The sequence below is a fragment of the Agrococcus sp. Marseille-Q4369 genome, assembly GCF_018308945.1.
Taxonomy (GTDB): domain Bacteria; phylum Actinomycetota; class Actinomycetes; order Actinomycetales; family Microbacteriaceae; genus Agrococcus.
The window spans coordinates 332624-446459 of the sequence record NZ_CP070501.1; the positions used below are offsets into that span (position 1 = coordinate 332624).

The window sequence follows — 113836 nt, forward strand, 5'->3', positions numbered from 1 at the left end:
GGCCTCCTGCTCGGGCTCGGGGTCGGTGCCCTCGGTCGCCGTCTCGGCGTCGGTCTCCGGCGCCTGCTCGGCGGGTGCGTCGCCCGCGTCGCCGACGCGCGCGATGACTGCGCCGACCTCGACGGTGTCGTCCTCGTCGGCCAGGATCTCGGTGAGCGTGCCGGCGATCGGCGACGGCACCTCGGTGTCGACCTTGTCGGTCGAGATCTCGACGAGCGGCTCGTCGACGGCGATCTCGTCGCCGACGGCCTTCAGCCAGCGCGTGATCGTGCCCTCGGTGACGCTCTCGCCGAGCTCGGGGAGCTTGATGTCAGTCATTCTCGGATCTCCTGTGGCTGTCGATCAGATGGCGTGGAGTGGGGTGCCCGCGAGCTTCATCATGGTCTCGCCGAGCGCCTCGTCCTGCGTCGGGTGGGCGTGCACGAGCTGCGAGACGTCCTCCGGGTAGGCCTCCCAGTTCACGATGAGCTGGGCCTCGCCGATGAGCTCGCTCACGCGGCGCCCGATCATGTGGACGCCGACGACGGGTCCGTCCTTGACGCGCACCGCCTTGACCGAGCCCGTCGTGCCGACGATCTCGCTCTTCGCGTTGCCGCCGAGCGAGTACTCGTACGACTCGATCCTGTCCTCGCCGAACTGCTCCTTGGCCTTCGCCTCGGAGTAGCCGATCGACGCGACCTCGGGGTCGGAGTAGGTGACCTTGGGGATGTTGATGTCCTGCACCATGCGCGGCTCGAGCCCGGCGATCTCCTCGGCGACGAAGATGCCCTGCTGGTAGCCGCGGTGCGCGAGCTGCAGGCCCGGGACGATGTCGCCGACGGCGTAGACGCCGGGGACCGAGGTCTGCAGCCGGTCGTCGACGGTCACGAAGCCGCGGTCGAGCTGCACGCCGACCTCCTCGTAGCCGACATCGGCGGTGTTCGGGCCACGGCCGACGGCCACGAGCAGCAGGTCGGCGTCGATCGTCTCGCCCGTCTCGAGCGAGACGTGCACGCCCGTGTCGTCCTGCGTGACGCCCGAGAAGCGCGCACCGAGCTTGAACTGGATGCCGCGCTTCTTGTAGGCGCGCTCGAACTGCTTCGAGACCGACTCCTCCTCGTTCGCGACGAGGTGGGGCAGGCCCTCGATGATCGTGACCTCGGCCCCGAAGGCGCGCCAGACGCTCGCGAACTCGACGCCGATGACGCCGCCGCCGAGGATCGCCACGCGCTGCGGGATCCAGTCGAGGCGGAGCGCCTGCTCGCTCGTGATGACGTTGCCCGTGATCTCGAGACCCGGGAGCGTCTTCGCGTACGAGCCGGTCGCGAGCACGATGTTCTTGCCCGTGAGGGTGCGGTCGCCGACCTGCACGGTCGTGGGGGAGGCGAGCTTGCCGTCGCCCTCGACGACCTCGATGCCCTTGGCCTTGATGAGACCCTGCAGGCCCTTGTACTTCTTCGAGACGATGCCCTCGCGGAACGCGGTCACCCGCTCGATGTCGATGCCCTTGAGCTCGGCGTCGACGCCGGCGTGACCCGCGTCGCGCACCTCGTCGGCCACCTCGGCCGAGTGCAGCATCGCCTTGGTGGGTATGCAGCCGCGGTGGAGGCACGTGCCGCCGAGCTTGTCCTTCTCGACGATCGCGACGGTCTTGCCGAGCTGCACGGCGCGCAGCGCGACGGCGTAGCCGGCACTGCCTCCACCCAGGACGACGATGTCAAAGCTCTGATCGGACACGCACTTGCTCCTCATGAGTCTCTTGTGCCGCGCCGGTGGGCGCAGCGGTGCACGGCATTTCCTGCCCGAGCCAGCCTAGCCGCTCAGCCCTGACCGGCCGGTGTCAACCGGTGAGCCGGTGTCACTCCGCCGAGCGCGACATCTTCGAGATCATGCGCAGCACGCCGCGCACGACGACGCCCGTCGCGCCCGAGGGCGTGTGGCCGAAGGGCTTGCCGGTGTTCATCGAGGGACCGGCGATGTCGATGTGCGCCCACGGGATCGGGGAGCCGTCGCGCTCGCCCACGAACTCGCCCAGGAAGGCGGCCGCGAGGAGCATGCCGCCCGAGCGGTTGCCGACCTTGGCGTTCTGGAGATCGGCGACCTCCGAGTCGAGCATCGAGCGCATCTCCTCGGGGATCGGCATGGGCCAGACGAGCTCGCCCACCTCGCGCGAGGCGCGCACGAAGGCGTCGACGAACGCCTCGTCGTTGCCCATCACGCCGCTCACGCGGTCGCCGAGCGCGACCTGCTGCGCGCCGGTGAGGGTCGCGACGTCGATGATCGCATCGGGCTGCGCCTCGGAGGCGAGCACGAGCGCGTCGGCCATCACGAGCCGGCCCTCGGCGTCGGTGTTCGTGACCTCGACGCTCGTGCCGCCGCGGATGACGATGACGTCGTCTGGCCGGGTCGACGTCGACGAGACCATGTTCTCGGCGAGCGCGAGGTGCGCGGTGACGCGGATCGGCAGCTGCAGCGCGGCGGCGGCGGCGGTCACCGCGTACACGGTCGCGGCGCCCGTCATGTCGTACTTCATGTGCTGCATCGAGCCGGCGGGCTTGAGCGAGAGGCCGCCCGAGTCGAACGTGATGCCCTTGCCGACGAGCACGACGTGGCGCGTCGCGTTGTCGGGCGCGTGCTCGACCGTGACGAGCCGCGGCGGGCGGCTCGAGCCCTGGCCAACGCCGACGATGCCGCCGAAGCCCTCGCGACGGAGGCGCTCCTCGTCGCGCACGACGACGCTCAGGCCGGCCTGCTGCGCCTCGGCGGCGACGCGGTCGGCGAAGTGGACGGGGCTCAGCAGGTTCGGCGGCGTGTTCGCGAGGTCGCGCGTGAGCCAGACGGCGGTCGAGGCGGCCTTCGCCATCGCGACGACGGTCTCGGTCACCTCCGCCTCGCCGGCGACGGCCGCGATCTCGACGACGCCGGGCTTGGGCTCGCGCTTGAGCCCGTCGAAGCGGTAGGCGCCGAGCGCCGCGCCCTCGAGCACCGCGAGCACGTCGTCGGTCGTCCGCACCGGCAGCGCGAGCGCGAGCGTCGGCACGTCGCGCAGCGCACGCACCGCGGCGCCGGCGATCTGCCGCAGGCGCACCGACCCGGTGTCGTCGCCGAGCCCGACGAACGCGACCCGGCGGCCGTCGACGACCGCTCGCACGACCTGCTCGCGCTCGCCCGTGGCGCCGATGCCGCGGAGGAGCTCCGGGTCGAAGCCCTCGGCGGTGGGCTCCTCCCCGGGGTGCACGCCGTGCACGATGAGCTCGGCGGTAGCGTCCTCGGGGCGGGCGATGATGGAGAGTGCGGGGATGGGCATGGGTCACGAGGATACCTGCGGCTCGACGGTCACTAGGCTGGGAGGGTGTTCGATCCGCGCGCGCTGACCCTGCACCTCGAGGACCTCGAGACGGTCCCGCGCGGCCTCGACCTCGTGATCGCGATCCACGGCTTCGTCGACGCGGGCGCCGCGGCCGAGGCCGCCGCCGCCGCGATCCTCGACACGCTCCCGCACCGCCCGGTCGTCGCGTTCGACACCGACGTGCTCATCGACCACCGCTCGCGCCGGCCGCGCATGCTCTTCAACGAGGACCACGTCGAGGAGTACCTGCCGCACTCGCTCACGCTGCTGCAGGTCGAGGACGACGCGGGCGCGCCCTTCCTGCTGCTCACCGGGCCCGAGCCCGACTGGATGTGGGAGCGGTTCACGGATGCGCTGCTCGAGCTGCACGAGGAGCTCGAGATCGCCTCGACGACGATCATCAGCTCGATCGGCATGCCGGTGCCGCACACGCGGCCGCTCGTCTCGACCGTCTCCGGCAACCGCGCAGAGCTCATCGAGCAGTACTCGGCCTGGCGGCCGGTCTCCTCGGTGCCGGCCTCCGTCATCCACCGCATCGAGCACCGCCTGCACCCGACCTCGCCCGTCGCGTCCTTCACCGTGCTCGTGCCGCACTACGTCGGCGAGTCGGGCTCGGCGGGACCCGCGCTCGCGGCGCTCGAGGGCGTGACGAGCGCGACCTCGCTCGCGTTCCGCACCGAGGAGCTGCGCCAGGCCGATCGCGAGTTCCAGCAGCTCGTCGCGCAGCAGATGGAGACGAACGAGGAGCTGCAGCGCGTCGTGCGCACCCTCGAGGCCCGCTACGACGCGTTCATGGCGCAGTCGTCGGTGAAGTCGCCGCTCACCGACGAGGACGGCTCGCTGCCGAGCGCCGACGAGATCGCGGAGGAGCTCGAGCGCTACCTGCAGGAGCGGCGGAAGCCGGGCTCGGATCCCTTCGGATGAACAGCGCGCGCTCCTGGCTGGTCTGGGGCGTGGCGGCGCTGGCGTACATCGCGGCGGTGCTGCACCGCTCGTCGCTCGGCGTCGCCGGTCCCGCGGCCTCCGAGCGATTCGAGGTCGCCGCGACGGAGCTCTCGACGCTCGGCGCCGTGCAGGTGGGCGTCTACGCGGCGATGCAGATCCCGGTCGGCGTGCTGCTCGACCGGCTCGGCCCGCGCGTGCTCATCGCCTCCGGCGCGGCGGTCATGGCCGGCGGTCAGCTGCTCGTCGCGATCGCTGAGGACATGCCGCTCGCGATCCTCGGCCGCGTGCTCGTCGGCATCGGCGACGCCGCGACGTTCATCTCGGTCATCCGCCTGCAGTCGGGCTGGTTCCGGGGGCCGATCCTCGCGCAGATGTCGCAGTACACCGCCATCAGCGGCCAGGTCGGGCAGCTGCTCTCCGCCGTGCCGTTCGTCTGGCTGCTCTCGGCGGCCGGCTGGACCCTCTCGTTCGGCACGCTCGCGGCCGTCGGCGCCGTCGCCTTCGTGCTCGTCCTCCTCATCGTCTTCGACGCGCCCCCGGGCGGTGCCCCGCCGACCGGCTCGATCGACGTGCCCGAAGGATGGCTGCCGCGGCTCCGCAGCGCCTTCCGCACGCCCGGCACGCGGCTCGGCTTCTGGACGCACTTCTCGCTCCTGGGCTCCACCAACCTCTTCCTGCTCCTGTGGGGCTTCCCGATGCTCGTCGAGGGGCTCGACTACTCGCAGGCCCAGGCCGCCGGCCTCATGAGCATCGTCGTCGTGACCGGCATGGTCGTCGGCCCGATCGTCGGCATCACGACCGCGCGCTTCCCGCTGCGGCGCTCGACGCTCGTGCTCGCCCTCGTCGCCCTCGTCGTCGCAGCCTGGGCGGCTGTGCTCGCGTGGCCGACGCAACCGCCGACCTGGCTCGTCGTGCTGCTGCTCGTCGTGCTCGGTGCGGCCGGCCCCGGCTCGACGGTCGGCTTCGACTTCGCCCGCACGTCGAACCCGCTGCGGGTGCTCGGCTCGGCGAACGGCATCGTCAACGTCGGCGGCTTCATCGCGACCTTCGCGGCCATGCCGGCGGTCGGCATCATCCTCGACCTCGTCCACTCGGCGCGCGTCGCGGGCGGCGAGGCCGTCGGCCTCTACGACTGGGAGGGCTTCCGCGTCGCCCTCTCGTTCCAGTTCGTGCTGCTCGCGCTCGGCTTCCTCATGGTCGTGCGGATGCGTCGCATCACTCGCTCGCGCCTGCGCGAGGAGGAGGGGATCGAGGTGGGTCCGCTGTGGGCGGCCATCGCCAGGCGCATGCGCCGACGCCCCGATTGAGCACTCGATCGACGACCTGGGAATGCCCATGCCACATCCGGCGCTATACTGTCAAGACCGACCCAGTCGAGATCGTGCCCGCGCCCGGACTTGACATGGGTCATTCGACTGCCCTCAGCGCGACTGGACCGAGTCTGGACGCTTGACCGACCGGAGGACGCATGCCAGCTGACAAGACCACGAGCCCGCGAAGCCGAACGACGAAGGCGGCTGTCGACGCTGAGCAGAGCGCCACGACCGCCGCGCCGAAGGCTGCCCCCGCCAAGGCCGCCGCCGCGAAGACGACGACGCCGAAGACGACGGCCGCGAAGTCGACGGCCGCGAAGTCGACGGCCGCGAAGACGACGGCGGCGAAGGCGCCCGCCGCGAAGACGACGGCCGCCAAGACGACCGCTGCGAAGACCGCTGCCGCGAAGGCGCCGGCCAAGACCGCCGCTGCCAAGACGACGGCTGCCAAGACGACGGCCGCGAAGACGAGCGCCGCCAAGACGGCCGCTGCGAAGAAGGCCGCCGACTCCTCGACCGGCCCGGCGAAGCCCGCGCGCGGCGGTCGCCGCAAGGCGGTCGACCCGGTCGCCGAGGTGATGGCCGAGGAGGCGACCGAGGCAGCACCCGAGGAGGACGAGGAGGAGGTCCACGTCGAGAAGCTCCCGACCGGCGCCCTGCGCCTCTCGGGTGACGACGACGAGCCCGCCGCCACGCAGATCACCGGCGCGACGGCCGACCCGGTCAAGGACTACCTCAAGCAGATCGGCAAGGTCGCGCTGCTCAACGCCGAGCAGGAGGTCGACCTCGCGATGCGCATCGAGGCGGGCCTGTTCGCCGAGGAGAAGCTCTCGCTCGAGGGCGACGACCTCGACTGGCAGCTCAAGCGCGACCTCACGCGCATCGCGCGCGACGGGCAGCGCGCGAAGAGCCACCTGCTGGGCGCGAACCTGCGCCTCGTGGTCTCGCTCGCGAAGCGCTACACGGGCCGAGGGATGCAGTTCCTCGACCTCATCCAGGAGGGCAACCTAGGCCTCATCCGTGCGGTCGAGAAGTTCGACTACACGAAGGGCTTCAAGTTCTCGACCTACGCGACGTGGTGGATCCGCCAGGCGATCACCCGCGCGATGGCCGACCAGGCCCGCACGATCCGCATCCCCGTGCACATGGTCGAGGTCATCAACAAGCTCGCCCGCGTGCAGCGGCAGATGCTGCAGGACCTCGGTCGTGAGCCGAGCCCCGAGGAGCTCGCTCGCGAGCTCGACATGACCCCCGAGAAGGTCATCGAGGTGCAGAAGTACGGCCGCGAGCCCATCTCGCTGCACACGCCCCTCGGCGAGGACGGCGACAGCGAGTTCGGCGACCTCATCGAGGACACCGAGGCGGTCGTGCCGGCCGACGCGGTGGGCTTCACGATGCTGCAGCGCCAGCTCGAGTCGCTGCTCGACTCGCTCTCGGAGCGCGAGGCGGGCGTCATCCGCATGCGCTTCGGCCTCGGCGACGGCATGCCGAAGACGCTCGACCAGATCGGCGACACCTTCGGCGTGACGCGCGAGCGCATCCGTCAGATCGAGTCGAAGACGATGGCGAAGCTACGGCACCCGTCGCGCTCGCAGCAGCTGCGCGACTACCTCGAGTGATCGACGCGTGATCGAGGGCCGCCCCGCGAGGGGCGGCCTTCGCGTTCTTCCATGCGATCGGATGCGCTCGGCTGGTTCTAAGATGGAGTTCTGTCCCCGAGAAGGAGAAGTCATGCCCCGTCGTTCCACCCTCGCCGGTCTCGCAGCCGTCGCCGCCGCATCCGTCGCCCTCGTCGGCTGCTCGAGCAGCGCGGAGCCCGGCGCGAGCGGGGAGGCCGAGTCGACGGGCGTGACGCTCGAGCAGGTGCAGGAGGCGGGCGTGCTCTTCGTCGGCACCGAGGGCACCTACTCCCCGTTCTCGTTCCACGAGGGCGGGTCGGGAGAGCTCACCGGCTACGACGTCGAGGTCATCACCGCGGTCGGCGAGCAGCTCGGCGTCGAGGTCGAGTTCGTCGAGACGCAGTGGGACGCGATCTTCGCCGCCCTCGACGCGGGCCGCATCGACGTCATCGCGAACCAGGTCTCGATCACGCCGGAGCGCCAGGAGCGCTACCTCTTCAGCGAGCCGTACACCTACTCGAACGGCGTGCTCGTCGTGCCCGAGGGCAGCGACATCGCCTCGCTCGACGACCTCGCGGGCCGCGTGAGCGCGCAGTCGCTCACGAGCAACTGGGCCGAGGTCGCGCGCGGCGCGGGCGCCGAGGTCGAGGAGGTCGAGGGCTTCGCGCAGGCCGCCGAGCTGCTGCGCTCGGGCCGCGTCGACGCGACGATCAACGACTCCCTCACGTTCCTCGACTACGAGCAGGCGCAGGGCGGCGAGACGGGCCTCGAGGCCGTCGCCGAGACCGACGAGGTGAGCGAGAGCGCCGTCGCGATGCGGCAGGGGAGCGAGTCGCTGCTCGCCGCGATCGACGAGGCGCTCGCCGCGCTCGCCGCCGACGGCACGCTCGCCGAGATCTCCGAGGACTACTTCGGCGAGGACGTCTCACAGCCGTGACCCCGGCCGTCACGACACGGCCCCGGCACATGCCGGGCCCGCGTCCTCGCAGGTCGGCGACGTAGGCTCCGCGCGTGGACTGGCAGCTCGTGCTCGACTCGATCGGGCCCATCGCGCTCGGCGCGATCACCGGCACGATCCCGCTCACGCTCGCGTCGTTCTCGCTCGGCCTCGTGATCGCGATCGGCATGGCGCTCGCGCGCATCTCCGGCATCGCGTGGCTCTCGGGCCTCGCTCGCGCCTACATCTCGATCATCCGCGGCACGCCCATGCTCGTGCAGCTGTTCGTGATCTTCTACGGCATGCCGCAGATCGGCATCACGCTCGACCCGTGGCCGAGCGCCATCATCGCGCTCTCGCTCAACGTGGGCGGCTACGCGGCCGAGATCATCCGCGCGGCGATCCTCTCGATCCCGCGCGGCCAGTGGGAGGCGGCGGCGATGATCGGCATGTCGCGCGGCCAGGCGCTCGGCCGGATCGTGCTGCCGCAAGCGGCGCGCGTCTCGGTGCCGCCGCTGTCGAACACGTTCATCTCGCTCGTGAAGGACACGTCGCTCGCGTCGGTCATCCTCGTCACCGAGCTCTTCCGCGTCGCGCAGCGCATCGCGGCGCCGAGCGGCGAGTTCCTCACCATCTACCTCGTCGCCGCGGCGGTCTACTGGGTCATCTGCCTCGTGCTCGCCGGCGGCCAGGACCGCCTCGAGCGGAAGCTGGATCGCTATGCCGTCTGAACCGCTCGCCTCCGCACCCCTCCTCTCCGCACGGGGCCTCCACAAGTCGTTCGGCGACAACCACGTGCTGCGCGGCGTCGACCTCGACATCGCTCCCGGCACCGTGCACGCGCTCATCGGGCCGTCCGGATCCGGCAAGACGACCGTGCTGCGCTCGCTCAACGGCCTCGAGTCGCCCGATCGAGGCTCGCTGCGCATCGCAGACCTCGAGCTCGACTTCACCCGCCCGCTCGGGCGACGCGAGCGCGCGGCGCTGCACCGCGCATCCGCCATGGTCTTCCAGCAGCACCACCTCTTCCCGCACCTCACCGTGCTCGGCAACGTCACGGTCGGCCCGATCCGGGTGCAGGGGCGGGGGAGGGAGGAGGCGACGGCGGATGCGCTCGCGCTCCTCGAGCGCGTCGGCCTGCGGGAGAAGGCCGACGCCTACCCCTCGTCGCTCTCGGGCGGCCAGCAGCAGCGGGTCGGCATCGTGCGCGCGCTCGCGCTGCAGCCGTCGATGCTGCTGTTCGACGAGCCGACGTCGTCGCTCGACCCCGAGCTCGTCGGCGAGGTGCTCGCCGTGATGACCGAGCTCGCCGGCGAGGGCTGGACGATGGCCGTCGTGACGCACGAGCTCGGATTCGCGCGCGAGGTCGCCGACGAGGTGTCGTTCTTCGACGAGGGCGCCGTCGTCGAGCGCGGCGCGCCCGAGCGGGTCTTCGGCGATCCGCGGCACGAGCGCACGAAGCGCTTCCTGCAGCGGCTGCAGGGCCCCTTCGCCTGATCGAGCGCCCTCCACCGGGACAGCGAAGCGGCCCGCCCCGATCGGGGACGGGCCGCGCTCAAAGTCGCCGGGGCCTAGACCTCTGCGAGCTTCGCGGTCTCGTCGTGCCACACGGTGGCGAGCGGCTGCAGCGCCTCGCGGTGCTTGGCCGCGTGGTGCGCGCAGAAGAGCAGCGTGCCGCTCTCCATCGTCGCGCGGACGTATGCCTGGGCGCCGCAGCTGTCGCAGCGGTCGAGCGCGCTGAGCGGCGCGTTCGCCTCGTCGGTCTCGAGCGTCGCGGTCTGGGTGTCGTTCACGGTGCCCTCCTTCATCACGTCTGGTGTCCATCGTGGCACGCCATCCTGGCAATGCCGCATCACGCGGGGCGCGGTTCGCCAGCGGCGCAACGCCGCGACGAGCCGCGCCACCTGCCGTCGGGCGGCGATCGGCGGCCGTAGGCTGGAGCGTCGACCGCCCGACGACTGCAGACCCCGGGCGTGTCACGCGAAGGGGGATCGGTTGGCGACTGCGGCATCGGACTACTCGGCTCGGCACCTCACGGTGCTCGAAGGGCTCGAGGCGGTGCGCAAGCGCCCCGGCATGTACATCGGCTCGACCGACTCCCGCGGCCTCATGCACTGCTTGTGGGAGATCATCGACAACTCCGTCGACGAGGCGCTCGGCGGCCACGGCGACGAGATCGCGGTCGTGCTGCACGCCGACGGCTCCGTCGAGGTGCGCGACCGCGCGCGTGGCCTGCCGATCGACGTCGAGCCCCGCACGGGCCTCACGGGCGTCGAGGTCATCTTCACGAAGCTGCACGCGGGCGGCAAGTTCGGCGGCGGCGCCTACAAGTCCTCCGGCGGCCTCCACGGTGTCGGCGCATCCGTCGTCAACGCCCTCTCGGAGCGGCTCGACGTCGAGGTCGACCGCGACGGCGCGACGTGGGCGATGTCGTTCCACCGCGGCGAGCCCGGGGAGTTCCTCGACGAGGGAGAGCCGTCGCCGCACTCGACGTTCCTGCCGTTCGTGGATGCGTCGAGGCTGCGGAAGGTGGGCAAGGTCGCGAAGGGCGTCACGGGCACCCGTGTGCGCTACTGGGCCGACCCGCAGGTGTTCACGAAGGGCGCCGACTTCCTCGCCGACGAGCTCGCGCGCCGCGCGCGGCAGACGGCGTTCCTCGTGCCGGGACTCGCGATCCAGATCATCGACGAGCGCGGCGACGAGCGCGTCGTGCACGACTTCAAGTACGACGGCGGCATCAGCGAGTTCGCCGAGTACCTCGCGCCCGACCCGGCGCTCACCGCGACGTGGCGGCTGACGGGCGAGGGCGCGTTCCAGGAGACCATCCCGGTGCTCGACGAGGCGACGGGCCACATGGTCACGCGCGAGGTCGACCGCGTGTGCGAGGTCGACATCGCGCTGCGCTGGGGCACGGGCTACGACACCGTCGTGCAGACCTTCGTCAACATCATCGCGACGCCGAAGGGCGGCTCGCACCTCGCGGGCTTCGAGCAGTCGCTGCTCAAGCTGCTGCGCGACCAGGTCGCCGCGAACGCCCGCAAGCTCAAGGCCGGCAACGACAAGGTCGAGAAGGACGACGTGCTCGCCGGACTCACGGCCGTCGTCACCGTGCGGCTGCCCGAGCCGCAGTTCGAGGGCCAGACGAAGGAGGTGCTCGGCACGCCCGCCGTGCGGCAGATCGTCGCGCAGGTCGTCGCGCGCGAGCTCGGCGGCATCCTCACCTCGTCGAAGCGCGACGAGAAGGCGCAAGCGGGGCAGCTGCTCGAGAAGGTCGTGAGCGAGATGAAGGCGCGCCTCTCGGCCCGCTCGCTCAAGGAGACCGCGCGGCGCAAGAGCGCGCTCGAGTCGTCGTCGCTCCCGGTGAAGCTCGTCGACTGCCGCTCGAACGACGTCGCGCAGACCGAGCTCTTCATCGTCGAGGGCGACAGCGCGCTCGGCACGGCGAAGCCCGCGCGCGACAGCGAGTTCCAGGCGATCCTGCCCATCCGCGGCAAGATCCTCAACGTGCAGAAGGCATCGATCGGCGACATGCTCGGGAACGCCGAGTGCGCGGCGATCATCCAGTCGATCGGCGCGGGCTCCGGCCGCTCGTTCGACATCTCCGCCGCCCGCTACGGCAAGATCATCATGCTCTCGGACGCCGATGTCGATGGCGCCCACATCCGCACGCTGCTCTTGACGCTCATCCACCGCTACATGCGGCCGCTCATCGACGAGGGCCGCGTGTTCGCGGCCGTGCCGCCGCTGCACCGCGTGATGGTCAAGCACCGCGGCAAGCCCGACGAGGCGGTCTACACCTACTCCGACGCCGAGCTGCACCGGCTGCTCGCGAAGCTCAAGAAGAGCGGCAAGAGCTGGGTCGAGCCGCCGCAGCGCTACAAGGGCCTCGGCGAGATGGACGCCGACCAGCTCGCCGAGACGACGATGGATCGCTCGCGCCGCACCCTGCGGCGCGTGACGATCAGCGACGCCGAGCGGGCGAGCGAGATCTTCGAGCTGCTCATGGGCAACGACGTCGCCCCGCGCCGCGAGCTCATCCAGAGCTCGCAGGTCGACCGGGAGCGCATCGACGCCTGAGCGCCGCTTCCCGAGGCGGAGCCGTCGAACTTCCTCGAACCGCCGGGTTCGGACGCCGATTCCGACGGTTCGGGGAAGTTCGCTCGATCGAGCCGATCGGGTGGGAGCCGGGGTAGGGGTCAGGCGCCCAGGCGAGCGCCGATCGCGCCGATCGCTCCGTCGATCGCGACGCCCGAGCCCGCGCGCGGCGCGCCGCCGGGCGGCAGCTGGCGCTGCGAGCCGTCGGCCCCGACCGCGAGCGGCGAGGGGCCGGCCCATGCGAGCGCGAGCCCGACCTCGCCCTTCAGCAGCCGGTGCGCCTGCACGCCGCCCGTGCCGCGCCCCTTCGCGGGAAACTCCTCGAGGCTCGAGACCTTGACGCGCGGCTCGTCGAGCCCCGCGAGCGTCTCGGCCGCCTCGGTGACGGTGACGACCTCGGCGCCCTCGGCGACCGCGCCCGCGAACCGCACCGACGCATCCGCCTTGAGCCCGATGCCCTTCATGCCGCCCGCGCCCGGGCCCTGCGGGTTGATCGCCGCGGCGGCGAAGCGCAGCAGCTGCGCGTCGCTCGTGACGAGCACGACCCACGACTCGTCGGGCGCGGGCGCGACGCCCACGACCCGGTCGCCGGCCTTGAGCGCGATGACGCTCTCGCGGTCGCGGTCGCGCAGCTCGGCGGGCTTCACGCGCTTGACGATGCCCTGCGCGGTCGCGACGAGCCACGGCTCGCTCGAGCCGAGGTCGATGAGCGCGACCGCCTCCTCGCCGCGCTCGAAGGCGCCGAGGTCCCGCACCTTGACGCCCGCGGTGAGGCCGACGGATGCGGGCGGCACGGAGGGCAGGTCGGCGGGCGTGAGGCGCAGCACGGCTCCCGTCGACGTGACGAGGCCGAACGCGCCGCGCGTCGTCGTCGCGATCGTCGAGCGGATCGCGTCGTGGCGCGAGCGCCGCGCGGGCACCGGGATCGGCTCGTCGCCGTCCACGCGCACGAGCCTGCCGGTCGCCGACATCACGACGCGCGTGGGCGCATCCGCGATCTCGAGGCTCACGGCCGTCTTCGCGCTCGCGCGGCCCGTCGTCGCCTGCCCGTTGCCCTCGGTGAGGGCCGTGCGGCGCGGCGTGCCGAAGCGCTCGGCGACCTCGTCGAGCTCGCCGGCGACGACCTCGTGCAGCGCGGCCTCGGAGCCGAGGATGCGCTCGAGCTCGGCGATCTGCGCGAGCAGCTCGCGCTGCTCGGCCTCGAGCTCGATGCGGCTGAACTTCGTCAGCCGCCGCAGCCGCAGCTCGAGGATGTACTCCGCTTGCGGCTCGGAGAGGTCGAAGACGCTCTGCAGCCGCGAGCGCGCCTGCTCCGAGTCGTCCGACGTGCGGATGACCTGGATGACCTCGTCGATGTCGAGGATCGCGATGAGGAGGCCCTCGACGAGGTGCAGCCGCTCGCGCTTCTTGCGCAGCCGGAACTCGCTGCGGCGGCGCACGACGCCGACGCGGTGGTCGAGGTAGACGCGCAGCAGCTGCTTGAGGCCGAGCGTCTCGGGCTTGCCGCCCACGAGCGCGACGTTGTTGATCGAGAAGCCGTCCTCGAGCGGCGTGTAGCGGTAGAGCTGCTGCAGCACCGCCTCGGGGTCGAAGCCGGTCTTGATGCTGATGACGAGCCGCAGCCCGTGCTTGCGGTCGGTGAGGTCCTGCACCTCGGTGAGGCCCTGCAGCTTCTTCGACTGCACGCCGTCCTTGATCTTCTCGATCACCCGCTCGGGGCCGACGAGGTAGGGCAGCTCGGTGATGACGATCTGCGTCTTGCGGCCGTGGCGCTCGATCGACGCCCGCGCGCGGGTCTTGAACGACCCGCGGCCGCCCTCGTACGCATCCCGCACGCCGTCGAGGCCGACGATGACGCCCCCGCCGGGGAGGTCGGGGCCGGGCACGTGCCGCATGAGGTCGGCGACGGTTGCATCCGGGTGGGCGAGCAGGTGCTTGGCGGCCTGCACGACCTCGACGAGGTTGTGCGGGGCCATGTTCGTCGCCATGCCGACGGCGATGCCGCTCGCGCCGTTGACGAGCAGGTTGGGGTAGGAGGCCGGCAGCACGTCGGGCTGCTGGTACGAGTTGTCGTAGTTGGGGACGAAGTCGACGACGTCCTCGTCGAGGCCCTCGGTGAGCGAGAGGCCGGCCGCGGCGAGCCTCGCCTCGGTGTAGCGGGGCGCGGCGGGCCCGTCGTCGAGCGAGCCGAAGTTGCCGTGCCCGTCGATGAGTGGCAGCCGCAGGCTGAAGGGCTGCGAGAGGCGCACGAGCGCGTCGTAGATCGCGGTGTCGCCGTGCGGGTGCAGCTTGCCCATGACGTCGCCGACGACGCGCGCGCTCTTGACGTGGCCCTTCTCGGGTCGAAGCCCCATCTCCGACATCTGGAAGAGGATGCGTCGCTGCACGGGCTTGAGGCCGTCGCGCGCGTCGGGGAGGGCACGGGCGTAGATGACGGAGTAGGCGTACTCGAGGAACGAGTCCTGCATCTCGCTCGCGACGTCGACGTCGTCGATCCGCTCGGCGATCGCGGCGGAGGGGTCGGGGGGAGGGGTGGCAGTCATAGGCTGAAGGAATGCTACCGACGAGGGCGCCCGGGTCACGGAGCCTTGCCGACGTTCTCGAGAGCTCGTCGCAAGCGATGCGGGGCGAGCCGAACGCGCTCGGGCTGCCGAGCGTCGCCGGGGCGATCGTGCTGCTCGTCGACGGGCTCGGTGCCGCGCAGCTCGGGCAGCGCGCGGGCCACGCGCGCACGCTCGCCGGGGCGCCGGGCGGCTCGATCGACGCGGGCTTCCCGTCGACGACGGCGACCGCGCTCGCCTCGCTCGCGACCGGTGAGCTCGCCGGCGCGCACGGCATCGTCGGCTACGACGCGTTCGTGCCGGGCGCGGGCGTGCGCAACCAGCTCCGCGACTGGGGAGGCCCGATGGACCCGGCCGCGTGGCAGCGCAGCCCGACGCTCTTCGAGCGGGTGCCGGCGATCGCGATCGGCGAGCCGAAGCATGCCGCGAGCGGGTTCACGAAGGCCGTGCTGCGGGGCGCCGACTACCGCGGCGGGTCCTCGGTGGATGACCGCTTCGCGCTCGCTCGCGAGGCTGCGCGCGAGCGGGCGCTCGTCTACCTCTACGTGCCAGAGCTCGACCGCGCCGGCCACGAACGCGGTTGGCAGTCGCCCGAGTGGACCGACGAGCTCGAGCGGCTCGACGGTGGCGTCGCCGAGCTCGCCGGGGCGCTGCCGCGCGACGTCGGCCTCGTCGTCACCGCCGATCACGGCATGGTCGACGTCGACCCGACCGGGCACCTGATCGTGCCGCGAGAGCTGCTCGAATCCATCGCGCACGTCGCGGGGGAGCCGCGCTGCCTGCAGCTGCAGCTGCAGGTCGAGGGCGACGCGGATGCGGTAGCCGAGGCCTGGCGGGCATGGCTCGGCGATGCGGCGTGGGTCGCGACCCGCGCCGAGGTGGCCGCCGCCGGCTGGCTCGGCGAGGTGGACCCTGCGGTCGAGCCGCGCCTCGGTCACGTGTTCGTCGCGGCGCGGAAGCGGTTCGCGATCTACGTCGACGAGGTCGATCCCGGGCGCGGCATGGTCGGCCAGCACGGCTCGCTCACGCAGGACGAGCTGCGTGTGCCGCTGCGCCGGTTCGGCGCCTTCGCCTGAGCGAGGCGTCCACCGCGCGTCCAGCGACGCCGGTCAGGATGGGCGTCCGCCGGCACGGCCGGACACCGAGGGAAGGGACCGCACCATGCGCAGGTGGCTCATCACGACCATCGCGACTGCCGTCGTCGGCATGATCGTCAAGAAGTTCACGAGCGGCGACGACGAGAAGAGCCGCAAGGGCCGTCGGCGCTGACGTCGCGCGGCGACCGGGGCTGCACCGCCCGAGCGGGGCGCTCGCGCCCGCCCCGCTCGGGCGCGAGCGCCCCGGTCGCGGTCAGCTGAATCGCACGACCTGTCGGATCGCGCGGCCGTCGGCGAGCGTGTCGAGCGCTTGGTTGAGGTCGTCGAGCGCGATCTCGCTCGTGACGAGCTCCTCGACCGGCAGTCGCCCCTCGCGCCACAGCTGCTCGTAGCGCGGGATGTCGCGCGACGGCACCGCGGAGCCGAGGTAGGAGCCGATCACGGTGCGCGCCTCGGCCGTGAACGCGAGCGGCGAGAGCGATGAGCGGGCGTCCGGATGCGGGAGGCCGACCGTCACGGTCGTGCCGCCCGGCGCGGTGAGGGCGAAGGCCGTCTCGAACGCCTTCGGGTGCCCGGCCGCCTCGATCACCACCGGCGCGCGGAGCCCCTGCTCGAGCGCGTCGTCGGGGGAGAGCGCGACGTCGGCGCCGAGCTCGCGCGCGCGATCGAGCTTCGCCGGCACCGCGTCCACCCCGATGACCCTGCCGAGCCCGAGCGAGCGCGCGGCGAGCAGCGCCGCCATGCCGACGCCGCCGAGCCCCACGATCACGATGTCGTCGCCCTCGCGCGGCTGGCCCGCGTTGATGACCGCGCCGCCGCCCGTGAGCATCGCGCAGCCGAGCACGGCCGCGACCTGCGGGGGCACGTCGGCGCCGACCGGCACGATCGAGCGGCGATCGACGACGGCGTGCGTCGCGAACGCGGAGACGCCCAAGTGGTGGTGCACCTCGCCGCTGCGGCCGTCGAGCGCCGCCTCGTGCAGGCGCCGCCCGCCGCCGAGCAGCTCTCCCGCGCCGTTCGCGGCCGAGCCCCGTTCGCACGGCAGTCGGCCGTCGGTCGCGCACGCCGCGCACTCGCCGCAGCGCGGGAGGAACGTCGTGACGACGCGGTCGCCGACCGCGAGGTCGGTGACGCCCTCGCCGACCGCCTCGACGATGCCCGCCGCCTCGTGGCCGAGCAGCATCGGCACGGGCCGGGGGCGTGCGCCGTCGACGACCGAGAGGTCGCTGTGGCACAGGCCCGCCGCCTCGATGCGGATGAGCAGCTCGCCCTCGCGAGGCGCGTCGAGCTCGAGCTCGGTCAGCTCGAGCGGCCGCGACTGCGCGAACGGCCGCTCGGCCCCGATCGCGCGCAGCACCGCGCCGCGCACGCGCATCAGCGGCCGTCCCAACCCGCGACGGTGCCGTCGGGGCTCGCCTCACGCACGACGAGCGTGCAGTCCTTGCCGCCGAGCCCGTCGTCGAGCAGCCGCTGCAGCTGGTCGCGGATGAGCGTCGCGGCCGGCACCTTCACGCCGGCCGCCTCGGCGCCCTCGACGGCGAGCGAGACGTCCTTGTGGCACAGCATGGCCGAGAAGGATGCGTCGAAGTTGCTGTTCACGGCGGCACCGGGCACGACGCCCGGCACCGGGTACCACGTGCGGAGCGCCCACGAGTCGCCGGAGGAGACGCGCGCGACGTCGAAGAACGCCTTCGGGTCGAGCCCGAGCTGGGCGGCGAGCTGCGAGCCCTCCGAGATCCCCAGGAGCGAGACGCCGAGCATCATGTTGTTGACGAGCTTCGCCGCGATGCCGTGCGTCGGCCCGCCGACGGCGAGGACGTTGCCGGCCATCGGCATGACGACCTCCCGGGCTCGCGCGACGTCGTCCTCCTCGCCGCCGAGCATGAACGTGAGCGTCCCGGCCTCGGCACCTTGGATGCCGCCCGACACGGGGGAGTCGACGAAGCGGAAGCCGCGAGAGCCGGCCTCGCCGTGGCTCCAGCGCGACGTGTCGAGGTCGACCGTGGAGGTGTCGAGGATGAGCGTGCCCGGCGTGGCGTGCTCGAACACCCCGTGGGGTCCCGCGAGCACGTCGCGGCAGTGCTCGCCCTTCGGCAGGCTCAGGATGACGACCTCGGCGCCCTCGACGGCCTCGGCGACCGAGGCGATCGGCACGATCCCGTGCTCCGCCGCAGACTGGCGCAGCGCATCCACCACGTCGAAGCCCCGCACCTCGTGGCCCGCGGTCACGAGGAGGGCGGACATCCGGCTGCCCATGTTGCCGAGCCCGATCCAGGCGATTGACGTCATCGTCGATTCCTTCCCTAGTGCTTGTCGCAACGCTATCGGCCCCGACGGCGACGGGCGGCGAGATCGCTCTCGCCGCCCGTCGCGTGGGGACCCCGTCAGGGGATCAGGCGCTGCCCTTCTCGGCGAGCAGTCGCTCGCGGTCGATGTCATCGACGTCGTGGAGCGAGATGCCCTTCGTCTCCTTGAGCGCGATGACCGCCACGAGCGTGACGGCGCACGCGATCACGAGGTAGATCGCGACCGGGATGTAGCTGCCGAACTCGCCGAGCAGCGCGGTGGCGATGATCGGCGCGAGCGAGCCCGCGACGATCGACGTCACCTGGTAGCCGAGCGAGACGCCCGAGTAGCGCATGCGGGTCGGGAAGAGCTCGGCCATGATGGCCGGCTGCCCCGCGTACATGAGCGCGTGGAACGCCAGGCCGAGGATGATGCCGCCCAGGATGACGATGTCGTTGCCCGACTCGAACATCGGGAAGGCGATGAAGCCCCACGTCGCGCCGAGCAGCACGCCGATGAGGTACATCGGCTTGCGGCCCACGGTGTCGACGAACCGGCCCACGATCGGGACGAAGATGAAGTGCGCGATGTGCGCGATCGCCATGAGGCCCAGGATGCGCGAGACGTCGTACTCGAGGTACGTGCGCAGGTAGACGATCGAGAACGTGACGACGAGGTAGTAGAGCACGTTCTCCGCGAAGCGGAGGCCCATGGCCGTCAGCACGCCGCGCGGGTAGCGCTTGAGCACCTCGAGCACGCCGTACGACTGCGCCTTCGACTCCGCGACTTCATCGCGGACCTGCTGGTAGATGGGCGCGTCCGTCACGCGAGTGCGGATGTAGTAGCCGACCGCGACGATCACGACCGAGAGCCAGAAGGCGATGCGCCAGCCCCAGCCGAGGAAGTCCTCGTCCGACAGCGTCCACTGCAGCACGAGCAGCACCACGGTGGCGATGAGGTTGCCGGCGGGCACCGCCGCCTGCGGCCACGACGCCCAGAAGCCGCGCTCCTTGTTGGGGGAGTGCTCGGCCACGAGCAGCACGCCGCCGCCCCACTCGCCGCCGACCGCGAAGCCCTGGAAGAAGCGCAGGATGACGAGCGCGGCGGGGGCGAAGTAGCCGATCTGGTCGAACGTCGGCAGGCAGCCCATCAGGAAGGTGGAGACGCCGACCAGGATGATCGCGAACTGCAGCATCTTCTTGCGGCCGTACTTGTCGCCGAAGTGGCCGAAGACGATGCCGCCCAGCGGGCGGGCGATGAAGCCGACCGCGTAGGTCAGGAACGCGCTGATGATCGGGAAGTACGGATCATCGCTCGGCGGGAACATGATCAGGTTGAAGACGATCGTCGACGCTGTCGCGTACAGGAAGAACTCGTACCACTCGACGACCGTGCCGGCCATGGCGGCCGTGACGACCCGGCCGAGGCCCTTGCGGTCGTTGTCTCGAGCGGTGCCATGCGCGGATGCGCTCATGCCTACCTCCTTGTAGGGGCACGGGACTGTGCGCCGAGAACTTAACATGACGACGCCTTCAGCTCTGCCAGGCGCGCGGGCAACCTCCCCGAGATCCTCGGTCGTCAGTCGTCGCTGCGCGAGCCGAAGACGATCTCGTCCCAGCTCGGCATCGCGGCGCGGGAGCCGCGCTTCTTGCCCCCGACCGGGCCCGTCGCCTGCGCCCGGGCGGGACGCTGCTGCTCCTCGGCCTCGGGGGCCTGCGCGGCGGGCTGCTCCGGCTCGAGCAGCGCGGGCTCGCTCTCAGCGGTGCGCAGCGCTGCCTCGCGCTCGCTGCGCCGGCGCCGCAGCGCATCGAGCAGCTCGGCCGTGTGGTTCGGCTGGGTCGCGGCGGCGGGGCGGTTGATCGCCGCGGCCTGCACGTTCTCGGGCTGGCTGCCGACCTCGCCGGAGCGACGGCGCAGCCACGGGTTCTCGGCGCGCGTCGGCTCCTTGGGGCGCTCCTCGGGGGAGCCCTCGGTGAGGGTGGCGGAGGCGACGGCTTCCTCGAGGCCGACGCCGGGCTCGACGGGGCTCGGCGCCGACCGCTGCGCGCCCCGCTGGATGCGGAAGGCGTCGGAGTCGAACCGGCCGGTGTCGTGTCGACCGGTGTCGTGTCGATCCGGGTCGTGCGTCGCCGCGCGCTGCGAGATGGGCGGGGCCGCCGGCTCCTCGGCGGGCGCGTCGGCGGGCGCGGCGGGTGCGGTCGCCGCGGCATCGGGGGTCGTCGGCCGCGACTGGCGGTCGATCGCCCGCAGCCGCGGCACGAGCACGCTAGCCGCCTCGCTCGACTGGCTGAGCGACGTCGCCTCCTTGCCCCGCGGGGTCAGCGTGGCCTTCTTCGGCTCGTAGCCCCAGAGCGCCTCGTGCTGGATGCCCTCGGTCGTGAAGCGCAGGCGCACCGTCCAGGCGCCGCCGTCCGCGTCTTTCCACGCGGCCCAGGAGCGCTCGATCGCCCGCAGGTCGTCGAGGCGCTCGCCGATCGCGGCGCCGAACGCCGTCTCGCCCGCGAGCGGATCGATGTCGCCGGTGGCCACCGGGATCGAGAGCGCGGAGTCGAGCATGTGCGCGCGCTCGGCGAGCACGGGGCCCTCGAAGCGCTCGACGTAGGCGAGCTCCTCGCCGGTGGAGGAGGCGACCTGCTCGGCCGTCATGCCGCCACGGATGAGCGACTGGATCTCGCGCGGCGTGGCCTTGCGCTCGCGGTGCGGCACGGCCGCCGTGGGCTTGCGGTGCTCCGGGAGGTCGGCGACGGGCACGCGGAAGCGCTCACCCGACTCGGACTCGAGGATGAGCACCTCGTCCTCGATGCCGATGACGCTCAGCTGCTGCATGATTCGTCGGTCCTTCCTTGCGGTGTCGGGTCGCGTCAGCCTCCCACGCGACCCGCGGTCAGGGCGGGAATGGAGCGGGCGCGCCGCGCGTTCCGTCGAATGCAGGCACGACCTGTCGCCCCGCACCGGCGCAGTCGCGGAGCGCCACCTGATATCTGATTTGCTCCGGCGTTCTGTTTCGTGCAGAATGTGCGCCGACGCCGACCCCAACCCCCTCGAAGGACTGCCGCATGGCCACCGATTACGACGCCCCCCGCAAGACCGACGACGAGAGCGAGTCGATCGAGGCGCTCAAGGAGCGTGTGCCTGCGAAGAGCGTCTCCACGGACGAGGACGCCGACAACCCCGGCAGCTTCGATCTCTCGGCCGCCGACCTCGCCGACGTCGAGCTCGACGTCGTCGTGCTCCCGCCCCAGGAGGACGAGTTCACGTGCGTCAGCTGCTTCCTCGTGAAGCACCGACTGCAGTTCGACCACGAGTCGAAGCTCGGCCCCATCTGCCGCGAGTGCGCCTGAGCTAGCGGGCCGCCCCGATCGCCGCGGCGAGGGCCTCCGGGCGCCGCGAGCTGATCAGCCACGCCGGCGTCGGATCCTCCGGGTCCTCGACGGCGACCCGGACGAGCGCGCGGGTCCACGGCGAGACCACGTGGTGGTCCGCCGGGTCCCAGCCCGCCCGCAGCGCCGATTGCGCGGCATCGCCGAGCAGCACCTCCGGCGACCCGAGCTGGGCGACCGGGATGCGCGCGCGGCCGGCGCGGAGCTCGGCTCCCTCGACGGCGACCACGGGCGCGCTGAGCCACAGCAGCGCGACGACGGCGACGTAGAGCACGATCGCGATCGCGACGCCGACCTGCAGGTTGACGGGCAGGAAGACGAGCAGCACCGCGGGCACGATGAGCAGCAGCACGAGCGGGAGCCACCACGGCGGCACGAGCCGCTCGCGGTACGAGGGGGCGGTTTCCATGCCCCCATCCTCTCGCGATCGGAGGCCGCGGTTCTCCGTCCCGCTCCCGCTCGGCTAGCCTCGAGTGCGATGGAGCAGGTCGAAGTCCTCATCACCGGATCGCCGGTGCCCGCATACGCGCACCCTGGCGATGCCGGTGCCGATCTCCATGCCGCCGAGGCGGTCACGCTCGGCGCGGGCGAGCGCTCGCTCGTCGGCACCGGCGTCGCGATCGCGCTGCCCGACGGCTACGCCGCGTTCGTGCACCCGCGCAGCGGGCTCGCCGCGAAGCACGGCATCACGATCGTGAACGCGCCCGGCACCGTCGACGCGGGCTATCGCGGCGAGATCAAGGTCAACCTGCTCAACACCGGCGGGGAGCCGCATCGGATCGAGGTCGGGGACCGCATCGCTCAGCTCGTCGTGCAGCGCGTCGAGCGCGTGCGCTTCGTCGAGGTCGAGCGGCTGCCGGGCTCCGATCGAGGGGAGCGCGGGCACGGGTCGACCGGCCTGAGCGCCGTCCAGGAGGGGATCGCACGATGACCGACACGACCGACAGCGCCGACGAGCAGCCCATGGAGGAGGAGGCGGTCGTCGAGAAGACGGCCCCCGAGGACCGCGCCGTGGCGGGGCCGCTCGACGAGGCCGAGGCGCCCGTGCGGCCCTACGTCGACCTCGGCGGCCTCCGCATCGTCCCGCGCCCCGGCATGCAGATGCGGCTCGAGGTCGAGGAGAAGACGAAGCGCATCGTCGCGGTGACGCTCGAGCACGAGGGCTCGACGGTGCAGCTGCAGCCGTTCGCGGCGCCGCGCAGCGAGGGCATCTGGCTGCCCGTGCGAGAGGTGCTGCGAGGGCAGCTCGAGCGCCAGGGCGCCGCGGTCGAGGACACCGAGGGTCCGCTCGGCCCCGAGCTCCGCGCCCGGCTGACGGTCGGCCCCGACGGCGCACCGCGCGCGGTGCGCATCATCGGCGTCGACGGCCCGCGCTGGATGCTGCAGGGACTCATCGGCGGCAAGGCCGCGCTCGACGACGATGAGGCGGCGAAGGCGTTCGAGCTGTTCCGCTCGACCGTCGTGTGCCGCGGCGTGCAGCCGATGCCCCCGCGCGAGCTCATCCCGCTCAGCGCGCCGAAGGCCGTCTGACGGTGCCCGCCGAGCAGGCCGGTCCCGCCGACGAGGCCGAGCCCGCTGAGGCATCCTTCGCCGAGCAGGTCGGCGCAGCGATCCGCGGCTCGAAGCTCGGTCACCTCGACCCGGCCGCGAAGCCGAGCGCCGGCGCGCTGCTCGACGCGATGGGCGGCGTGCGCGGACTCGTCGAGTCGCTCCTGCCCGGCGTGCTCTTCCTCGTGCTCTACGCGACGACGAAGGACGTGCTCGTCTCGGTGCTCGTGCCGCTCCTCGCGTCCGTGGGCTTCGTGGCCTGGCGCGTGCTGCAGAAGGGCCAGCCCGTGCTCGCGTTCGCGGGCCTCATCGGGGTCGGCATCTCGGCGGCGATCGCGCTCATCACCGGGCAGGGGGAGGACAACTTCCTCTGGGGCTTCACGGTCAACACCGTCGTCATCCTCGTGCTCGTCGTGTCGATGCTCGCGCGCCGGCCGCTCGTCGGGATCATCGCGGGCGCCCTCACCGCGAAGCCGCACGCCTGGCGGACGGAGCGCGCGAAGCGCGCGGTCGCGTGGCGCGCGACGGTGCTGTGGCTCGTCGTGATCGGTGCGCGGCTCGCGGTGCAGGTGCCGATGTACCTCGCGGGCGCCGTCGAGGCGCTCGCCGCGACGAAGCTGCTCATGGGCGTGCCGCTCTACCTCGCCGCGCTGTGGGTGACGTGGCTCATGGTCCGGGCCGTGCTCGCCACGCCTGCGGATGCGGTCGATCGGGAGTCGCGGTAAGATATCTTGACGTCAAGATATTTTGCGTCCAGCCACCCGCGGTCGAGGGCGCAGGCATAGACTGCAGGCGCAGCCAGCGCAACCCGTGAGACCCAGAAGGAGTCACGATGGCGAACCCGAACAGCTTCGACAGCAAGGCATCGCTGTCGGTCGGCGGCACCGACTACACGTTCTACCGGATCGACAAGGTCGCGGGCCACGAGCGCCTGCCGTTCAGCCTCAAGGTGCTGCTCGAGAACCTGCTCCGCACCGAGGACGGCAAGAACGTCACGAGCAGCCAGATCGAGGCGCTCGGGTCGTGGGACGCATCCGCCGAGCCGAACGTCGAGATCCAGTTCTCGCCGGCTCGTGTCGTCATGCAGGACTTCACGGGTGTGCCCTGCATCGTCGACCTCGCCACGATGCGTGAGGCCGTCGCCGAGCTCGGCGGCGACCCGACGAAGATCAACCCGCTCGCGCCCGCCGAGCTCGTGATCGACCACTCCGTCATCGCCGACCTCTTCGGCACGGCCGACGCGTTCGAGCGCAACGTCGAGATCGAGTACCAGCGCAACGGCGAGCGCTACCAGTTCCTCCGCTGGGGCCAGACGGCGTTCCAGGACTTCAAGGTCGTCCCCCCGGGCACGGGCATCGTGCACCAGGTGAACATCGAGAACCTCGCGAAGGTCACCTACTCCCGCACCTTCGACGGCGAGCTCACCGCATACCCCGACACGGTCGTCGGCACCGACTCGCACACCACGATGGTCAACGGCCTCGGCGTGCTCGGCTGGGGCGTGGGCGGCATCGAGGCCGAGGCCGCGATGCTCGGCCAGCCCGTCTCGATGCTCATCCCGCGCGTCGTCGGCTTCAAGCTCACCGGCGAGATCGCCACGGGCGTCACCGCGACCGACGTCGTGCTCACGATCACCGACATGCTGCGCAAGCACGGCGTGGTCGGCAAGTTCGTCGAGTTCTACGGCACCGGCGTCGGCGCCGTGCCGCTCGCCAACCGCGCGACGATCGGCAACATGAGCCCCGAGTTCGGCTCGACCGCCGCGATCTTCCCGATCGACGACGTCACGCTCGACTACCTGCGCTTCACCGGTCGCGACGAGCAGCAGGTCGCGCTCGTCGAGGCCTACTCGAAGGAGCAGGGCCTGTGGCACGACCCGGCGGTCGAGCCGGTCTTCTCCGAGTACATGGAGCTCGACCTCAGCACCGTCGTGCCGTCGATCGCCGGCCCGAAGCGCCCCCAGGACCGCATCGAGCTCACGCGCGCCAAGGAGCAGTTCGCGCAGGACATCGCGAACTACGCGGTGCCGACGACCTCGCGCGACATCGTCGACCTCGAGTCGAAGCACTCGTTCCCCGCGTCGGACCCGGGCAACGTGCCCGGCGAGGAGGAGGACGACACCCGCGAGGTGCACATCAACGGCGGAGGCCCGGTCGAGTTCTCGAAGCCGGTCACTGTCTCGACGCCCGACGGCGAGACCTACACGCTCGACAACGGCGCCGTCACGATCGCCGCGATCACGTCGTGCACGAACACGTCGAACCCCTCGGTGATGCTCGCCGCGGGCCTGCTCGCCCGCAAGGCGGTCGAGAAGGGCCTCAAGGCGAAGCCGTGGGTCAAGACGACGCTCGCTCCCGGATCGAAGGTCGTCACCGACTACTACGACAAGTCGGGCCTGACGAAGGACCTCGACGAGCTCGGCTTCTACACGGTCGGCTACGGCTGCACGACGTGCATCGGCAACTCCGGCCCGCTCATCGACGAGGTCTCGACCGCCGTCAACGAGCACGACCTCGCCGTGACGGCGGTGCTCTCGGGCAACCGCAACTTCGAGGGCCGCATCAACCCCGACGTCAAGATGAACTACCTCGCGTCGCCGCCGCTCGTGATCGCCTACTCGCTCGCCGGCACGATGGACTTCGACTTCGAGACCCAGCCGCTCGGCAAGGGCAAGGACGGCCAGGACGTCTTCCTCGCCGACATCTGGCCCTCGGCCGACGAGGTGCAGCAGACGATCGACTCGTCGATCGACACCGAGATGTTCACGAAGCAGTACGCGGCCGTCTTCGACGGCGACGAGCGCTGGCGCAGCCTGCCCACGCCCGACGGTGACGTCTTCGAGTGGGACGAGCAGTCGACGTACGTGCGGAAGCCCCCGTACTTCGAGGGCATGACGATGGAGCTCACGCCCGTCGAGGACATCCAGGGCGCCCGCGTGCTCGCGAAGCTCGGCGACTCGGTCACGACCGACCACATCTCGCCGGCCGGCAGCATCAAGGCCGACAGCCCCGCGGGCCAGTACCTCACCGAGCACGGCGTCGACCGGAAGGACTTCAACTCCTACGGCTCGCGTCGCGGCAACCACGAGGTCATGATCCGCGGCACGTTCGCGAACATCCGCCTGAAGAACCTGCTGCTCGACGGTGTGGAGGGCGGCTACACCCGCGACTTCACGACGCCCGACGGCGAGCAGGCCTTCATCTACGACGCGTCGCAGCACTACCAGGAGCAGGGCACCCCGCTCGTCGTCCTCGGCGGCAAGGAGTACGGCTCGGGCTCGAGCCGCGACTGGGCCGCCAAGGGCACGAACCTCCTGGGCGTCAAGGCGGTCATCACCGAGTCGTTCGAGCGCATCCACCGCTCCAACCTCATCGGCATGGGCGTCGTCCCGCTGCAGTTCCCGCAGGGCGAGAGCTGGGAGAGCCTGGGCCTCGACGGCACCGAGGTCATCTCGATCTCGGGCCTCACCGAGCTCAACGAGGGACGCACGCCCAAGACCGTGCGCGTCACCGCCGAGCCGAGCGAGCACAGCCCCGAGGGCAAGCAGACGATCGAGTTCGACGCGGTCGTGCGCATCGACACGCCGGGCGAGGCGGACTACTACCGCAACGGCGGCATCCTGCAGTACGTGCTGCGATCGCTCGTCTGATCGAGCCGCGACTCGTGGAAGGCCCCCAGCTCCGGCTGGGGGCCTTTCCCATGTCGCTCGGTAGCATTGGGGGACTATGGCGCTCCTCGATCAGATCCACGGCCCGCGCGACCTCGACCGGCTCTCGCAGACCGAGCTGACCGAGCTGGCTGGAGAGATCCGCGCATTCCTGATCCGCGAGGTCGCGCGCACGGGCGGCCACCTCGGCCCCAACCTCGGCGTCGTCGAGCTCACGATGGCGATGCACCGCGTCTTCCACTCGCCGCGCGACGCGTTCGTGTTCGACACGGGCCACCAGTCCTACGTGCACAAGCTCCTCACGGGCCGGCAGGACTTCTCCCGCCTGCGGCAGAAGGGCGGCCTCGCGGGCTACCCGCAGCGCGCCGAGAGCGAGCACGACATCGTCGAGTCGAGCCACGCATCCTCGTCCCTGTCGTGGGCCGAGGGCATCAGCCGGGCGTTCGACATCACGGGTCAGCACGACCGCTCGGTCGTCGCCGTCGTCGGCGACGGCGCGCTCACGGGCGGCATGACGTGGGAGGCGCTCAACAACATCTCCGACGACAACAGCCGCCGGCTCGTCATCGTCGTGAACGACAACGGCCGCTCATACGCGCCGACGATCGGCGGCATGGCGCGCTTCCTCAACGGCGTGCGCACGCGCCGCTCGTACGCGAACCTCCGCACCTCAAGCGAGCGGGCCTTCGCGAAGCTCGGCCGTCCGGGTCGCGCCGTCTACCGCGGCGTCCGCGGCGCGACGCACGGCTTCCTCACGCGCTTCGTCAACAACGAGGCGCTCTACTCGAACCTCGACATCAAGTACCTCGGCCCGATCGACGGGCACGACCTCGAGGCGCTCGAGGAGGCGCTCACCCAGGCCCGCGACTTCGGCGCTCCCGTCATCGTGCACGTCATCACGCAGAAGGGGCAGGGCTTCGACCCGGCCATCCGCGACGAGGCGGACCAGTTCCACGCGGTCGGGCAGATCGACCCGGAGACGGGGGAGTCGCTCTCGAGCGCGGGCCGCCCGGCCTGGACCTCGGTCTTCGCCGAGGAGCTCGTCTCGCTCGCCAAGCAGGACGAGCGCATCGTCGGCATCACTGCCGCGATGCTGCGCCCGACGGGCCTCGACCGGCTCGCCGCCTACGATGCCTCGCGCGTGCTCGACGTCGGCATCGCCGAGCAGCACGCCGTCACGACTGCGGCGGGCCTCGCGTACGGCGGCCTCCACCCGGTCGTGGCGATCTACGCGACCTTCGTCAACCGCGCGTTCGACCAGGTGCTCATGGACGTCGCGCTGCACAAGGCCGGCGTGACCTTCGTGCTCGACCGAGCCGGCGTCACGGGTCCGGACGGCCCGAGCCACCACGGGATGTGGGACCTCGCGCTGCTGCAGTTCGTGCCCGGCATCCGGCTCGCCGCGCCGCGCGACGCAGCGCGCCTGCAGGAGGAGCTGCGCGAGGCCGTCGCGGTCCAGGACGCGCCCACGGTCGTCCGCTACCCCAAGGGCTCGGTACCGAACGAGATCGAGGCGGTGCGCCGCACCGCCGACGGCGTCGACCTGCTGCTCGAGGCCCCGCACCGCGACGTGCTCATCATCGCGATCGGCTCGTTCGCGCACCTCGCCATGGAGGTCGCGCAGCGCGTGCAGGCGCAGGGCATCGGCGTGACGGTCGTCGATCCGCGCTGGGTCGTTCCGGTCGCGCCGTCGATCGTCGAGCTCGCGCGCGACCACCGCATCGTCATCACCCTCGAAGACGGCGTGCGGGTCGGTGGCATCGGCACGCGCGTGCGCCAGGAGCTGCGGGCCGCGGGCGTCGACACGCCGGTCGACGAGCTCGGGCTCCCGGATGCGTTCATCGACCACGCGGAGCGCTCCGAGATCCTCGAGGAGGTCGGGCTCTCGGCGCAGACCATCGCGCGGAACGTCATCCAGCAAGTGCTCGGCACCGGGCGCGTGCCGGTCGCGCGGCCGCTGCCGGAGGACCGGCCGCTCGTCCTCGAGGCCGACGACGCGGCGAGCGCGCCGCACCCGGGCACCGTCGCGGACTGACGCTCTCCACAGGCGGGCCACCCCACCCTGACGGGGAGGTCTCGGATGCGGTTCCCTGCCGCCATGGACGACCTCACGACCGATCGCCTGCTCGAGCTCGGCGACGTGCCCATCCTCGACGACGACGCGCTGCTCGAGCGCGCGACGACGCTCATCCAGCAGGGCTTCGTGCGCCGCATGTGGCTCCTGCTCCTCGACCACGAGCGGCGGCAGCTGCCGCTCCTGCCGCAGATCGAGGGCGCCCCCGTCTCGCCCGACGCCGAGACGGTCGCGACGCTCACCGCGCTCCTGACGGGCGTCGCGGAGATCGCGGCGCACGTCGCGATCGTGCTCGAGCGGCCGGGCCAGGCTCGAGCCACGCCCGACGACCTCGCCTGGACCGACGTGATCGTGCGCGCCGCCGCCCGCACACCGCGCGTGCAGCTGCTCGGCGTGCTCGTCGCGCACGGGCGCGGCGTCGACGCGCTCTGGTGAGCGCCCGCGGCGACCGGCACCGGCGGCTCGGGAGGCAGCGCGCCGTAGGGTGGCGGCATGGAGTGGCTGCGTGCGCCGGGTGCCGACGACGACAAGCGCTCGATGGGCGTGCTCGGGGTCATCACCGGCTCCGAGCGCTACCCGGGCGCGGCGGTGCTCGGGGTCGAGGCAGCGTGGCGCACGGGCATCGGCATGGTGCGGCTGTGGGCGCCGCGCCGCGTGCAGGACCTCGTGCTCGCGAGGCGACCCGAGACCGTCTGCCACGCCCTCGACGAGCCGGCGGACGGCGTCGACGCATGGCTGCTCGGCTCGGGCCAGGACGCGCGGGAGCGCGACCCGCGGCTCCGCTCGCTGCTGCTCGAGGCGCTGCGCTCGAGCGTTCCGTGCGTCGTCGACGCGGGTGCGCTCGACCTCGTGCCGGGGCACGCGGGGCCGGCGGTCGTCACGCCGCACGGCCGCGAGCTCGAGCGCATCCTCGAGCAGCTCGGCGTGCGGGTCGACGAGGACGAGCGGATGCGCGCGGCGGCCGCGGCCGCGGCGCTCGACGCCGTCGTGGTCGCGAAGGGCGCCGCGACGCACGTGGTCGAGCCGAGCGGCGCGACGGCGACCGTCGAGGCGGCGACGCACCGCCTCGCGACCGCCGGCACGGGCGACGTGCTGGCCGGCATGCTCGGCGCGATCGTCTCGGTGAACGCCGAGGCGGCCCGCGGGGCCCAGGCGCTCGCGTCGATCGCCGCGCTGGCGGTCGCGCTGCACGGTGCGGCGGCCGCGGCAGCGGCCGTCGGCGGGCGCCCCATCACGGCGCTCGACGTGGCGGAGCACGTGCCAGCGGCTGTCGCCGCGCGCATGGCTCGCTGACGCGCGAGCGTCAGGGGAGGTGCCGCAGGAAGCCCGTCTGCACGAGCTCGCGCACGCGCGGCAGCACGTCGGCGGCGAGCACGGGCTCGTCGACCTCGAGCAGCCCGGCGATCGCCGCGAGCAGGGTGCCGATGGGCAGGTCCCCGTCGCTCGCGCCCACGAGCGCGGCGAGCGCGGTGTCGACCGAGAGCGAGCGGCCGAGCCCGCCGCCCTGGCGCAGCTCGATGACGTTCGGGCCGCCGGCGCCGGGCAGCTGATGCCGTGCCTCGGTGACGTCGGGCGACGCGACGAGCACCGTCTCGCGAAGCGCATCGTCGTCGACGGTCGCGAGCCATGCGGCGTCGTCGAGCGCGGCGCGGAGGTGCGCGCCGGCGTGCTCGAGCGCCACCGCCTGCGAGACGCGCTCGAGGCGGCGGAGCGGTGCGCGGCCGGCGGCCGGGCGAGCCGCGATCCAACCCATGCCGATCGCGGTCACGCCCCGCGCCTCGAAGTCGTCGAGCCACGCGCCCGCGAGGCGCGGGAAGTCGTCGTCGCGCGGCAGCGTGCCGCCGTCCCGCAGCCACAGCTCGGCATACCGCACGGGATCGAGCGACTCGCGCTCGATCGCCCACACGTCGAGCCCGTCGCCCGCCCACGCACCGGCGCGGTCGAGGCCCTCGGCGCCACCGACCGACTCCCAGTTGCCGAGCAGCCGGGCCTCGCCGGCGGCCGTCACGTGGTCGGCGAGGCCTGCGACGACCTCGGCCATGAGCGCGTCGCCCGTCCGCCCGCCGTCGCGGTACTCGAACGCCGGCACGCCAGGCTCGCGCGGCGTGATGACGAACGGCGGGTTCGAGGCGATGAGGTCGAATCGCTCGCCCGCGACGGGCTCGAAGAGCGAGCCGAGCCGCGTCTCGATGCCGTCGACGCCGTTGAGCCGCGCGTTGAGCTCGGCGAAGCCCAGGGCGCGCTCGGAGACATCGGTCGCGATGACCCGGTCGGCGAAGCGCCGCAGGTGCAGGGCGATGACGCCGCAGCCCGTGCCGAGGTCAAGCGCGACGTCGACGGGAGCGTCTGTCGGCGGCAGCAGCGACGCGAGCGTCCGCGCGGCGCCGCCGACGCCGAGCACGTGGTCTGATCGAAGCGGCGCGATGCCCGCGAGCTCGTCCAGGTCGCTCGCGATCCACCACTCGCCCTCGCCGAGCGCGTCGCGGTAGGCGTGCGGCCGGATCGCGACGAGGGGACGGGCCGTGTCGCCGGCGAGGGCGATGAGGCCGAGCGCGACCGCGCCGTCGAGACCGAGCGAGGGGAGCGCATCCGTCAGCTCGTCGGTCGGCACCGGGTCGCCGAGCACGAGCGCTCGCAGCAGGGTCGAGCGGGCACCGGGGGAGCGCAGCGCCGCTCGGCGGGCGGGCGCCGCGACCGCGCGACCGAGCGCGGCTTCGGCATCGGCGCCCACGAGCGCACGGATGCCCTCGCCCGTGAGGCTCGCTGTCGCGAGGTCACGGGCGAGGGCATCGATGTGCGCGGGGTGCATCCCGCCAGTCTGCCGGACGGCGTCAGGCCTTGACGCCCTCGATCCGCGGTTCGTGGAACGTGCCGCCGAAGACGCGCTCGGATGCGCCGACGCGGTCGAGGTAGGGCGTGATGCCGCCCATCTGGAACGGCCAGCCCGCGCCGAGGATCATGCAGAGGTCGATGTCCTCGGCCGCCTCGACGACGTGATCGTCGAGCATGCGCTTGATCTCGTCGGCGAGGCCGTCCTCGATGCGCAGCCGCAGCTCATCGACCGAGAGCGGCACGGCGCCCTTCGGCGTGTGCTTCGCGACGATCTTCCGCGCGCGCTTGTCGATGCCCTTCGGCTCGCCCTTCGAGTCCCTCTCGAGCAGGACGCCCTGCTCGGCGAGCTCGTGGAGCGCCTTCGACTCGAAGAACCGGTCGGGGAAGGCGCCGTGGTGCGTGTCGAGCACGTGGGCGCCGACCTTGAGGCCGACGAGGTCGAGGAGCACGAACGGGTCCATCGGGAAGCCGAACGCCTGCTGCGCCTCGACGACCGACTCGAACGGCGTGCCCTGCTCGACCGCGTGCATCGCCTCGCCGAGCAGCTTCGCGAGCACGCGGTTGACGACGAAGCCCGGGGTGTCGCGCGTGATGACGGCGTTCTTCTTCAGGTCCTTCGCGACGCGCATGGCGGTCGCGAGCGTCGCGTCGTCGGTCTGCGGGGTCTTCACGACCTCGATGAGCGGCATGACGGCGACGGGGTTGAAGAAGTGGAAGCCGACGAGGCGCTCCGGGTGCGCGAGCTTCGCCCCGATCTGCTCGACCGAGAGGCTCGACGTGTTCGTCGCGATGACGGCCGTCTCGGACAGGTGCGGCTCGACCTCGGCGAAGACCTGCTGCTTGACGCTCAGCTCCTCGAACACGGCCTCGATGACCCAGTCGCAGTCCGCGAAGTCGGCCTTGTCGACCGTGCCGCTCACGAGCGCGCGGAGGCGCTGCTGCTCGTCGCTCGAGATGCGGCCCTTGTCGGCGAGCTTGTCGATCTCGCCGCGGATGCCCTCGAGCGCCTGGTCGACGCGCGACTGGTCGAGGTCGGTGATGACGACGGGCACCTGCAGCCGGCGCACGAAGAGCAGCGCGAACTGGCTCGCCATGAGGCCGGCGCCGATGATGCCGACCTTCGACACCTTCTTCGCGAGCTCCTTGTCGGGCGCACCCGCGGGACGCTTCGCGCGCTTCTGCACGAGGTTGAACGCGTACATCGACGCGACGAACTGATCGCCGGCGGCGAGGTCGGTGATCGCCTCGTCCTCGGCCGCGAAGCCCGCCTTGCGGTCGTTCTTGCGGGCGAGCTCGAGCAGCTCGAGCGCGCGGTACGGCGCCGCGGGCACCGTGCCGATGCGCTTCTGGAGCGACTCGCGAGCGATCCTGAGCGCGACCGGCCACTTGACGGTGCGCTCGATCGTGCCGGGCACGTGGCGTCGCTCGACCTTCTTGCCGCCGAGGACCTCGTCCGCCCAGCGCAGCGACGACTCGAGGAACGTCGCGGGCCCGAACATCGCGTCGGCGATGCCGAGCTCGAACGCCTCGGCGGGCTTCAGCATGCGGTTCTGCTTGAGCGGGTTCTCGATCACGACCTTGAGGGCGCTCTCGATGCCGATGAGGTTCGGGAGGATCGTGGCGCCGCCCCAACCGGGGATGAGGCCGAGGAAGACCTCCGGCAGCGCCACGGCGGGCGCCGCCGCGTTGATCGTGCGGTAGTCGGCGTTGAGGCCGATCTCGAGCCCGCCGCCGAGCGCGAGGCCGTTGATGAACACGAACGTCGGCACCGGCGCCTCGTGGAGGAGACCGAGCACGCGGTGGCCGAGGCGCGGCAGCTCAGCCGCCGTCGCGCGGTCGGGGATGTCGGCGACGTTCGAGAGATCGACGCCCGCCGCGAGGAAGTAGGGCTTCCCCGTCACGGCGATCGCGGCGATCTCACCGGCCGCGCCGCGGGCGCGCTGCGCCTCGAGCACGTCACCGAGCTCGAAGAGCGTCTCGGGGCCGAGCGTCGACGGCCGGGTGTGGTCGCGCCCGTTGTCGAGCGTCACGAGCGCGAGCGTGCGGCCGGAGGCGAGGCGGACGTCGCGCACGTGGCTGTGCGTGACGACCTCGTCGAACGCCGAGGCTGCGAGGCGGGGGAACTCGTCGCGGATCGCCATCAGTTGCCCTTCCCGTAGCGCTTGTGGTGCGGGTTCTCCCAGATGACGGTGCCGCCCTGGCCGAGGCCGACGCACATCGCGGTGACGCCGTAGCGCACGTCGGGGCGCTGCTCGAACTGGCGCGCGAGCTGCAGCATGAGGCGCACGCCCGAGGAGGCGAGCGGGTGGCCGATCGCGATCGCGCCGCCCCACGGGTTGACGCGCGGGTCGTCGTCGGCGATGCCGAAGTGATCGGTGAACGCGAGCACCTGCACGGCGAACGCCTCGTTGAGCTCGAACAGGCCGATGTCGTCGATCGACAGGCCCGCCTTGCGGAGCGCCTTCTCGGTCGACGGCACCGGGCCGATGCCCATGATGTCGGGGTCGACGCCGGCGAAGGCGAACGAGACCATCCGCATCTTCGTCGAGAGGCCGAGCTCCTTCGCGGCAGCGGCCGAGGCGACGATCGACATCGTCGCGCCGTCGTTCAGGCCGGATGCGTTCCCGGCGGTCACGCGGCCGTGGTCGCGGAACGGCGTCTTCAGTGCCGCGAGGCCCTCCATGGTCGTCTCGGGTCGCGGCGCCTCATCGGCGGTCGCGAGACCCCAGCCCGAGGGCGTCTGCGTCGCGACGGGGACGAGGTCGGGCGTGATGTGCCCCGCGGCGAGCGCGGCGGCGTACTTCTGCTGCGACGCCATCGCGTAGCGGTCCGAGCGCTCCTTCGTCAGGTGCGGGTAGCGGTCGTGGATGCGCTCGGCGGTCTTGCCCATGTTGAGCGCGTCCATCGAGACGAGCTTCTCCGAGACGAAGCGCGGGTTCGGGTCGGCGTCGAGGCCCATCGGGTGGTGTCCCATGTGCTCGACGCCGCCGGCGATCGCGACGTCGTAGGCGCCGAAGGCGATGCCGCCCGCGACGGTCGTGACGGCGGTCATCGCTCCGGCGCACATGCGGTCGAGCGCGTACCCGGGCACGGTGACGGGGAGGCCCGCGAGCATGCCGACGGTGCGACCGAGCGTGAGGCCCTGGTCGCCGGTCTGGGTCGTCGCGGCGATCGCCACGTCGTCGACCCGGTCGAGCGGCAGGCTCGGGTTGCGCTCGAGGAGTCCCGTGAGCGCCTTCACCGCGAGATCATCCGCTCGGGTCTGCCAGTACATGCCCTTCTCGCCCGCGCGCCCGAATGGGGTGCGGACGCCGTCCACGAACACGACGTCGTCGTTGGCCACTGTGCCTCCTGGTTGGGTGGTTGCGGCTTCAGTGTAGGAAGCCGACACCCGTGGCCGGTCGGCGGTTGCCGCTTCCTACGACTCCGCCTCGGGCGCCTCGGCGGGCGCTTGGTCTGCCTCTACAAAGGCGGCGGCGATCCTCTGTGCGGTCGCCGCAACCTGCCACGGGCGTGCGTCGCGTGCCCGGAGCGCCTCGCCGATCGCGTCCGCGGTCGGCTCGATGGGCTCCCAGGCGAGGCGTCGCAGTGTGTCGGGCATGAGCACGTTCTCCGCCGGGATGGCGAGCTCGTCCGAGACCTGCTGCAGCGCGGCGCGCGCCGCCTTGAGCCGCGCGTCGGCCTCGGGCCGTCGCTGGCGCCAGAAGCGCGGCGGCGGCGGCTCGTCGCTCTTGACGCGCAGCGCCGGCGGGTCGTCGGTCGCCCGGCCCGCCTCGATCGCGGCCCACCACCGGTCGAGCTCGGAGCGGCTCGCGCGACCCGTGAAGTCCTTGCGCGCGGCGAGGCGCTGCTTTGCGTCGACGTCCGCGGTCGCGGCGACGAGCAGCGAGCGGTCGGGCACGAGCCGGCCCGGCGCGGTGTCGGTCTCGCGGGCGAGCGCGTCGCGGGCGAGCCACAGCTCGCGCGCGAGGGCGAGCTGCCGGCGGTCGCGGATGGCGTGCAGGCCCGAGAGCCGCCGCCACGGCTCCGCCGCGGGCGGCTTCGGGCGCCGCTCGAGCGCGTACGCGAACTCCTGCTCCGCGATCGCCTGCTTGCCCTGGGACTCGAGCTCCGCAGCGAGCGCATCGCGCGCATCCGGGAGCACCTCGACGTCGAGCGCGGCGTACTCGAGCCAGGACTGCGGGATGGGCCGGGTCGACCAGTCGCTCGCGCCGTGCTCCTTGCGGAGCCGCAGGCCGACGAGCCGCTCGCTCACGGCGGCGAGGCCGACGCGCTCGAAGCCCGCGAGCCTGGCGCCGAGCTCGGTGTCGAAGAGCGTCGCGGGCTCGAGGCCGATCTCGCGCAAGCACGGGAGGTCCTGGCTCGCGGCGTGGATGATCCACTCCTCGCCGCCGATCGCCTCCTGCACGGGGGAGAGGTCGTCGACTGCGATCGGGTCGATGAGCACCGTGCCGCTGCCGCGGCGATGCAGCTGCACGAGGTAGGCGCGCGAGCTGTAGCGGAAGCCGTTCGCGCGCTCCGCGTCGACGGCGACCGGCCCCGTGCCTGCCGCGAGCCGGTCTGCGGCGCTCCGCAGCGCATCCGCGTCGACGATGACGTCGAAGGGGCCCTGCGCCACGGCGTGCGGCAGCTGCGGCGCCTCCGCCTCGGGCGCGCGCTCGTCGGGCTCAGCCACGCGATCGCCTGTGGGCGTCGAGGCCGGCCGCGCCGGGCTGCACGGGCAGGCCCGCGATCGCGCACAGCAGGTCGGTCCACGCGGTCAGGTGCGCGCCGAAGTCGCGGCCCGTCGGGGTCCATGACGCGCGCAGCTCGATCTGCGCGCCATCGCCCTGCGCGGCGAGCTCGCCGAAGCCGCTCGAGAGGATCTTCGTCGCCGTGCCCGACTCGGAGTGGTACTCCGCGCCGCGCTGCTCGAGGGCCTCGAGCAAGTAGGTCCACGTGACCTCGGCGAGGAAGGGGTCGACGCCGATCTCCGGGTCCTGCGACGCCTGCGTGAAGCTCACGATGCGGAAGTCGCCGCCCCAGGCCTCGGGCTCCTCGGGGTCGTGCATGAGGATGAAGCGGCCGGTGCCGATGTCGGAGTCGCGGCCGTGGACGGGCACGCCGACGTCGGCGGCGATGGCGAACGAGTGCGGCGCGATGCGACCGGGGGCCGGGATCTCGCGCACCGACAGCTCGCTGCGCAGCTCCGCGCGCCGCAGCTGGTCGATCGCGGCACGGAAGGCCTGGGGCTCCGCACCGGGTGCTGCACTGCTCGTGTCCACCCGGCAAGACTACGATTCGAGGGTGAGCACCCAAGCGAGGCGCGCCGCCGCCGGAGACGCGCGAGCCGGCCGCGTGGTGCTCGCAGCGGGCGGCGCGGTCGTCGCGGGCGCAGCGCTCGCCGTGACGGGCGCATCCGCCGTGCTCGCCTCGATGCTCGTGACGCTGCCGCGCGAGCAAGCCGACGACGTCGCGGTGCTCGGGCTCGAGGAGCGCGGCGTGCGGCTCGCGCGCACGCTCGACACCGGGCTGCCCGGCGTCTACGCGCTGCGGGTCGGCGAGCGCATCGTCGTGCTCGGCGCGGTCGTCGAGGAGGACGCTTCGAGCGTCGTGCGCGCCGTCGACGCCGACGGGCGAGCGCTGCTCGAGGGCGTCTCGGCGGCGCGCTGGTCGGGCTACGTGCTCCACGAGCCCGAGCAGGTGTCGGATGCGGTGGAGCGCGTGACGGTGCCGACCGAGGTCGGCGGTGCCCCGGCGTGGGTCATGGGCGACCAGCAGGCCGAGACGTGGTGCATCCAGGTGCACGGGCGCGGCGTCACGCGACACGAGACCATCCGTGCGGCGTCCATCTACCTCTCCCGCGGCATCCCCGTCATGGCCGTCTCGTACCGCAACGACTCGGAGGCGCCGCCGAGCCGCGACGGCAAGCTGCGGCTCGGGCTCGACGAGTGGCGCGACGTCGACGACGCGATCGGCCTCGCCGTGGCTCGCGGAGCGCGCCGCATCGTGCTCCACGGCTGGTCGATGGGCGGGCAGATCGCGCTGCAGGTCGCGCGCCGCTCGCGCCACCGGCGGCGCATCGCCGCGGTCGTGCTCGACTCGCCCGTGGTCGGCTGGCGGCCGACCCTGCTGCTGCAGGTCGGCCTGCTGAGGCTGCCCGCGTGGCTCGCGTCGAGCGCCGTGCGGCTGCTCGAGTCGCCCGCGTCGCTGCTGAGCGGGAGCCGCAGCCTCGACTTCGACGAGCTCGACAACGTGCTGCACGCGGACGGGCTCTCGCAGCCCATCCTGCTGCTGCACTCTGCCGACGACGGCTTCGTGCCGCCGGATGCGTCGCGGTCGCTCGCGGAGGCGCGCCCCGATCTGGTCGACTACCGGGAGTGGACGCGAGCGCGGCACACGAAGCTGTGGAACCTCGACCGGGCGCGCTACGAGCGCGAGGTCGGCGACTGGCTCGACGAGACGCTCGCAGCCGACGGACCCAGCGCCGACTGAGACGGCTCAGCCGGCCGACTGCTCGCGCACCTGCCGCTGGATGCGGCCGAGCATGCCCGCCATGCCGCGCAGCCGCAACGGCGACACCGCACGGTCGAGGCCGAGCAGCCGCGGCATGTCGGCGGGCACCGCGAGCACCTGCTCGACGCTCGCACCTTCGAGCCCCTGGGCGAGGATCGACGCGAAGCCGCGCGTCGTCGGCGCCTCCTCGGGCGCCGTCGCGTGCACGTGCACCCGCTCGTCGACCTCGACGAAGAGGAAGACGGGCGACTGGCACTCGGCGACGCGCTCGCCGAGGTCGGGGTGGTCGGCGTAGCGCTCGGGGAGCGCCGGCAGGTCGTCGGCGTACTCGAGCAGGAGCTGGAGCCGGTCCTGCTCCGCCATCGACTGGAACGCATCCACCGCCTCCTGGAGCGCGGGCGTGAGGCTCATCGCGACGGCACCTCCCCGGGCTCGGCGCCGATCGCGATCGGCACACCGACGAGCGATCCCCACTCCGTCCACGAGCCGTCGTAGTTGCGCACGCGGGGCAGGCCGAGCAGGTGCTGCAGCACGAACCACGTGTGGCTCGAGCGCTCGCCGATGCGGCAGTAGGCGATGACGTCGTCGGCGCCGCGCAGGTTCGCGCCGTCGAGGTAGATCGCCTCGAGCTCCTCGCGGGAGCGGAAGGTGCCGTCCTCGTTCACCGCCTTGCCCCACGGCACGCTCGCCGCGGTCGGGATGTGGCCGGCGCGGAGCGCGCCCTCCTCGGGATAGGCGGGCGCGGTCGTGCGCTCGCCCGAGTACTCCTCGGGGCTGCGCACGTCCACGAGCGGCTTGCCGAGGTGCTGCAGCACGTCGTCGCGGAAGGCGCGCAGCGTCGCGTCGTCGCGCGGCGTGACGGGGTAGTCGACTGCCGGGCGGCTCGGCCGCTCGCGCGTGAGCTCGCGCCCCTCGGCGATCCACTTGTCGCGGCCGCCGTCCATGATGCGGGTGCTGTCGTGGCCGTAGAGCGCGAACACCCACAGCGCGTAGGTCGCCCACCAGTTCGCCTTGTCGCCGTAGAGGACGACGGTCGTGTCGCGGCCGATGCCCTTCGAGCCGAGCAGGCGCGCGAACTCCTCCGGCGAGACGTAGTCGCGCTGCACCGGGTCGTTGAGCTCGGTGTGCCAGTCGATCTTCACGGCGCCGGGGATGTGGCCGACCTCGTAGAGCAGCACGTCCTCGTCGGACTCGACGATCACGACGTCGGGGTCGTCGAGGTGCGCGGCCACCCACTCGGTCGACACGAGCCGCTGAGGCGCGGCGTACTCGGCGAAGCGGGGCTCGGACTCGGGCATGGATGCTCCTCCTGCGGGGCTGGCGTGACGTCGAGGTGCGGATCGCGCCCTCGGTAGGCTTCTGCGATGGGAGAACGCCATCCTCCCACTCCATCTTCCCCGCGGCGCTCGGCGCCGATGAAGGAGCGCGCATGTCCGCACCGATCTCGCTCGTCGATCGCCGGCCGCAGGCCGACGCGGAGCAGATCGTCGCGAGCCTCGTGCCGCCGCCGCAGTTCGACGGCGCGACGTTCGACTCCTACCGCCCCGACCCCGCGCATCCCTCGCAGTCCGAGGCGCTCGAGCGGATGCGCGAGCTCGCGACCGTCTGGACGTCGCCGAAGCGCGGCCTCTTCAAGCGCCGCGCGCCCGAGGTCAAGCCCGGCATCTACCTCGACGGCGGCTTCGGCGTCGGCAAGACGCACCTGCTCGCGGCCCTCTGGAAGTCGATGCCGGGGCCGAAGCGCTTCGGCACGTTCATCGAGTACACGGCGCTCGTCGGCGCGCTCGGCTACGCGGAGACCGTGCGCGCGCTGCAGGGCTCGACGATCGTGTGCATCGACGAGTTCGAGCTCGACGACCCCGGCGACACGATGGTCATGACGCGCCTGCTCGGCGAGCTCGTCGCGAACGGCACGAAGCTCGCCGCGACGAGCAACACGCCGCCGAACGCGCTCGGCGAGGGCCGCTTCGCCGCCGCCGACTTCCTGCGCGAGATCCAGGCGATCGCCGACCGCTTCCAGATCATGCGGATCGACGGCGACGACTATCGCCACCGCGACGTCTCGGGCCACGCGCCCGTCACGGCGGACGACGACATCCCGGGCGAGCTCGAGCGCATCGGCGGCACGGTCGCCCTCGACGACTTCGACGCGCTCGTCGCGCACCTCTCGCACGTGCACCCCTCGCGCTACGTCGGCCTCGTCGACGGCGTGCGGGCACTCGGCCTCCGCGACGTGCGGGTGCTGACCGACCAGAACGACGCGCTGCGGCTCGTCGCACTCGTCGACCGGCTCTACGACGCGCAGGTGGCGCTCCGCGCGAGCGGCGTGAGCCTCGACCGCGTCTTCAGCGAGGAGATGCTGGGCGGCGGCTACCGCAAGAAGTACCTGCGGGCGATCTCGCGCCTGCACGCGCTGGCAGCCGAGGGCTGAGGCCGGCTCACTCCGCGTCGGTGCGGCGCCGCTGCTCCTCGGCGTCGAGCGCGGCGCGCTCGCCCGTGTCGACGGAGGGGTAGCGGCGGTCGAGCACCGCGAGGTAGACCCCGCCGAGCACGGCCGAGATGAGCGATCCCGCGAGCACGCCGAGCGTGCCCTCGACGATGAGCTCGGGCGTCGTGCGGTGCGCGAGCTCGTTCATGAGCAGCGAGACGGTGAAGCCGATGCCGCCCAGCAGCCCGACCCCGATGAGCTCGGGCATGCGCACGCGCGTCTCCTTGGGCACGCGCAGCGCCGCTTGGCCGATGAGCCCGGCGATGCCGATGCCGAAGAGCTTGCCGACCGGCAGCGCGATGACGATCGCCCAGAAGACGGGGCTCAGCTCGCCGAGCGGCACCTGCGGGATCGCGACCGACGCGGAGACGAACGCGAACAGCGGCAGCACGATGCCGTTCGAGAGCGGTTCGAGCTGCACTCGACCCGACTCGGCGGGCGCGGGGGCGAGCACGAGGCCGAGCGCGACGCCAGCGATCGTCGCGTGGATGCCGCTCATCGCGACGAGCCACCACGTCACGAGCGCGACGACGACGAGCAGCGCCTTGAACGCGAGGCTGCCGCGGCGCGAGCGGTAGGCGCGGCCGAGCAGCCAGAACAGCACGACGCCGACGGCCGCGGCACCCAGGTGGGGGATCGAGAGCGACTCGGTGAAGAAGACCGCGATGAAGAGGATGCCGATGAGGTCGTCGATCACCGCGAGCGCGAGCAGCAGCGCGCGCACGCGCGGTGGCAGGCGCTTGCCGAACAGCGCGAGCACCCCGAGGGCGAAGGCGATGTCGGTCGCGGTGGGGATGGGCCAGCCCTGCGCACCGTCGGCGCCCGCGACGTTGAAGTAGATGAGCGCCGGGAGCGCGACGCCGCCGAGGGCCGCGATCGTCGGCACCGCGGCCTTCGAGACCGAGTTCAGCTCGCCCTGCGTGAACTCGTAGCGCAGCTCGACCGCGACGACGAAGAAGAAGATGACGAGTAGGCCGTCGGTCACCCAGTGGGCGGCTGAGAGATCGAGCCCGACGATCGTGAACGGCAAGTGGGCGCCCTTGAGCTCCTGCAGGCCGGGACCGAGCGCCGTGTTCGCGACCACGAGGCCGAGGATCGCCGCTCCCAGCAGCAGCATCGCCGACACCTGCGGGTTGCGGATCCAGGAGAGCGCCATGCCCTCGATCCTTTCACTCGCGGGTTGCGCGCGACGCCCGAAACGCGTCCGTAACAGCACCGCGCATCCGTTCACGAACCCGAAACGCACGCGCGCAGCCGGGCGAAACAGGGCGGGAGGATGCTCGGCTCACGTCCCTTCCAAGACCCTCAAGGAGCACTCCATGGATGCAGGCAGCATCGCCTTCGGCGTCGTGGCCACAGCCCTCGTGCTGTTCATGACGCCCGGGCTCGCGTTCTTCTACGGCGGCCTCGTGCGTGCGAAGAGCGTCATCAGCATGATGATGATGTCGTTCGGGGCCATCGGCCTCGTCGGCACCCTCTGGATCCTCTACGGGTTCAACATGGCGGCGGTCGACTCGCCGCTCGCCTTCTCGGGCAACCCGTTCAGCGACTTCGGCCTCGCGGCGCTCGCGGCGGGCGAGAGCGCGAACACCGACCTCGTCGGCGTCGCCTACGGCTCGACCTTCGCGATCATCACCGTCGCGCTCATCTCGGGCGCGATCGCCGACCGGGCGAAGTTCGGCGCGTGGATGCTCTTCGCGGGCGTCTTCGCGACGCTCGGCTACTTCCCGATCGCGGCGTGGGTGTGGGGCGGCGGCTGGGCGTACTCGCTCGGCGAGCTGCTCGGCCTGCCCGCGGTCATCGACTACGCCGGCGGCACCGCCGTGCACATCAACGCCGGCGCCGCGGCGCTCGCCCTCACCTTCGTGCTCGGCAAGCGCATCCGCTTCGGGAAGGGCGAGCACAAGCCGCACAACGTGCCGTTCGTGATCCTCGGCGCGTCGATCCTGTGGTTCGGATGGTTCGGGTTCAACGTGGGTGCGGAGTGGCTGAACGGCCTCGGCAACGCCGGCCTCATCACGCTCAACACCATCGGCGCGACCGCCGCGTCGATCTGCGCGTGGCTGCTCGTCGAGAAGCTCAAGGACGGAAAGCCCACCTCGGTCGGCGCCGCCTCGGGTGCCGTCGCTGGCCTCGTCGCGATCACGCCGGCGTGCGCAAACCTCACGCCCGGCTGGGCACTGCTGCTCGGCGCGCTCTCGGGCGCGCTCTGCGCCCTCGCGGTCGAGCTGAAGTTCAAGCTCGGCTTCGACGACTCGCTCGACGTCGTCGGCATCCACCTCGTCGGCGGCATGCTCGGCACCGTCTACCTCGGCTTCTTCGCGACCGACACGGGCCTGCTGCTCGGCGGCGGCATCGGTCAGCTCATCGTGCAGCTCATCGCCTCGCTCGGCGTGATGCTCTACGCCTTCGTCGCCGCGTTCGTCATCGGCTTCGCGATCGAGAAGACGATCGGCTTCCGCGTGAAGCACGAGGACGAGCTCGCGGGCGTCGACCTCATCGTGCACGGCGAGGAGGCCTACGAGTATGAGCTCGAGCGCGCGAACGCCTGAGCAGATCTCGGTGGGGGCCCCGGGCGCACGCCCGGGGCCTCATCGCGCGCCGGGTGTGTGTCGAGCCCTTGGAAGGACGGGTCAGCGTGCGGCGCCGGCGAGGTCGCACGTGCAGTCGTTGAGGTGTGCCCATGGCGGGTCGCTCGCGGTGCACTTCGCCGGTTCATCGCTGGAGAGCTCCCAGATGTCGACCCCGCGGTCGAGGAACGCCGGCCCGGCGGGTTCGGGTTCGTCGAGGTAGATCTTGCCGGTGGGGCTGGTCCATTCGAGGACGCCTTGGTCGAGCTGTCGGACGGTCCAGGCGGTGGCGTGCTTCATGAGATGGTGTCGTCGGCAGAGGTGGGCGAGGTTCGAGAGCGTGGTGGGGCCGCCGTCGGCGTGGGCGAGGGTGTGGTCGGCGTCGGCTCTGGAGACGCGGTTGGTGCAGCCGGGCCAGCGGCAGCGGCCGTCGCGGCGCTGGAGCCAGCGGCGCATGGCCCGGTTGGGCTTGTACGTGTCGACCGCGACCGGGATGCCGGTGACGGGGTGGAGGAAGAGCCGCTCCCAGGTGATCGTCTCGGAGGCCAGTGCGCGCACGGTGGCGGCGTCGACGAGCGCGCCGCCCTCGAGGGCGCCGGAGAAGCGCAGCTGCGGCTCGTCGGCATCGTGGGTGCGCTTGAGCAGCTCGGTCGCGGGGATCGTGATCGTCACGGTCGCGCTGATCGGGTTGATGCCGTGGAGGTCCTCCGGCGTCTGCCCGGTGAGGAGCGTCTCCATGAGCGCGTCGAGCCGGTACTGGTCGAAGGTGCGGGGGTCGTCCTTCGGCTTGGCGCGCGCCGCGTCGGTCGCGCGGTTGAACGCGCCGTGGATGGTGACGGACGGGCCGGAGAGCGACAGCGTCGAGATCCCGTCGTCGCCGTCGTCGACCCAGGCGCGGCGCTGCTCGACCGCCCGGTCGTGGCGGCGCTGGAGCGGCTCGGCCATGGCCCGGTCGACGATCCGGCGGGCGCGGGAGCGCAGCTGCGACGGGGTGACGCGCTCGGCGATCTCCACCAGCTCCGCCTCGACCTTCGCCCGGTCGGCCGGGTCGACCGAGGGGTCGGTGCGCAGCGCCTCGGTCGCCTGCTCGATCGCGCGCAAGTGGGTGCCGGTGATGCGGCCGGCCTTGTGGGAGGCGTGCGCGGCGGGAAGGTCGGTGACGGTCGTCCAGGCTTCGACGAGCTTGCGCTCCATGACGCGATCCGAGAGGCGCAGCTCCGCGGCGAGGATCGAGGCGCTCTCCTTGACGGCCATGCCGACGTCGCCGCCGGCGTCGCGCAAGTGCTGCAGCTCGGGGGCCTGTCAAGTTGTTTGTGTAAGCGGCGCGTTCCGGGGTGGTTAGAGGTGGCGGTTGATGCGTTCGGGGTAGACGAGCGAGAGCTGCTGCAGGGCTTGCTTCCAGTTCGTGGTCACTTGTCCTTCGACGAGCCTGCCTTCGGCTTTGCGCTGCTCTGATCGCAGGCCCTTCTCCTTCGCGCGGTCTCTGGCTCGCTTGTCCTCGATGTCGCAGATCGCCAGCCAGAGCAGCTTCACGACCGCCTGGTCGTTGGGGAAGTGGCCGCGGTTCTTGGTCACCTTCCGGAGCTGGAAGTTCAGCGACTCGATCGAGTTGGTCGTGTAGATCACGCGCCGCAGCTCCGGCGGGAAGGCGAGGAAGGGCGTGAACCGCTCCCACGCGTCGCGGAACGTCTTCACCGCTGACGGGTAGCGCTTGCCGAGCTCCGACGCCTCGAGCGCGCGCAGCTCCGCCAGCGCGGCGTCCGCGTTCGCGGCCTCGTAGATGAGCTTGAGCGCGGCGGAGACGGCCTTGCGGTCCTTGTAGTTCACGAACCGGTTCGCGGCCCGGATCAGGTGCACGACGCACGTCTGCACGGTCGCTTCCCGCCAGGTCGCCTCGACCGCCTCGGGGAAGCCGGTCAGCCCGTCGCAGCAGACGATCAGGACGTCCTTCACGCCGCGGTTGGCGAGCTCGGCGCAGACGGCCGCCCAGAACTTCGCGCCCTCGGTGTCCTGCACCCAGATGCCCAGCACGTGCTTGATGCCGTCCATGTCCACGCCCACGGCGATATGCGCGGCCTTGTTGCGCACGTGCCCGCCGTCGCGGACCTTCACGACGATCGCGTCAAGGTAGATCACCGGGTAGAGCGCCTCCAGCGGCCGCTGCTGCCAGGCGAGCACCTCGTCGCCGATCTGGTCGACGATCTTCGAGATCGTCTCGTGGCTGAGCTCCGTGCCGATCGTAGACGCCAGGTGGTGCTGGATGTCGCGCAGCGTCATCCCGCCGGCGTAGAGCGAGATGATCATGCCGTCCAGCCCGTCGAGCCGGCGCGAGCCCTTCGGCACCAACATCGGCGTGAACGTGCCGTTGCGGTCACGCGGGATCGCCAGCTCGAGATCACCGATCTCGGTCGCGACCGTCTTGACCGACGTGCCGTTGCGAGAGTTCTCGTGCAGCGACGCCTCCGCGTCGCCGCGCTCGTAGCCGACGTGCTCGGTCAGCTCCGCCTCCAGACCACGCTCGAGCGCCGCTTTCAGCATGCCGCCGATCAGGCCCTGCTCGCCCGTGAGCGCCTCACCGGCATCGATCTTCGCGAAGATCTCATCCAACGCGCCCGAGGCCTTGAGCGAGTCCGCGATCTCCTTCTGCTTCCGGCGCCGCTCCTCGCGCTCCGGGTTCGTCTTCGCCATAGTCACAGTCTGTTCTCCTTCGTAAGGGGAACACCCCGCTTACACAGACCATCTGACACGCCCCAGCTCGGCCGCGAGCACCTCGCGGTGCTCGGCCTCGAGCCGCGCCCGGCGCAGCTCGATCGCGCGGATGCGGCCCGCGAGCGCCTCCTGCCGGCGCACCGACTCGGGCCGCTCGGCGGCGGGCACAGTGCCCGGCAGCGGCGGCACCTGCTTGCGGCCGGCGATGACCTCCTCGACCTCGGCATCGGTGAGGCGCGTGAGGCGTTCGCTCCAGTCGCGGTCGTAGGCGGCGAGCTCCTCCTCGAGCTCGTCGGCGGTGCGGCCGTGCGGGTCGATCGCGCCCGCTCGGATCGACGCGATGTACTCCTCCGCATCGACGCCCCACCACTCATCCATGACGGCATTCCACCACGAGCCACTGACACGCGAGCGGCCGCAGAAGAGGGCTGTGGAGAACGCGTTCTGTCCGGTCAGGCGCCGACGAGGGTGCGCTTCGACACGCTCAGCGCGCTGCACGCGCGGAGCCGCTCAGTGGGCTGCAAGCGCGTCAGAGGAAGACGGCTCCCCGCACCTTGTGGCCCGTCGCGATCGACTCGCCAGAGAGGCTCGAGCGAGGCGAGACCAGGAACGCGACGAGGTCGGCGATCTGCTGCGGCGACGACTCGCCGGGCTTGCCCGCCGCGACCTCCGAGCTCGGCGAATCCGTGACGGGGCCAGGGTTCACGACGTTGACCGCGACGCCCGTGCCGGCGAGCTCGTCGGCGAGGTTCTTCGCCGCGATCAGCAGCGCGGCGTTGCGCACCGAGCCGGTGATGTTGCCCGTCAGCAGCGCGTTCTGCCCGCTCACGCCCACGATGCGGCCAAAGCCCGCGTCGCGCATTCCTGGGATGACGGCGTTCGCGACGCGCAGGAACGCCATCGCCTTGCCCTCGACCGCGTCGGCGACCTGCACCGGGTCGCTCAGCCGCGATTGGTCGAGCGTCTGCGCGGCCGGGGCGGCGGTGACGACCACCGCATCCAGTCGCCCGTGCTCCGAGCGCACGCGCTCGAGGGCGGCGGCGATGGATGCGTCGTCGGACGCGTCGAGGACGACGTCGGCCGCATCCCCGCGCGCTGCCGAGACGACGGTCGCGCCCTCGGCGCGGATGGTGTCGACGATCGCACTGCCGATGAAGCCGGTGCCGCCGACCACGAGCACGACCCGGTCTGAGAGCTGGAGGTCCATGGCTCGACGCTAGCGCGCACCGCGTGCTCAGCATCCGGGCGTACGCTCGCGGGCAACCGATGCGCGGGCGCCTGCCCGCCGGAAGGAGGGACGATGCACCACGGTCACGAGGAGGAGCACGCCGGAGGAGCGAGCGCTGCGGGAGCGAGCGGACCGGGCGGCGATCACGGCCCCCACGTCGCCGAGCTCGAGCGCTGCGCGACCGCGTGCCGGGAGTGCGCCGCCGCCGACACGCGCGAGGGGATGCTCGACTGCGCCGCGATGTGCGAGGCGTGCGCCGAGCTCTGCACGGCGGTCGCGGGCATCCTGCGGCGCGGGGTCGCGCTGCCGTCGGAGACGGTCAGTGCGCTGCTCGCGGCGTGCGCGTCGATGTGCCGAGCGTGCGCGGCGGAGTGCCGGCGCCACGACGCCGACCACTGCCGCGAGTGCGCTGAGGCGTGCGAGCGCTGCGCCGAGCACTGCGAGGCCGCTGCCGCGTAGGGCGCGCAGGAACGAGTGAGGGCCCGCACCGTGATGGTGCGGGCCCTGCCGGTGGGCGATACCAGACTCGAACTGATGACCTCTTCCGTGTGAAGGAAGCGCGCTACCAACTGCGCCAATCGCCCGTGCCGCTCGGCGCGCGAGGCGCGTGCGGACCGATCCAGTGTGCCACATCCGGAGCCCCGAGCATGACCAGGACGAACCGCGGTGCCGCGGCGCGGCTCGATTTTGCATCGCGCTGGAGCCGTGGGTATAGTCTTCCAAGGCGCTCAGCGATGAGCCCCGCGGATGTGGCGCAGTGGTAGCGCATCACCTTGCCAAGGTGAGGGTCGCGAGTTCGAATCTCGTCATCCGCTCGAGAGCAATCTCATGAGAGCGAATCTCACACCACCTGGTGGGGTGGCCGAGTGGTGAGGCAGCGGCCTGCAAAGCCGTCTACGCGGGTTCGAATCCCGTCTCCACCTCGATTCCCCTCCCAGGGCGATTGGCGCAGCGGTAGCGCGCTTCCCTGACACGGAAGAGGTCACTGGTTCGAACCCAGTATCGCCCACCATAAGACCCCCAGCTCGCCTGGGGGTCTTCGTGTTCCTCCGGGCGGATGCGTGAGGGCAGACCGCGGTCGGCTACCGGGTGCGCGACCAGGCGCCGTCGATGAGCGAGAACTCGACCCATCCGCCTCCGGGCGTCTTGCCCGGCAGCCGCACGGAGCTCACGAGCCGGCTCGCGCGCACGAGCGCCGTGCGCACCTCCTTGCGCGCCGCCCAGCGGCGCAGCGCGAGGGGATCCGGGCCGCACGCGCGCAGCTCGTCGAGCACCGCCGCGATGTCGGCGGCGGAGTAGACGATGTGCTGCGTGGGGTGACTCATGCTCATGCTCGGAGCCTACGCCCCGCGGGTCGCGCCACGCGTGGACCGAGCGGGCGGCACGCGCGCCGATGCGGACCGGATCGCCAGCCGGCGCCGGGCGCGCGATCAGGGTGCGCGGCTAGCCTCGCCGCGTGATCGCACTCCCCGGCACGGCCGTCGCGCTCGGCGCGAAGTTCGCGAGCGAGCTCCCCGAACTCGCGATGCCGTGGCAGGCCGTCGAGCCGCCCGAGCCGCGGCTGCTCGCGCTGAACGAGACGCTCGCGGCAGAGCTCGGCCTCGATCCGGCCTTCCTGCGCAGCGAGCACGGCGTGCGCCTGCTCGTCGGCAACGCGCTGCCCGAGGGCGCGCAGCCCGTCGCGCAGGCCTACGCGGGGCACCAGTTCGGCGCCTACTCGCCCGTGCTCGGTGACGGCCGGGCGCTCCTGCTCGGGGAGCTCGTCGATCGCGAGGGGCGCCTCCGCGACCTGCACCTCAAGGGCTCGGGCGCGACGCGCTTCGCGCGGGGCGGCGACGGCCTCGCGGCGGTCGGACCGATGCTGCGCGAGCACATCGTGAGCGAGGCGATGCACGCCCTCGGCATCCCGACGACCCGCTCGCTCGCCGTCGTCGCGACCGGTCGCTTCGTGCGCCGCGACGAGTGGCTCCCGGGCGCCGTGCTCGCGAGGGTCGCGAGCAGCCACCTGCGGGTCGGCACCTTCCAGTTCGCCGCCTCGACGGGCGACGTCGACGTGCTCCGCCGCCTCGCCGACCACGCGATCGCCCGCCACGCCCCAGCGGCCGCCGAGAGCGCCGCCCCGTACCTCGGGCTCTACCGCGTCGTGATCGCGGCACAGGCCGCCCTCATCGCCCAGTGGATGCTCGTGGGATTCGTGCACGGCGTCATGAACACCGACAACACGACCATCTCGGGCGAGACCATCGACTACGGGCCGTGCGCGTTCATGGAGGCGTACGACCCGGCGACGGTCTTCAGCTCGATCGACCACCGCGGGCGCTACGCCTACGGCAACCAGCCGGGCATCGCCGAGTGGAACCTCGCCAGGCTCGGCGAGGCGCTCATGCCGCTGCTCGCCGACGACCAGGAGCGGGCGCTCGAGCTCGCCGTCGGAGCGCTCAAGGGGTTCGCGCCGCAGTACCGCGCGGCGTGGCTCGCCGGTATGCGCGCCAAGCTGGGCCTCGGCGACGACGTCGACGACGAGGCGGCCGCGCTGCTCGTCGACGAGCTGCTCGCAATGCTCGAGTCGAGCCGCGTCGACCTCACGACCTTCTTCCGCGGCCTGAGCGACGTCGCACGCGGCCGCACGGATGCGACGCGCGATCGCTTCGTGCACCGGGCCGCCTTCGACGCGTGGGCCGAGCGATGGCTCGCCCTGCGCCCCGAGGCCGCGGCGATGGACCGGGTGAACCCCGTCTACGTGCCGCGCAACCACCTCGTCGAGGAGGCCCTCGCCGCGGCGACCGAGGGCGACCTCGCCCCGGTCGAGCAGCTGCTCGACGCGGTGCGCCGACCCTTCGACGAGCGCGAGAGCCTCGAGCGCTACGCGGAGCCCGGCCCCGAGGCCGACTTCCGCGCCTACCGCACGTACTGCGGAACCTGACCGCAGGCCGCGCCTACGATGGAGCGGTGACCACCGGATTCGATCTCTTCTCCGACCGTGCCATCGTCGCCATGCGCGTCGACGGCGAGTTGCAGGACCTCGCTCGCGAGGTGCCCGACGGCGCGAGCGCGGAGCCGGTGACGATCGAGAGCCCCGACGGCCTCGAGATCCTGCGCCACTCCGCCGCGCACGTGCTCGCGCAGGCCGTGCAGCGCGTCAACCCCGAGGCGCGGCTCGGCATCGGCCCGCCCGTGCAGGACGGCTTCTACTACGACTTCGACCTCCCCGAAGCGTTCTCGAGCGACGACCTCAAGGCGCTGCAGAAGGAGATGGAGCGCATCGTCAAGGCCGGCCAGCGCTTCGTGCGCCGCGTCGTGACCGACGAGGAGGCGCGCGCCGAGCTCGCCGACGAGCCCTACAAGCTCGAGCTCATCGGCCTCAAGGGCGGGGCGGAGAAGGCCGCAGAGGGCGCATCCGTCGAGGTCGGCGCGGGCGAGCTCACGATCTACGACAACGTCGACCCGAAGACGGGCGAGGTCGCGTGGAAGGACCTGTGCCGCGGCCCGCACCTGCCGAGCACGCGCCTCATCGGCAACGGCTTCGCCCTCACGCGCGTCGCCGGCGCCTACTGGCGCGGCAAGACCGACCTGCCGCAGCTGCAGCGCATCTACGGCACCGCGTGGCCCTCGAAGGACGAGCTGCGCGCCTACCAGCAGCGCCTCGAGGAGGCAGCGAAGCGCGACCACCGCAAGCTCGGCCGCGAGCTCGACCTCTTCTCGTTCCCCGACGAGATCGGCTCCGGCCTCTCGGTCTGGCACCCGCGGGGCGCGATCGCGCGCGGCGAGATGGAGCAGCACGCCCGCCGCCGCCACATCGAGCAGGGCTACAGCTACGTCTACACGCCGCACGTCACGAAGCGCGACCTCTTCGTCACCTCCAACCACCTCGTCACGTACGGCGAGGGGATGTGGCCCCCGATCCACATGGACGAGGAGCGCGACGACGAGGGCAACGTCACGAAGCAGGGCGTCGACTACTACCTCAAGCCGATGAACTGCCCGATGCACATCCTCGTCTACAAGTCGACCGCTCGGAGCTACCGCGACCTGCCGCTGCGGCTCGCCGAGAACGGCACCGTCTACCGCAACGAGCTCTCCGGCGCGCTCCACGGCCTCACGCGCGTGCGCGGCTTCACGCAGGACGACGCGCACCTCTTCGTCACCCCCGAGCAGCTCGAGGAGGAGACGACGAAGGTGCTCGAGTTCGTGCTCTCGCTCCTCAAGGACTTCGGGCTCACCGACTTCCGCCTCGAGCTCTCGATGCGCGACGACGAGAAGGAGAAGTGGATCGGCGACGAGTCCGTCTGGGAGACGGCGACGGATGCGCTGCGGCGCGTCGCGCGGGCATCCGGGCTCGAGGTCGTGGAGGAGCCGGGTGAGGCCGCCTTCTACGGGCCGAAGATCGACCTCAAGGTGACCGATGCGATCGGCCGCTCGTGGCAGCTCTCGACCGTGCAGCTCGACTTCAACCTGCCCGAGCGCTTCGAGCTCGAGTACACCGCCGCCGACGGCTCGAAGCAGCGGCCCATCATGATCCACCGGGCGCTCTTCGGCTCGATCGAGCGCTTCTTCGCGATCCTGCTCGAGCACTACGCGGGCGCCTTCCCGGTGTGGCTCGCGCCCGTGCAGGTCGTCGGCGTGCCCGTCGCGGCGGACTACGCCGAGTACCTCGACGACATCGCGGCGCAGCTGCGCGCCAAGGGCGTGCGCGTCGAGGTCGACCGCTCCGACGAGCGGATGCAGAAGAAGATCCGCACGCATACGCTCATGAAGGTGCCGTTCCAGCTCATCGCGGGGGAGAAGGACCGCGACGCGGGCAGCGTCTCGTTCCGCTTCCGCGACGGAACGCAGGACAACGGCGTGCCGGTCGACGAGGCGATCCGCCGCATCGTCGAGGCGATCCAGACGAAGGCGCTCGTATGACCGACGAGCGGCACCTCAGCGACCGGGACCTCGGCGACCGGGACCTCGACGAGCCGGCTGAGCGCGCCGCGGTGCAGCGCGATGCACTCCCGGCGTTCGACCCGGCGGAGCCGCCCGAGGAGCCGCTCGTCGCCGAGCACGCGTGGGGCGCGCCGACCCAGATGTCGAGCGAGCTGCCGGGCGTGCCGGATGCGTTCCAGCGCCTCTGGACGCCGTATCGGATGGTCTACATCCAGAACGGCCAGATGCCCGACGAGCACGCGTGCCCGTTCTGCCGCGCCCCGGAGCTGCCGGACGACCAGGGGCTCATCGTGCACCGCGGCGAGACGTGCTTCGTGCTGCTGAACCTCTACCCGTACAACACGGGTCACATGATGGTGTGCCCCTACCGCCACGTCGGCATGTACGACCAGGCGACGACCGAGGAGGTCGCCGAGATGGCGGTGCTCACGCAGACCGCGATGCGCGTGCTCTCGCAGGTCACGCGCTGCCAGGGCTTCAACATCGGCATGAACCAGGGCCGCATCGCCGGCGCGGGCATCGCCGACCACCTGCATCAGCACATCGTGCCGCGCTGGTCGCTCGACTCGAACTTCTTCCCGATCATCGCGAAGACGAAGGCGCTGCCGATCCTGCTCGAGGACATGCGCCAGGACATCCAGTCCGCCTGGCCGGTGTGACGATCGGTCACGCCCGGTGACGCGCCGGGTGCGCGCCGGAGGCTCCGCACCCGCGTAGCATTGACCGACGTGACCGAGAACCGCACCAGCACCACCAGCACGTCCACGACCGGCTCCGCGCGCGTCAAGCGCGGCCTCGCCGAGATGCTGAAGGGCGGCGTCATCATGGACGTCGTCACCCCCGAGCAGGCCCGCATCGCCGAGGACGCGGGGGCCGTCGCGGTCATGGCGCTCGAGCGCGTGCCCGCCGACATCCGCGCGCAGGGCGGCGTCGCCCGCATGTCCGACCCCGACCTCATCGACGCGATCAAGGCCGAGGTCTCGATCCCGGTGATGGCGAAGGCGCGCATCGGCCACTTCGTCGAGGCGCAGGTGCTCGAGGCGCTCGAGGTCGACTACATCGACGAGTCGGAGGTGCTGAGCCCCGCCGACTACGTCAACCACATCGACAAGTGGCCCTTCACGGTGCCGTTCGTGTGCGGCGCGACCAACCTCGGTGAGGCGCTCCGCCGCATCACCGAGGGCGCGGCGATGATCCGCTCCAAGGGCGAGGCCGGCACGGGCGACGTCTCCGAGGCGACCAAGCACATCCGCACCATCAAGGGCGAGATCCGTCGCCTGCAGGGCCTGTCGAAGGACGAGCTCTACGTCGCGGCCAAGGAGCTGCAGGCGCCGTTCGACCTCGTCGCCGAGGTCGCCGAGCGCGGGTCGCTCCCCGTCGTGCTCTTCACCGCCGGCGGCGTCGCGACGCCCGCCGACGCGGCGATGATGATGCAGCTCGGCGCCGATGGCGTCTTCGTCGGGTCCGGCATCTTCAAGTCGGGCAGCCCCGAGCGCCGCGCGGCCGCGATCGTGAAGGCGACGGCCGCGTTCGACGACCCCAAGGCGATCGCGGATGCGTCGCGGGGCCTCGGCGAGGCGATGGTCGGCATCAACGTGGCCGACCTGCCCGCGCCGCACCGGCTCGCCGAGCGCGGCTGGTGACGAGCGGCGCGCCGCGCGTCGGCGTGCTCGCCCTCCAGGGCGACGTCCGCGAGCACGCGGCGATGCTCGAGTCGCTCGGGGCCGAGGTGTCGCTCGTGCGCTCGCCCGCGCAGCTCGCGGCCGTCGACGGCCTCGTGCTGCCGGGCGGCGAGTCGAGCGTCATCGACAAGCTCGCGCGGCAGCTCGGGCTTCGCAAGCCGATCCGCGAGCGGATCGCGACGGGCATGCCGGTGCTCGGCACGTGCGCTGGCCTCATCCTGCTCGCCGAGCGCATCCTCGACGGGCTGCCGACCCAGCTGCCCTTCGGCGGCCTCGACGTCGACGTGCGGCGCAACGCCTTCGGCAGCCAAGTGGACTCGTTCGAGACGGAGCTCGACGTCCCCGCGCTCGGCGACGAGCCCGTGCACGCGACCTTCATCCGCGCGCCCGTCGTCGAGCGCGTCGGCGAGGGCGTCGAGGTGCTCGCAGCCGTGGGGGAGCGGATCGTCGCGGTCGAGCAAGGCACCGTCACCGGCATCGCCTTCCACCCGGAGGTCGGCGGCGAGCCCCGCTTCCACCGCCGCTTCCTCGATCGCGTGGAGCGTGTCGGGCGTGCGTGATCGGATGCGCCGGTGACCGTCACCGAGCTCGAGGCACCCGCGCGCGGCCTCGCGCGCCTGCCGTGGCAAGCGCTCTGGATCGCGCTCGCCCTCATCTGGGGCTCGTCGTTCCTGCTCATGAAGCTCGGCCTCGACGGGCTCCACCCGATGCAGATCGCGACGCTGCGCATCGGCGTCGCCGCCATCACGCTCGTGCTGCTCGCGCTCGCGATGCGCGTGCGGCTGCCGAGCGATGCGCGCACGTGGGCGCTGCTCGCGGTGTGCTCGTTCTTCCTCACCGCGCTGCCGTTCACGCTCTTCGTCGTCGCCGAGACGCGCATCTCGTCGAGCCTCACGGGGCTCGCGAACGCCGCGACGCCGATCGCGACGGTGGTGTTCGCGCTCCTGCTGCTCCCGAGCGACCGGCTGACGCCGCGGAAGCTCGGCGCCGTGCTGCTCGGGCTCGTCGGCGTCGTGCTCATCGCGCAGCCCTGGACGGCGCACTCGGGGCCCGACGTCGTGGGCCTCCTCATCGCGGTCGGCGGCGCCGCGTCCTACGGCGTCGGGTGGACGCTCAACCGGCGCCTCCTCGCGCACCGCGAGGTGCCCGGCATCGCGCACCCGACCGCGCTCATGGTGACCGGGCTGCCGATGGTGCTCGTCGCCCTGCTCGCCTGGAGCGCCCTCGAGGGCTGGTCGCCGATCGGCTCGCACGCGCCCGAGGCGCTGCCGCTCGCGCTCGTCGCGACGATCGCGCTCGGCGTGCTCGGCACCGGGCTCGCCTACGTGCTGCAGTTCGAGGTCGTGCGCGCCGTCGGCCCGACCGTCGCCGCGACCGTGACCTACCTCATCCCGGTCGTCGCCGTCGCGCTCGGCGTGCTCGTGCTCGGCGAGCGGCTCGGCGTGTGGGAGATCGTGGGCGCCGCCGTCGTGATCGGCGCCGGCGTGCTCGTCGGGCAGCGACCGAAGGGGAGTGGCGCCGCGGCGCGAGCCGCGACGCGATGAGCCTGGGCGCATGGTTCGATCGAGCCGTGCAGCTCTACTCCAGCCGTCCTTCGGCCGCGCTCTGGCAGGTCGTCGCCGACCTCGCCGCCGTGGCGACCATCGTCGTCGCCGTCTGGGTCTCGCAGCAGGTGGCAGGCGCCATCCGCTCGCTCGGGGGCTTCGGCAGGCAGATCGAGGATGCGGGGAGCGGCTTCTCGACGACCCTGACGGACGCGGGGACGGCGCTCGAGCAAGTGCCGTTCGTGGGCGAGGGGATCGCTGCGCCGTTCCGCGATGCCTCCGGCTCGGCCGACGACCTCGCGGCGGCGGGCGTGGCGCTCTCGAGCGGCGTCGAGGCGCTCGCTGCCGCGGTCGGCATGGCGCTGTGGCTGCTGCCGACCCTGCTCGTCGTGCTCATCTGGCTCGTGCCGCGCTTGCGGTTCGTCTTCCGCGCCCGCTCGAGCCGCCGGCTCGCGGCGACGCGGGCCGGTCGCGACCTGCTCGCGATGCGCGCGATCGTCGGGCAGCCGACCGCGCGGCTGCTGCGGGCGGTCGACGACCCCGTCGCGGCGCTGCGCGCGGGCGACGAGGCCGCGCTCGGCGCGCTCGCGGCGCTCGAGCTGCGCAGCGCGGGGGTGCGGGCCCCCGCCGCTTGAGGGACTCGCCGCGGATCCCGGGGCCCGGGACGGACCCCGGCGCTGGCGTCGCGGTCGAGGCCCGAAATGGCCTCGACTCCAAGCTCCAGCGCGCAGTCGTAGGATGGACACCCCCTCCCGCGATCAGGAAGCAGCATGTCCGGACACTCCAAGTGGGCCACGACCAAGCACAAGAAGGCCGTCATCGACGCCCGGCGCGCGAAGTCGTTCGCGAAGCTCATCAAGAACATCGAGGTCGCCGCGAAGATCGGCGGCGCCGACCTCTCGGGCAACCCGACGCTCGTCGACGCCGTGCAGAAGGCGAAGAAGACGAGCGTCCCGAACGACAACATCGACCGCGCGATCAAGCGCGGCGCGGGCCTCACGGGCGAGTCGGTCGAGTACACGACCATCATGTACGAGGGCTACGCGAGCGGCGGCGTCGCGCTCATGATCGAGTGCCTCACCGACAACAAGAACCGCGCTGCCGCCGAGGTGCGCGTCGCGATGAGCCGCAACGGCGGCACGATGGCCGACCCGGGATCCGTCGCCTACAACTTCACCCGCAAGGGCGTCGTCTCGATCGAGAAGACCGACGGCGTCGACGAGGATGCGATCCTCGAGGCCGTGCTCGACGCGGGCGCCGAGGAGGTCGTCGACCAGGGCGGCGGCTTCGAGGTGCTCTCCGAGCCGAGCGACCTCGTGCAGGTGCGCACGGCGCTGCAGGACGCGGGCATCGACTACGACTCTGCCGAGGCCGAGTTCGTGCCGAACCTCAAGGTCGAGGTCGACCTCGAGACGGCGCGGAAGGTGCTGCGGCTCGTCGACGCGCTCGACGAGCTCGACGACGTGCAGAGCATCTACGCCAACTACGACATCCCGGCCGAGGTGCAGGCGCAGCTCGACGAGGAGGAGTAGGGCGTGCGCCCCGGCGCCGTGCGCGTGCTCGGGGTCGATCCCGGCCTGACGCGCTGCGGCGTGGGCGTCGTCGACGTCGAGCGGCGCACGCCGACGCTCGTGCACGTCGAGGTCGTGCGCTCGAGCGCCGACGAGGCGATCGAGCAGCGGCTGCTGCGCATCGCGCGCGGCGTCGAGGCGGCGATCGAGGAGCACCGCCCCGATGCGATCGCGCTCGAGCGGGTGTTCGCGCAGGCGAACCTCCGCAGCGTCATGGGCGTCGCGCAGATCTCGGGCGTCGTGCTCCGCGCGGCCGCCGAGCGCGGCATCCCCATCTCGCTGCTCACGCCGACCGAGGTGAAGGCCTCCGTCACGGGCTACGGCGCGGCCGACAAGCGTCAGGTGGGGGAGATGGTGCGCCGGCTGCTGCGGCTCGACGCCGCCCCGAAGCCGGCGGACGCGGCGGATGCGCTCGCGATCGCGATCGCGGAGGGCTGGCGCACGCGCGTGCCTGCGAGCGGGATGCCGAGCGGCTCGGCGACGCCGGCGCAGCGCGCGTGGGCCGCTGCCGAGGCGCGCGCTCGTCGCTAGCGCTGGCGCAGGCCCCGACGGCCGATCTCGACGGCGATGAGCACGACGAGGCAGAAGGCCAGCAGGCCGACGGTGAAGACGATGCCCTCGAAGCCCACGAACTGCGCCGAGGAGCCCATGAGCACGAACGACCCGATCATGACGATCATGAGCAGCAGGAACAGGATGTAGCGCATGGGATCTCTCGGGTCGGGACCGGCAACGGGCGGTGCAAGGCTATCAGCGCACGGCGCGGCCGACGGTGCCGCGCGAGCGGCCCGGCATAGGCTGATCGGGTGATCTCCTCCCTCGACGGCACGGTGCTCGCCGCGCGCGGCCAGCGCCTCGTCGTCGGGGTCGGCGGCGTCGGCCTCGCAGTCGCGGTCACTCCGCAGGCGTCGCTCGCCGCGCGCGTCGGCGCGGCGGTGTCGCTCCGCACGCACCTCGTCGTGCGCGACGACGAGCTCTCGCTCTACGGCTTCGAGACCGAGGCGGAGCTCGAGGCGTTCGAGCTGCTCATCGCCGTCTCGGGCGTCGGGCCGAAGTCGGCGCTCGGCGTGCTCGCGCACCTCTCTCCCGACGAGCTCGCGCGAGCCGTCGAGGCGGAGGACGAGAAGGCGTTCAAGGCCGTGAGCGGCATCGGTCCGAAGACGGCGAAGCTCATCATCCTGCAGCTCACGGGCAAGCTCGCGGCGCCGGCCGCGCCGCAGCCGGTCGCGCCCGGGGCGGATGCGCGGGCGGACGTGCTCACGGCGCTCACGGGGCTCGGATGGCCCGAGCGCACCGCTGCCGACGCGATCGAGCGCGCGGCGGTCGCGGCGCCCGAGGCCGCCGCGTCGACCGGCTCGCTGCTGCGCGCCTCGCTCGCGATCCTCGGACCGGGAGCGCGGCCGTGACCGATCCGCTCACCGATCCCGCCGCGACGCCGGACGAGCTCGCCTTCGAGGGCGCGCTGCGCCCGACGAGCCTCGCCGAGTTCGTCGGCCAGCCCAAGGTGCGCGGGCAGCTCGAGGTGCTGCTGCAGGCCGCTCGGCTGCAGGAGCGCACGCCCGACCACATCCTGCTCGCCGGCCCTCCCGGGCTCGGCAAGACGACCCTCGCGACGATCATCGGCGCCGAGACCGGCCGGCCCATCCGCTACTCGTCGGGCCCCGCCATCCAGCACGCCGGCGACCTCGCGGCGGTGCTCTCGGCGCTCGTGCCCGGCGAGGTGCTCTTCGTCGACGAGATCCACCGCATGGCGCGCTCCGCCGAGGAGATGCTGTACCTCGCGATGGAGGACTTCCGCATCGACATCATGGTCGGCAAGGGCGCCGGCGCGGCCTCGATCCCGCTCGAGCTCGCGCCGTTCACGCTCGTCGGGGCGACGACGCGCTCGGGCATGCTGCCCGCGCCGCTCCGCGACCGCTTCGGGTTCACCGCCCACCTCGAGTTCTACGAGCCCGACGACCTCGAGCGCGTGCTCGCCCGCTCGGCGCGGCTGCTCGACCTCGAGATCGAGCGCGCCGCGCTCGCCGAGCTCGCGCGCCGCTCGCGCGGCACGCCGCGCATCGCCAACCGGCTCCTGCGGCGCGTGCGCGACTGGCTGCTCGTGCACGCCGGCTCGAGCGACCTCGACGGCGTGCGGGCGGCGCTCGAGCTCTACGACGTCGACGAGGCCGGGCTCGACCGCATCGACCGCGCCGTGCTGCACGCGATCGCGCACCGCTTCCGTGGCGGGCCCGTCGGGCTCTCGACCCTCGCGGCGGCGATCGGGGAGGAGACGGACACGATCGAGTCGGTCGTCGAGCCCTTCCTCGTGCGCGAGGGCCTCATCGGCCGCACCCCGCGCGGCCGCGTCGCGACGCCCGCAGGCATGCGGCACGCGGGCGCCCAGCACCTGGACGCGACGCTCGACGGGGTATGATGGGCCCTTGGTCGAGCGCGGAGCCGCGCCCGGCGAACCACCCCGAGAGGTCCCTTCACGACGATGCTGTTCCTGCAGACGACGCCCGCCGCCCAGACCGGGTTTGCCCTCGACCCGCTCACCATCATCATGCTCCTCGTCCTCGCGGCGATGATCTTCTTCATGTTCCGGAGCAACAAGAAGCGCAAGGCGCAGGCTGAGGAGCTCCAGTCGAAGATGGTGCCCGGCTCCGAGGTCATGACGAACTTCGGCCTGTTCGGCGAGCTGCGCTCGATCGACGAGGAGCGCAACGAGGCGTTCATCGAGATCTCGCCCGGCACGATCGTGCGCGTGCACCGCCAGACGCTCGCCCGCGTGGTCGACGACCACGTCGAGGAGGCCTCCGACAGCTCGATCGAGGACGCCGGCGACGCCGGCGAGCCGCGCGACCGCGCCTGATCAGTGGCGAAGGCTCGATCGAAGGGGGCGCGCGCCCTCATCTGGCTCGTGGTGCTCATCGCGGGCCTCATCGGCGTCAACTTCGGCGCCGTGCAGTGGGGCGGCGGCTCCTGGACCCCGGAGCTCGCGCTCGATCTCGAGGGCGGCACGCAGATCGTGCTCGAGCCCGTCGTCGCCGAGGGCGCGTCCGTCTCGCAGGAGCAGCTCGACCAGGCCGTGGCGATCATCCGCCAGCGCGTCGACGCCTCGGGTGTCTCCGAGGCCGAGATCACCACCCAGGGCGGCCGCAACATCGTCGTCGCCCTCCCGGGCGAGCCCGACGCCGCCACGATGCAGCGGATCCAGGCGAGCGCCAAGATGGAGTTCCGCCCGGTGCTCGCCTCCGCGCCCGCGAACGCGCCCGGCGCGACGCCCGCGCCCGCCGAGACCCCCGCGCCGAGCGAACCGACCGTGACGCCCGAGACCGCGTGGGACCAGGCATGGATCACGCCGGAGCTGTTCTCCGAGTTCGAGGCGTTCCAGTGCGCCGACGTCGACACGACGACGGTCGCGCCCGCCGATGAGCCCTTCATCACGTGCTCGACCGACGGCACCGCGCGCTTCATCCTCGGACCGGTGACGGTCGAGGGCGCCGACATCGCCGACGCGCAAGTGGCCCCGGCGACCAACTCGCAGGGCCAGGCGACAGGCGGCTGGGCCGTGAACCTCGAGCTCGACGGCGAGGGCCCCGCCGGCTTCGAGGCCACGACGCGCGGCATCACGAACCTGCCCGAGCCGCAGAACCAGTTCGCGGTCGTGCTCGACCAGACCGTGCTCATGCCGATCACGTCGAACGTCATCATCACCGACGGCAACGCGCAGATCTTCGGCAACTTCACGCAGGAGGCGGCGCAGAGCCTCGCCGATCAGCTGCGCTTCGGCGCGCTGCCGATCGGCTTCCAGGTGCAGTCGAACGAGACGATCTCGGCGACGCTCGGCGCCGACCAGCTGCGCGCGGGCCTGCTCGCTGGCCTCATCGGCCTCGTGCTCGTCGTCGTCTACTCGGTCTTCCAGTACCGCGCGCTCGGGCTCGTGGTCGTGCTCTCGCTCGCGATCGCGGCGGTGCTCACCTACCTCGTCGTGACGTTCCTCTCGAGCACCGAGGGCTACCGGCTCTCGCTCGCGGGCATCGCGGGACTCGTGATCTCGATCGGCATCACCGCCGACTCGTTCATCGTGTACTTCGAGCGCATCCGAGACGAGCTGCGCGAGGGCAAGCACCTCTCGAGCGCGCTCGAGACGGGCTGGAAGCGCGCGTTCCGGACGATCCTCGTCTCGGATGCGGTGAGCTTCCTCGCCGCCGTGATCCTGTTCCTGCTCTCGGTCGGCAACGTGCGCGGGTTCGCCTACACGCTCGGCATCACGACGTTCATCGACATCGTGGTCGTCGCGCTGTTCACGCATCCGCTGCTGCGACTGCTCTCGCGCACGCGCTTCTTCTCGCAGGGGCACCGGCTCTCGGGCCTCGACCCGCAAGCGCTCGGCGCCGTCTACCGCGGCCGCGCGAAGTTCCGCGAGCCCGTGGCCGCCGGCAAGGGCGTGCGCTCGGCCGGTGAGGCGCAGCGCCGCCAGACGATCGCCGAGCGGAAGGCCGCCATGGCCGACGCGACGGCCAAGGAGGACTGATGGCTTCGCTCACCACGATCGGCAACGAGCTCTACACGGGCGAGCGATCGCTCCCGGTCGTCGGCAAGCGCAAGCTCTGGATGGCCGTCGCCGTCGGCGTGCTCATCCTGCTCGCGCTCGGCACCGTGATCCGCGGCGGCTTCGTCTTCGGCATCGAGTTCACCGGCGGCAGCGAGTTCCGCGTCACGGGGCTCTCGTCGGCGTCCGCCGAGGGGGCCGCCGAGGCCGTCGAGTCGGTCGCGCCCGAGGCCGAGGCGCGCGCCGTCACGCTCGGCTCCGACACCGTGCGGGTGCAGACCGACGCCGTGACCGAGGAGCAGGCGGCCGAGATGCGCGCAGCGCTCGCCGACCTCTACGGGGTCGAGAGCGGCGAGGTCGCGTTCTCCTTCATCGGCCCGTCGTGGGGCGCCGACGTCTCGCAGCAGGCGCTCCGCGCGCTCGTCGTCTTCCTCGTGCTCGTCTCGATCGTGCTCGCCGTCTACTTCCGCACCTGGAAGATGGCCGTCGCGGCGCTCGCCTCGCTCGCGTTCGACCTGCTCGTGACCGCGGGCGTCTACGGCATCGTCGGCTTCGAGGTGACGCCGGCCGCCGTGATCGGCTTCCTGACGATCCTCGGCTACTCGCTCTACGACACGGTCGTCGTGTTCGACAAGGTGCGCGAGAACACCGCGCCCGGCACGAGCGGCGGGCTGCTCGACAACATCAACCTCGCGGTCAACCAGACGATCGTGCGATCGATCAACACCTCGATCGTCGCGACCCTGCCGATCGCGTCGGTGCTCTTCATCGGCGCGCTGCTGCTGGGCGCCGGCACGCTGCGCGACATCTCGCTCGCGCTCTTCATCGGCACGATCGTCGGCACCTGGTCGTCGATCTTCGTCGCCGCTCCCGTCTACGCGCAGCTGCGGCAGGGCGACACGATCGCCGAGGCGAAGGCCAAGCCCGCGGCGAGCGAGCGCGGGGCGGTCGTCTAGCAGGGAGGGGGAAGGGCGATGAGCGACACCCAGCAGTCCTCGGGCGGCTTCCGCACGCTCCTGCCCTTCCTCTTCTCGCGCTCGCACCGCGCGGGCGCCGTCGACGAGCTCATCCGCACGGTCAAGGCGCAGCACCCGAAGGCCGACACGGGCCTCATCCAGCGCGCGTACATCGTCGCCGAGGAGGCGCACCGGGGGCAGTACCGCAAGTCGGGCGAGCCCTACATCACGCACCCCGTCGCGGTCGCGCAGATCCTCGCCGACCTCGGGATCGGCGCGATCACCGTCGCCGCCGCGCTCCTGCACGACACGGTCGAGGACACGACCTACACGCTCGAGCAGTGCCGCGCCGACTTCGGCGACGAGATCGCGATGCTCGTCGACGGCGTCACGAAGCTCGACAAGCTGAAGTACGGCGAGTCGGCGCAGGCTGAGACCGTGCGCAAGATGGTCGTCGCGATGTCGAAGGACATCCGCGTGCTCGTCATCAAGCTCGCCGACCGCCTCCACAACGCGCGCACGTGGGGCTTCGTCTCGGACGAGTCGGCGCAGCGGAAGGCGCGCGAGACGATCGAGATCTACGCGCCGCTCGCGCACCGGCTCGGCATCCAGACGATCAAGGTCGAGCTCGAGGACCTCTCGTTCGCGGTGCTGCAGCCGAAGGTCTACCTCGAGATCAAGAACCTCGTCGAGGCGCGCGCGCCCGAGCGCGAGCGCTACCTCGACGAGGTCGTCGCCGGCCTCACGGAGGACATGCGGGCCCAGAAGATCCGCGGTCGCATCGCGGGACGGCCGAAGCAGTACTACTCGATCTACAACAAGATGCGACTGCGCGGGCACGACTTCGCCGACATCTACGATCTCGTGGGCGTGCGCGTCATCGTGCCGACCGTGCGCGACTGCTACGCGGTGCTCGGCGCGATCCACGCGCGCTGGCAGCCCATGCCGGGGCGGCTGAAGGACTACATCGCGACCCCGAAGTTCAACCTCTACCAATCGCTCCACACGACGGTCATCGGCCCGCGCGGCCACCACGTCGAGATCCAGATCCGCACCGAGGAGATGCACCGCCGCGCCGAATACGGCGTCGCGGCGCACTGGAAGTACAAGCAGGGCGGCGGCGCGATGTCGCCGACCGACATGGCGTGGCTGCAGCACATCAACGACTGGCAGGAGGAGACGACCGATCCCGGCGAGTTCCTCGAGTCGCTGCGCTTCGAGATCGGCGCGAAGGAGCTCTACGTCTTCACGCCGAAGGGCAAGGTCATCGGCCTGCCGGCGGGCGCGACACCCGTCGACTTCGCCTACGCCGTGCACACCGAGGTCGGCCACCGCACGATGGGATCGAAGGTCAACGGCCGGCTCGTGCCGCTCGACACGAAGCTCGCGACCGGCGACGTCGTCGAGGTGCTCACGTCGAAGAGCCCCGACGCGGGTCCGAGCCAGGACTGGCAGGGCTTCGTCACCTCGCAGCGCGCGCGCAGCAAGATCCGCCAGTGGTTCCAGCGCGAGCGGCGCGACGAGGCGGTCGAGGTCGGCAAGGAGGCGATCGCGAAGGCGATGCGCCGCCACGACCTGCCGCTGCAGAAGCTCATGGGGCGGGATGCGTTCGCGCAAGTTGCCGCGCAGCTCAAGTACGACGACGTCACGGGTCTCTACGCGGCCGTCGGCGAGGGCCAGGTCTCGACCCAGTCGGTGCTCGAGAAGGTCGTCGCGGCGGTGCGGGCGGAGGAGTCGGCCGACGAGGACGACCAGCCCGTCCCGATGCTCCCCACGCGCGCGCCGCGACCCGCGTCGAGCGCCTCCGGCGTGCTCGTGCGCGGCGCCGACGACATCCTCGTGAAGCTCTCGAAGTGCTGCGCCCCGGTGCCGGGCGACGACATCGTCGGCTTCGTCACGCGCGGTCAGGGGGTGAGCGTGCACCAGCGCTCGTGCCCGAACGTGCAGGGGCTGCTGCAGGAGCCCGAGCGCATGATCGAGGTCGAGTGGGCCGCTGCCTCGAAGGGCCTGTTCCTCGTGAACACGCAGGTCGAGGCGCTCGATCGCTCTGGCCTGCTGAGCGACATCACGCGCGTGCTGAGCGAGCACCACGTCAACATCCTCTCGGCGAGCGTGCACACCGGCAGCGACGCCCTCGCCATCAGCCGCTTCGCGTTCGAGATGGGCGACGTCACGCACCTCGACAGCGTGCTGAACGCCGTCCGCCGCATCGACGGCGTCTACGACGTCTACCGCATCACGACCGGCTGAGCGCGCTCACGCCATCGCGCGGGTCTCGGCGTCGAGCACCTCGGGCGAGAGGGCGTGCTCGATGAGGCAGCCCTCGTTGCCTCAGCGGCACGGCGCGCTCGAGCCCGGCACGCGCACGTGCGCGAGGTCGCCCGCCGTGCCCTTCGCGCCGCGCTGGAGCCGGCCGCCCGAGATGATGCCCGCACCGATGCCCGTCGCGACCTTCACGAGCACGAAGTCGTCGGTCTCGGGCCACGCGGTGCGCTGCTCGCCGAGCGCGCGCACGTTCCAGCCCGAGCGGCCGGGCCCATCCGGCCCCGAGCGCGTGAGCGTCGACGACGCGGCGTGGGCGCTGCTCGACCTCGAGCGGCTCAACGAGCTCACGGTCACCTCGGGCCGCGACGGCTGGCCCGCGCGCGTGCTGGTGACCGAGGCGCACCACCCGCTGCTCGAGGGGTGGTGGCCGCCCGGGCACGTGCTCGGCTGGGACAGCACCTTCACGGCGCAAGCGGCCGACCTGCTGCGGGCGATCGCCGCGGGCGCTCCGCCCGAGCCGTCGTTCGCCGACGGCCTCGCGGTGCAGCGCGTGCTCGACGCCGTCGGGCGCAGCGACGCGGCGGGCGGTGCGAGGATCGACCTGAGCGAGACCGACCAGGGCCACGACGACCGAGCGGAGACGACGCGATGACGCGACCCTTCACCCTGTTCACCGGCCAGTGGGCCGACCTGCCGTTCGAGGAGGTCGCGCGGCTCGCGGGCTCGTGGGGCTTCGACGGGCTCGAGATCGCCTGCTGGGGCGACCACCTCGACGCCTCCCGCTGGGACGACGCCGACTACGTCGCGGGCCGCCGCGAGATCCTCGAGCGCAACGGGCTCGGGGTGTGGGCGATCTCGAACCACCTGCACGGGCAAGCGGTGTGCGACGACCCGATCGACTTCCGCCACGAGGCGATCGTGCGCCCGCGCGTGTGGGGCGACGGCGACCCCGAGGGGGTGCGTCAGCGCGCCGCCGCCGAGCTCATGGACACCGCGCGGATGGCGCGCGCGCTCGGCGTGCAGACCGTCGTCGGGTTCACCGGCTCGTCGATCTGGCAGTACGTCGCGCAGTTCCCGCCCGTGCCCGACGCCGTCATCGAGCGCGGCTACCAGGACTTCGCCGAGCGCTGGCACCCCATCCTCGACGTCTTCGAGGAGTGCGGCGTGCGCTTCGCGCACGAGGTGCACCCGAGCGAGATCGCGTACGACCACTGGTCGACGGTGCGCACGCTCGAGGCGATCGGGCACCGCGCATCCTTCGGCCTCAACTGGGACCCGAGCCACATGCTGTGGCAGGGGATCGACCCGGTCGCGTTCCTGACGGACTTCGCCGACCGGATCTACCACGTCGACTGCAAGGACACGAGGATGCGGATGGGGGATGGGCGCAACGGCATCCTCTCGTCGCACCTCCCGTGGGGGCACCCGCGGCGCGGCTGGGACTTCGTCTCGGCGGGGCGCGGCGACGTGCCGTGGGGCGACGCGTTCCGCACGCTCACCGCGATCGGCTACGACGGGCCCATCTCGATCGAGTGGGAGGACGCCGGGATGGACAGGCTGCAGGGCGCTCCCGAGGCGCTCGCGGCGCTGCGGCGCTTCGACCTCGACCCCTCGGCGGCGCGCTTCGACGCCGCCTTCGGACAGGCCTGAGCCGGCTGCCGCGGGCGGGGACGACGGAGGGCCGGGATCTCGCGATCCCGGCCCTCTCCGTCATCGGCTCAGCCGGCGGCGGCGACGACCTCGAGCCACGAGCGCTTCGTCTGCAGCTCGGCCTCGAGCTCGGCCTTCCGCGACGCGTCGCTCGTCTCGGCGATCTCGGCCTCGAGCTTCTCGATCGCCTCCTCGAGCTGCCCGGCGAGGCCCTCGGAGCGCGCCTTCCGCTCGGGGTTGGAGGCGTTCCAGTGCCGCTCGTCGAGCTCGCGCACGTGCGTCTCGATCTTGCGCATGCGGTCCTCGACCTCGCGCAGCGCCTCGCGCGGCACGCGGCCGATCTCGTCCCAGCGTCGCTGGATGCTGAGCAGCGCCTCGCGGGCCTTCGCGCGGTCCTTCATCTCGAGGATGGGCGCGGCCTCGTCGAGCAGCGCGCGCTTCGCGGTGAGGTTGCCGGCGTACTGCTCGTCGTCGATCGCGGCCTGCTCGGCCTTCGCCGAGAAGAGCACGTCGCCCGCCTCCTTGAACTGCGCCCACAGGGCGTCGTCGACCTTGCGGCCCGCGCGGCCGGCGGCCTTCCACTGGTCGAGGAGCGAGCGGTAGGCGGGGATGCCATCGGAGCCCTTCGGCGCGAGCGCCTGCGCCTGCTCGACGAGCGCCTGCTTGCGGGCGCGCACGTCCTTGTGGGAGGCGTCGAGCTCCGCGAAGAACTTGCGGCGCGCCGACTCGAGCGTCGCGCGAGCGTCGCGGAAGCGCTTCCAGAGCGCGTCCGCCTGGCTCTTCGACAGGCGCGGGCCGTCCTTCTGCAGGCGCTGCCAGTCGGCGAAGAGCGCGTCGACCCGCTGCATCGTCTGCTTCCACTGCACGTTCTCGAGGTCGCCGCTCGCGAGCCGCTCGATCGACTCGACGACCGTCGTGCGCTCGGCGAGCGCGGCCTCGACCTCGGCGCGGCTCGCGGCCTGCTGCTGCGCCTCGAGCTCGCCGAGCTCGCCGCGCAGGGCGTCGAGCCGAGTCAGGAGCGAGGCGATGTCGCCGACGGCGTTCGCGTCCTGCACCGTGCTGTGGAGGTGGGAGGCCGCCTTCGCGACGTCGCGCGCGCTCGCACCGCCGCGGATGCGCTGCTCGAGCAGGCGAACCTGGCCCTCGAGGTCGGCGAACTTGCGCTCGAAGTAGGCGAGCGCCTCGGTGGCCTCGACGTCGGGGAACTGGCCGACGACGCGCCAGCGCTCGCCCTCCTGCACCGCGACGGTGCCGGTCGCGTCGACGCGGCCGAGTCCCCGCTCGACGACGGGCTCGCCCATCTGCTGCTCGGTCTCGGCCGCGGGCTGCTCCGCCTCGGCGGCAGGCTGCTCCGCCTCGGCGGGCTGGGCTGCCTCGGCGGGCTGCGCTGCCTGCGCGGGCCCCCCGGCGTCGGCGGGCTGGGCTGCCGCTGCCGGCTGCTCGGGAGCGGGCGCGGACTCGACCGGCGCCTCGTCGGCCGACAGCTCGGCGACAGCCTGCTCGACCGGCGCCTCGTCGGCCGACAGCTCGGCGACAGCCTGCTCGACCGGGATCCCGGTCGCGGCGTCGGCGGCCGCGGCCATCTCGGCGGCGCTCGCCTCGACCTCGGGCTGCGCGTCGTCGAGCGGCTCGGGGGCAGCGGTCGGCTGCTCCGCGACGGCGCTCTCCTCGGTGAGGGCGGTCTCCTCCGCCGGGGCGGAGTCGGTGGGCTGGGTGGAGTCGGTCATGACGGGATCTCTCAGACGAGGGGAGGGGCGCATCGAGCGTACCGCGATGCGCGACGGCGGCTACTCGAGCGTGAAGTCGTCGATCGTCACCGGCTCGGCGGGCGGGCCGTCGGGCACGTCGCCCTGCGTGCCCTTCGCGATGACCTCGTCGCGGAGCGCGTCGAGCCCCGAGGTGACGCGGCCGATGACGGAGTAGCCGCCGGCGCTGTCGGAGGGGATCATCGTGTCGCCGTAGACGATGAAGAACTGGTGGCCGTTCGAGTCGGCGTTGTTGCCCTGGCGAGCCATGGCGATCGTGCCCTCGGCGTACATGTCGTCGGCGGGCGCGTTCTCGATCGGGCCGTACATGAACGACGGATCGCCGCCGCCCTGGCCGTCCGCCGAGCCGCACTGGAGCACCGAGAAGCCCTCGCTCGTCGTGAGGCGGTGGCACGTCGAGCCGTCGTAGTAGTCGCGCTGCGCATCGAACAGCACCGCCGAGACGGCCTGCGGCGCAGCCGCGCCGTCGAGCTCGACCTCGAGCTCGACGCCGTTGATCGTCATCGAGCCGTTCCAGGCCCGGCCTTCGGCGAGCGAGGGATCGGGCACGAGCGACTCGGCAGCCGGGTCGCTCGCCGCCGGTGCCGCCGTGTCGGCCGGATCCGCCGGATCGGCCGGCTGCTGCAGCCCGATGAGCGCCGCCCCGCCGAGCAGGACGGCGAGCGCGAGGCCGCCGCCGATCAGGGAGTCGCGACGCTGCCGGCGCTTGCGGCGCTCGTGCACCGTCTGCCGCGCGCGGTAGTCGCGCACCCGGCGCTCCTGCTCCTGCTTCGTGACCACTCGGCTCTCCTCCCGCTCCGCGCGCCCGCGCGATGCGGCGTTCAGGCTACCGCCTGCGCGGCGCGGCGCCCGCCGGGACGGGCCGTCGTGGGTGGCCGCGCCTAGGGTGGAGGCATGGCCATGGGGACGACTGCGCCGCTCGCGGTGCGCATGCGCCCGACGAGCCTCGACGAGGTCGTCGGCCAGCGCCACCTGCTCGGCCCGGGCTCGCCGCTGCGGCGCCTCGCAGCGTCGAGCCAGACCGCCGCCGGCGGCGCCGCGAGCGGGCAGAGCGTCATCCTGTGGGGGCCGCCCGGCACCGGCAAGACGACGCTCGCGCAGTCGATCGCGCACTCGTCCGACCGCCGCTTCGTCGAGCTGAGCGCCGTGACCGCGGGCGTGAAGGACGTGCGGCAGGTGATGGAGGCGGCGCTGAGCGACCGCGACCTCTACCAGCGCTCGACGGTGCTCTTCCTCGACGAGATCCACCGCTTCACGAAGGCGCAGCAGGACGCGCTGCTGCCCGGGGTCGAGCAGGGCTGGGTCACGCTCATCGCGGCGACGACCGAGAACCCGTCGTTCAGCGTCATCAGCCCGCTGCTGTCGCGCTCGCTGCTGCTGACGCTCGAGCCGCTCGACGACGACGACATCACCCTGCTGGTCGAGCGGGCGATCGCCGATCCGCGCGGCTTCGACGGACGCATCCAGCTCGACGACGACGCTCGCGCGCAGCTCGTGCGGCTCTCGTCGGGCGACGCGCGGCGCGCGCTCACGGCGCTCGAGGCCGCGGGCGCGCACGCGCTCGAGGCGGCCGCGACCGAGTCGGCGGGCGACGACGAGGACGGCGATGAGGCGGATGCGCCGGTCACCGTGACGGCCGAAGCGCTCGCGAGCGCGGTCGACCGCGCGCTGCTGCGCTACGACCGGCAGGGCGACGAGCACTACGACGTCATCTCCGCGTTCATCAAGTCGGTGCGCGGCTCCGACCCGGACGCGGCGCTCCACTACCTCGCGCGCATGATCGAGGCGGGGGAGGATCCGCGCTTCATCGCTCGCCGCATCATCGTGCTCGCGAGCGAGGACATCGGGATGGCCGATCCCCAGGGGCTCGTCATCGCCGCCGCCGCCGCGCAGGCCGTGCAGCTCATCGGCATGCCCGAGGGCCGCATCCCGCTCGCCGAGGCGACCGTCTACCTCGCGACCGCCCCGAAGTCGAACCGCTCCTACCTCGGCATCGACCGCGCGATCGCCGACGTGCGCCGCGGCGACTTCGGCCGCGTGCCCACCCACTTGCGCGACGCGCACTACCCCGGCGCCAAGCGGCTCGGCCACGGCAAGGGCTACCGCTACGCCCACGATGCGCCGCACGGCGTCGCGACGCAGCAGCACCTGCCCGACCCCCTGGTGGGCGTGCGCTACTACGAGCCCGGCGCGCACGGCTTCGAGCGCGACGTCGCCGCGCGCCTCGAGCGGATCCGGCGGATCCTCGCCGGCGAGCGCTGATCTGGTAGTCTGGACGACGGTCCAACGGCAGCCATGCCGACGCATCCGGACCCGCAACCCTCCTTAGGTCCCGGCACTCGGCCGAGACAGCCGCTCGCGCGGCAGCGAATCAGCGAAGGAAGTCATGTCCACGAAGTCCCGTACCCGTTCGAAGGTGCGCCTCTCGCGCGCCCTCGGCGTCGCCCTCACCCCGAAGGCCGCGCGCTACCTCGAGAAGCGCCCCTACGGCCCCGGCCAGCACGGCCGCACCAAGCGCAAGGCTGACAGCGACTACGCCGTCCGCCTCCGCGAGAAGCAGCGCCTGCGCGCCCAGTACGGCATCCGCGAGGCGCAGCTGCGCACGACGTTCAACGAGGCGCGCCGCCAGGCCGGCCTGACGGGTGAGAACCTCGTCGAGCTGCTCGAGATGCGCCTCGACGCGCTCGTGCTGCGCGCCGGCTTCGCCCGCACCATCTCGCAGGCTCGCCAGCTCGTCGTGCACCGCCACATCATGGTCGACGGCCAGCGCGTCGACCGCCCGTCGTTCCGCGTGAAGCCGGGCCAGCTCATCCACGTGCACGAGCGCAGCGAGGGCATGGAGCCCTTCCAGGTCGCCGCCGCCGGCGGCCACGCCGGCGTGCTGCCCCCGGTGCCCCCGTACCTCGACGTGCAGCTCGACCGCCTGCAGGCGCGCCTCGTGCGCCGCCCTGCGCGCGCCGAGGTCCCCGTCGTGGCCGAGGTCCAGCTCGTCGTCGAGTACTACGCCGCTCGCTGATCGAAGCGGTGCATCGAGAGGGGTCGCCGGAAGGCGGCCCCTCTCGTCGTTAGACTGACTGCGCCCCGGCCGCGACCGGCGTCGGGCGCACCCAGACACCCGAGGGGGACCCGCTGTGAAGAAGCTCCTGTTCCTGGCCATCGGCGTCGTCATCGGCGTCTTCGCCGCGCGCCGCATCGAGGAGACCGAGAAGGGCAAGGCGTTCCTCGACAACGTCGACGCCCGGGGCCGCGAGTTCACGGACGCCGTCAAGGACGGCTACCAGGCTCGCGACCGCGAGCTGCGAGGCGAGTGACGAGATCCGATCCGAGCCCGGGCGCCGAGCGCCCGGGCTCGTCATGCCCCGCTGGGGCTGGAGAGACCTGACCGAATGCAGACCGCAGAGATCCACCGCCGCTTCCTCGAGCACTTCGAGCGCCGCGACCACCAGATCGTGCCCTCGGCGCCGCTCGTGAGCGACGATCCGGCGATCATGTTCACGATCGCCGGCATGGTGCCGTTCATCCCGTACCTCTCGGGCCGCGTGCCCGCGCCGTGGCCGCGCGTCGCGGACGTGCAGAAGTGCATCCGCACGAACGACATCGAGGAGGTCGGCCGCACGCCGCGGCACGGCACCTTCTTCCAGATGGCGGGCAACTGGTCGTTCGGCGACTACTTCAAGCGCGAGGCGATCGTCTGGGCATGGGAGCTGCTCACGGGCTCCGAGGCCGACGGCGGCTACGGCTTCAGCCCGTCCGACCTGTGGGTCACGGTCTTCGAGACCGACGACGAGGCCGAGCGGCTCTGGATCGAGTCGACCGACATCGACCCGGCGCGCATCCAGCGCCTCGGGCTCGAGGACAACTACTGGATGACCGGCCAGCCCGGTCCCGCAGGCCCCGACTCGGAGATCTTCTTCGACCTCGGCCCCGAGCACGGCCCCGACGGCGGCCCCGCGACCGGCAGCGATCGCTACGTCGAGATCTGGAACCTCGTCTTCATGCAGGACGAGATCGCCGACGTGCGCTCGAAGACCGAGTTCACGATCGTGCGCGAGCTGCCCCGCAAGAACATCGACACCGGCATGGGCCTCGAGCGCGTCGCGTTCCTCAAGCAGGGCGTGCAGAACATGTACGAGATCGACCAGGTGCGCCCGGTGCTCGACCTCGCGAGCGAGCTCTCGGGCCGGCGCTACGGCGCCGACGGCGAGGACGACGTGCGGATGCGCGTGGTCGCCGATCACGTGCGCTCGTCCCTCATGCTCATGGGCGACGGCGTGACGCCGGGCAACGACGGCCGCGGCTACATCCTCCGCCGCCTGATGCGCCGCTCGATCCGCTCGATGCGGCTGCTCGGCGTGCACGAGGCGACCTTCCCGACCCTCTTCCGCGCGAGCTTCGACGCGATGTCGACCGCCTACCCTGAGCTCCAGCAGTCGTTCGGCCGCATCGAGCGGATGGCGATCGCCGAGGAGGAGACGTTCCTCAAGACGCTCGAGTCGGGCTCGACGGTGCTCGACCTCGCGATCGAGGGTGTGCGCTCCGACGCGGGGCACGTCGTGCCCGGCAAGACGGCGTTCCTGCTGCACGACACGTACGGCTTCCCGATCGACCTGACGATGGAGATCGCCGAGGAGGCGGGCCTCGAGGTCGACCGCTCGACGTTCGAGACGCTCATGAGCGAGCAGCGCACGCGCGCGAAGGCCGACGCGAAGTCGCGCCGTCGGCAGCTCGCCGACCTCTCGGTCTACGCCGACCTGCGCGCGAAGGGCGAGACCGCGTTCCTCGGCTACGACGAGCTCGAGGCCGACGGCGAGGTCATCGGCATCATCGCCGATGGCGCCTCAGCGCAGTCGGCGGGCGTGGGCGAGGAGGTCGAGGTCGTGCTGACCGCGACGTCGCTCTACGCCGAGGCGGGCGGGCAGGACAGCGACCAGGGCCGGCTCATCGGCGCGGGCTTCGAGGCCGACGTGCTCGACGTGCAGCGCCCGGTCGCGGGCCTCACGAGCCACATGGTGCGGGTCACCTCCGGCGAGATCGCGGTCGGCGACGTCGCGCGCGCGGTCGTCGATGAGCGCTACCGGCGCGGTGCGAACCAGGCGCACTCCGCGACGCACGTCGTGCACGCGGCGCTCCGCCAGCTGCTCGGCCCCGACGCGGCCCAGTCGGGCTCCTACAACAAGGCGGGCTACATGCGGCTCGACTTCTCGTGGTCGAGCGCGCTCTCGCACGACATGCGGCAGGAGCTCGAGGGCATCGCGAACTCGGCGATCCGCGACGACCTGCCGGTCGAGACGCGGCTCATGCCGCTCGACGAGGCGAAGGCGCTCGGCGCGATGGCCCTCTTCGGCGAGAAGTACGGCGACACCGTGCGCATGGTCGACATCGGCGGACCGTGGTCGCGCGAGCTGTGCGGCGGCACGCACGTCGACGCGTCGAGCCAGATCGGCCTCATCTCGATCACGAGCGAGGCGAGCGTCGGCTCGACGAGCCGTCGCGTGGAGGCGGCGGTGGGGGCGGATGCGTTCCGCCAGCTCGTCGCGGAGCGCACGCTCGTGAGCGAGCTCACGGGCATGCTCAAGACCCCGCGCGAGCAGCTGCCCGGCCGCATCGAGGAGCTCGTGCTCTCGCTCAAGGCGGCCGAGAAGCGCATCGCCGAGTTCGAGTCGAAGCAGCTCGCGTCGCGCGTGCAGCCGATCGCCGAGGCCGCGACCCGCGTGGGCGACGTGCTGCTCGCCGCCGTCGACCTCGGCACCGTCGGCTCGCAGGACGACCTCCGCTCGCTCGCAGGCCAGGTGCGCGAGCGCCTGGGCGCCGAGCCCGCGGTCGTCGCGATCGGCGGCGCGGTCGACGGCAAGCCCGCGATCGTCGTCGCGACGAACGATGCGGCGCGCCGCGGCGGCGCCGCAGCGGGTCCGCTCGCCAAGGCGGCAGCGGCGGTGCTCGGCGGCGGCGGCGGCGGCAAGCCCGACATGGCGCAGGGCGGTGGGCAGGACGCGAGCGCGATGCCGCGCGCGCTCGAGGCCGTGCGCGAGGGGCTCGGCCGCTGAGCGGCCCGACGACCGTGCGACGCGGCATCCGCATCGGCGTCGACGTGGGCCGCGCCCGCGTCGGCGTCGCCCGCTGCGATCCCGACGGGCTCCTCGCGACGCCCGTCGAGACGATCCAGCGCGCCGACGTCGACGTCGTCGCGCGCATCGCCTCGATCGCGGTCGAGCTCGGCGCGATCGAGGCGGTGGTCGGCCTGCCGATCTCGCTCTCGGGCGGCGAGACCCCGAGCACGCAGGACGCGCGCGACATCGCCGCGGCCCTCGCGGCGACGATCCCGGTGCGGCTCGTCGACGAGCGGCTCTCGACCGTCACGGCATCCGCGGCCATGCGCGCCGCGGGCCGCTCGTCGCGCCAGCAGCGCGCGAGCATCGACCAGGCTGCGGCGGTCGTGATCCTGCAGCACGCACTCGACAGCGAGCGGGCGGCCGGGCGAGCGCCCGGCGAGCTGCTCGACGACGGCGGCGCTGCCGCCACGGAGGACTGACATGGCAGGACGACGAGCTCGCGCGCGACAGGCGCGCAACCGCCGCCGCATCATCGGCTGGAGCATCGCGCTCGTGGCCGTCATCGGCATCGTGGTCGCGGTCGCGCTCGTGGTCCCGCGGCTCGCGGACCGCTTCAGCGGCCCCGAGGACTTCGCCGGGCCCGGCACGGGCGAGGTCGTCGTGCAGGTGCAGCAGGGCGACAACGGCTACGCCGTCGCCGAGACGCTCTTCGAGCAGGGCGTCATCGCGAGCACCGAGGCGTTCACCGACATCCTGATCGCCGACCCGTCGATCCAGCTCCACCCCGGCGCCTACCGCGTCCAGCTCGAGATGTCGGCGCAGGGCGCGCTCGACGCGATCCGCGACCCGGCCAACAAGGCCGAGCTGCGCGTCACCGTGCCCGAGGGCTTCACGCTCCCGCAGGTGTACGAGCGGCTCGAGCGCGACCTCGGCATCCCGCAGGCCGAGTTCCTGCAGCTCGAGAGCGACCTCGGCCGCTTCGACCTGCCTGCCGACGCCGTCACGCTCGAGGGCTGGCTCTTCCCCGCGACCTACACGTTCGATGAGGGCGTCACGGCCGAGGGCGTGCTGCGGGCGATGATCGCGCGGCAGGTGCAGGCGCTCGACGCCGCCGGCGTCGCCGAGGCCGACCGCCAGCGCGTGCTGACCTTCGCGTCGCTCGTGCAGCGCGAGGCGCGGCTGCCCGACGACTTCGGCCGCGTCGCCCGCGTGTTCCAGAACCGCCTCGACATCGGCATGCGCCTGCAGTCGGATGCGACCGTCGCCTACGGCACCGGCAACCTCCACGTCGTCACGACGACCGCCGACGAGCGCGCCGACGCCGACAACCCCTACAACACCTACGCGCGGACGGGCCTGCCCGTCGGGCCGATCGGCGCACCCGGCGACATCGCGATCCAGGCGTCGCTCTCGCCGACCGAGGGCGACTGGCTCTACTTCGTCACCGTGAACCCCGACACGGGCGAGACCGTCTTCTCCGAGACGCTCGCGGAGCACAACGTCGCGGTGCAGCAGTTCCAGCAGTTCCTGCGCGACAACCCCGGTTGGGGCGGCTGACGTGACGACCGGCGAGCCCGGCGCGAGCCGCCGGCTCGCGGTCGTCGGCTGGCCGATCGAGCACTCGCTCTCGCCCGTGCTCCACGGCGCCGCCGCACGCGAGCTCGGGCTCGACTGGCGCTACGAGCGCCGACCGGTGCGCGAGGGCGAGCTCGCGGGCTTCGTCGACGTGCTCGATCGCGCATGGCTCGGGCTCTCGGTCACCGCGCCGCTCAAGCTCGAGGCGGCGCGCCTCGCCGGGTCGCTCGACGAGCGCGCGCGACTGACGGGCGCCGCGAACACGCTCGTGCTCGGCACTCGCCCGCGGGGCTGGAACACCGACGTCGGCGGCATCGTGCGGGCCTTCGCCGGATCGGGCCTCGAGGGTGCCGAGACCGGCGCGATCGCCGGCGCCGGGGCGACCGCGGGCTCGGCGCTCGTCGCCCTCGCCGAGCTCGGCGCGGCCCGCGTCGCCGTCGCGCTCCGCAGCCCCGCGAAGGGCGAAGCGCTCGTCGCGCTCGGCGAGCGGCTGGGGGTCGAGGTCGTGCTGCAGCCGCTCGAGGCGCCGCTGCCCGCCGTCGACGCGGCGGTCTCCACGCTCCCCGCCGCGGCCGACGTCGTGCCGGTCTTCGCGCATCCGCCCTCGAGACTCCTCGACGCCGACTACGCGCGTGCCGACGGGTCTCGCTACCGGGACGCCGTGCCCGCGGGAGCGCTCATCGATGGGCGGGAGATGCTGCTCGGGCAAGCGGTGCTGCAGGCGCGGATCTTCACGATCGGGCACGTCGATGCGCCGCTGCCCGACGAGGGCCGCGTGGCCGCCGCGATGCGGTCGGCGCTCGCGGCCGCGACGGGTCTGGAAGAATCGTGAGCATGCTGCGCTGGCTCACCGCCGGGGAATCCCACGGCCCCGAACTGCTCGCCCTCCTCGAAGGGCTGCCCGCGGGCGTGCCCGTGACGGCGGAGGCCATCCAGGCCGACCTGCAGCGCCGCAAGCTCGGCGCGGGCCGCGGCGCGCGCATGAAGTTCGAGCAGGACGAGCTCTCGATCTCGGGCGGCGTGCGGCACGGGCTCAGCCAGGGCGGGCCGGTCGCGCTGCGCATCGGCAACACCGAGTGGCCGAAGTGGCAGGAGGTCATGAGCGCCGCGCCGCTCGAGGGCGAGCTGTCGGGCGCCCGCGCCGCGAAGCTCACGCGCCCTCGGCCAGGCCACGCCGACCTCGTCGGCATGCAGAAGCACGGCTTCGACGAGGCGCGCCCCGTGCTCGAGCGCGCGAGTGCCCGCGAGACGGCCGCGCGCGTCGCGCTCGGCGCGGTCGCGCGCGCGTTCCTCGCCGAGCTCGGCGTGCGGCTCGTGAGCCACACGCTCTCGATCGGCCCCGTGCGCGTGCCCGACGACGCGCCGCTCCCGCTGCCCGACGACGTCGATCGGCTCGACGCCGACGAGCTGCGCTGCAACGACCCTGCCACGAGCGCGGCGATGCTCGCCGAGGTGGAGGACGCTCGGCGCTCGGGCGACACGCTCGGCGGCATCGTCGAGGTGCTCGCCTACGGCCTGCCGCCGGGCCTCGGCTCCTACGTGCACTGGGACCGCCGCCTCGACGGCCGGCTCGCGCAGGCGCTCATGAGCATCCAGGCGATCAAGGGCGTCGAGGTCGGCGACGGCTTCGAGACAACCCGCCGGCGGGGGAGCGTCGCGCACGACGAGCTGCTCGTCGACGAGGAGGGCGTGCGCCGCGAGACCGGCCGCGCCGGCGGCATCGAGGGCGGCATGACGACCGGCGGCGCGCTGCGCGTGCGCGCGGGCATGAAGCCGATCGCGACCGTGCCCCGCGCGCTGCGCACGATCGACGTCGCGACCGGCGAGGCCGCGCAAGCGCACCACCAGCGCAGCGACGTGTGCGCCGTGCCCGCATCGGGCGTCGTCGCGGAGGCGATGGTCGCGCTCGTGCTCGCCGACGCGATGCTCGAGAAGTTCGGCGGCGACTCGGTCGGCGAGACCCGGCGGAACCTCGAGGCGTACCTCGCCGCGATCCCCGAGCGCCTCCGCACGCTCCCGTGACGGCCGGCGCGGCCGGGTCGGGCGCGGGGCCGCGGCCCGGCGACGAGGCGAGCGACCGGCCGCCCATCGCCCTCATCGGGCCGATGGCCGCGGGCAAGACGTCGCTCGGCCGCAAGCTCGCGAGCCGCATCGGCCGCACGTTCGCCGACACCGATCGCCTCGTGGTGCTCGAGCACGGCCCGATCCCCGAGATCTTCGCCACGCACGGCGAGTCCGTGTTCCGCCGCTGGGAGGCCGAGGCGGTGCAGCGCGCGCTCGTGCCGGGCACGGTCGTCGCCCTCGGCGGCGGCGCGGTGCTCGACGAGGGGTCGCGCGAGCTGCTGCGCTCGGCGACCGTCGTGCTCGCGACCGTCGACGAGCGCGCCGCCGAGCGCCGCCTCGGCGGCGGCGGGCGGCCCCTCGTCGCCGACGGCATCGACGCGTGGCGACGCATCGCCACCGAGCGCGAGCCGCTCTACCGCTCGCTCGCCGACGTCACCGTCGACACATCCAGGACCCCGATGGCCCGCTTGCTCGACGAGCTGCAGGCCTGGCTCGCCGAGCGCGGGCTGTGACCGCGAAGGAGACCCCCATGACCACGATCCGCGTCGAGACCGATGCCCCCTACGAGGTGCACGTCGGCCGCGGCGTGCTCGTCGAGCGCCTCCGCGCCTCGCTCGGCGACGCGCAGCGGCTGCTCGTCGTGCACCAGCCGGCGATGAGCCGCGTCGCCGACCACCTCAAGGCCGAGCTCGACGGAGTCGAGGTGCTGCTCGCCGAGGTGCCCGACGCCGAGGCCGCGAAGCGCATCGAGGTCGCGCAGTTCCTCTGGCAGATCATGGGGCAGGCGGAGTTCACCAGGACGGATGCGGTGCTCGGCCTCGGCGGCGGCGCGGTCACCGACCTCGCGGGCTTCGTCGCCGCGACGTGGCTGCGCGGCGTGCGCGTGCTGCAGGCGCCCACGAGCGTGCTCGGCATCGTCGACGCGGCCGTGGGCGGCAAGACGGGCATCAACACCGAGCAGGGCAAGAACCTCGTCGGCGCCTTCCACCACCCCGCGGTCGTCGTCGCCGATCTCGAGCTCGTCGACTCGCTGCCGCGCAACGAGCTCCTGACGGGCTTCGCCGAGATCGTGAAGACGGGCTTCATCGCCGACCCGCGCATCCTCGAGCTGCTCGAGGGCTCGTTCGACGCGGCGACCGATCCGACGACGCCGGAGTTCCAGGAGGTCGTCGCGCGGTCGATCGAGGTCAAGGCGCGCGTCGTCGCGAACGACTTCCGCGAGCGCGGGGAGCGCGAGTTCCTCAACTACGGCCACACGCTCGGCCACGCGATCGAGCACACCGAGCGCTACCGCTGGCGCCACGGCGCCGCGGTGTCGATCGGCCTCGTGTTCGCCGCGGAGCTCTCGCGACTCGCCGGCCGGCTGCCGGAGGGCGTCGTCGACCGCCACCGGGCGATCCTGCAGTCGCTCGAGCTGCCGACGACGTACCCCGTCGGGCGCTGGCAGACGCTGCTCGGCACGATGCGCAAGGACAAGAAGGCGCGCGGCTCGATGCTGCGCTTCGTCGTGCTCGACGACGTCGCGAAGCCGCGCATCCTCGAGGGCCCGGACGACAGCTTGCTGTTCATGGCCTACCAGTCGCTCGCCGACTGACCGGTCACTCCCGCCTCCGAGCGGTCACTTCCGCCTCTGACCGGTCACTCCCGCCTCCGAGCGGTCACTTCCGCCTCTGACCGGTCACTTCCGCCTCCGACCGGTCACTTCCGCCTCTGACCGGTCATCTCGGGCCGTGACCGGTCAACTCAGCCTGTGAGCGGTCATCTCCACACGCATCCGCCTGGAGTGACCGCTCGCGCGCGGGAGTGACCGCTCACGGGCGGAAGTGACCGCTCACGGGCTCGCGCGGCGGCGCGGGTCGGGCAGGATGGGGGCATGCGCATCCTCGTCCTCAACGGCCCGAACCTCGGCCGGCTCGGCACTCGCGAGCCAGAGGTGTACGGCACCGCGACGATCGCCGACATCGCGCCGCTCGTCGAAGCGGCTGGCTCGCTCGAGCAGCGCGTCGAGGCCGACGTGCGCCAGACCGACGACGAGGCCGAGCTCGTGGGCTGGATCCACGATGCGGTGGATGCGCGCACCCCGGTGATCCTGAACCCGGCGGCCTTCACGCACTACTCCTACGCGCTCCGCGACGCGTGCGCGCAGCTGCAGGGCGTCGCCCCGCTCGTCGAGGTGCACATCTCGAACCCGCACGCGCGCGAGGCGTTCCGGCACACCTCGGTCATCTCGGGCGTCGCGACCGGCGTCATCGCCGGCTTCGGGCTCGACGGCTACCGCCTGGCCGCGGCCGCGATCGTCGGCCGCTAGACTCGTTCGTCGGCCCCGCGGGGGTCCCAGCACGCACCACGGAACGGAACCCCATGGCAACCACGAACGACATCAAGAACGGCGCGGTCCTCAACCTCGACGGTCAGCTCTGGAGCGTCATCGAGTTCCAGCACGTCAAGCCGGGCAAGGGCGGCGCCTTCGTGCGCACGAAGCTCCGCAATGCGCGCAGCCAGAAGGTCGTCGACAAGACCTTCAACGCCGGGACGAAGATCGACTTCGCGACCGTCGACCGCCGCGACTACCAGTTCCTCTACAACGACGGCACCGACTTCGTGTTCATGGACAACGACACGTACGAGCAGCTGCCGATCCCCGCCGACATCGTCGGCGACGCGTCGAAGTACCTGCTCGAGAACGGCACCGCGACCATCTCGATGCACGAGGGCGAGGCGCTGCAGGTCGAGCTGCCCGCATCCGTCGTGCTCGAGATCACCTACACCGAGCCGGGCCTCCAGGGCGACCGCTCGAGCGCCGGCACGAAGTCGGCGACGGTCGAGACGGGCGCCGAGATCCAGGTGCCGCTCTTCGTCGAGCAGGGCACGCGCATCAAGGTCGACACGCGCGACGGCAGCTACCTCGGCCGCGTCAACTGACGTGAGCGGCCAGGAGACCTACCCCTCGCGCCGCAAGGCGCGCAAGCACGCCGTCGAGGTGCTCTACTCCGCGCAGGCGCGCGACGAGGCGCCCGAGACGGTGCTGCGCGACACCGCTGCCCGCCTCGGCTGGGCGAAGCACCCGTGGTTCGCCTTCGCGCGCGAGATCGTCGCGGGCGTCGCCGACGAGGTTGAGGGGCTCGACGAGCTCATCGCCTCGTCGAGCGAGCACTGGACGCTCGACCGGATGCCGCGCACCGACCTCGCGATCCTGCGGGTCGGCGCGTGGGAGCTCGAGCACGAGACGGCCCCCGCGAGCGTCGTGGTTTCGGAGGCCGTGCACCTCGCGAACGAGCTCTCGACCGACCGCTCGGGCGCGTTCATCAACGGCGTGCTGGGCCGGATCGCGGCGCAGCGCGCCTGAAGCGACGCTCGCGCCCAGCCGCGCGGGCGCGGATGATGGCTGCATGGCCGAGCGCACGCACGACTGCATCGTGGTGGGCGGCGGGCCCGCCGGCCTCATGCTCGGCCTGCTGCTCGCCCGCGCGGGCGTGCGCACGGCCGTGCTCGAGCGCCACGGCGACTTCCTGCGCGACTTCCGCGGCGTCGGCATCAACCTCGCGATCCAGGATGCGGTCGCGGCGGCGAACGCACTCGCGCCGGGGCTGCGGACCGGGCGACCGAGCGAGGCACTGCTGCACCGCATCCAGCGGCGACGGGAGCCCTCCGCCCGCGCTGTGCAAGCGGTGCAGCGCCGGCTCGAGACCGGGCTCGTGCGGGTCGCCGAGCCTGGCGCCGCCGTGCCCGTGCCGCTGCCGCTGCGCGTGCTGCAGCGCGTGCCGGCGCTCCGGCACCTCATGGGGAGGTTCATCGGGCTCGGCCTCCGGCCGGAGCACGCGACGCGATAGCGCGACCCAGTAGAGTGGAGCCATCAGACAACCTTGAAGCCCGTCCCGTGAGGCGGAGAAGGGAGTCGCTGTGACTCAGCGTGCAGGAGCGCGCACCGTGCTCGGGCCCGACGAGATCGGCCGGGCCCTCACGCGCATCGCCCACGAGATCCTCGAGGCGAACCACGGCGCGGACGACCTCGTCCTGCTCGGCATCCCGACCCGCGGCGTGCACCTCGCCCAGCGGCTCGCCGACCGGCTCGCCGACATCACCGGCATCGGCTTCGCCGATCGCGTCGGCGCCCTCGACGTCACGATGCATCGCGACGACCTGCGCGGCCGGCCGACGCGCGCCCCGCACCCGACGCGCGTGCCGGCCGCCGGCATCGACGACCGGGTCGTCGTGCTCGTCGACGACGTGCTCTACTCGGGCCGCACGATCCGCGCCGCCCTCGACGCGCTCGCCGATCTCGGTCGCCCGCGCGTCGTGCGGCTCGCCGCGCTCGTCGACCGCGGCCACCGCGAGCTGCCCATCCGCGCCGACTTCGTCGGGAAGAACCTGCCGAGCGCCCGCAGCGAGCACGTCAGCATCCTGCTCGAGGAGGTCGACGGCGCCGACGCCGTGACGATCGAGGACGACGTCGCATGAGGCACCTGCTCACCGCATCGATGCCGCGCGACGAGGCGATCGCCCTCCTCGACCTCGCCGAGGACATGCACCAGATCCAGGACCGCGAGCTCAAGAAGCTGCCGGCCCTGCGCGGTCGCACGGTCGTGAACCTCTTCTTCGAGGACTCGACGCGCACGCGCTCGTCGTTCGAGATCGCCGGCAAGTGGCTCTCGGCCGACGTCATCAACGTGTCGGGCAAGGGCTCGAGCGTCTCGAAGGGCGAGTCGCTGCGCGACACGGGCCTCACGATCGCGGCGATGGGCGTCGACGGCGTCGTCGTGCGCTCCGGCGCCTCCGGCGCGCCCGCCCTGCTCGCCGACTGGATCGGCAAGCCGGTCATCAACGCGGGCGACGGCACGCACGAGCACCCCACCCAAGCGCTGCTCGACGCCTTCGCCCTCCGTCGCCGCGTGCACGGCGACGCGGCTCGCGGCAAGGCGCTCGACGGCTTGCGCATCGCGATCGTCGGCGACATCGCCCACTCGCGCGTCGCGCGCTCCAACGCGCTCCTGCTGCCCGCGCTCGGCGCCGAGGTCACGCTCGTCGGCCCGCCGCCGCTCCTGCCGCCCGCCGCGAGCGACGGCACTCGGCTCGGCGTGCACGCCGAGCCGAGCCTCGACCGCGTCATCGACGAGGGGCCCGACGCGATCATGCTGCTGCGCGTGCAGCTCGAGCGGCAGGCGGGGAAGGTCGCGCCGAGCGCCGCCGAGTACATCACCGGCTGGTCGCTCACCGACGAGCGGCTCGCTCGGCTCGGCGACGCGCACCTGCTGCACCCCGGCCCCATGAACCGCGGCCTCGAGCTCTCGAGCCGCGCGGCCGACTCCGACCGCTCCGCGATCCTCGAGCAGGTGACCGCCGGCGTCTCGGTGCGCATGGCCGTGCTGTACTCGCTGCTCGCATCCGACCACCCGGCCCCGGACCACGCATCCTCCGACCACGGATCCTCAGACCACGGAGGCGCCCGATGACGACCCTGCTCACCGGCGCTGCCGTGCTCGGCGGCGAGCCGCGCGACCTCGCGATCGAGGACGGCGTGCTCGTCGACCCGAGCACGATCGACCGTGACCGCGCCGAGGTGGTCGACGCAACCGGCCTCGTCGCCCTCCCGGGCCTCGTCGACCTCCACGCGCATCTCCGCCAGCCCGGCGGCGAGCAGGCCGAGACGGTCGCGAGCGGCGTGCGGGCCGCCGCCGCGGGCGGCTTCACGTGCGTCTTCGCGATGGCGAACACGAACCCCGTCGCCGACACTCCCGCGGTCGTCGAGCAAGTGCACCGGCTCGGCCTCGAGGCCGGGCTCGCGACGGTGCGCCCCATCGGCGCCGTCACCGTCGGCCTCGCGGGGGAGCGGCTCGCCGACATGACGATGCTCGCCCGCAGCGCCGCCCGCGTCACCGTCTTCAGCGACGACGGCCACTGCGTGCACGACGCCGAGCTCATGCGACGCGCGCTCGAGCACGCGGCGGCGCTCGACGCGGTCGTCGCGCAGCACGCGCAGGACCCGGCGCTCACGCGCGGCGCCGTCATGCACGAGGGGCCGCTCTCGGCCGAGCTCGGCCTCGGCGGCTGGCCATCGGTCGCCGAGGCGTCGATCGTCGCGCGCGACGCGATGCTCGCCGAGCTCGCCGGCGCCCGCCTGCACGTGTGCCACGTCTCGACCACCGAGACCGTCGAGGTCGTGCGCGCCGCGAAGGCGCGCGGCGTGCGCATCACCGCCGAGGTCGCGCCGCATCACCTGCTGCTGACCGAGGAGCTCGTGCGCTCCTACGACGCGCGCTTCAAGGTCAACCCGCCGCTGCGCACCGACGCCGACGTGCAGGCGCTCCGCGAGGCGCTCGCCGACGGCACGATCGACATCGTCGCGACCGATCACGCGCCGCACGCGCCCGAGGCGAAGCTCTCGGCGTTCGCGGATGCCTCGTTCGGCATGGTCGGGCTCGAGACGGCGCTGTCGGTGGTGCAGCTGGCGATGGTCGAGACGGGGCTGCTCGACTGGGCCGGCGTCGCGCGAGTCATGTCGACGACGCCCGGCGCGATCGGCCGCGAGCCGGGCTACGACGCGCCCCTCGAGGTCGGCTCGCCCGCGCACGTCGTGCTCGTCGACCCCGCCGCGCGCGCGGTCGTCGAGGAGCGGCACCTCAAGGGCCGCTCGGCGAACTCGCCGTACCTCGGCCGCGAGCTGCCGGGCCGCGTGCTGCACGTGTGGCACGCCGGCCGCCGCACGCTCGCGGCCGGGGAGATCGTCACCGGGGAGATCGTCACCGGCGAGATCGGGACCGGCAGATCGTGACCGGGCAGATCGGGACCGGGGACGTCGGGTGATGACGAAGGAGACGTTCGCGCTGCTGAGCGCAGGGTTTGTGGCACTCGTCGCGCTGCTCGCGGTGCTCGGCGTGCTCGCGCACCGACGACGCCAGCGCGACGTCGAGCCGCCACTGCCGTGGATCGACGCCGCGCCGACCCTCGTCGCCGAAGCGCTCTACGTCGCCACGACGCGCGCCGGCGAGCCCTACCAGCGCATCTTCGCCCACGGCCTCGGCTTCCGCGGCCGCACCCAGGTCGCGATCGACGCGGCCGGCGTGCAGCTCGTCGCCGACCGACGCGAGGTGCGCATCCCCGCCGACCGCATCCGCGCGGTCGAGCGGGCCACCTGGACCATCGATCGCGTCGTCGAGCCCGGGGGGATCGTCGTGATCGCCCACTCGCTCGGCGCCGACGTCGACACCTACCTCCGCATCATCGGCGACGACACCGAGGCGTTCGAGGCGCTGCGCGCCCTCGCCCGGGAAGGAGCACCCTCATGACCAACCCCGCACCCGCGGCCCTCGTGCTGGAGGACGGCACGATCTACCGCGGCTCCGCCTACGGCGCCACCGGCCGCGCGCTCGGCGAGGCCGTCTTCGCGACCGGCATGACCGGCTACCAGGAGACGCTCACCGATCCCTCCTACGCGGGCCAGATCGTCGTGCAGACGGCGCCGCACATCGGCAACACCGGCGTCAACGACGAGGACGCCGAGTCGCGCCGCGCGTGGCCCGCCGGCTACGTCGTGCGCGCCGCGAGCCGCGTCGTCTCGAACTGGCGCGCCGAGGGCTCGCTCGAGGCGCAGCTCGCCGACGACGGCATCGTCGGCATCGCGGGCATCGACACGCGCGCCGTCACGCGCCGCCTCCGCGACGCGGGCGCCATGCGCGCCGGCGTCTTCTCGGGTGACTCGCTAGGCACCGACGAGGCGATGCTCGAGGCGGTGCGGGCGAGCCCCGCGATGACCGGCCGCAGTCTCGCCGAGCTCGTCTCGACGCCCGAGGTGTACCGGCTGCCCGCGATCGGCGACTCGATCGGCACGCTCGCCGTCCTCGACCTCGGGGTCAAGGCATCCACGCTCCGCTACCTGCAGCAGCAGGGCTTCGACCTCGTCGTGCTGCCGCAGGACGCGACGCTCGAGCAGGTGCTCGAGCACGAGCCGATCGCCGCGTTCTACTCGAACGGCCCCGGCGACCCGGCGGCGAGCGACGACCAGGTGTCGCTCCTCCAGGGGCTGCTGCGCGAGGACCTGCCGTTCTTCGGCATCTGCTTCGGCAACCAGCTGCTCGGCCGCGCGCTCGGGTTCGGCACGTACAAGCTGCCCTTCGGCCACCGCGGCATCAACCAGCCCGTGCTCGACACCGCGACCGGCCGGGTCGAGATCACGAGCCAGAACCACGGCTTCGCCGTCGACGCGCCGCTGCGACAGCAGCTCGAGAGCCCCGCTGGCTTCGGCCGCGTCGAGGTGAGCCACTTCTCGCTCAACGACGAGGTCGTCGAGGGCCTGCGGGCGCTCGACATCCCGGCCTTCAGCGTGCAGTACCACCCCGAGGCCGCCGCCGGCCCCAACGATGCCCACCACCTCTTCAGCCGCTTCCGCGAGCTCGTGCTCGAGCACCGCGCAGCCGCCAACGACCAGCAGAAGGACGCCTAGTGCCCAAGCGCGACGACATCCGCTCCGTCCTCGTCATCGGCTCCGGGCCGATCGTCATCGGCCAGGCGGCCGAGTTCGACTACTCCGGCACCCAGGCGTGCCGCGTGCTGCGCGAGGAGGGCGTGCGCGTCATCCTCGTCAACTCCAATCCGGCGACGATCATGACCGACCCCGACTTCGCCGACGCGACCTACATCGAGCCGATCACGCCCGAGGTGATCGAGACGATCATCGTCAAGGAGCGCCCCGACGCGATCCTGCCGACGCTCGGCGGCCAGACGGCCCTCAACGCCGCGATCGCGCTGCACGAGCAGGGCATCCTCGCGCGCCACGGCGTCGAGCTCATCGGCGCGAAGGTCGACGCGATCCAGCGCGGCGAGGACCGCCAGCTCTTCAAGGAGCTCGTGCTCGAGGCCGGCGCCGACGTCGCCTCGAGCGCCATCGCGCGCTCGGTCGACGACGCGATCGCGTTCGCCGAGGAGTACGGCTACCCGGTCGTCGTGCGCCCCTCGTTCACGATGGGCGGCCTCGGCTCGGGCTTCGCGCACGACGAGGCGGAGCTGCGCCGCTTCGTCGGCGACGGCATCCACTCGTCGACGATCGGCGAGGTGCTGCTCGAGGAGTCGATCCTCGGGTGGAAGGAGTACGAGCTCGAGCTCATGCGCGACCAGGCCGACAACACGGTCGTCGTCTGCTCGATCGAGAACGTCGACGCCGTCGGCGTGCACACGGGCGACTCGATCACCGTCGCCCCCGCGCTCACCCTCACCGACCGCGAGTTCCAGCGCCTGCGCGACATCGGCATCGACATCATCCGGCGCGTCGGCGTCGACACGGGCGGCTGCAACATCCAGTTCGCCGTCGACCCCGCGACGGGCCGCATCATCGTGATCGAGATGAACCCGCGCGTCTCGCGCTCCTCGGCGCTCGCGTCGAAGGCGACGGGCTTCCCGATCGCGAAGATCGCCGCGAAGCTCGCGCTCGGCTACCGCCTCGACGAGATCCCGAACGACATCACCAAGGTGACGCCCGCGTCGTTCGAGCCCGCGCTCGACTACGTCGTCGTCAAGGTGCCGCGGTTCAACTTCGAGAAGTTCCCGGCGGCGGATGCGACCCTCACGACGACCATGAAGTCGGTCGGCGAGGCCATGGCGATCGGGCGCACCTACGCGCAGGCCCTGCAGAAGGCGCTCCGCTCGCTCGAGAAGCGCGGCTCGTCGTTCCACTGGGAGGGCGAGCCCGGCGACGCGGCGGCGCTGCTCGAGACCGCGAGCGTGCCGACCGACGGCCGCATCGTGACGCTGCAGCAGGCGCTGCGCGCGGGCGCGACGATCGAGCAGGCGCACGAGGCGACCGGCATCGACCCGTGGTTCCTCGACCAGCTCGTGCTCATCAACGAGGTCGCCGACGCCATCCGCACGTTCTCGGGCGGCTCCGGTGCGCTCGACGAGGAGCACTTGCGGCTCGCGAAGGAGCACGGCTTCTCCGACGCGCAGATCGCGCAGCTGCGCGGCATCGCCGAGGCGGAGGTGCGCCAGGCGCGCTGGGCGGCCGGCGTGCGCCCGGTCTACAAGACCGTCGACACGTGCGCGGGGGAGTTCCCGGCCGAGACGCCGTACCACTACTCGAGCTACGACCTCGAGACGGAGGTCGAGCCCTCTGACCGCCGGAAGGTCATCATCCTCGGCTCGGGCCCCAACCGCATCGGGCAGGGCATCGAGTTCGACTACTCGTGCGTGCACGCGTCGTTCGCGCTGTCCGACGCGGGCTTCGAGACCATCATGGTCAACTGCAACCCCGAGACGGTCTCGACCGACTACGACACGAGCGACCGGCTCTACTTCGAGCCGCTCACGCTCGAGGACGTGCTCGAGATCGTGCACGTCGAGCAGGCGGCTGGCGAGCTCGTCGGCGTCATCGTGCAGCTCGGCGGGCAGACGCCGCTCGGGCTCGCGCGCGGCCTCGAGGCCGCGGGCGTGCCGATCCTCGGCACGACGCCCGACGCGATCGATGCGGCGGAGGAGCGCGGCCTGTTCCAGCGCATCCTCGACGAGGCGGGCCTCGTCGCGCCTCGCAACGGCATCGCGACGAACGAGCAGGAGGCGATCGAGATCGCCGAGGGCATCGGCTACCCCGTGCTCGTGCGACCCTCGTTCGTGCTCGGCGGCCGCGGCATGGAGATCGTCTACGACACCGCGAGCCTCCGCGGGTACTTCGACCGCATCGCGTCGCACGGCATCGTGGGGCCGCAGGCGCCGCTGCTCGTCGACCACTTCCTCGACGACGCGATCGAAATCGACGTCGACGCCATCTTCGACGGCGACGAGCTCTACGTCGGCGGCATCCTCGAGCACATCGAGGAGGCGGGCATCCACTCGGGCGACTCGTCGTGCACCCTGCCGCCCGTCGGCCTCGGCCGCGCGCAGCTCGAGGAGATCCGCGACGCGACGCTGCGCATCGCCGCGGGCCTCGACGTGCGCGGCCCGATCAACGTGCAGTTCGCGTACGGCGCGGGCGTGCTGCACGTCATCGAGGCGAACCCGCGCGCGAGCCGCACGGTGCCGTTCGTCGCGAAGGCGATCGGCACGCCGATCGCGAAGGCCAACGCGCGCGTGCTCGCGGGCGCGACGATCGCGGAGCTCCGCGCGGAGGGCATGCTGCCCGAGCGCGACGGCACCGTGATGCCGATCGACGCGCCGGTCGCGGTCAAGGAGGCCGTGCTGCCCTTCCGCCGCTTCCGCACCGCCGACGGCCGCATGGTCGACTCGCTGCTCGGGCCCGAGATGCGCTCGACCGGCGAGGTGATGGGCATCGATCGCGACTTCCCGACCGCGTTCGCGAAGAGCCAGGCCGCCGCCTACGGCGGGCTGCCGACCTCCGGCACCGTCTTCGTCTCGCTCTCCGACCGCGACAAGCGGCAAGCGGTGCTGCCGATGCACCGGCTGCAGCAGCTCGGCTTCGACATCGTCGCGACGACCGGCACGGCCGAGGTGCTCGCGCGCAACGGCATCGCCGTGCGCACGGTGCGCAAGCACTCGGAGGCGGGGGAAGAGCCCTCGATCGTCGACCTCATCGACGCGGGGGAGATCGACATCATCATCAACACCCCCACGGGCGGCATCGCGCGCGCCGACGGCTACGAGATCCGCGCCGCGACCGTCGCGGGCGACAAGGCGCTCTTCACGACCGTCGCGCAGCTCGGCGCCGCGGTCGCGGCGATCGAGGCGGCGCGCGAGAGCTTCGAGGTGACGAGCCTGCAGGAGTACCACGCGCGGCGGTCGGCGTGACCTTCCTCGCCCGGCTCGGCGACGCCGTCCGGCAGCGCGGGGCGCTGTGCGTCGGCATCGACCCGCACCCCGCGCTGCTCGATCGGTGGGGCCTGAAGGCGGATGCGTCGGGCCTCGAGCGCTTCGGGCGCGCGGTCGTCGAGGCGGCCGCGGGGCGCGTCGGCGTCGTCAAGCCGCAAGTGGCGCTCTTCGAGGCGATCGGGCCCGCGGGGCTCGGCGCGCTCGAGCGCGTGCTCGCCGACGCCCGCGCCGCCGGCCTCCTCACGATCGCCGACGCGAAGCGCGGCGACATCGGGTCGACGACGCTCGGCTACGCGGCCGCGTGGCTCGAGCCCGGCGCGCCGCTCGAGGCGGATGCGCTCACCGCGAGCCCCTACCTCGGCGTCGGCGCGCTCGAGGGCCTCTTCGAGGCCGCCGAGCGCAGCGGCAAGGGCGTCTTCGTGCTCGCCGCGACCTCGAACCCCGAGGGGGCGGCGATGCAGCTCGCGCGGCTCGACGACGGCCGCACGGTCGCCGCCGCGGTCGCCGACGCCGTCGCGGCCCGCAACGCCGCGACGGGCGCGGGCCACGGCCTCGTGATCGGCGCGACGATCGACCGAGCCGCCTACGGGCTCGCGCCCGACGCATCCACCCCGGTCCTCGCACCGGGCTTCGGCGCGCAGGGCGCGCGCCTCGCCGACCTGCACCGGCTCTTCCCCGCCGACGCGCTCGTGCTCGCGAGCGCGAGCCGCAGCATCCTGCAGGCCGGGCCCGACGGGCTCGCGGCGGCGATCGATGCGGCCGTCGCGGAGCTGCCGTGACCGGCATCCCCGACCGGACGATCCCCGACCCCGGCGCGGCCGGCCGCGCGGCGATCGAGGCGCGTCGCGCCCGCGCCGCAGTCAAGCGCGCGCTCGCCGCGGGGGAGCGCGGGCCCCGCGACGTCGCCGAGCGCGCGTGGCAGGAGCCGGGCGGCGTCGAGGCGCGGCTGCGCGTGCCGGAGTACCTCGGGAGCCTCCGCGGCATGGGGCCCAAGCGCGTCGAGGTGCTCATGCGCGAGCTCGCGATCGCGCCGTCGAAGCACCTCGGCGGGCTCGGCGGTTTGCAGCGCGAGCGCGTTCGCGCTTGGCTTGACCTCGTGGATCCCTCGCGTCGCCCTCGCCTCATCGTGCTCGCGGGACCGACGGCGGTCGGCAAGGGCACGGTCGCGCAGTACGTGCGCGAGCACTTCCCGCAGATCCGCCACTCGGTGAGCGCCACCACGAGGGCCCCCCGGCCGGGCGAGATCGACGGCGTGCACTACGCCTTCGTCTCCGACGCCGAGTTCGACCGGATGGTCGAGGACGGCGAGTTCCTCGAGTGGGCGACCGTGCACAACCTCTCGCGCTACGGCACGCCGCGCTCGAGCGTGCAGGCCGCGCTCGACGAGGGCTCGTCGGTGCTGCTCGAGATCGACCTGCAGGGCGCTCGGCAGGTGCGGGAGTCGTTCCCCGACGCCGTGCTGCTCTTCCTCGCGCCGCCGTCGTGGGACGAGCTCGTACGCCGCCTGATCGGGCGCGGCACCGAGACGCCCGCCGAGCGCGCGAAGCGGCTCGAGACCGCGAAGGTCGAGCTCGCGAGCCAGCCCGAGTTCGACGCGACGATCGTGAACGCCGACGTCGCCGAGGCGGCGCGCGAGGTGGTGGAGCGCATCCTCGCGGCGGAGGCGGAGGCGGAGGCTCGGGAGTAGTCAGAGCCCGGGGCCCGGGACGGGCCCCGGCGCTGGCGTCGCGGCGACGGTCCGAAAGGACCGTCGCCCAAAGCTCCAGCGCGCGATAGGATGGACGCTTGCGCCCACCGGCGCCACGAGCTTCGCGGGGCGACCCCGCGCATCCGTCACCGTCCACAGCCGCAGGAGGCACGCATGGCCACGCAGGGCATCATCAACCCGCCGATCGACGAAGTGCTCGACAAGGTCGACTCGAAGTACCAGCTCGTGATCTTCGCCGCGAAGCGCGCTCGCCAGATCAACGACTACTACACCGACATCCACGAGGGTTCGATGTTCGACAACGTCGGGCCGCTCGTCGACTCGACGATCGAGGACAAGCCGCTCTCGGTCGCGCTGCACGAGATCCACCAGGACAAGCTCGTCCTGACCAAGGACGAGACCGCGCAGGGCTGATGCGCGTCGTCGTCGGGATCTCCGGCGGCATCGCCGCCTACAAGGCCGCGCTCGCCATCCGCGAGCTCGTGAAGGCGGGCCACGACGTGCACGTCGTGCCGACCGCGTCGGCGCTGCGCTTCATCGGGCGCCCGACGCTCGAGGCGCTCAGCCGCAACCCCGTCACCGACGAGGTCTTCGACGACGTCGCCGCCGTGCGCCACGTCGCGCTCGGCCAGTCCGCCGACCTCATCGTCATCCTGCCCGCGACCGCGAACACGCTCGCGAAGCTCGCGACCGGGCTCGCCGACGACCTGCTCGGCACGACGGTGCTCGCCTCGCGCGCGCCGCTCGTGCTCGCCCCCGCGATGCACACCGAGATGTGGGAGCAGCCCGCGGTGCAGGCGAACGTGCGCACCCTCGCCGAGCGCGGCGCGACGATCGTCGGCCCCGTCGCCGGTGCGCTCACCGGCAGCGACGAGGGCTTCGGCCGCATGGCCGAGCCCGCCGACGTCGTCGCCGCGGCGCTCGAGGTCGCGGGGCGCTCCGCCGCGCTCGCTGGCCGCTCGGTCGTCGTCTCCGCCGGCGGCACGCGCGAGCCGATCGATCCCGTGCGCTTCCTCGGCAACCGCTCGAGCGGCGCGATGGGCGTCGCCCTCGCGAGCGCAGCGCGCGCGGCGGGCGCGACCGTGACGCTCGTGGGCGCGAACCTGCACGTGCCGGTGCCCGCGGGCATCGAGCTCGTCGAGGTCGAGACGACGGCGCAGCTGCGCGAGGCGATGCTCGAGCGCGCGAGCGCCGACGTCGTCGTGATGGCCGCGGCCGTCGCCGACTACCGCGTGCGCGGCGCCTCCGACGAGAAGCGCTCGAAGGAGTCGTGGGGCGACGCGCCCACGATCGAGCTCGAGCTCAACCCCGACATCCTCGCCGAGCTCGCGAGCCTGCCGCGCGAGAGCCTGCTCGTCGGCTTCGGCGCCGAGACCGAGGCCGACGACGCCGCGCTCCTCGAGCGCGGCCGCGCGAAGCTCGCGCGGAAGGGCGCCGACCTGCTTGTGCTCAATCGCGTCGGGCACGAGGAGGGCTTCGGCGCGGTCGAGACGCGCGTGCGCGTGCTCGACGCCGACGGCGTCGTGGCGGATGCGTCGGGGCAGAAGGCGTCAGTGGCCCGCGCGATCATCGATTGCGTCGCGGAGCGACTCGCGAGCGGATCGAGCAAGGAGCACGAGTGAGCAGCAGTCCAGGCAGCCTTCGGCTGTTCACGTCGGAGTCGGTGACCGAGGGCCACCCCGACAAGATCTCGGACCAGATCTCCGACGCGATCCTCGACGCGATGCTCGCCCAGGACCCGGAGGCGCGCGTCGCGGTCGAGACGCTCGTCACGACCGGCCTCGTGCACGTCGCGGGCGAGGTGCGCACGACGGGCTACGTCGACATCGCCTCGGTCGTGCGCAAGGTCATCGTCGACATCGGCTACGACTCGAGCGAGGTCTCGTTCGACGGCAACTCGTGCGGCGTGACGGTCTCGATCGGCGAGCAGAGCCCCGAGATCGCCACGGGCGTCGACACGGCGGTCGAGGCGCGGGGCGGCTCGGTCGACCCGCTCGACCGCGACGGCGCCGGCGACCAGGGCATCATGTTCGGCTTCGCGACCGACGAGACGCCGACGCTCATGCCGGCGACGGCGTGGGCCGCGCACCGGCTCGCCGAGCGGCTCGCGCGCGCGCGCCGCGACGCCTCGATCCCGTTCCTCCGCCCCGACGGCAAGACGCAGGTGACGATCGGCTACGACGGCTTCACGCCCGTCTCGGTCGACACCGTCCTCGTCTCCACCCAGCACGCGCCCGGGGTCACGAACGACGAGATCCGCGACGCCGTCGTCGAGCACGTCATCGACCCGGTCGTGGCCGAGCTCGGCCTCGACGCGAGCGGCATGCGCGCGATCGTCAACCCATCCGGCTCGTTCCTCACCGGCGGACCGAAGGGCGACGCGGGCCTCACGGGCCGCAAGATCATCGTCGACACCTACGGCGGGGCCGCGCGCCACGGCGGCGGCGCGTTCAGCGGCAAGGACCCGTCGAAGGTCGACCGCTCGGCCGCCTACGCGCTGCGCTGGGTCGCGAAGAACGCCGTCGCGGCGGGGCTCGCGAAGCGGCTCGAGGTGCAGGCGGCGTACGCGATCGGCATGGCGCAGCCCGTCGGCCTCTACGTCGAGTCGTTCGGCACGGGCGTCATCGACGACCTCGCGATCGGCGAGGCGATCCAGCGGGTCTTCGACCTCCGGCCCGGCGCGATCGTGCGCGACCTCGACCTCCGGCGGCCGAAGTACCGCCAGACCGCCGCCTACGGCCACTTCGGGCGCGAGCTGCCGGAGTTCACGTGGGAGCGGCTCGACCGCGTCGACGCGCTGCGCGCCGCCGCGGGGCTGTGAGGCCTTGAGCCCCGCGCCCGCCTTCGCGCGGGTCGTCGTCGACTCGCGGCTGCCGCAGCTCGACCGGCTCTTCGAGTACCGCGTGCCGCCCGGGCTCGCGGGCGTCGCGCCGGGCGTGCGCGTGCGCGTGCCGCTCCGGAACGAGCGCGAGGCGTCGGGCTACGTCGTCGAGGTGACGGATGCGCGCGATTGGGAGGGCGAGGTCGCCGACGTCGCGCACGTCGTCTCGACCGTGCCGGTGCTGCAGCCCGAGGTGTGGGCGCTCGCGCGCGCGGTCGCCGACCGCGCCGCCGGGGGAGCGGCGGACGTGCTGCGCGTCGCGATCCCCGGCCGCCAGGCGCGCGTCGAGAAGGCGTGGCTCGCGCGCGACCCGGAGGCCCGCCCGGCGCTCCCGGCGCTCCCGGCGCTCGCCGACGCGTCCGTCGTGCTGCCGGGACTCGTCGAGGGCCGACGGCGCGTCGCGCTCGAGTGCGCGGGCGGCGTCGCCGAGGTCGTCGACGGCGACGGCGACGGCACCGCGTGGATCGGCCGGTGGGCGGTCGCGCTCGCCGCGCTCGCCCGGCAGGCGCTCGAGCGTGGCGAGCAGGCGATCCTCGTCGTGCCCGACCACCGCGAGCAGCGGCAGCTGCGGCTCGCGCTCGTCGCGGCGGTCGGCGAGGAGCGGGTCGTCGAGCTCGACGCGCGGCAGAAGAACCCCGAGCGGTACCGCGCGTTCCTCCGCTGCCTCGACGACGAGCCGGTCGCGATCATCGGCCCGCGCTCGGCCGTCTACGCGCCCGCGAAGCGGCTCGGGCTCCTCGCGGTGTGGGAGGACGGCGACCCGCTGCTCGCCGAGCCGCTCGCCCCCGGCGTCCATGCGCGCGACGCCGCGCTCGTGCGGCAGGCGCAATCGGGCTGCGCACTCGTGCTCGCGGGCCACGCGCGCTCGACCGATGCCGAGCGGCTCGTCGAGGTCGGCTTCCTCGAGCACGAGCGCGTGGGGGAGCACCGCGTGCGCGTGCTGCCCGCCGCGCTCGCCGACGACGGCCGCCGCGTGCCCGCCGCGGCGTTCGCGGCCGCGCGCGAGGGGCTGCAGCACGGGCCGGTGCTCGTGCAGGTCGCGCGGCCCGGGCACGCGCCGGGCCTCGCGTGCGGCGATTGCGGCGCGCGCGCCCGCTGCCGAGCGTGCGGTGGCCCGCTGGGCGTGCGCTCGCGCGGCTCCGCGCCCGCGTGCCGGCTCTGCGGGCGGCTCGCGGCCGCGTGGTCGTGCCCGTCGTGCAGCGGCACGCGGATGCGGGAGGTGGGCCGCGGCTCGAGCCGCGTCGCCGAGGAGCTCGGTCGCGCGGTGCCGGGGATCCCGGTCGCGGTCGCCGACGGGGAGCACGAGCGGCTCGCGGTCGACGCGCGACCCCGCATCGTCGTCGCGACGCGCGGCGCCGAGCCGATCGCCGAGGGCGGCTACCGCGCGGTGCTGCTGCTCGACGGCGACTCGCTGCTCGCGCGGGAGGGCCTCCGCGTCGCCGAGGAGGCCGTCCGGCAGTGGGCGACGGCGCGCGCGCTCGCCGCCGACGGCGCGAGCGTCGTGCTCGCGGGCGTCATGGGGCCAGCGGCCGCCGCGATCACGGGAGCGACGACCGTGCCGTTCGCGAAGGCCGAGCTCGCCGAGCGCCGGGCGCTGCGGTTCCCGCCCGCCGTGCGCACCGCATCCGTCGTCGGGCACCCCGACGCGGTCGCCGAGGCGCTCGAGGCGCTGGGCGGCATCGAGCACCTCGACGTGCTGGGCCCCGTGCCCGCTGCGGATGCGCGCCCCGGGGAGCAGCTCGAGCGCGCGATCGCGCGCTTCGCCTACGCCGACGGGGCACGCGTCGCGAGCGTCGTGCGGGCCCGCGTGCTCGCCGCCGCCCGCCGCCCGGCCCGCCCCGGCGCGCCCGCGAGGCTCCGCATCCGGTTGGATGATCACGAGCCCTTCGACGGCCTGTAGCGCCGTCATCCGAGTGAGGAACGTCATGCGCATCGTCTTCGCCGGCAGCCCCGCCGCCGCCGTGCCCAGCCTCGAGGCCCTCGCGGCCGAGCACGAGATCGCCGCGGTCGTCACGCGCGCAGCGTCGCCGCAAGGCAGGAAGCGCGTGCTCACGCCGACGCCGGTCGCGGCGCGAGCCGCCGAGCTCGGCCTCGACGTCATCGAGGCGAACCGGCTCGACGCGGAAGCGACCGAGCGGATCGCGGTGCTCGAGCCCGAGCTCGCCGCGGTCGTCGCCTACGGCGGCCTCGTGCGCGAGCCGCTCCTGTCGCTGCCGCAGCACGGCTGGATCAACCTGCACTTCTCGGTGCTGCCCGACTACCGCGGCGCCGCGCCCGTGCAGCGCGCGCTCATCGACGGCCGGAGCTCCACGGGCGTGAGCGTGTTCCGGCTCGTCGAGGAGCTCGACGCTGGGCCGCTCGTGCGCGTGCGCGAGGTCGGCATCCCCGACGGCGCGACGGCGGGCGAGCTGCTCGCCGAGCTCGCGGCGCTCGGGGCGACCGAGCTCGCCGAGGCCGTGCGCGAGATCGAGGCCGGCACCGCGAGCTTCACCGAGCAGGTCGGCTCGCCGTCGCTCGCGCCGAAGCTCGCGCTCGCCGACGGCGCGCTCGACCTGACGGGCCCGGCACCCGCCGTGCTGAGCCGCTGGCGCGGCGTCACGCCCGAGCCGGGCGCGCACGGCACCGTCGACGGCCAGCGGGTGAAGCTGCTCGCGCTCGCGCGATCGGGCGCCGAGCCGGTGCCGCCCGGGCACGCCACGATCGCCGGCCGCGCCGCGGTCGTCGGCACCGGGAGCGCGCCGCTCGAGCTCGTCGAGGTGCAGCCGGCGGGGAAGCGCCCCATGCCCGGCGTCGACTGGCTGCGAGGCCGCGGCGGCACCGCCGCCTTCGAGCTCGCGCCCGCGGAGGCCGGCCGATGAGCGCCCGGCTCGTCGCGCGCGACGTCGTGCTCGCGGTCGACCGCGACGACGCGTACGCCAACCTGCTGCTGCCCGCGCGCATCCGCGAAGCCGGCCTGAGCCCCGCCGATGCGGGCTTCGCGACCGAGCTCGCCTACGGCACGCTCCGCTGGCAAGGGCAGCACGATGCGCTCATCGCCGACGCGGCGGGCCGCCCCGTCGACGAGATCGACGCCGAGACGCTCGCGACGCTCCGCATCGGCTCCCACCAGCTCAGCCGCATGCGCGTGCCGGCGCACGCCGCCGTGCACGAGACGGTCGCCCTGCTCGGCCGCCGCAACAAGGGGCGGCTCGGCTTCGCCAACGCGGTGCTGCGCCGCCTCTCGGAGGAGCCGTGGGAGCAGCGCCTCGCCCGCATCGCCGAGCGGCTCGGAGCCGACGAGCGGCTCGCACTCGAGTCGTCGCACCCGGCGTGGGTGCTGCGCGCGCTGCGGCGCTCGCTCGACCGCGAGGGCGCCACGGACGAGCTCGAGTCGCTCCTCGCGGCCGACAACGAGCCGCCGGCCGTGCAGCTCGTCGCGCTCCCCGGGCTCGCCGACCCTGCCGAGCTCGACCTCGCGCCGACCGCGAGCCCGCTCGGTCGCGTCGCGCCCGGCGGCGACCCCGCGCGAGTGCCGCAGGTCGCCGACGGCTCGTGGCGCGTGCAGGACGCGGGCAGCCAGCTCGCGGCGCTCACCCTCACCCGCGCCCGGCCCGTCGCGGCGGGGGAGCGCTGGCTCGACCTGTGCGCGGGACCCGGTGGCAAGGCGGCGCTGCTCGCGGCCGAGGCCGCGGTGCACGGCGCGCGGCTCGAGGCGAACGAGGTCGCGCCGCATCGCGCGAAGCTCGTGCGCGACGCGGTCCGGTCGATCGACCCGCGCCCCGACGTCGTCGTCGGCGACGGCCGCCGCTACGGCCGCGGGGAGACCGAGGGCGCCTTCGACCGCGTGCTGCTCGACGCGCCGTGCACGGGCCTCGGTGCGCTGCGCCGACGCCCGGAGGCGCGGTGGCGCAAGCAGCCGACCGACGTGCCGGAGCTCGCCGCCCTCCAGGTCGAGCTGCTCGAGGCCGCCGCGCGTGCCGTGCGCCCCGGCGGGCTCGTCGCCTACGTCACGTGCTCGCCGCACCTGGCCGAGACGCGCGCGGTCGTCGAGCGCGCATCCGCCCTCGGCCTCGAGCCGGTGCCCACGCGCGAGGTCGTCGCGACGCTCTCGCCCGGCATCACGCTCGGCGACACCGGCGAGGCCGTGCAGCTCTGGCCGCACCGGAACGGCACCGACGCGATGTTCATCCAGCTGCTGACGCCCTCGCGCTAGCGCACGAGGGAGCCCGCCTCGCCGCTCACGGGGCGGATAGGGTGGCGGGCATGGTCAGGATCCACCCCAGCATCCTGTCGGCCGACTTCGTCAACCTCGAGCGCGACCTCGATCGCATCCGAGACGCCGACGGCGTGCACGTCGACGTCATGGACGCGCACTTCGTGCCCAACCTCACGTTCGGGCTGCCGATGGTCCAGCGCATCACCGAGGTGACGGAGCTGCCCATCGACGTGCACCTCATGATCGACGACCCCGACACGTGGGCGCCCGAGTACGCCATCCGCGGCGTCGAGTCGGTCACCTTCCACGCCGAGGCGACGAACGACGGCGTCGCGCTCGCGCGCGAGCTGCGGGCGCGCGGCACGCGGGCGGCGATCGCCCTCAAGCCGGGCACCGCGGTCGACGCCGTGCTTGAGCACCTCGCCGAGTTCGACATGGTGCTCGTCATGACCGTCGAGCCCGGCTTCGGCGGTCAGTCGTTCATGGCCGACATGATGCCGAAGCTCGTCGAGCTGCGAGCTCGCGCCGACGAGGCCGGCATCGAGCTCGCGCTGCAGGTCGACGGCGGCATCACCGCCGACACGCTGCCGATCGCGGCGGCCGCCGGCGCCGACGTCTTCGTGGCCGGCTCGGCCGTCTACGGGCACGACGACGTGGCCGCGCGCATCGCCGCGCTCCGCGACGCCGGTAGCCTGGAGGCGTGAAGACCTTCGACGAGCTGTACGCCGAGCTCGAGCAGACGCTCGCCGAGCGCCGACCGGGCTCCGGCACGGTCGCGGCGGTCGACGCCGGCGTCCACGAGATCGGCAAGAAGATCGTCGAGGAGGCGGCCGAGGTCTGGATGGCCGCCGAGCACGAGAGCGACGAGGACGCGGCGATCGAGATCTCGCAGCTGCTCTACCACCTCCAGGTGCTCATGCTCGCGAAGGGCATCTCGCTGCAGGACGTGTACCGACATCTCTGACGCGCCGTCCGCTGACCGTCAGACCTGGAGGAACCCATGCTGAAGATCGCCGTGCCCAACAAGGGCTCGCTCGCCGAGACGGCCGCCCAGATGCTCGACGAGGCCGGATACCGCGGCCGCCGCGACGGCAAGGAGCTCATCGTCGTCGACGCGCGCAACGAGGTCGAGTTCTTCTTCCTCCGCCCGCGCGACATCGCGACCTACGTCGGCTCGGGCGCGCTCGACGTCGGCATCACGGGTCGCGACCTGCTGCTCGACTCCGGCTCGCCCGCGCTCGAGGTCGAGGGCCTGGGCTTCGCGCGCTCGACGTTCCGCTTCGCGGGTCCCGCCGGCCGCTTCGGCGATGCGCGCGACCTCGCGGGCATGCGCGTCGCATCCTCCTACACGGGCCTCGTCGAGCGGCACCTCGCCCAGCACGGCGTCACCGCCGAGCTCGTGCGGCTCGACGGCGCGGTCGAGTCGGCCGTGCGGCTCGGCGTCGCGGATGCGGTGGCCGACGTCGTCGAGACCGGTGCGACCCTGCGGGCCCAGGGCCTCGAGGTCTTCGGCGAGCCGATCCTCGTGAGCGAGGCGGTGCTCATCACGAACGACGAGGGGGAGCACGGCACCGACAAGCCCGGGCTCTCGACGCTCAAGCGGCGTCTCGACGGCGTCATCGTCGCGCGCGACTTCGTGCTCGTCGACTACGACGTCCAGCGCTCGCGCCTCGACGCGGCGATCGGCGTCGCGAGCGGCTTCGAGAGCGCGACCGTGAGCCCGCTGCACGACCCGGACTGGGTCGCCGTGCGCGTCATGGTGCGCAGCCAGGAGACGAACCAGATCATGGACGCCCTCGCTGACGTCGGCGCGCGCGCGATCATCGTCACGAACATCCACGCCGCCCGCATCTAGGAGGACCGCCGTGCTCGCCACCCGCGTCATCCCGTGCCTCGACGTCGCCCACGGGCGCGTCGTGAAGGGCGTGCGCTTCCAGGGGCTCACCGACCAGGGCGACCCGGTCGAGCTCGCCGCCCGCTACGCCGAGCAGGGGGCCGACGAGTTGACGTTCCTCGACGTCAAGGCGACGGTCGAGGACGCCGGCACGATGCTCGAGGTCGTCGAGCGGTGCGCGGAGCAGGTCTTCATCCCGCTCACCGTGGGCGGTGGCGTGCGCAGCCGCGACGACGTCGCGCGGCTGCTCGCGCACGGGGCCGACAAGGTCGGCGTCAACTCCGCGGCGATCCGCTACCCCGAGCTCATCGACCGCATCGTGGCCGACTTCGGCTCGCAGGTGCTCGTGCTCTCGCTCGACGTGCGCCGCTCGCCCGAGACGCCCTCCGGCTTCGAGGTGACGACGCACGGGGGCTCGCGCGGCGCGGGCCTCGACGCGCTCGAGTGGGCCGCAGAGGGTGTTCGCCGCGGCGTCGGCGAGCTGCTCGTCAACTCGATCGACGCCGACGGCACGAAGGACGGCTTCGACCTCGAGCTCACGCGCGCGGTGCGGCGCGTCGCGACGTGCCCGATCATCGCGTCGGGCGGCGCGGGGGAGCCGGCCGACTTCGCGCCCGCCGTCGCCGCCGGCGCCGACGCCGTGCTCGCCGCGAGCATCTTCCACAGCGGCCAGTGCACGATCGGCGAGGTCAAGGCCGCGATGCGAGAGGCAGGGGTGACGGTGCGATGAACAGCGGTGCGATGAGCGAGCTGCCCGAGCTCAAGAAGGACGCCGACGGGCTCGTCGCGGCGGTCGTCCAGGACGACGCGACGGGCGACGTGCTCATGGTGGGCTACATGGACGACGAGGCGCTCCGCCGCACGGCGACCGAGGGCCGCGTGACGTTCTGGTCGCGCTCCAGGCAGGAGTACTGGCGGAAGGGCGACACCTCCGGCAACATCCAGGTGCCGCGCTCGATCGCGATCGACTGCGACGGCGACGCGCTCCTCATCCGCGTCGACCAGTCGGGCCCCGCGTGCCACACGGGCGCGCGATCGTGCTTCTTCACGCCGGTGCCCGTGACCGTCGAGGCGCAGTCGTGACGCTCGGCTCCACGACCCGCGAGGCGTTCGACGCGCTCCTGCCCGACCACCGCATCGTGCCGGTCGTGCGCGAGGTCTTCCTCGACGCCGAGACGCCGGTCGGCGTCTACCGCCGCGTCGCCGCCGGCCGACCCGGGTCGTTCCTGCTCGAGTCGGCCGAGCAGGGCGTCTGGAACCGCTACTCGTTCGTCGGCGTCGAGGCGTTCGGCCTCCTCACCGCCGATCGCGGCCGCGTCGAGTGGCGCTCCGCGTCGCTGAGCGCCGAGCGGCTGCTCGGCGACGACCTGGAGCGCAGCGGCCTCGACACGATCGAGCACGTGCTGCGCCGCTGGGCGACACCCCGCATCGAGGGGCTCCCTCGCCTCACGAGCGGCATGATCGGCCACATCGGCTGGGAGGCCGTGCGCGAGCTCGAGCACCTCCCCGACGCTCCGGAGCGCGACGTCGACGTGCCCGCGATCGCGATGGCGCTCACGGCGACGCTCGTCGTGCTCGACCACCGCACCGGCGCCGCCCACCTCGTCGCGAACGTCGTCAACGACGGGGTGGAGGGGCCGGATGCGCTGTGGCTCGACGCGCAGTCCCGGCTCGACGCGCTCGAGGCCGCCCTCGCCCGCGTCGAGCCCGGCTCGGTCGCCGCGATCGACCGGGACGCCGAGCCGGCCCCGAGCGCGCGCGTCGACGCCGAGGCGTTCCGCGCGATGGTCGAGCGCTCGAAGCGCCACATCGTCGACGGCGACGTCTTCCAGGTGGTGCTCTCGGCGCGCTTCGACCTGGAGACCTCGGCCGACCCGCTCGAGGTCTACCGCGTGCTGCGCATGCTCAACCCCTCGCCCTACCTCTACCTGCTCGCGCTCGAGGACGCCGATGGCGGCTCGTACGCCGTCGTCGGATCGAGCCCCGAGGCCCTCGTGACCGTGCACGAGGGGCGCGCGACGATGCATCCGATCGCCGGCAGCCGCCCGCGCGGCGCCGACGCCGCCGCCGACCGCGACCTCGGCGACGAGCTGCTCGCCGACCCGAAGGAGCGCAGCGAGCACGTCATGCTCGTCGACCTCGCGCGCAACGACCTCGCGAAGGTGTGCGTGCCCGGCAGCGTCGCGGTCACCGAGCTCATGGCGATCGAGCGCTTCAGCCACATCATGCACATCGTCTCGACGGTCGAGGGGCGGATGCGCGACGACGCGAGCGCGCTCGACGCGTTCCGCGCGACCTTCCCCGCCGGCACGCTCTCGGGCGCACCGAAGCCGCGCGCGCTCGAGATCATCGACGAGCTCGAGCCCGCGCAGCGCGGCGTGTACGGCGGCGTGGTCGGCTGGCTCGACTTCGCGGGCGACGCCGACCTCGCGATCGCGATCCGCACGGTGACGATGCGCGACGGCGTCGCGCACGTGCAGTCGGGCGCCGGGCTCGTCGCCGACAGCGACCCGGAGAGCGAGCTCCAGGAGGTGCGGAGCAAGGCGGCCGCGCCGCTGCGCGCCGTGGCGGTCGCGAGCACGATGCGAGGGCTCGGCGCGTGAGGCGCGGCCGGCTCGTCGCGGTGCTCGCGCTGCTCGCGGCGGGCGGGCTCGGGCTGCTCGCCGCGACGCAGCCGTGGGCGAGCGCGTCGCTCGTGGACGGCCGCGAGCTCGCCGTCCCCGGCCAGGACCTCGCGGGCGGCCTCTCGATCCTCTCGCTCGCGATCGTCGCGCTCGCGCTCGTGCTGCCCATCTCGAGCCTCGCGTGGCGCTTCGCGCTCGGCGTGCTCGCCGTGCTGCTCGGCGCGCTGACCGCGGTGCACGCGCTCGCCTCGCGAGCCGGGATCCCGGCAGCGGTCGAGGCCCTCGTCGCCGACGCCACGGGCCTCGCCGGCACGGCGCAGGGCGCCGAGATCGCGAGCCTCGCCGAGGGTCCGTGGCCGATCGTCGGGGCCGCCGCCGGCCTCGTCGCGATCGCCGGCGGGCTCGTCGCGCTCGTGACCGCCCGCCGCTGGCCCGAGCGCGCGCGCCGCGCGGAGCGCTACGAGCGCGGCACGGGCCTCGCGTGGGACGTCATGGACGACGGCGAGGACCCGACTCGATAGACTCGAGGGGTGCGGGCGCGCGAGCGCGCCCGGAAGACCGACCAAGGAGCATCGTGAGCGCACGCAAGGGCATCAGCGATCAGCATGCAGCTGATCACGGGATCGCGGAGTACGAGGCGTCGTTCGTCGACCCCGGCCACGGCAACTCGCGAGCCGCGTGGACGAGCGTCATCGTCATGATCCTCGCGTTCACGCTCGGCACGCTCTTCTTCTTCCTCGACATGCCCGCGCTCGTGTGGGCGAGCGCCGGCCTGCTCGTCATCGGCATCCTCCTCTGGCCCATCCTCGCGAAGGCCGGCTTCGGGGCGAAGGACCACTGAGCGTGCTCGACGCGCTCACCGCGGGCGCGCTCGAGGATGCTGCCCGGCGGCGCGATCAGCTGCCGGCCGATCGCCTGGAGGCGATCGCGCTGCAGTCGCGCACGCCCCTCGCCGCCGCATCCATCCTCAGCACGCCGAAGGCCGACTCGCCCGGGCCGCACATCATCGCCGAGGTGAAGCGCGCGAGCCCGTCGAAGGGGCCGCTCGCCGACATCCCCGAGCCCGCCGCCCTCGCTTCGAGCTACGCGGCCGGCGGGGCGAGCGCGATCAGCGTGCTCACCGAGGAGCGGCGCTTCCTCGGCAGCCTCGACGACCTGCGTGCGGTGCGCGAGGCCGTCTCGGTGCCCGTGCTGCGCAAGGACTTCATCGCCGACGAGTACCAGCTGCTCGAGGCGCGGGCGTTCGGCGCCGACATCGCGCTGCTCATCGTCGCCGCGCTCGAGCCCGCGCGGCTCGTGCAGCTGCACCGCTTCGCCACGGGGCTCGGGCTCTCGGTGCTCGTCGAGGTGCACGACGAGCGCGAGATCGACGCCGCCCTCGAGGCCGACGCGCGCATCCTCGGGGTCAACACGCGCGACCTCAAGACGTTCACGATGCACCCCGAGCGCTTCGCCGAGCTGCGCGAGCGCATCCCGGCCGGCACCGTCGCGGTCGCCGAGTCGGGCGTGCGCTCGGCCGCCGACGTCGCGCGCTACCGGCAGGACGGCGCGGATGCCGTGCTCGTCGGCGAGGCGCTCGTCACCGACGGCGACCCCGCGTCGCGCGTCCGAGAGTTCGGGAGGGCCGCATGACCCAGCACCAGACCCCGCTGCGGGAGCAGCACGGGCCGTGGTTCGGCGAGTTCGGGGGCGTGTTCATGCCCGAGCCGCTCATGGCCGCGATCGACGAGCTCGCCGCGTGCTACGAGGAGTGCAAGCGCGACCCCGAGTTCCAGGCCGAGTTCGCCGCCCTCTCGCGCGGCTACACCGGGCGCCCCTCGATGCTGACCGAGGCGAAGCGGCTCTCCGAGATCGCCGGCGCGCGCATCCTGCTCAAGCGCGAGGACCTCAACCACACCGGCAGCCACAAGATCAACAACGTGCTCGGTCAGGCGCTCGTCGCCCGCCGGCTCGGCAAGTCGCGCCTCATCGCAGAGACGGGCGCGGGCCAGCACGGCGTCGCGACCGCGACCGCCGCTGCGCTATTCGGCATGGAGTGCGTCGTCTACATGGGCGAGGTCGACACCGAGCGGCAAGCGCTCAACGTCGCGCGCATGCGGCTGCTCGGCGCGCAGGTCGTGCCCGTCAAGACCGGCTCCCGCACGCTCAAGGACGCGATCAACGAGGGCCTGCGCGACTGGGTCGCGAACGTCGACTCGACGCACTACCTCATGGGCACCGTCGCCGGTCCCCACCCGTTCCCCGAGATGGTGCGCGACTTCCACCGCGCGATCGGCGAGGAGGCGCGCGAGCAGACGATCGCGCTCACCGGCGCACTGCCCGACGCCGTGCTCGCGTGCGTCGGGGGCGGTTCGAACGCGATGGGCATCTTCCACGCCTTCCTCGACGACCCGGGCGTGCGCCTCATCGGCCTCGAGGCCGCGGGCGACGGCGCGGGCACCGAGCGCCACGCGCTCTCGATCGAGCGCGGTGCGCCGGGCCTGCTGCACGGCATGCGCACCTACCTGCTGCAGGACGACGACGGCCAGACGCTCGAGTCGCACTCGATCTCTGCCGGTCTCGACTACCCGGGCGTCGGTCCCGAGCACGCGTGGCTCCACGACCTCGGCCGCGCCGAGTACCAGCCGGTGAGCGATGCGGAGGCGATGGATGCGTTCCTCGCGCTCACGCGCGCCGAGGGCATCATCCCGGCCATCGAGTCGGCGCACGCGATCGCGGGCGCGATGCGGCTCGCGAAGGAGTCGCCCGGCTCGACGCTGCTCGTCTCGCTCTCGGGGCGCGGCGACAAGGACGTCGCGACCGCGGGCCGCTGGTTCGGCCTGCTCGACGAGGACGCGGGGCAGGCATGACCCGGATCTCCACCGCCGACGCCATCCGCGCGACCGGCGAGCGCGCGCTCATCGGCTACCTGCCGGTCGGCTTCCCCGACCTCGCGACGAGCGTCGAGGCGGCCGTCGCCATCGCCGAGGCCGGCTGCACCGCGATCGAGCTCGGCGTGCCCTACTCCGATCCCGCGATGGACGGCCCCGTCATCCAGGCAGCGACGCAAGCCGTGCTCGACCGCGGCTTCCGGCTCGACGAGCTCTTCGATGCGATCGAGGCGATCACCGCGCGCACGAGCGCGCCCGTGCTCGTCATGACGTACTGGAACCCGGTGCTGCGCTACGGCGTCGACCGCTTCGCCGAGCGCCTCGCCGCCGCCGGCGGCGCGGGCCTCATCACGCCCGACCTCACGCCCGAGAACGCGGCGGAGTGGCTCGCGGCCGCCGAGCGGCACGGGCTCGACCGCATCTTCCTCGCGGCGCCCTCGTCGTCCGACGCGCGGCTCGACGCCGCGATCTCGGCCTCGCGCGGCTTCGTCTACACCGTCTCGACGATGGGCACGACCGGCGCCCGCACCGACGTCGACCGGGCAGCTCGAGCGCTCTCGGAGCGCATCGCCGAGCGCGCCGCGGCGACCGGCGGCGAGGCGCTGCGGTGCGTCGGCCTCGGCATCTCGACCGCTGAGCAGGTGCGGGACGTGCTCGAGTACGCCGACGGCGCGATCGTCGGCTCCGCGCTCGTCCGCGCGCTCGACGAGGGCGGCGTCCCCGCCGTGCGCGCGCTCGCCGCCTCGCTCGCCGAAGGTACACTCGCACCGACCGAACGAAAGGGCGCGACCGCGTGACCGTCTTCCAGAGCATCCCGAGTCCCGCGCCCGAGTGGCAGCAGGTGCCGGTGGGCCAGTGGCTCGACGCGATCGGCGTCCTCGGCCTCGTCCAGGGCTCCATGACCGGCGCGGTCGTCTTCGGCATCGTGCTCGGCGTCGTGCTCGCGATCCTCGCGCTCGCCGGGATGCTCGTCACCGGTCGCCTCACGCGCCGCGACGCGGCCTGGACGGTCGTCGCCTCGCTCGCCTTCGCGCTCCTCATCACGTGGGTGCTGCGCATGGTCGGCCCCTCGTGGGGGATCCAGACCTACGCGCTGTGCATCCTCGCCGGCATCGTCGTCGCCGCGGTGCTCACCGGCTGGCGCCTGCACCAGCGCGGCGTCGAGGCGGGCTACGTCATCGACGTCGCCGTCTGGGCCGTGCTGCTCGGCATCGTCGCCGCTCGCGCCTTCCACGTCATCACGCATCCCGACGACTACTTCGGCCCCGGCCGCGACCCGCTCTCGGCGCTCTACATCTGGGAGGGCGGCATCGCGATCTTCGGCGCCCTCATCGGCGGCGCGATCGGCGTGTGGATCGGCTGCCGCCAGACGGGCCTGCGCTTCTCGACGTTCGCCGACGCGCTCGCGCCCGGCCTGCTGCTCGCGCAGGCCTTCGGCCGGCTCGGCAACTGGTTCAACCACGAGCTCTTCGGCCAGCCGACGTCGCTGCCGTGGGGCCTGGAGATCGAGGCGACGAACCCCGCCTACCCCGTCGGGCTCCCCGAGGGCGTGCTCTTCCACCCGACCTTCGCGTACGAGATCGTCTGGAACGTGCTCGGCGCCGCGCTGCTGCTGTGGCTCGACCGCAAACGCGACATCCAGTGGGGCCGCCTCATCGCGCTCTACCTCATCTGGTACGGCGTCGGCCGCTCGGTCTTCGAGACGATCCGCCTCGACCCCTCCGAGCTCTTCCTCGGCATCCGCACGAACGTCTGGATGGCGTTCCTCGCGATCGTCGTCGGCGTCGTCGTGTGGGTGGTGCAGTCGCGCCGCCACCCGGGCCTCGAGCCGTCCCCGTGGCAGCCCGGGCGCGAGCCCGGCACCGATCAGGTGCTAGATTCTGACGTCTACACCGAGACCCCCGAGTCCCGCACCCAGGACGAGGCGGCCCCAGCCGCAGAACCCGCGGCAGCACACCAGTAGGACTGCGCGCTCCCAGCGCGCGGCGGGCCGACGGCGTCCCGCTCCCGATCGCGAGAGCAGGAGCAGCATGCGATCAGTCAGCGAGCCCATTTCCTCGAGCTTCCAGGGCATGGCGGTGCCGGCGAAGGCCGGGATGTACGACCCGCGCCATGAGAAGGACTCGTGCGGCCTCGCCATGGTCGCCACCACGCGCGGCACGCCCGGGCACGACATCGTCGCGCTCGCGCTCGACGCGCTGCGCAACCTCGAGCACCGCGGCGCGGTCGGCTCCGACGCCGGCACGGGCGACGGCGCGGGCATCCTCACGCAGATGCCGGATGCGTTCCTGCGCGAGGTCGCGCCCTTCCCGCTCCCCGAGGCGGGCACCTACGCCGCGGGCCTCGCGTTCCTCCCGCTCGACGAGCGCGAGCGCGCCCGGGTCCGGGACGGCATCCGCGAGATCGCCGGGCAGGAGCGCCTCTCGGTGCTCGGCTGGCGCGAGGTGCCCACCGTGCCCGACGCGCTCGGCAAGCTCGCGCGCGCCGCTTGCCCCAAGATCGAGCAGCTCTTCGTCGCCGCGGCGGGCTCGCCGGTGTCGGGCATCGAGCTCGACCGGCTCACGTGGCGGCTGCGCAAGCGCATCGAGCGCGAGCTGGGGGAGTACCTCCCGTCGCTCTCGAGCCGCACGATCACCTACAAGGGGATGGTCACGACGCTCCAGCTCGAGCCGTTCTACCCCGACCTCTCCGACCCCCGCTTCGAGACGCGGCTCGCGATCGTCCACTCGCGCTACTCGACGAACACCTTCCCGTCGTGGCCGCTCGCGCAGCCGCTGCGGATGATCGCCCACAACGGCGAGATCAACACCGTCGAGGGCAACCGCAACTGGATGCGCGCGCGCGAGTCGCAGCTCGCCTCCGAGCTGCTCGGCGACCTGCGGCCCGTGCGGCCCATCATCACGCCGGGGATGAGCGACTCCGCCTCGTTCGACGAGGTGCTCGAGCTGCTGACGCTCGCCGGCAGGTCGCTCCCGCACGCGCTCATGATGATGGTGCCGCAGGCATGGGAGAACCAGCCCGACATGCCGCAGGAGCTGCGCGACTTCGCCGAGTACCACTCGCTCCTCATGGAGCCGTGGGACGGGCCCGCCGCGATCGCCTTCACCGACGGCTCGCTCGTCGGCGCGACCCTCGACCGCAACGGGCTGCGCCCGGGCCGCTGGCTCGAGACCGACGACGGGCTCTTCGTGCTCGCGAGCGAGACGGGCGTGCTGCCGATCGCGCCCGAGCGCGTCGTGCGCCGCGGCCGGCTCCAGCCGGGCCGGCTCTTCCTCGTCGACACCGAGGCGGGCCGCTTCGTGCCCGACGAGGAGGTCAAGGCCGAGCTCGCGGCGATGGAGCCGTGGGGCGAGTGGCTTGACTCGAGCCGCATCCACCTCGCCGACCTCCCCGAGCGCGAGCACGTCGCGCACACGGCCGCGTCGGTCACGCGTCGCCAGCGCACCTTCGGCTACACCGAGGAGGAGGTGCGGCTGCTCATCGGGCCGATGGCGAAGACGGGCGCCGAGCCGCTCGGCGCGATGGGGAGCGACACGCCCATCGCGGTGCTCGCGAAGCGGCCGCGGCTGCTGTTCGACTACTTCGCGCAGGCCTTCGCGCAAGTGACGAACCCGCCGCTCGACAGCCTGCGGGAGTCGATCGTGACGAGCACCTCGATGGGGCTCGGCCCGGTGCGCAACCTGCTCACCGCGACGCCCTCGCACGCGAGCCAGATCATCCTCGACTTCCCGGTGATCGACAACGACCAGCTCGCGAAGATCCGCTCGATCGACCGCACGCCCGGCTCGCGCCGTACGGTCGTCGTGAAGGGGCTCTACCGGGTCGACGGCGGTCCCGAGGCGATGGAGCAGCGCCTCGAGGAGCTCTGCCGCGAGGTCGACGAGGCGATCGCCGACGGCGCGCAGTTCATCGTGCTCTCCGACCGCGACTCGACCGACCAGCTCGCGCCCATCCCGACCCTGCTCATGACGAGCGCCGTCCACCACCACCTCATCGCCGCATCCACTCGCATGCGCGCCGGGATCGTCGTCGAGGCCGGCGACGTGCGCGAGGTGCATCACGTCGCGCTCCTCATCGGCTACGGCGCGAGCGCCGTCAACCCCTACCTCGCGATGGAGACGGCCGAGCAGCTCGCCCTCACGGGCCAGCTCGGCGCCGACGTCGACACCGCCGTGCGCAACCTCATCAAGGCGCTCGGCAAGGGCGTCATCAAGATCATGTCGAAGATGGGCATCTCGACCGTCGGCGCCTACGGCGGCGCGCAGGCGTTCGAGGCCGTCGGCCTGTCGCAAGAGCTCGTCGACCGCTTCTTCGTCGGCACCCACTCGCCGCTCGGCGGCGTCGGGCTCGACGTCATCGCCGAGGAGAACCGGCTCCGCCACCGGTCGGCCTATCCCGACGAGCGCGCCCCGCTCGCGCACGAGCGGCTCGCGACCGGCGGCGAGTACCAGTGGCGCCGCGACGGCGCCCCGCACCTGTTCAGCCCAGAGGCCGTCTTCAAGCTGCAGCACTCGACCCGCACGGGCCGCTTCGACGTCTTCGAGCAGTACACGCGGCTCGTCGACGAGCAGGCGGAGCAGCTCCAGACCCTCCGCGGCCTGCTCGCCCTCCGCCCGGCCGCCGAGCCGATCCCGATCGACGAGGTCGAGCCGGTCGCCGAGATCGTCAAGCGCTTCTCGACCGGAGCGATGAGCTACGGCTCGATCTCGGAGGAGGCGCACGAGACGCTCGCGATCGCGATGAACCGGCTCGGCGCGAAGTCGAACACCGGCGAGGGCGGCGAGGACGACGACCGGCTGCTCGACCCCGAGCGGCGCAGCGCGATCAAGCAGGTCGCCTCGGGCCGCTTCGGCGTCACGAGCATGTACCTCTCGCACGCCGACGACCTGCAGATCAAGATGGCGCAGGGCGCGAAGCCCGGCGAGGGCGGGCAGCTGCCGCCCGGCAAGGTCTACCCCTGGGTCGCGAGCACGCGGCACGCGACGCCGGGCGTCGGCCTCATCTCGCCCCCGCCCCACCACGACATCTACTCGATCGAGGACCTCAAGCAGCTCATCTTCGACCTCAAGCGCGCCAACCCGCGCGCTCGCGTGCACGTCAAGCTCGTGTCGCAATCGGGCATCGGCGCGGTCGCCGCGGGTGTCGTGAAGGCCAAGGCAGACGTCGTGCTCGTCTCCGGCCACGACGGCGGCACGGGTGCGAGCCCGCTCAACTCGCTCAAGCACGCGGGCACGCCGTGGGAGATCGGGCTCGCCGAGACGCAGCACACGCTCATGGTCAACGGCTTGCGCGAGCGGGTGAGCGTGCAGGTCGACGGGCAGCTGAAGACGGGGCGGGACGTCGTGATCGGCGCGCTGCTCGGCGCGGAGGAGTTCGGCTTCGCGACCGCTCCGCTCGTCGTCTCCGGCTGCATCATGATGCGCGTCTGCCACCTCGACACGTGCCCCGTCGGCGTCGCGACGCAGAATCCCGTGCTGCGCGAGCGCTTCACGGGCAAGCCGGAGTTCGTCGTGCAGTTCTTCGAGTTCATCGCGCAGCAAGTGCGCGAGCTGCTCGCCTCGCTCGGCCTCCGCAGCCTCGACGAGGCTGTCGGTCGCAGCGATCTGCTCGAGGTCGACCGCGCCGTGCGGCACTGGAAGGCCGACGGCCTCGACCTCGCGCCGGTGCTCGCGACGCCCACCGGCCTCGAGGGCGCGCCGCGCCGCACGACCGAGCAGGACCACGAGCTCGAGCAGCAGCTCGACTCGCGCTTGCTCGAGCAGCTCGAGCGGGCGCTCGAGGCGGGGGAGCGGCTCGAGCTCGAGCTCGAGATCGCCAACACCGACCGGGCGGTCGGCACGATGCTCGGCAACGCCGTGACGATGCACGCTGGCGCCGCCGGGCTCGAGCCAGGGAGCGTGACGCTGCGGATGCGCGGCTCGGCGGGCCAGTCGCTCGGTGCGTTCGTGCCGCGCGGCATCGCGCTGCACCTCGAGGGCGACGCGAACGACTACGTCGGGAAGGGCCTCTCCGGCGGACTCGTCACGGTCCGGCCCGAGCCCGGGGCCGCGCTCGTCGCCGAGCGCAACGTCATCGCCGGCAACGTCATCGGCTACGGCGCGACGAGCGGCGAGCTCTACCTCCGCGGCGTGGTCGGCGAGCGCTTCCTCGTCCGCAACTCCGGCGCGACGGCGGTGTGCGAAGGGGTCGGCGACCACGCGCTCGAGTACATGACGGGCGGCACCGCGGTCATCCTCGGGCCGACCGGCCGCAACCTCGGCGCCGGCATGTCCGGCGGCGTCGCGTACGTGCTCGACCTCGACGAGCGCCGCCTCAACCAGGAGTCGTTCCACCAGGGCGAGCTGCGCGTCGAGCCGCTCGCCGACGAGGACGAGATCGAGCTGCGGGCGATCCTCGCCCGGCACGTCGAGCTCACGGGCTCCGCGGTCGCCGAGCGGCTGCTCGGCGAGGACCTCGCGCGCGTCTCGAAGCTCGTGCCGCGCGACTGGGCGGCCGTGCGCACCATCCGACTCGACGCCGAGCGCCACGGCGTCGACCCGGACTCGGACAACATCTGGCGGCAGATCCTGGAGGTGACCGGTGGCTGACCCGCGCGGATTCCTGAAGGTGACGGAGCGGGAGCTGCCGAAGAAGCGCCCTGTGCCCGTCCGCATCCTCGACTGGCGCGAGATCGGCGAGCCCGGCGACAAGGCCGTGCTGCGCCGGCAGGCGAGCCGCTGCATGGACTGCGGCGTGCCCTTCTGCCACCAGGGCTGCCCGCTCGGCAACCTCATCCCCGAGTGGAACGACCTCACGTGGCGAGGCGAGGGCCGCGCGGCGAGCGACCGCCTGCACGCGACGAACAACTTCCCCGAGCTCACCGGTCGCTTGTGCCCCGCGCCGTGCGAGTCCTCGTGCGTGCTCGGCATCAACCAGCCCGCCGTGACGATCAAGTCGATCGAGCAGGCGATCGCCGACGAGGCGTTCGCGAACGGCTGGACCGAGCCGCACCCGCCGGCGCGCCTCACCGGCAAGACCGTCGCGGTGGTCGGCTCCGGTCCCGCGGGGCTCGCGGCCGCGCAGCAGCTCACGCGCGCGGGCCACACGGTCGTCGTGTACGAGCGCGACGACCGCATCGGCGGCCTGCTGCGCTACGGCATCCCCGACTTCAAGCTCGAGAAGCGCACGCTCGAGCCGCGCCTCGCGCAGATGCAGGCCGAGGGCACGCGCTTCCGCGCCGGCGTCGAGATCGGCCGCGAGCTCGGCTGGCAGGAGCTGCGCGAGCGCTTCGACGCCGTGCTCGTCGCGACCGGCGCGCCGGTCGCGCGCGAGCTCGACATCCCCGGCCGCCGCCTCGACGGCGTGCACCTCGCGATGGAGTACCTCGTGCAGCAGAACCGCGCCGTCGCCGGCACGGTGCCCGCCAACCAGATCTCGGCGCGCGGCAAGCACGTCGTCGTCCTCGGCGGCGGCGACACGGGCGCCGACTGCATCGGCACGGCGCACCGCCAGGGCGCGCTCTCGGTGACGAACCTCGCGATCGGCGTGCAGCCGCCGAGCGAGCGGCCCGAGCACCAGCCGTGGCCCGTGCACCCGAGCCTGTTCGAGGTCCAGTCGAGCCACGAGGAGGGCGGCGAGCGCGCCTACCTCGTCTCGACCGTCGAGCTGCTCGCGAACGCCGCGGGCGAAGTGCGGGCGCTCAAGGTCGCCGACACCGAGGTCGTCGACGGCGTGCGCCGCCCGAAGGCCGGCACCGAGCGCGAGATCCCCGCCGACCTCGTGCTGCTCGCGCTCGGCTTCACGGGGGCGGATGCGTCGATCGGCGAGGCGCTCGAGGTCCCGTTCGAGCGCGGCCTGCCCGTCCGCACACCCGACTTCGCGACCGACGTGCCCGGCGTGTTCGTCGCCGGCGACGCGGGACGGGGCGCATCCCTCATCGTGTGGGCGATCGCCGAGGGCCGCGCCGCGGCCGCGGCCGTCGATGCGCACCTCGAGGGGGAGTCGTCGCTGCCGGCGCCGGTGCGGGCGAGCGACCGGCCCTTCGCCATCGCCTGAGCCGCGCGCGCGCGGGCCTCTGAGAGGATGGAGGGGTCCGCGCCGATCCCACCCAGGCGGCACGAGCCACGGAAGCGAGAGACCTTTGAGACGAGCCAAGATCGTCGCGACGTTCGGGCCGGCACTT

The 113836-nt window shown here is 72.8% G+C and carries 105 protein-coding genes, 4 tRNA genes and 2 pseudogenes (2 of these 111 cut by a window edge); 83 read left to right on the plus strand and 28 right to left on the minus strand.

Going from position 1 to position 113836, the window contains the following annotated elements:
* The 3 genes from sucB to JSQ78_RS01805 form a co-directional block, all read right to left on the minus strand.
* Window positions 1-318, minus strand: the 5' end (the start) of a protein-coding gene (sucB, locus tag JSQ78_RS01795) for a 2-oxoglutarate dehydrogenase, E2 component, dihydrolipoamide succinyltransferase (RefSeq protein ID WP_211448946.1). 1575 nt of this gene lie to the left of the window's left edge; only the first 318 of its 1893 coding nucleotides appear in the window; its start codon is at window positions 316-318; the stop codon falls past the left edge of the window.
* Window positions 319-342: 24 nt separating this feature from the next.
* Window positions 343-1716 carry a dihydrolipoyl dehydrogenase gene (lpdA, locus tag JSQ78_RS01800; RefSeq protein ID WP_211448948.1) on the minus strand — a complete coding sequence of 458 codons (1374 nt, stop codon included), beginning with the start codon at window positions 1714-1716 and terminating at the stop codon, window positions 343-345.
* Between the two features lie 121 nt (window positions 1717-1837).
* A complete protein-coding gene (locus tag JSQ78_RS01805; protein WP_211448950.1) occupies window positions 1838-3286 on the minus strand; it encodes a leucyl aminopeptidase in 1449 nt (482 codons plus the stop codon).
* A 45-nt stretch (window positions 3287-3331) separates the two neighbouring features.
* Here JSQ78_RS01805 and JSQ78_RS01810 point away from each other — a divergent pair, with 45 nt between their 5' ends.
* The 6 genes from JSQ78_RS01810 to JSQ78_RS01835 all read left to right on the plus strand — a co-directional run bounded on the left by JSQ78_RS01810 (window position 3332) and on the right by JSQ78_RS01835 (window position 9639).
* Window positions 3332-4252, plus strand: coding sequence for a PAC2 family protein (locus JSQ78_RS01810; protein ID WP_211448952.1), 921 nt, complete (start codon window positions 3332-3334; stop codon window positions 4250-4252).
* The gene (locus tag JSQ78_RS01815; protein ID WP_211448954.1) at window positions 4249-5580 is read left to right on the plus strand and encodes an MFS transporter; all 1332 of its coding nucleotides are present in this window, start codon (window positions 4249-4251) and stop codon (window positions 5578-5580) included. Before JSQ78_RS01810 ends, JSQ78_RS01815 begins: the two co-directional genes overlap by 4 nt.
* 161 nt (window positions 5581-5741) lie before the next feature.
* Window positions 5742-7205 carry an RNA polymerase sigma factor gene (locus JSQ78_RS01820; protein ID WP_211448956.1) on the plus strand — a complete coding sequence of 488 codons (1464 nt, stop codon included), beginning with the start codon at window positions 5742-5744 and terminating at the stop codon, window positions 7203-7205.
* 112 nt (window positions 7206-7317) lie between these two features.
* Window positions 7318-8142: a transporter substrate-binding domain-containing protein gene (locus tag JSQ78_RS01825; protein ID WP_211448958.1), complete on the plus strand. Its 825-nt coding sequence runs from the start codon at window positions 7318-7320 to the stop codon at window positions 8140-8142.
* 74 nt (window positions 8143-8216) lie between these two features.
* A complete protein-coding gene (locus JSQ78_RS01830) occupies window positions 8217-8873 on the plus strand; it encodes an amino acid ABC transporter permease (RefSeq protein WP_211448960.1) in 657 nt (218 codons plus the stop codon).
* On the plus strand, window positions 8863-9639 hold the full coding sequence (locus JSQ78_RS01835; RefSeq protein ID WP_211448962.1) for an amino acid ABC transporter ATP-binding protein: 777 nt from the start codon (window positions 8863-8865) through the stop codon (window positions 9637-9639). Before JSQ78_RS01830 ends, JSQ78_RS01835 begins: the two co-directional genes overlap by 11 nt.
* A 74-nt stretch (window positions 9640-9713) precedes the next feature.
* On the opposite strand, the gene JSQ78_RS01840 is transcribed toward JSQ78_RS01835, so the two are convergent.
* A complete protein-coding gene (locus JSQ78_RS01840) occupies window positions 9714-9935 on the minus strand; it encodes a DUF7455 domain-containing protein (RefSeq protein ID WP_031224395.1) in 222 nt (73 codons plus the stop codon).
* A gap of 202 nt (window positions 9936-10137) precedes the next feature.
* Between JSQ78_RS01840 and JSQ78_RS01845 the strand changes: the two genes are divergently transcribed.
* Window positions 10138-12219 carry a DNA gyrase/topoisomerase IV subunit B gene (locus tag JSQ78_RS01845; protein ID WP_211448964.1) on the plus strand — a complete coding sequence of 694 codons (2082 nt, stop codon included), beginning with the start codon at window positions 10138-10140 and terminating at the stop codon, window positions 12217-12219.
* Between the two features lie 119 nt (window positions 12220-12338).
* Here JSQ78_RS01845 and JSQ78_RS01850 read toward each other — a convergent pair whose 3' ends face one another.
* Window positions 12339-14780, minus strand: coding sequence for a DNA gyrase/topoisomerase IV subunit A (locus JSQ78_RS01850; protein ID WP_211448966.1), 2442 nt, complete (start codon window positions 14778-14780; stop codon window positions 12339-12341).
* Between the two features lie 77 nt (window positions 14781-14857).
* Between JSQ78_RS01850 and JSQ78_RS01855 the strand changes: the two genes are divergently transcribed.
* Window positions 14858-15874 carry an alkaline phosphatase family protein gene (locus JSQ78_RS01855; RefSeq protein ID WP_249295811.1) on the plus strand — a complete coding sequence of 339 codons (1017 nt, stop codon included), beginning with the start codon at window positions 14858-14860 and terminating at the stop codon, window positions 15872-15874.
* A 274-nt stretch (window positions 15875-16148) separates the two neighbouring features.
* On the opposite strand, the gene JSQ78_RS01860 is transcribed toward JSQ78_RS01855, so the two are convergent.
* The 4 genes from JSQ78_RS01860 to sepH all read right to left on the minus strand — a co-directional run bounded on the left by JSQ78_RS01860 (window position 16149) and on the right by sepH (window position 21007).
* Window positions 16149-17270: an alcohol dehydrogenase catalytic domain-containing protein gene (locus tag JSQ78_RS01860; RefSeq protein ID WP_211450449.1), complete on the minus strand. Its 1122-nt coding sequence runs from the start codon at window positions 17268-17270 to the stop codon at window positions 16149-16151.
* On the minus strand, window positions 17270-18184 hold the full coding sequence (locus tag JSQ78_RS01865; protein WP_211448969.1) for an NAD(P)-dependent oxidoreductase: 915 nt from the start codon (window positions 18182-18184) through the stop codon (window positions 17270-17272). The genes JSQ78_RS01860 and JSQ78_RS01865 overlap by 1 nt, the downstream gene beginning before the upstream one ends.
* A gap of 103 nt (window positions 18185-18287) precedes the next feature.
* Complete coding sequence (locus tag JSQ78_RS01870; RefSeq protein WP_211448971.1) at window positions 18288-19655, minus strand: MFS transporter; 1368 nt, start codon at window positions 19653-19655, stop codon at window positions 18288-18290.
* 104 nt (window positions 19656-19759) lie between these two features.
* Complete coding sequence (gene sepH / locus JSQ78_RS01875) at window positions 19760-21007, minus strand: septation protein SepH (RefSeq protein ID WP_211448973.1); 1248 nt, start codon at window positions 21005-21007, stop codon at window positions 19760-19762.
* Window positions 21008-21237: 230 nt separating this feature from the next.
* Here sepH and JSQ78_RS01880 point away from each other — a divergent pair, with 230 nt between their 5' ends.
* Complete coding sequence (locus JSQ78_RS01880) at window positions 21238-21522, plus strand: DUF4193 domain-containing protein (protein ID WP_021011759.1); 285 nt, start codon at window positions 21238-21240, stop codon at window positions 21520-21522.
* A 1-nt stretch (window position 21523) separates the two neighbouring features.
* Here the strand turns inward: JSQ78_RS01880 and JSQ78_RS01885 are convergent, their stop codons facing one another.
* Window positions 21524-21970 carry a DUF3093 domain-containing protein gene (locus JSQ78_RS01885; RefSeq protein WP_211448975.1) on the minus strand — a complete coding sequence of 149 codons (447 nt, stop codon included), beginning with the start codon at window positions 21968-21970 and terminating at the stop codon, window positions 21524-21526.
* Window positions 21971-22039: 69 nt separating this feature from the next.
* Between JSQ78_RS01885 and dut the strand changes: the two genes are divergently transcribed.
* The 7 genes from dut to JSQ78_RS01920 all read left to right on the plus strand — a co-directional run bounded on the left by dut (window position 22040) and on the right by JSQ78_RS01920 (window position 30143).
* On the plus strand, window positions 22040-22492 hold the full coding sequence (gene dut, locus JSQ78_RS01890) for a dUTP diphosphatase (RefSeq protein ID WP_211448977.1): 453 nt from the start codon (window positions 22040-22042) through the stop codon (window positions 22490-22492).
* Window positions 22489-23091, plus strand: a complete 603-nt coding sequence (locus tag JSQ78_RS01895; RefSeq protein ID WP_249295813.1) for a DUF3710 domain-containing protein — start codon at window positions 22489-22491, stop codon at window positions 23089-23091. The genes dut and JSQ78_RS01895 overlap by 4 nt, the downstream gene beginning before the upstream one ends.
* A gap of 2 nt (window positions 23092-23093) precedes the next feature.
* Window positions 23094-23834, plus strand: coding sequence for a DUF3159 domain-containing protein (locus JSQ78_RS01900; RefSeq protein ID WP_211448979.1), 741 nt, complete (start codon window positions 23094-23096; stop codon window positions 23832-23834).
* Window positions 23835-23941: 107 nt separating this feature from the next.
* Window positions 23942-26758 carry an aconitate hydratase AcnA gene (acnA, locus tag JSQ78_RS01905; RefSeq protein WP_211448981.1) on the plus strand — a complete coding sequence of 939 codons (2817 nt, stop codon included), beginning with the start codon at window positions 23942-23944 and terminating at the stop codon, window positions 26756-26758.
* A gap of 76 nt (window positions 26759-26834) precedes the next feature.
* Window positions 26835-28811, plus strand: a complete 1977-nt coding sequence (gene dxs / locus JSQ78_RS01910; RefSeq protein ID WP_211448983.1) for a 1-deoxy-D-xylulose-5-phosphate synthase — start codon at window positions 26835-26837, stop codon at window positions 28809-28811.
* 63 nt (window positions 28812-28874) lie between these two features.
* Entirely contained in the window at window positions 28875-29285 is a 411-nt protein-coding gene (locus JSQ78_RS01915) for a hypothetical protein (protein ID WP_211448985.1), read from the plus strand.
* A gap of 57 nt (window positions 29286-29342) precedes the next feature.
* Complete coding sequence (locus tag JSQ78_RS01920; protein ID WP_211448987.1) at window positions 29343-30143, plus strand: ADP-dependent NAD(P)H-hydrate dehydratase; 801 nt, start codon at window positions 29343-29345, stop codon at window positions 30141-30143.
* A 10-nt stretch (window positions 30144-30153) separates the two neighbouring features.
* Here JSQ78_RS01920 and JSQ78_RS01925 read toward each other — a convergent pair whose 3' ends face one another.
* From JSQ78_RS01925 to JSQ78_RS01945, 5 genes are all read right to left on the minus strand, one after another.
* A complete protein-coding gene (locus JSQ78_RS01925) occupies window positions 30154-31659 on the minus strand; it encodes a DUF7059 domain-containing protein (protein ID WP_211448989.1) in 1506 nt (501 codons plus the stop codon).
* Window positions 31660-31681: 22 nt separating this feature from the next.
* A complete protein-coding gene (locus JSQ78_RS01930) occupies window positions 31682-33823 on the minus strand; it encodes a 3-hydroxyacyl-CoA dehydrogenase NAD-binding domain-containing protein (protein WP_211448991.1) in 2142 nt (713 codons plus the stop codon).
* Window positions 33823-34956 (minus strand): thiolase family protein, encoded by a 1134-nt coding sequence (locus JSQ78_RS01935; protein WP_249295967.1) that lies wholly within the window; start codon window positions 34954-34956, stop codon window positions 33823-33825. Before JSQ78_RS01935 ends, JSQ78_RS01930 begins: the two co-directional genes overlap by 1 nt.
* A gap of 144 nt (window positions 34957-35100) precedes the next feature.
* Window positions 35101-36300: an HRDC domain-containing protein gene (locus JSQ78_RS01940; RefSeq protein ID WP_211450452.1), complete on the minus strand. Its 1200-nt coding sequence runs from the start codon at window positions 36298-36300 to the stop codon at window positions 35101-35103.
* Window positions 36301-36349: 49 nt separating this feature from the next.
* Window positions 36350-36946, minus strand: coding sequence for a DUF3000 domain-containing protein (locus tag JSQ78_RS01945; RefSeq protein WP_211448993.1), 597 nt, complete (start codon window positions 36944-36946; stop codon window positions 36350-36352).
* Window positions 36947-36968: 22 nt separating this feature from the next.
* Between JSQ78_RS01945 and JSQ78_RS01950 the strand changes: the two genes are divergently transcribed.
* Window positions 36969-38156 carry an alpha/beta hydrolase family protein gene (locus tag JSQ78_RS01950; protein ID WP_211448995.1) on the plus strand — a complete coding sequence of 396 codons (1188 nt, stop codon included), beginning with the start codon at window positions 36969-36971 and terminating at the stop codon, window positions 38154-38156.
* 6 nt (window positions 38157-38162) lie between these two features.
* Here JSQ78_RS01950 and JSQ78_RS01955 read toward each other — a convergent pair whose 3' ends face one another.
* On the minus strand, window positions 38163-38588 hold the full coding sequence (locus JSQ78_RS01955) for a SufE family protein (RefSeq protein WP_211448997.1): 426 nt from the start codon (window positions 38586-38588) through the stop codon (window positions 38163-38165).
* Window positions 38585-39475, minus strand: a complete 891-nt coding sequence (locus tag JSQ78_RS01960) for a sulfurtransferase (protein WP_211448999.1) — start codon at window positions 39473-39475, stop codon at window positions 38585-38587. The genes JSQ78_RS01955 and JSQ78_RS01960 overlap by 4 nt, the downstream gene beginning before the upstream one ends.
* A 131-nt stretch (window positions 39476-39606) precedes the next feature.
* Here JSQ78_RS01960 and zapE point away from each other — a divergent pair, with 131 nt between their 5' ends.
* Window positions 39607-40608, plus strand: coding sequence for a cell division protein ZapE (zapE, locus tag JSQ78_RS01965; protein WP_211449001.1), 1002 nt, complete (start codon window positions 39607-39609; stop codon window positions 40606-40608).
* Window positions 40609-40615: 7 nt separating this feature from the next.
* Here the strand turns inward: zapE and JSQ78_RS01970 are convergent, their stop codons facing one another.
* Window positions 40616-41821: a Na+/H+ antiporter NhaA gene (locus JSQ78_RS01970; protein ID WP_211449003.1), complete on the minus strand. Its 1206-nt coding sequence runs from the start codon at window positions 41819-41821 to the stop codon at window positions 40616-40618.
* 163 nt (window positions 41822-41984) lie between these two features.
* On the opposite strand from JSQ78_RS01970, the gene JSQ78_RS01975 reads away from it, so the two are divergent.
* Window positions 41985-43217, plus strand: a complete 1233-nt coding sequence (locus tag JSQ78_RS01975; protein ID WP_211449004.1) for an ammonium transporter — start codon at window positions 41985-41987, stop codon at window positions 43215-43217.
* An 81-nt stretch (window positions 43218-43298) separates the two neighbouring features.
* Here the strand turns inward: JSQ78_RS01975 and JSQ78_RS01980 are convergent, their stop codons facing one another.
* The 4 genes from JSQ78_RS01980 to JSQ78_RS01995 all read right to left on the minus strand — a co-directional run bounded on the left by JSQ78_RS01980 (window position 43299) and on the right by JSQ78_RS01995 (window position 47151).
* Entirely contained in the window at window positions 43299-44516 is a 1218-nt protein-coding gene (locus JSQ78_RS01980; protein WP_211449006.1) for an HNH endonuclease signature motif containing protein, read from the minus strand.
* Window positions 44517-44573: 57 nt separating this feature from the next.
* Window positions 44574-45923, minus strand: a complete 1350-nt coding sequence (locus tag JSQ78_RS01985; RefSeq protein WP_211449008.1) for an IS256 family transposase — start codon at window positions 45921-45923, stop codon at window positions 44574-44576.
* A 39-nt stretch (window positions 45924-45962) separates the two neighbouring features.
* Window positions 45963-46322, minus strand: coding sequence for a hypothetical protein (locus JSQ78_RS01990; protein WP_211449010.1), 360 nt, complete (start codon window positions 46320-46322; stop codon window positions 45963-45965).
* 151 nt (window positions 46323-46473) lie between these two features.
* The gene (locus JSQ78_RS01995) at window positions 46474-47151 is read right to left on the minus strand and encodes an SDR family oxidoreductase (protein ID WP_211449012.1); all 678 of its coding nucleotides are present in this window, start codon (window positions 47149-47151) and stop codon (window positions 46474-46476) included.
* A 93-nt stretch (window positions 47152-47244) separates the two neighbouring features.
* On the opposite strand from JSQ78_RS01995, the gene JSQ78_RS02000 reads away from it, so the two are divergent.
* Window positions 47245-47631 (plus strand): four-helix bundle copper-binding protein, encoded by a 387-nt coding sequence (locus JSQ78_RS02000; RefSeq protein ID WP_211449014.1) that lies wholly within the window; start codon window positions 47245-47247, stop codon window positions 47629-47631.
* Between the two features lie 52 nt (window positions 47632-47683).
* On the opposite strand, the gene JSQ78_RS02005 is transcribed toward JSQ78_RS02000, so the two are convergent.
* Window positions 47684-47756: transfer RNA gene (locus JSQ78_RS02005), tRNA-Val, on the minus strand.
* Between the two features lie 159 nt (window positions 47757-47915).
* On the opposite strand from JSQ78_RS02005, the gene JSQ78_RS02010 reads away from it, so the two are divergent.
* The 3 genes from JSQ78_RS02010 (at window position 47916) to JSQ78_RS02020 (ending at window position 48184) form a co-directional block, all read left to right on the plus strand.
* Window positions 47916-47987, plus strand: a tRNA-Gly gene (locus JSQ78_RS02010).
* Window positions 47988-48024: 37 nt separating this feature from the next.
* Window positions 48025-48095: transfer RNA gene (locus tag JSQ78_RS02015), tRNA-Cys, on the plus strand.
* A gap of 14 nt (window positions 48096-48109) precedes the next feature.
* A tRNA-Val gene (locus tag JSQ78_RS02020) sits at window positions 48110-48184 on the plus strand.
* A gap of 70 nt (window positions 48185-48254) precedes the next feature.
* Here JSQ78_RS02020 and JSQ78_RS02025 read toward each other — a convergent pair.
* Window positions 48255-48503 (minus strand): hypothetical protein, encoded by a 249-nt coding sequence (locus JSQ78_RS02025; RefSeq protein ID WP_211449015.1) that lies wholly within the window; start codon window positions 48501-48503, stop codon window positions 48255-48257.
* 194 nt (window positions 48504-48697) lie between these two features.
* On the opposite strand from JSQ78_RS02025, the gene JSQ78_RS02030 reads away from it, so the two are divergent.
* From JSQ78_RS02030 to ruvC, 9 genes are all read left to right on the plus strand, one after another.
* Window positions 48698-50095, plus strand: a complete 1398-nt coding sequence (locus JSQ78_RS02030) for a protein adenylyltransferase SelO (protein WP_211450453.1) — start codon at window positions 48698-48700, stop codon at window positions 50093-50095.
* Window positions 50096-50166: 71 nt separating this feature from the next.
* Window positions 50167-52077: a threonine--tRNA ligase gene (gene thrS / locus JSQ78_RS02035; protein WP_249295969.1), complete on the plus strand. Its 1911-nt coding sequence runs from the start codon at window positions 50167-50169 to the stop codon at window positions 52075-52077.
* Between the two features lie 161 nt (window positions 52078-52238).
* Complete coding sequence (locus JSQ78_RS02040; protein WP_211450454.1) at window positions 52239-52757, plus strand: HIT family protein; 519 nt, start codon at window positions 52239-52241, stop codon at window positions 52755-52757.
* Window positions 52758-52901: 144 nt separating this feature from the next.
* Window positions 52902-53741, plus strand: a complete 840-nt coding sequence (gene pdxS / locus JSQ78_RS02045; protein WP_249295971.1) for a pyridoxal 5'-phosphate synthase lyase subunit PdxS — start codon at window positions 52902-52904, stop codon at window positions 53739-53741.
* Complete coding sequence (gene pdxT, locus JSQ78_RS02050; protein ID WP_211450455.1) at window positions 53735-54340, plus strand: pyridoxal 5'-phosphate synthase glutaminase subunit PdxT; 606 nt, start codon at window positions 53735-53737, stop codon at window positions 54338-54340. The genes pdxS and pdxT overlap by 7 nt, the downstream gene beginning before the upstream one ends.
* A gap of 12 nt (window positions 54341-54352) precedes the next feature.
* Entirely contained in the window at window positions 54353-55324 is a 972-nt protein-coding gene (locus JSQ78_RS02055; protein WP_249295815.1) for a DMT family transporter, read from the plus strand.
* Between the two features lie 26 nt (window positions 55325-55350).
* Window positions 55351-55959, plus strand: a complete 609-nt coding sequence (locus JSQ78_RS02060; protein ID WP_211449021.1) for a hypothetical protein — start codon at window positions 55351-55353, stop codon at window positions 55957-55959.
* 135 nt (window positions 55960-56094) lie between these two features.
* Window positions 56095-56856, plus strand: a complete 762-nt coding sequence (locus tag JSQ78_RS02065) for a YebC/PmpR family DNA-binding transcriptional regulator (protein WP_211449023.1) — start codon at window positions 56095-56097, stop codon at window positions 56854-56856.
* Window positions 56857-56859: 3 nt separating this feature from the next.
* On the plus strand, window positions 56860-57426 hold the full coding sequence (gene ruvC / locus JSQ78_RS02070; protein WP_249295817.1) for a crossover junction endodeoxyribonuclease RuvC: 567 nt from the start codon (window positions 56860-56862) through the stop codon (window positions 57424-57426).
* Here the strand turns inward: ruvC and JSQ78_RS02075 are convergent.
* Window positions 57423-57602 (minus strand): hypothetical protein, encoded by a 180-nt coding sequence (locus JSQ78_RS02075; protein WP_211449025.1) that lies wholly within the window; start codon window positions 57600-57602, stop codon window positions 57423-57425. The genes ruvC and JSQ78_RS02075 overlap by 4 nt on opposite strands.
* A gap of 99 nt (window positions 57603-57701) precedes the next feature.
* Here JSQ78_RS02075 and ruvA point away from each other — a divergent pair, with 99 nt between their 5' ends.
* The 6 genes from ruvA (at window position 57702) to JSQ78_RS02105 (ending at window position 64638) form a co-directional block, all read left to right on the plus strand.
* Entirely contained in the window at window positions 57702-58301 is a 600-nt protein-coding gene (ruvA, locus tag JSQ78_RS02080) for a Holliday junction branch migration protein RuvA (protein WP_249295818.1), read from the plus strand.
* Window positions 58298-59311 carry a Holliday junction branch migration DNA helicase RuvB gene (ruvB, locus tag JSQ78_RS02085; RefSeq protein ID WP_249295819.1) on the plus strand — a complete coding sequence of 338 codons (1014 nt, stop codon included), beginning with the start codon at window positions 58298-58300 and terminating at the stop codon, window positions 59309-59311. The genes ruvA and ruvB overlap by 4 nt, the downstream gene beginning before the upstream one ends.
* A 63-nt stretch (window positions 59312-59374) precedes the next feature.
* The gene (locus JSQ78_RS02090; protein ID WP_249295820.1) at window positions 59375-59749 is read left to right on the plus strand and encodes a preprotein translocase subunit YajC; all 375 of its coding nucleotides are present in this window, start codon (window positions 59375-59377) and stop codon (window positions 59747-59749) included.
* Between the two features lie 3 nt (window positions 59750-59752).
* Window positions 59753-61414: a protein translocase subunit SecD gene (secD, locus tag JSQ78_RS02095; protein ID WP_211449028.1), complete on the plus strand. Its 1662-nt coding sequence runs from the start codon at window positions 59753-59755 to the stop codon at window positions 61412-61414.
* The gene (gene secF, locus JSQ78_RS02100) at window positions 61414-62388 is read left to right on the plus strand and encodes a protein translocase subunit SecF (RefSeq protein ID WP_026373739.1); all 975 of its coding nucleotides are present in this window, start codon (window positions 61414-61416) and stop codon (window positions 62386-62388) included. Before secD ends, secF begins: the two co-directional genes overlap by 1 nt.
* 18 nt (window positions 62389-62406) lie before the next feature.
* Window positions 62407-64638 carry a RelA/SpoT family protein gene (locus JSQ78_RS02105; RefSeq protein WP_211449030.1) on the plus strand — a complete coding sequence of 744 codons (2232 nt, stop codon included), beginning with the start codon at window positions 62407-62409 and terminating at the stop codon, window positions 64636-64638.
* 84 nt (window positions 64639-64722) lie between these two features.
* Here the strand turns inward: JSQ78_RS02105 and JSQ78_RS13780 are convergent.
* A pseudogene (locus JSQ78_RS13780) lies at window positions 64723-64905 on the minus strand (ROK family protein); the annotation flags it as partial.
* A 37-nt stretch (window positions 64906-64942) separates the two neighbouring features.
* On the opposite strand from JSQ78_RS13780, the gene JSQ78_RS13785 reads away from it, so the two are divergent.
* Window positions 64943-65305 (plus strand): hypothetical protein, encoded by a 363-nt coding sequence (locus JSQ78_RS13785; RefSeq protein WP_349305128.1) that lies wholly within the window; start codon window positions 64943-64945, stop codon window positions 65303-65305.
* Entirely contained in the window at window positions 65302-66303 is a 1002-nt protein-coding gene (locus JSQ78_RS02115) for a sugar phosphate isomerase/epimerase family protein (protein WP_211449034.1), read from the plus strand. The genes JSQ78_RS13785 and JSQ78_RS02115 overlap by 4 nt, the downstream gene beginning before the upstream one ends.
* A 68-nt stretch (window positions 66304-66371) precedes the next feature.
* On the opposite strand, the gene JSQ78_RS02120 is transcribed toward JSQ78_RS02115, so the two are convergent.
* Both JSQ78_RS02120 and JSQ78_RS02125 read right to left on the minus strand, forming a co-directional pair.
* On the minus strand, window positions 66372-68030 hold the full coding sequence (locus JSQ78_RS02120; protein ID WP_249295821.1) for a DUF349 domain-containing protein: 1659 nt from the start codon (window positions 68028-68030) through the stop codon (window positions 66372-66374).
* 60 nt (window positions 68031-68090) lie between these two features.
* Window positions 68091-68849 (minus strand): peptidylprolyl isomerase, encoded by a 759-nt coding sequence (locus JSQ78_RS02125; RefSeq protein ID WP_211449036.1) that lies wholly within the window; start codon window positions 68847-68849, stop codon window positions 68091-68093.
* A gap of 114 nt (window positions 68850-68963) precedes the next feature.
* Between JSQ78_RS02125 and JSQ78_RS02130 the strand changes: the two genes are divergently transcribed.
* The 43 genes and pseudogenes from JSQ78_RS02130 to pyk all read left to right on the plus strand — a co-directional run.
* Window positions 68964-70331, plus strand: coding sequence for a replication-associated recombination protein A (locus JSQ78_RS02130; protein ID WP_211449038.1), 1368 nt, complete (start codon window positions 68964-68966; stop codon window positions 70329-70331).
* A gap of 124 nt (window positions 70332-70455) precedes the next feature.
* A complete protein-coding gene (gene rpsD / locus JSQ78_RS02135; RefSeq protein ID WP_031223133.1) occupies window positions 70456-71085 on the plus strand; it encodes a 30S ribosomal protein S4 in 630 nt (209 codons plus the stop codon).
* A 115-nt stretch (window positions 71086-71200) separates the two neighbouring features.
* Window positions 71201-71380, plus strand: coding sequence for a hypothetical protein (locus JSQ78_RS02140; RefSeq protein WP_211449040.1), 180 nt, complete (start codon window positions 71201-71203; stop codon window positions 71378-71380).
* A gap of 75 nt (window positions 71381-71455) precedes the next feature.
* Window positions 71456-74113 (plus strand): alanine--tRNA ligase, encoded by a 2658-nt coding sequence (gene alaS, locus JSQ78_RS02145; RefSeq protein ID WP_211449042.1) that lies wholly within the window; start codon window positions 71456-71458, stop codon window positions 74111-74113.
* Between the two features lie 14 nt (window positions 74114-74127).
* The gene (ruvX, locus tag JSQ78_RS02150) at window positions 74128-74598 is read left to right on the plus strand and encodes a Holliday junction resolvase RuvX (RefSeq protein ID WP_211449044.1); all 471 of its coding nucleotides are present in this window, start codon (window positions 74128-74130) and stop codon (window positions 74596-74598) included.
* Between the two features lies 1 nt (window position 74599).
* Window positions 74600-75676, plus strand: a complete 1077-nt coding sequence (gene mltG, locus JSQ78_RS02155; protein WP_211449046.1) for an endolytic transglycosylase MltG — start codon at window positions 74600-74602, stop codon at window positions 75674-75676.
* A gap of 1 nt (window position 75677) precedes the next feature.
* A complete protein-coding gene (locus JSQ78_RS02160) occupies window positions 75678-76526 on the plus strand; it encodes a shikimate dehydrogenase family protein (RefSeq protein ID WP_211449048.1) in 849 nt (282 codons plus the stop codon).
* Between the two features lie 2 nt (window positions 76527-76528).
* Window positions 76529-77716 (plus strand): chorismate synthase, encoded by a 1188-nt coding sequence (aroC, locus tag JSQ78_RS02165; RefSeq protein WP_211449050.1) that lies wholly within the window; start codon window positions 76529-76531, stop codon window positions 77714-77716.
* A complete protein-coding gene (locus JSQ78_RS02170; RefSeq protein ID WP_249295823.1) occupies window positions 77713-78270 on the plus strand; it encodes a shikimate kinase in 558 nt (185 codons plus the stop codon). The genes aroC and JSQ78_RS02170 overlap by 4 nt, the downstream gene beginning before the upstream one ends.
* Window positions 78271-78287: 17 nt before the next feature.
* Window positions 78288-79352, plus strand: coding sequence for a 3-dehydroquinate synthase (gene aroB, locus JSQ78_RS02175; protein WP_211449052.1), 1065 nt, complete (start codon window positions 78288-78290; stop codon window positions 79350-79352).
* A 279-nt stretch (window positions 79353-79631) separates the two neighbouring features.
* Window positions 79632-80066 carry a type II 3-dehydroquinate dehydratase gene (aroQ, locus tag JSQ78_RS02180; RefSeq protein WP_211449054.1) on the plus strand — a complete coding sequence of 145 codons (435 nt, stop codon included), beginning with the start codon at window positions 79632-79634 and terminating at the stop codon, window positions 80064-80066.
* Between the two features lie 53 nt (window positions 80067-80119).
* On the plus strand, window positions 80120-80680 hold the full coding sequence (gene efp / locus JSQ78_RS02185) for an elongation factor P (protein WP_211449056.1): 561 nt from the start codon (window positions 80120-80122) through the stop codon (window positions 80678-80680).
* 1 nt (window position 80681) lies between these two features.
* Window positions 80682-81104: a transcription antitermination factor NusB gene (gene nusB, locus JSQ78_RS02190; RefSeq protein WP_211449058.1), complete on the plus strand. Its 423-nt coding sequence runs from the start codon at window positions 80682-80684 to the stop codon at window positions 81102-81104.
* Window positions 81105-81147: 43 nt separating this feature from the next.
* A pseudogene (locus JSQ78_RS14095) lies at window positions 81148-81285 on the plus strand (FAD-dependent monooxygenase); the annotation flags it as partial.
* Window positions 81286-81658: 373 nt separating this feature from the next.
* Entirely contained in the window at window positions 81659-82216 is a 558-nt protein-coding gene (gene pyrR, locus JSQ78_RS02200) for a bifunctional pyr operon transcriptional regulator/uracil phosphoribosyltransferase PyrR (RefSeq protein WP_211449060.1), read from the plus strand.
* Complete coding sequence (locus JSQ78_RS02205) at window positions 82213-83208, plus strand: aspartate carbamoyltransferase catalytic subunit (protein ID WP_211449062.1); 996 nt, start codon at window positions 82213-82215, stop codon at window positions 83206-83208. The genes pyrR and JSQ78_RS02205 overlap by 4 nt, the downstream gene beginning before the upstream one ends.
* Entirely contained in the window at window positions 83205-84527 is a 1323-nt protein-coding gene (locus tag JSQ78_RS02210; protein WP_211449064.1) for a dihydroorotase, read from the plus strand. The genes JSQ78_RS02205 and JSQ78_RS02210 overlap by 4 nt, the downstream gene beginning before the upstream one ends.
* A 31-nt stretch (window positions 84528-84558) precedes the next feature.
* Complete coding sequence (locus tag JSQ78_RS02215; RefSeq protein ID WP_211449066.1) at window positions 84559-85041, plus strand: PH-like domain-containing protein; 483 nt, start codon at window positions 84559-84561, stop codon at window positions 85039-85041.
* Complete coding sequence (gene carA, locus JSQ78_RS02220; protein WP_211449068.1) at window positions 85038-86195, plus strand: glutamine-hydrolyzing carbamoyl-phosphate synthase small subunit; 1158 nt, start codon at window positions 85038-85040, stop codon at window positions 86193-86195. The genes JSQ78_RS02215 and carA overlap by 4 nt, the downstream gene beginning before the upstream one ends.
* Entirely contained in the window at window positions 86195-89482 is a 3288-nt protein-coding gene (gene carB, locus JSQ78_RS02225) for a carbamoyl-phosphate synthase large subunit (RefSeq protein WP_211449070.1), read from the plus strand. Before carA ends, carB begins: the two co-directional genes overlap by 1 nt.
* Window positions 89479-90282 (plus strand): orotidine-5'-phosphate decarboxylase, encoded by an 804-nt coding sequence (gene pyrF / locus JSQ78_RS02230; protein WP_211449072.1) that lies wholly within the window; start codon window positions 89479-89481, stop codon window positions 90280-90282. Before carB ends, pyrF begins: the two co-directional genes overlap by 4 nt.
* A 5-nt stretch (window positions 90283-90287) precedes the next feature.
* On the plus strand, window positions 90288-91190 hold the full coding sequence (gmk, locus tag JSQ78_RS02235) for a guanylate kinase (RefSeq protein ID WP_211450459.1): 903 nt from the start codon (window positions 90288-90290) through the stop codon (window positions 91188-91190).
* Window positions 91191-91364: 174 nt separating this feature from the next.
* Window positions 91365-91625 carry a DNA-directed RNA polymerase subunit omega gene (rpoZ, locus tag JSQ78_RS02240; protein WP_211449073.1) on the plus strand — a complete coding sequence of 87 codons (261 nt, stop codon included), beginning with the start codon at window positions 91365-91367 and terminating at the stop codon, window positions 91623-91625.
* Entirely contained in the window at window positions 91625-92833 is a 1209-nt protein-coding gene (gene coaBC / locus JSQ78_RS02245) for a bifunctional phosphopantothenoylcysteine decarboxylase/phosphopantothenate--cysteine ligase CoaBC (protein WP_211449075.1), read from the plus strand. The genes rpoZ and coaBC overlap by 1 nt, the downstream gene beginning before the upstream one ends.
* Window positions 92830-94032, plus strand: coding sequence for a methionine adenosyltransferase (gene metK, locus JSQ78_RS02250; RefSeq protein ID WP_211449077.1), 1203 nt, complete (start codon window positions 92830-92832; stop codon window positions 94030-94032). The genes coaBC and metK overlap by 4 nt, the downstream gene beginning before the upstream one ends.
* 4 nt (window positions 94033-94036) lie before the next feature.
* Window positions 94037-95992 carry a primosomal protein N' family DNA-binding protein gene (locus JSQ78_RS02255; protein WP_211449079.1) on the plus strand — a complete coding sequence of 652 codons (1956 nt, stop codon included), beginning with the start codon at window positions 94037-94039 and terminating at the stop codon, window positions 95990-95992.
* Window positions 95993-96017: 25 nt separating this feature from the next.
* On the plus strand, window positions 96018-96950 hold the full coding sequence (locus JSQ78_RS02260; protein WP_211449080.1) for a methionyl-tRNA formyltransferase: 933 nt from the start codon (window positions 96018-96020) through the stop codon (window positions 96948-96950).
* A complete protein-coding gene (locus JSQ78_RS02265) occupies window positions 96947-98284 on the plus strand; it encodes an RsmB/NOP family class I SAM-dependent RNA methyltransferase (RefSeq protein WP_211449082.1) in 1338 nt (445 codons plus the stop codon). Before JSQ78_RS02260 ends, JSQ78_RS02265 begins: the two co-directional genes overlap by 4 nt.
* A 50-nt stretch (window positions 98285-98334) precedes the next feature.
* Window positions 98335-98991, plus strand: coding sequence for a ribulose-phosphate 3-epimerase (gene rpe / locus JSQ78_RS02270; protein ID WP_211449084.1), 657 nt, complete (start codon window positions 98335-98337; stop codon window positions 98989-98991).
* A complete protein-coding gene (locus JSQ78_RS02275) occupies window positions 98988-99251 on the plus strand; it encodes a phosphoribosyl-ATP diphosphatase (RefSeq protein WP_021009239.1) in 264 nt (87 codons plus the stop codon). The genes rpe and JSQ78_RS02275 overlap by 4 nt, the downstream gene beginning before the upstream one ends.
* 36 nt (window positions 99252-99287) lie before the next feature.
* A complete protein-coding gene (gene hisG / locus JSQ78_RS02280) occupies window positions 99288-100142 on the plus strand; it encodes an ATP phosphoribosyltransferase (protein ID WP_211449086.1) in 855 nt (284 codons plus the stop codon).
* Between the two features lie 10 nt (window positions 100143-100152).
* Complete coding sequence (hisF, locus tag JSQ78_RS02285) at window positions 100153-100911, plus strand: imidazole glycerol phosphate synthase subunit HisF (protein WP_211449088.1); 759 nt, start codon at window positions 100153-100155, stop codon at window positions 100909-100911.
* A gap of 11 nt (window positions 100912-100922) precedes the next feature.
* Window positions 100923-101264, plus strand: a complete 342-nt coding sequence (gene hisI / locus JSQ78_RS02290; protein ID WP_249295827.1) for a phosphoribosyl-AMP cyclohydrolase — start codon at window positions 100923-100925, stop codon at window positions 101262-101264.
* Window positions 101261-102784, plus strand: coding sequence for an anthranilate synthase component I (locus JSQ78_RS02295; protein WP_211449091.1), 1524 nt, complete (start codon window positions 101261-101263; stop codon window positions 102782-102784). The genes hisI and JSQ78_RS02295 overlap by 4 nt, the downstream gene beginning before the upstream one ends.
* Complete coding sequence (locus tag JSQ78_RS02300; protein WP_211449093.1) at window positions 102781-103326, plus strand: Trp biosynthesis-associated membrane protein; 546 nt, start codon at window positions 102781-102783, stop codon at window positions 103324-103326. The genes JSQ78_RS02295 and JSQ78_RS02300 overlap by 4 nt, the downstream gene beginning before the upstream one ends.
* Before the next feature lie 101 nt (window positions 103327-103427).
* Window positions 103428-103646, plus strand: a complete 219-nt coding sequence (locus tag JSQ78_RS02305; RefSeq protein WP_026373775.1) for a DUF6704 family protein — start codon at window positions 103428-103430, stop codon at window positions 103644-103646.
* Between the two features lie 2 nt (window positions 103647-103648).
* Window positions 103649-104437, plus strand: coding sequence for an indole-3-glycerol phosphate synthase TrpC (gene trpC, locus JSQ78_RS02310; RefSeq protein ID WP_211449094.1), 789 nt, complete (start codon window positions 103649-103651; stop codon window positions 104435-104437).
* Entirely contained in the window at window positions 104434-105654 is a 1221-nt protein-coding gene (gene trpB / locus JSQ78_RS02315; RefSeq protein ID WP_211449096.1) for a tryptophan synthase subunit beta, read from the plus strand. The genes trpC and trpB overlap by 4 nt, the downstream gene beginning before the upstream one ends.
* Window positions 105651-106472, plus strand: coding sequence for a tryptophan synthase subunit alpha (trpA, locus tag JSQ78_RS02320; protein WP_211449098.1), 822 nt, complete (start codon window positions 105651-105653; stop codon window positions 106470-106472). Before trpB ends, trpA begins: the two co-directional genes overlap by 4 nt.
* Before the next feature lie 260 nt (window positions 106473-106732).
* Window positions 106733-107638 carry a prolipoprotein diacylglyceryl transferase gene (lgt, locus tag JSQ78_RS02325; RefSeq protein ID WP_211450460.1) on the plus strand — a complete coding sequence of 302 codons (906 nt, stop codon included), beginning with the start codon at window positions 106733-106735 and terminating at the stop codon, window positions 107636-107638.
* A 67-nt stretch (window positions 107639-107705) separates the two neighbouring features.
* Window positions 107706-112262 carry a glutamate synthase large subunit gene (gltB, locus tag JSQ78_RS02330; protein WP_502756129.1) on the plus strand — a complete coding sequence of 1519 codons (4557 nt, stop codon included), beginning with the start codon at window positions 107706-107708 and terminating at the stop codon, window positions 112260-112262.
* A complete protein-coding gene (locus JSQ78_RS02335; protein WP_211449099.1) occupies window positions 112255-113709 on the plus strand; it encodes a glutamate synthase subunit beta in 1455 nt (484 codons plus the stop codon). The genes gltB and JSQ78_RS02335 overlap by 8 nt, the downstream gene beginning before the upstream one ends.
* A gap of 85 nt (window positions 113710-113794) precedes the next feature.
* Window positions 113795-113836 carry the beginning of a pyruvate kinase gene (pyk, locus tag JSQ78_RS02340; RefSeq protein WP_211449101.1) on the plus strand. The gene runs 1452 nt beyond the window's last position, so only the first 42 of its 1494 coding nucleotides appear in the window; the start codon lies at window positions 113795-113797; its stop codon lies off the right edge, out of view.

What these genes read in the sequence shown, in the direction of transcription:
- JSQ78_RS01925 (WP_211448989.1), bottom strand. Translation starts at nt 31,659, where the DNA reads ATGCACCCCGCGCACATCGATGCCCTCGCCCGTGACCTCGCGACAGCG.
- alaS (WP_211449042.1), top strand. Translation starts at nt 71,456, where the DNA reads ATGCAGACCGCAGAGATCCACCGCCGCTTCCTCGAGCACTTCGAGCGC.
- trpB (WP_211449096.1), top strand. Translation starts at nt 104,434, where the DNA reads ATGACCCAGCACCAGACCCCGCTGCGGGAGCAGCACGGGCCGTGGTTC.
- sepH (WP_211448973.1), bottom strand. Translation starts at nt 21,007, where the DNA reads ATGCAGCAGCTGAGCGTCATCGGCATCGAGGACGAGGTGCTCATCCTC.
- JSQ78_RS02000 (WP_211449014.1), top strand. Translation starts at nt 47,245, where the DNA reads ATGCACCACGGTCACGAGGAGGAGCACGCCGGAGGAGCGAGCGCTGCG.
- trpA (WP_211449098.1), top strand. Translation starts at nt 105,651, where the DNA reads ATGACCCGGATCTCCACCGCCGACGCCATCCGCGCGACCGGCGAGCGC.
- JSQ78_RS01960 (WP_211448999.1), bottom strand. Translation starts at nt 39,475, where the DNA reads ATGCCCGAGTCCGAGCCCCGCTTCGCCGAGTACGCCGCGCCTCAGCGG.
- rpoZ (WP_211449073.1), top strand. Translation starts at nt 91,365, where the DNA reads ATGGCCACGCAGGGCATCATCAACCCGCCGATCGACGAAGTGCTCGAC.
- coaBC (WP_211449075.1), top strand. Translation starts at nt 91,625, where the DNA reads ATGCGCGTCGTCGTCGGGATCTCCGGCGGCATCGCCGCCTACAAGGCC.
- JSQ78_RS02040 (WP_211450454.1), top strand. Translation starts at nt 52,239, where the DNA reads ATGTCGAGCGAGCTGCCGGGCGTGCCGGATGCGTTCCAGCGCCTCTGG.
- JSQ78_RS01915 (WP_211448985.1), top strand. Translation starts at nt 28,875, where the DNA reads ATGGACGACCTCACGACCGATCGCCTGCTCGAGCTCGGCGACGTGCCC.
- aroC (WP_211449050.1), top strand. Translation starts at nt 76,529, where the DNA reads ATGCTGCGCTGGCTCACCGCCGGGGAATCCCACGGCCCCGAACTGCTC.
- hisG (WP_211449086.1), top strand. Translation starts at nt 99,288, where the DNA reads ATGCTGAAGATCGCCGTGCCCAACAAGGGCTCGCTCGCCGAGACGGCC.
- secF (WP_026373739.1), top strand. Translation starts at nt 61,414, where the DNA reads ATGGCTTCGCTCACCACGATCGGCAACGAGCTCTACACGGGCGAGCGA.
- JSQ78_RS02265 (WP_211449082.1), top strand. Translation starts at nt 96,947, where the DNA reads ATGAGCGCCCGGCTCGTCGCGCGCGACGTCGTGCTCGCGGTCGACCGC.
- hisI (WP_249295827.1), top strand. Translation starts at nt 100,923, where the DNA reads ATGAGCGAGCTGCCCGAGCTCAAGAAGGACGCCGACGGGCTCGTCGCG.
- JSQ78_RS01970 (WP_211449003.1), bottom strand. Translation starts at nt 41,821, where the DNA reads ATGGCGCTCTCCTGGATCCGCAACCCGCAGGTGTCGGCGATGCTGCTG.
- JSQ78_RS01975 (WP_211449004.1), top strand. Translation starts at nt 41,985, where the DNA reads ATGGATGCAGGCAGCATCGCCTTCGGCGTCGTGGCCACAGCCCTCGTG.
- JSQ78_RS02205 (WP_211449062.1), top strand. Translation starts at nt 82,213, where the DNA reads ATGAGGCACCTGCTCACCGCATCGATGCCGCGCGACGAGGCGATCGCC.
- JSQ78_RS02260 (WP_211449080.1), top strand. Translation starts at nt 96,018, where the DNA reads ATGCGCATCGTCTTCGCCGGCAGCCCCGCCGCCGCCGTGCCCAGCCTC.
- JSQ78_RS01895 (WP_249295813.1), top strand. Translation starts at nt 22,489, where the DNA reads ATGACCGACACGACCGACAGCGCCGACGAGCAGCCCATGGAGGAGGAG.
- JSQ78_RS02065 (WP_211449023.1), top strand. Translation starts at nt 56,095, where the DNA reads ATGTCCGGACACTCCAAGTGGGCCACGACCAAGCACAAGAAGGCCGTC.
- JSQ78_RS02115 (WP_211449034.1), top strand. Translation starts at nt 65,302, where the DNA reads ATGACGCGACCCTTCACCCTGTTCACCGGCCAGTGGGCCGACCTGCCG.
- JSQ78_RS02130 (WP_211449038.1), top strand. Translation starts at nt 68,964, where the DNA reads ATGGCCATGGGGACGACTGCGCCGCTCGCGGTGCGCATGCGCCCGACG.
- carA (WP_211449068.1), top strand. Translation starts at nt 85,038, where the DNA reads ATGACCAACCCCGCACCCGCGGCCCTCGTGCTGGAGGACGGCACGATC.
- JSQ78_RS02105 (WP_211449030.1), top strand. Translation starts at nt 62,407, where the DNA reads ATGAGCGACACCCAGCAGTCCTCGGGCGGCTTCCGCACGCTCCTGCCC.
- JSQ78_RS01835 (WP_211448962.1), top strand. Translation starts at nt 8,863, where the DNA reads ATGCCGTCTGAACCGCTCGCCTCCGCACCCCTCCTCTCCGCACGGGGC.
- thrS (WP_249295969.1), top strand. Translation starts at nt 50,167, where the DNA reads ATGCGCGTCGACGGCGAGTTGCAGGACCTCGCTCGCGAGGTGCCCGAC.
- JSQ78_RS01985 (WP_211449008.1), bottom strand. Translation starts at nt 45,923, where the DNA reads ATGGCGAAGACGAACCCGGAGCGCGAGGAGCGGCGCCGGAAGCAGAAG.
- efp (WP_211449056.1), top strand. Translation starts at nt 80,120, where the DNA reads ATGGCAACCACGAACGACATCAAGAACGGCGCGGTCCTCAACCTCGAC.
- aroQ (WP_211449054.1), top strand. Translation starts at nt 79,632, where the DNA reads ATGCGCATCCTCGTCCTCAACGGCCCGAACCTCGGCCGGCTCGGCACT.
- JSQ78_RS01870 (WP_211448971.1), bottom strand. Translation starts at nt 19,655, where the DNA reads ATGAGCGCATCCGCGCATGGCACCGCTCGAGACAACGACCGCAAGGGC.
- JSQ78_RS02090 (WP_249295820.1), top strand. Translation starts at nt 59,375, where the DNA reads ATGCTGTTCCTGCAGACGACGCCCGCCGCCCAGACCGGGTTTGCCCTC.
- JSQ78_RS01920 (WP_211448987.1), top strand. Translation starts at nt 29,343, where the DNA reads ATGGAGTGGCTGCGTGCGCCGGGTGCCGACGACGACAAGCGCTCGATG.
- zapE (WP_211449001.1), top strand. Translation starts at nt 39,607, where the DNA reads ATGTCCGCACCGATCTCGCTCGTCGATCGCCGGCCGCAGGCCGACGCG.
- lgt (WP_211450460.1), top strand. Translation starts at nt 106,733, where the DNA reads ATGGTCGGCCCCTCGTGGGGGATCCAGACCTACGCGCTGTGCATCCTC.
- JSQ78_RS02025 (WP_211449015.1), bottom strand. Translation starts at nt 48,503, where the DNA reads ATGAGCATGAGTCACCCCACGCAGCACATCGTCTACTCCGCCGCCGAC.
- mltG (WP_211449046.1), top strand. Translation starts at nt 74,600, where the DNA reads ATGGCAGGACGACGAGCTCGCGCGCGACAGGCGCGCAACCGCCGCCGC.
- JSQ78_RS01930 (WP_211448991.1), bottom strand. Translation starts at nt 33,823, where the DNA reads ATGGCGATCCGCGACGAGTTCCCCCGCCTCGCAGCCTCGGCGTTCGAC.
- JSQ78_RS02075 (WP_211449025.1), bottom strand. Translation starts at nt 57,602, where the DNA reads ATGCGCTACATCCTGTTCCTGCTGCTCATGATCGTCATGATCGGGTCG.
- JSQ78_RS02210 (WP_211449064.1), top strand. Translation starts at nt 83,205, where the DNA reads ATGACGACCCTGCTCACCGGCGCTGCCGTGCTCGGCGGCGAGCCGCGC.
- pdxS (WP_249295971.1), top strand. Translation starts at nt 52,902, where the DNA reads ATGCTGAAGGGCGGCGTCATCATGGACGTCGTCACCCCCGAGCAGGCC.
- JSQ78_RS01935 (WP_249295967.1), bottom strand. Translation starts at nt 34,956, where the DNA reads ATGTACTGGCAGACCCGAGCGGATGATCTCGCGGTGAAGGCGCTCACG.
- JSQ78_RS01990 (WP_211449010.1), bottom strand. Translation starts at nt 46,322, where the DNA reads ATGGATGAGTGGTGGGGCGTCGATGCGGAGGAGTACATCGCGTCGATC.
- JSQ78_RS01855 (WP_249295811.1), top strand. Translation starts at nt 14,858, where the DNA reads ATGCGGGGCGAGCCGAACGCGCTCGGGCTGCCGAGCGTCGCCGGGGCG.
- rpsD (WP_031223133.1), top strand. Translation starts at nt 70,456, where the DNA reads ATGTCCACGAAGTCCCGTACCCGTTCGAAGGTGCGCCTCTCGCGCGCC.
- JSQ78_RS01955 (WP_211448997.1), bottom strand. Translation starts at nt 38,588, where the DNA reads ATGAGCCTCACGCCCGCGCTCCAGGAGGCGGTGGATGCGTTCCAGTCG.
- gltB (WP_502756129.1), top strand. Translation starts at nt 107,706, where the DNA reads ATGCGATCAGTCAGCGAGCCCATTTCCTCGAGCTTCCAGGGCATGGCG.
- JSQ78_RS01860 (WP_211450449.1), bottom strand. Translation starts at nt 17,270, where the DNA reads ATGCGCGTGCGCGGCGCGGTGCTGCGCGCGATCGGGGCCGAGCGGCCG.
- JSQ78_RS02030 (WP_211450453.1), top strand. Translation starts at nt 48,698, where the DNA reads ATGCCGTGGCAGGCCGTCGAGCCGCCCGAGCCGCGGCTGCTCGCGCTG.
- JSQ78_RS01805 (WP_211448950.1), bottom strand. Translation starts at nt 3,286, where the DNA reads ATGCCCATCCCCGCACTCTCCATCATCGCCCGCCCCGAGGACGCTACC.
- rpe (WP_211449084.1), top strand. Translation starts at nt 98,335, where the DNA reads ATGGTCAGGATCCACCCCAGCATCCTGTCGGCCGACTTCGTCAACCTC.
- JSQ78_RS01865 (WP_211448969.1), bottom strand. Translation starts at nt 18,184, where the DNA reads ATGACGTCAATCGCCTGGATCGGGCTCGGCAACATGGGCAGCCGGATG.
- JSQ78_RS01880 (WP_021011759.1), top strand. Translation starts at nt 21,238, where the DNA reads ATGGCCACCGATTACGACGCCCCCCGCAAGACCGACGACGAGAGCGAG.
- JSQ78_RS01815 (WP_211448954.1), top strand. Translation starts at nt 4,249, where the DNA reads ATGAACAGCGCGCGCTCCTGGCTGGTCTGGGGCGTGGCGGCGCTGGCG.
- dut (WP_211448977.1), top strand. Translation starts at nt 22,040, where the DNA reads ATGGAGCAGGTCGAAGTCCTCATCACCGGATCGCCGGTGCCCGCATAC.
- JSQ78_RS01820 (WP_211448956.1), top strand. Translation starts at nt 5,742, where the DNA reads ATGCCAGCTGACAAGACCACGAGCCCGCGAAGCCGAACGACGAAGGCG.
- JSQ78_RS02120 (WP_249295821.1), bottom strand. Translation starts at nt 68,030, where the DNA reads ATGACCGACTCCACCCAGCCCACCGACTCCGCCCCGGCGGAGGAGACC.
- JSQ78_RS01850 (WP_211448966.1), bottom strand. Translation starts at nt 14,780, where the DNA reads ATGACTGCCACCCCTCCCCCCGACCCCTCCGCCGCGATCGCCGAGCGG.
- JSQ78_RS02215 (WP_211449066.1), top strand. Translation starts at nt 84,559, where the DNA reads ATGACGAAGGAGACGTTCGCGCTGCTGAGCGCAGGGTTTGTGGCACTC.
- JSQ78_RS01825 (WP_211448958.1), top strand. Translation starts at nt 7,318, where the DNA reads ATGCCCCGTCGTTCCACCCTCGCCGGTCTCGCAGCCGTCGCCGCCGCA.
- aroB (WP_211449052.1), top strand. Translation starts at nt 78,288, where the DNA reads ATGACCACGATCCGCGTCGAGACCGATGCCCCCTACGAGGTGCACGTC.
- JSQ78_RS01995 (WP_211449012.1), bottom strand. Translation starts at nt 47,151, where the DNA reads ATGGACCTCCAGCTCTCAGACCGGGTCGTGCTCGTGGTCGGCGGCACC.
- JSQ78_RS01885 (WP_211448975.1), bottom strand. Translation starts at nt 21,970, where the DNA reads ATGGAAACCGCCCCCTCGTACCGCGAGCGGCTCGTGCCGCCGTGGTGG.
- dxs (WP_211448983.1), top strand. Translation starts at nt 26,835, where the DNA reads ATGGCGCTCCTCGATCAGATCCACGGCCCGCGCGACCTCGACCGGCTC.
- acnA (WP_211448981.1), top strand. Translation starts at nt 23,942, where the DNA reads ATGGCGAACCCGAACAGCTTCGACAGCAAGGCATCGCTGTCGGTCGGC.